Below are 115343 nucleotides of genomic sequence, written 5' to 3' on the forward strand. Positions count from 1 at the left end.
CGCGGAGGCGTCCTTCGTGGCCCGCACGGTGGACTCCGACCGCAAGCACCTGACCGAGGTCCTGCGCCAGGCCGCCGCCCACCCCGGCACCGCGCTCGTGGAGATCTACCAGAACTGCAACATCTTCAACGACGGCGCCTTCGAGGTGCTCAAGGACAAGCAGCAGGCCGAGGAGGCGGTGATCCGCCTGGAGCACGGCCGGCCCATCCGCTTCGGCGCCGAGGGCGCCAAGGGCGTCGTCCGCGACCACCGCACCGGCGACCTGGAGGTGGTGACCGTGACCGAGGAGAACGAGGCCGACCTGATGGTCCATGACGCCCACGCCACGTCCCCGACCACGGCCTTCGCCCTGTCCCGGCTGGCCGACCCCGACACCCTCCACCACACCCCGATCGGCGTCTTCCGCGACGTCGAACGCCCCGTCTACGACACCCTGATGGCCGACCAGCTGGATACGGCGATCGAGCAGAACGGCAAGGGGGATCTGGCGACGCTGCTGGCCGGCGGCGACACCTGGACCGTCGTCGGCTGACGCGATGGACCACATCCTCGCCACGGCCGGCGCGTTCAACGCCCGCTACAAGCAACTGCTCGCGAACGGCACGACCGACCTCTCCGTCACCTTCGACCGGCCGACCCGGCGGGGCCTGGACTCCGACGCACCGGGCGCGAGCGGCGAGGTCGGCAGGGCGGGGGTGGCGATCGACTCGCTGGACGACATGCGGGTGCTGTTCGCCGGGATCCCGCTGGACAAGGTGTCGACCGCGCTGCGGATCGACGCCCCCGCGGCCGTCCTGCTGCTCCTGTACCAACTGGTGGCCGAGGAGCAGGGCGTGCCGGCGGACCGGCTGACCGGCACGATCCCCGACTGCGTACCGGGGGAGTGCGTCGCCCCGGGCCCGGCCCTCTTCCCGCCCGGGCCCGCACTCCGTCTGACCGCCGACCTCGTCACCTACGGCAGGACCGAACTGCCCAACTGGACCACGCTCGCGCTCTGCGGCCACCCGGCCGCGGCGGACGGCGTGGAGGCGGCGGCCGGCGACTGCGAGCCGCTCCGGGACCCCGCCGTCGAGGCCCGGCAGGCCGAACGCCTGGCCAAGCTGCGCGCCTGGCGGTGCCGCGAGCGCGTGACGGACACCCTGCTGCTGGTGCAGAAGGCGGCGGCGGGGACGGACAACGTCCTGTACCCGATGAAGGACGCTCTCGCCGCCGGGGCCACCGTCGGCGAGGTCTGCGACGCCCTGCGCGAGGTGTGGGGCACATACGCCCTGACGGACGCCTGCTGAGGTGACCTCGGCGCCGGACGAGGCATCGGCCGGCGCCGAGGATCTCAGCGGTGCGGGCGCTTCTTCAGCGCACGGGCGCGGGTGCGGATGCGCTGCTTGTCCTCGGCGCGGGCACGGGCGTCCTGACGCAGCTCCAGCATGCGCTGCTCGCGGCGCAGTTTGTGCCAGTTGCCGAGGCGGTCCTCGTCCAACTCGCCCTCGTCGACCGCGCCGCGCACGGCGCAGCCCGGCTCCGCACCGTGGGTGCAGTCCCGGAACTGGCACTCCCCGGTCAGCTCCTCGATGTCGCTGAAGGCACGGTCGATGCCCTCCTCGGCGTCCCACACGGCCAGACCGCGCATACCGGGGGTGTCGACGAGCAGTCCGCCGTCGGGCAGCGGGACGAGCTCGCGGTGCGTGGTGGTGTGCCGGCCCTTGAAGTCGCCGCGCACCTCCTGCGTGCTCAGCCGCTCGGCTCCGCTGAGGGCGTTGACCAGCGTGGACTTGCCGACGCCGGAGAGCCCGACCAGGGCGACCGTGCTGCCGGGGCCCGCGTAGGCCCGCAGCGCTTCGAGGCCCTCACCGGTGTGCGAGGAGATGGTGTGCACCGATGTCCCGGGGGCGATGCCCCGGACCTCGTCGGCGGCCGCCTCGGGGTCCGGATGCAGATCGGCCTTGCTGAGCACGACGACGGGCTGGGCGCCGCTCTGCCACGCCACCGCCAGATACCGCTCGATACGGCGCAGCCGCTGATCCCCGGTGAGCGCGACCACCACGAAGACGGTGTCCACGTTGGCGGCGACGATCTGGGCCTCGGTCCTGGCGCCGGCGCTGCCCCGCACGAACGCGGAGTGGCGCGGCAGGACCTCCTCGACCCGGTCGTCCGCCACCACGACCCAGTCGCCGGTGGCGAGTCCGGGACCGCCGAGGCGGGGCTGTTCGGGCCGGAACACCCGGGGCGCGGGAGCGGCCCGTACCGTGCGGTCGGCGAGGAGCACGGTGCAGGCGCCCCGGTCGACCTGCCCGACCCGGCCGGGCGAGGCGCCCGGGAAGATGTCCTCGTAGCCGCCCTCGTCCCAGGCGGCGGCCAGCTCGGGCCGCCAGCCGAGGGATTCGAGTCCGCTGAAGTCGACGTCGCTCAACGGGCCTCTCCCGGCTCGGTGTCGGAGCCGCCGGCCGGGGCCTGTGCGGTGTCGGCGGCCGGGGCGGCCGCCTTCGGGGCGGGCTTGCCCTCGCAGCCGCAGCCGCCGCGCTGGACCGTGAACCGGCGGCGCGGGGCGGGCGTTTCGGGGGTGGCCGGTTGCTGTGGGGTGGTGTTCTCGCTCATGTTCCCGCTTCCGTGTGGGGCCGGGTGCCGACCCGGTGGTGGACGAAGGTGATCTGGGTGGTGATCGACTCGGCGCCGAGGCCGGTGTGGGCCGTACGGTGCCCCATCGCGCGGTAGTGGACCTCGACGTCGGCGCCCCGGCCGCGCAGCGCGGCGACATAGTTCTCGACCTGCCGGGGCGGACAGCGCGGGTCCTGCTCGCCCGCGAGCACGAGCAGGGGCGCACGGACGGCGCCGGCATGGGTCAGCGGGGAGGCGGCGGCGTACTTCTCGGGCACCTCCGCGGGGCTGCCGCCGAACATGGCCCGGTCGACCCAGCGCAGCCCCTCGAGTTCCTCCTCGTAGGCGGCGACATAGTCGCCGACCGGGTTCTCGGCCACCCCGCAGGCCCACAGACCGGGCTGGGTGCCGAGCCCCAGCAGCACGAGGTAGCCGCCCCAGGACCCGCCCGCAAGGACACAGCGGCCGGGGTCCACGAGCCCGTCGGCGACGAGACGGGCGCGGACCGCGGCGACATCGGCGAGTTCGGTGTGGCCGACGGAGGCCCGCTGCGCCAGCCGCCAGCCGCGGCCGTTGTCGCCGGAGCCGCGGTAGTTGACGCGTACGACGGTGTAGCCGGCGTCGTTCCAGGCGGCGGCCGCGGGCAGATAGGCGTCGCCGTCGGCGGCGTGCGGACCGCCGTGCAGCAGGAACACGGCCGGATACGGGCTGCCGTCGGGCTGTCGCTCGTCCCGCCCGGTCGGGGCGCTGACGTAGGCGGGCACGGGCCCGCCGGGACCCTCGGCGAGGATCTCCCGCACCGGCGAGGCGGGGCGGAACGTCCGCGGCGCGCTGAGCAGTTCGGTGCCGGCGGCGTCGTACAGGACGGGTGAGGAGGCCGCGGAGGAGAACGTGTACCAGTGGCCGCCGTCGGGTCGGGCCGCGACCTCGTGGACGGTGCCGGGCGGAGTGGTCAGCGCGGTCGTGCGTCCGTCGGACAGGGTGTGCCGGAGGAGTTCGCTGCGGCCGTGGTGGCGGTGGTGGATCAGCAGGGCCCGGCCGTCCGGGTAGAACTGGGCCCGCACCTCGCCGGGCAGCGAGGTGGCGATCTCCTGGACCTCGCCGGTGCGAGGGTCCCACAGCAGGGGTGCGCGCACGCCCTGGCGTTCATGGGTGGCGAGGACACGGTGCCCGCCGGGCTCGAAGGGGTGGCCGAAGGCCGGGACCTCGATGCCGCTTTCGGGCCAGTCGCACAGGTCGCCGACGGTCTCGCCGTCGAGGGTGACGGCGCGCAGGGCGGGCCGCTGGGGGTCGCCGCGCTCGGCGTGGACATAGAGCACGAGGCTCTCGTCGTCGCTGATCCCACCGACATAAAGGGGGTTGGGGCTGAGCCGGAGCGGTTCCACGGCGTCGGCGCCGGGCCGCATCACATACATGCCGTATCCGCCGTCGGGCTCGCCCACCGCGGACACCGCGACCCCGGACCGGCCGAGCGCGAGCCCTTCCGGTGAGCCGCCGGGCATACCGGGCAGCGCGGGAACTGCGGGGCCGCCCCGCAGCGGCGAACGCACCCAGTGCCCCTGCTCGCTGCCGTCGTCGTCCCGGTACCACCAAAGCCGCCGCCCGCGCGGGTCGACCAGGCCGAGCTCCGCGCCGTGGGCCGCGTCGGTGAGCTGCCGGAAGGCGCCCGTGGCGATGTCCCACAGATAGAACTGCGCGGTCCCGCTCGCATTCCCGCGGACCGCGCACACCCCTGGCCGCTCACGCCCCCACACGGGCAGCCCCACCGAGGGCACCGCGCAGCGGTCCGCCGGACTCGACTCCGCTTCTAGTACCCCGCTGTATAAAGTCACCACGCCATTATGTGGAAAGAGGATCGAGCCCGGGAAGAGCCTCAACGGAATATGTCCGAAAGGGAGTCGAGCCGTTTATCCGTGGGCCACTCCTGGGGAATTCCCTGCAATTTTTCTCCATATTCGGGTAATGGGTGGCACCGGAATTCGAGGCCTCGTCGAACGCATCGCGTGCAAGGAGAACATCGTGCAGCCTGTGATCGACCGTGGCCGGGCCGCGGCCCTGGCCGTCGATGCCGACATCGTCGGGGAGGTGCGCCGCAAGGGCTATCTGACCGTGCCCGGCGGCGCGTTCCGCACCGCCGACTGGGCACCGGCACTGGCCGGACTGCGGGCCGCGTACGGGGATCTGGTTCCGGACGCCTATCTCGCCGACGGCGGCGCCTACCGACTGCGCCGTCACGTGCGCTACCGCTACCGGGCCGCGCGTGAGGCGCTGCTGCCCGAGCGGCCCGGACCGTACCTCCAGAGCGCCGAGGTCAACCCCTTCGCCGGCGGCGTACCGCGGCACTTCGCCCCGGTGCCGCCCGAGGTCCGCGACAATCCGTTCCTGCACGCCCTGCTGCTGCGCAGCGTGCGGGTCTTCGCCCACGGCTCGGCGCCCTGCGACTGGGAGGTGGACGTCCACCTCGTCCGTATCCGGGCACAGGCCGACGAGATCGGGCTGCCCTCGCCCGAGGGTGTGCACCGTGACGGCTTCGACTTCATCTCCCTGCACCTGATGGACCGCCGCCGGGTCCTGGGCGGCCGCAGCATCATCTGCGCCGCCGACGGCACACCCATCGAGAACCCCCTGCTGGCCGAGCCGATGGACTCGCTGTACGCCGACGACCACCGCATCCTGCACGGCACCGAGCCGGTGCGCCTGGACCCGGCGGCCGGCGCACCCGAGGGCCACCGGGACATGCTCCTGACGAGCTACCGCCGCACGGACTGACCCCGGGCCACCGGCCCGGGCCCCCTCAACTCCCCTCGCGTCCCTGCCCGCTTGCCGCGCCCCAGTCGAACCCGGCGAAGCCCGCGAGGGCGGGCGCGGCGGGGGCGGGGATCTCCAGGGGTACGACGTCCTCGGCGCCGGCGCGAGCGAGCGCTCCGGCCAGCCGGCACACCCGGCGGGCGAGGGCCGCGGCGGTGCCGGACTCGTACAGGTCCCGGTCGTACTGGAGGGTCAGCCGTGTCCCCTGCGCGTCCCTGCCGAACTGGAAGGACAGATCGAACAGCCCGTCACGCAGCGGCACCGGACCACCCGTCAGCCGCAGCAGCCCGGCGGCGTCGATCTCGTCCCACAGCGTGACCCATACGTCGAAGAAGGGCCCGCGTCCGGCGACCCGCGGCGGCGCCAGCGCACGCACCACCTCGTCGAAGGGCAGCGCACCGTGGTCGAGCGCCCCGACCACCTTCCCGGCCAGCCCGTCCAGGAGCTGTCCGCAGGTGAGGTCAGGGCGGACGGAGGTGCGCAGGGCCACGGTGTTGATGCGGCAGCCGATGGTGCCGCCCCTGCGGTGACTGACCGCCGTGCCCAGGCAGATGTCCTCGGCGCCGGTGCTGTCGTGCAGCGCGAGGGCGACGGCCGCGGCCAGCGGGGTGAACAGCGAGGTGCGCCGGGAACGGGCCAGGTCCTCGAGAGCGCTGGTCGTCTCCGGGTCCAGCTGCTCGATGCGGACCGCGGTGCGGCGGCCGGGGGCCGGGGTGCGCGGGTGGTCCACGGCCAGCGGGACCGGCTCGGGGAAGGGGGTCAACTCCCTCTTCCAGTAGTCGAGTTCGCGCCCGGACGGCTGAGGATCGGGAGAGTCGTCGGCGGGTGCCGGAGGCAGCGGACGGCCCTCGACCAGGGCGTCGTGGCACGCCACCAGGTCGGCGGCGGCGATCTCCAGGGAGAGCTGGTCGGCGACGGTGTGGTGCAGTACCAGCAGCAGATGGCAGTCGCCCGGCGTGCGGATCAGCGTCGCCCGCAGCAGCGGGCCGCGCGCGAGGTCGAACGGCTCGTGCACCAGGCGCTCGACGAGAGCCTCCCGCTGCGCCGCGTCCGCTGCCGTCTCCACGGCGAGCTGCGAGGCCTCGGTGCGCAGCCGGGGCACCGGCTCGCCGCGCACCTCACGGAACACCGTGCGCAGTGCCGGATGCCGGGTCTGCAGCGCTGTTACGGCATCGGCGAGGGCCTGCGGTTCGAGGGCGCCGGTGCACCGCAGGAGCAACGGCACGTGGTACGCGGTGTCGTGAGCACCGCGCAGCTGTTGTTCCAGCCACAGGCTGCGCTGCACGGGCGTCGCGGGGGAGCCGCCGGCGGGCGCGGCGGCGGGCGGGGCTTCCGGCCGACCGGCGGGTTCGGCCGCCGAACGCGGGGCCAGCCGGGCCGCGAGGGCGGCCGGAGTCGTCGCCTCGAACACATCCCGTACGGCGACCCTGATGCCGAGCCGGTCGGCCGCGGCCTGGGCCAGCGCGGCCGCTTTGAGGCTGGTCCCGCCGCTGTGGAAGAAGTCGTCGGTGTCGGCGACAGGGCAGCCGAGCACGTCCCCGAACAGCTCCCGCAACCGCGGCCGCAGCGCACCGCCCGCCGCTTGCGCGGCCTCCTCCTGCACCGCCTCGGGTGCCGCCGGCAGCCCACGGGAGGCCAGTTCACGGCGGTCGATCTTCCCGTTGGGCGTCTCCGGGAGCCGGTCGCAGACGGCCACGGCCGCCGGGACCATGTAGTAGGGCAGACGCTCCGCGAGCCGGTCGCGCCAGTCGCCCGGCAGCCCCTCGCCACGCGTCACCACATGTGCCACGAGCAGCGGTTCAGGAGTGCCGCCGGGCACCACGACGGCCGCGGCGGCGATCCCCGGCAGCGCCGCCAGCGCGGCCTCCACCTCGCCCGGCTCGATCCGGAACCCCCTGATCTTGACCTGCCGGTCGGCCCGGCCACGGAAGTCGAGGGTGCCGTCGGGGCGGTGGCTGACGAGATCGCCCGTCCGGTAGAGACGGGCGCCCGGCCGCGGGTCGGACGGGTCGGCGACGAACCGCTCCGCATCGAGTTCGGGACGCCCCACATAACCGCGTCCCACGCCCACGCCGCCCACGTACAGCTCACCCACCGTGCCGGGGCCGACGGGCCGGCCCTGCTCGTCGCGGACGTGATAGCGCAGATTCGCCAACGGCCGCCCCACCGTGGGCGGTTCACCCGCGGCGCCCGGCGGGCAGCGATGCCAGGACTGGAACACGGTGGCCTCGGTCGGCCCGTACACATAGAACAGGTCACGGCCCGCGCCCCAGCGGTCCACCAGCGCCTGGCAGAACGCCTCGCCGCCGGTCACCACGGTCCGTACGACAGCGAAGTCGGCGGGGTCCAGCTGGGCGAGGAGCGCGGCGAGCAGGAACACGGTGTCCACCTCGCGGTCCCGGACCAGGCCGGCGAGCGCGTCGGCGGAGGCGGCCGGGGCGTCGAAGGGGACGACGGCGGCGCCCGCCCACAGCGCGGCGAAGATCTCCCACACCGAGACGTCGAAGCCCGGCCCGGAGAACTGCAGCACCCGGCGCCCCGGCCCCAGTCCGAAGGGCTCGGCCGTGGCCGCCAGCAGATTGACCAGGCTGCGGTGCTCGATGCCGACGCCCTTGGGGCGGCCGGTGGAGCCGGAGGTGTGAATGACGTAGGCGAGGTCGCCGGGGGCGGCCGGACAGTCCGCGGGACCCTGCCCGGCGGGGAGTTCGTCGAGGTCGAGCAGCACGTTCCGCCCGTCCGGGACCAGGCCGGTGAGGTCGGCCGTGGTGACGGTGAGGTCGCCGGGCACGTCCTCGGCGATCCCGGCCAGCCGGGCCCGCGGATACCCGGGGTCCAGCGGCAGATAGGCGGCGCCGCAGCGCAGTACGGCGAGCAGCGCGACGACCAGCTCCGCCGAGCGCGGCAGACAGACCCGGACCACGCTCCCGGGGCCCGCCCCGAGAGCGGCCAGGCGCCCGGCGAGGGTGTCGGCCAGGGCGTGGAGTTCGGCGTGGGTGAGCGTGCGGTCGCCGGTGATCACGGCCGGGAGCCCGGCCCAGCCGGCCGCCCGCTCCCGCAGCAGCTCGGCGACGGTGCCGTCGGGGACGGGCGCCGCGGTGTCGTTGAGTCGCGCGAGCACCTCCTCCCAGTCGCCGCTCATGCGCGCTCACCCGCCGCCGCGCCGCTCCGCGTGTCCGCGGGCTGCCGCCACGGGACGTCCGGGTCCCGCAGCAGAGCGTCCAGAGCCCGGCCGTAGCGGGCGACGAGGCCGCCGGCCGTCGCCGGGTCGAAGAGTTCCCCCTTGTAGGTGAGAACGCCCTCGACGTCGTCGGGTCCGGCCCGCAGGGACCACACCAGGTCGAACGCCGTGGCGGTCGGGCGGACGGCGGCGGCTTCGCTGTCGGGTGCGAACAGGCCGCCGGGCCGCGGAGCCGCCTCCTCCTGGGCGACGACCAGGACCTGGCTGAGCCGGGCGCGGTCGATGCCGTACTCCCGCTCGGCGAGGTCACCGACCGCGGCGAGATCCGTGCCGGCGTGGGTGTGCGCGTCGAGCAGCGCGTCGGCGACCCGCCGGGCCAGCTCGCGGTGGGTGCGGGCACCGCCGGTGTCGACACGCAGCACCGCGGTGCTGGTGAGCGGTCCGACGACGGTGTCGAGACCGGGCCGGTCACGGGTGCTGAGCACGGTCGCGAGCCACACCTCGGCACGGCTGCCGGCATCCTGTCCGAGCGCCGCGGTCAGCGCGGTGAGCGCGGCGGCGAAGGGGGTGAGGCCCGCGTCCCGCGCGAACCGCCCGGCCCCGGGCGCCGGCAGCACGAACGGCAGCTCGGTCGGGATCAGCGCCGCACGCACCAGCCGGGGCCGGTCGTACGGCAGCGACAGCTCGGGCGGCGGGGACGCGAAGGCGCGCCGCCACTCGTCCAGCGCGCCCGCGTCCGGGACCCGGGTCCGCTGCCAGCGGGCCACGTCCGCCAGCCGCAGCCCGCCCGGCGCCGCGGAGGAGGGACGCCGCCCGGCCGTGAACGCGGTGTAGGCGTCCTCCACCTGCCCGACGATCAGCTCCATGGAACGGCCGTCGACGGCGATGTGATGGACCGCCAGGAGCAGCACATGCGCATCGGCGGCGAGCCGCACCAGCCGGGCGCGCACGAGCAGGCCGGCGGCCAGGTCGAAGGGCTCGCCGACATGCCGCTGGGCGATCTCGCGCAGCGCCGCGACCCGGTCGGCCTCCGCCAGGGTGCTCAGGTCCTCCTCGTGCCAGGAGACCCGCGGCACCGGCAGCCGGTGCCAGCGGGGTTCCTCGCCGTCGGTCACCAGCCGGCTGGAGAGGGCGTCGTGCCGTCCGGCCGTGTCCTCGACCGCCTCGCGCAGCGCGTTGGCGTCGACGGGCCCGGTGCGCAGCGCTTCCAGAACGGCGAACGCGCCCTGCGGGGCCCCGTCCTTGAGGGACCGCCAGATCTCGTACTGCTCGCCGCTCAGCGGCGCCGGCCCGTCGACGGGACCCGGGACCGGCCCTGCGTCGGCGGGCACGGCGACGGGACCGGGTGCGGAGTCCCGTACGACGGCCTCGGCGATGGCGGCCGGTGTGCGCAGGTCGAACACGAGCCGGGGCGACACCTCCCGGCCGAGCCCGGCACGCAGCTGCCCGGCGACCGCGATCGCGTCGATCGAGCCCCCGCCCAGCTCGAAGAAGTCCTCGTCGGGCCCGGCGGGTCCGGCCAGCCCGAGGCACTCGGCGATCGCCCGGCCGACGACGGCGACGGTGTCGGAGATGTCGGCGCCACCGGAGCCGTCGGCCACCGGTTCGGTGTGCTCGCCGCCGGTGACGATCTCGATCGTGGCCGGCACCCAGGCGGCCGGCAGGGCACGACGCACGAAGGCGGCGAGGGACTGCGGGGTGAGGGAGCGCCCGGGAAGCGCTGTGACCCGTGCGTGATCCGCGGACGTCAGCTCGGCCTCGGTGACGAAGGGGTGCTCCAGCAACCGCAGTTCGGTGTCCGCCGCCGCCGCGGGCCGGCCGGCCGGCCCGCGCAGGACGAGGCTTCCGTCCTCCCGTCGCACCGCCGCGAGACCGGTGGGCCCGTCGTCGCCGTGCAGTGCGCCGGGCACCCCGATGGGCACGCGCCGCCCGGCGGCGTCCACGACACTCCGGCCCGCCTCGTGGCGGTCGAGGTCGGCCTCCTCGAACGCGGGCAGGGGAGTGTCGCTGAGGCTGCGGGAGGGGTGCCCGGCGGCCCGGGTGAGCAGATCCGCCCAGTGCCCGAGCAGCCGCCGCACACGGGCCGCGCTGAACAGCACCGTGTCGTACTCGGCGGTCAGGCCGAGACCGTCACCGGAGTTGTCCAGATGGAAGCTGAGCTCGAACTCGCTGGCGTCGTCGGCGAAGGGCTCCCGCCGCACGGTGAGCGAGGCCCCCGCGTCGAACTCCTCGCCGGTACCGGCGGCGCCGGGCTCGTCGGCCGTGAACATCACCGTGAACAGCGGGGTGCGCCCACCGTCGCGCGCGCCGGGCAGTTCCTCGACGAGCCGGTCGAAGGGATGGCCACGGTGGGTCAGGGCCCCGCCGACGGCGGCACGCACCCGTGCGGCGGCCTCGGCGAACGGAGCGTCGGCCGGCAGTTCCACGCTGAGGACGACGGTGTTGAGGAACGGTCCGAGCACTTCGCCGTCCCCGGGACCTCGGGCGGTGACGGGCGTACCGACGAGCATCCGCGGCTCACCGGTGAACCGCTGCAGCAGCCAGCCGAGCGAGGTCAGCCCCACGGTGAACACACTGCTGCCCAGCTCACGGGCGAGCGCCCGCACCTTCCCACCCGCCTCGGCGGACAGCCGTACGGTCTGCACACCACCGGGCCCCGCGGGCGCCCCGCGTTCACCGTCGGCCGGCAGCAGGGGATACGGCAGCGGCCCCGCCAGCCGCTCGTGCCAGTAGCCACGGTCGGCCGCACCCTCCGGCCCGGCCAGCCGCTCGTTCTCGCGGGCGATGTGCTCGACGTACCGTCCGACGACGGGCGCGGGCGCGGGCGTACCCTCGCGCTGCGCCCGGACCCGGGCGAGCAGTCGACGCACCAGCGCGGCGGCGGACGTGCCGTCACAGACGATGTGGTGCACGGTCAGGACGAGGACGGAGCTCGTCGGCGACAGGGTCAGCAGCGCGGCCCGCACGGGCGGTTCGTACTCTAGCGCGAACGGCCGGGAGGCCAGCCCGCGCACGGTCTCGGCGACCCGCTCCGGCGTCGGGTCGTGCTCCAGCGGTACCACCGTCAGCGGAGGCCGGTCACCGGGAACGAAGCGCTGCCGTGGCTCGTCGTCGCGTACGAAGAAGCGCGCACGCAGCAGTTCGTGGTCGGCGGCCTCGTCGGCCAGGGCCCGGGCGATCTCGTCCGGCTCCAGGGACCCTTCGATGCGCAGCACATCGGTCAGATGGTGGATGGTCGCACCGGGCCCGCCGAGCCGGGTCAGCGTCCACAGCCGGCGCTGCGCGGCGGACAGCGGGTGGTCGGAGGGCGAGGCGCTGTCGGACGAGCCGGGGCTCGCGGGTGCATCGGTACGGCGCCGGATCGCGGCGCATATCTCGGCGACCGTGGATCCGTCGAACAGCTCGTCGATGTCCAGCCGGAGTCCGTACCGCTCGTCGAGGGCACCGACGAGGTCGACGGTGAGCAGACTGTGCCCCCCGAGTACGAAGAAGTCGTCGTCGGAGCCGGCGTGCTCCACTCCGAGCAACTCGCAAAAGAGCCCGGAGACGATGTCTTCCAGCTCCTGGTCGGGGCCGGGCGCGACGGGCTCCGACGGCTCGGCCGAGCACTGACCACCCGTCGTCGTACGTTCGGCACGGTCGGCGAGAGCCTGGCGGTCGACCTTGCCGTTCGTTGTCAGCGGGACCTCGTCCAGGCCCAGAACCCGGTCCGGGACCAGGGGCGCGGGCAGGGTCTCGACGGCCGCGGCACGGACCCGTCCCGGATCGTCGGCCGCTGCCCCCGTGACCCAGGCGACGAGCGAGGCCTGCCCGTCCGCCCCGGGCACGACCACGGCGACGGCAGTGGCGACACCCGGGATGGCCCCCAAGTGGGCCTCCACGTCCCCCAGTTCGACCCGGTTGCCGCGGATCTTCACCTGGTCGTCGACCCGCCCGAGGAACTGCAGCGTCCCGTCCCCCTGCCACCAGCCCCGGTCGCCGGTCCGGTACCGCCGGCCTCCCGGAGCGTCGCCGTCACGCACGAACGCCGTGGCGGTGGCCTCGGGGCGCCCGAGATACCCGTCGGCAAGGCCGGGCCCCGCCAGCTGGATCTCCCCGGGAAAACCGGGCGGCACGGGCCGGCCCGCCCCGTCCAGCACCGACAGGGCCGTATTGCCGATCGGCCGCCCGATCGGAGTGCCGTACAGAGGATGCCCCGGGTAGTCGAAGGCGGTGGCGCCCACGGAGTTCTCGGTGGGCCCGTACTCGTTGACGAGCCGGGTGCCCGGCAGTGCCAGCCGGTGCCGGGCGACCAGCTGGTCCGGCATGGCCTCGCCCGCGACGGTGACCAGACGCAGGGTGCCGGCCGCGGCGAGCGCGTCGATGACACCCCGGTACAGACTCGGCACGAGGGTCACATGGGTCGCGCCGTGCCGTTCGGCGAGCGTCCGCAGATGGGTGCCGTCCAGCCGCCGGTTGCCCTCGACGAGCACCAGCCGCCCGCCCGAGCCGAGCACCGAGAACACGTCGGAGACGGAACTGTCGAAGGACAGCGCGGGGATCTGCAGCAGACAGGTCGCGGGGGACAGCGCGTGGTACTCGTCCTTCCAGGCGAGATAGCCGCAGATGGCCGAGTGGCGTACGACGACTCCCTTGGACTGCCCGGTGGAGCCGGACGTGTAGATGACGTACGCCGGGTCCTCGGGCAGCGGGGGCGGCGGGACCACGCCGTCCTCGGGCCCGCCGGGTGCGGCGAGCTCGGCGGCCGACAGCACCGCCGTGCCGGTGGTCTGCGCGAGGGTGCGGGCGAGCGCGAGGTGGGCGGGCTCGGCGACCAGCGCCGCCGCGTCGACGTCGGCGAGCACCGCCGCGAGCCGCTGCGCGGGCTGCGTGGGGTCCAGGGGCACGTACGCGGCGCCGGAACGGACCGTGCCGAGCAGCGCGCCGAGCGCGTACCGCCCCTTGCCGACGAGGAGCGCCACCCGGGCGCCGCGCCCCACACCGTGCCCGGCGTGCAGCCTCCGGGCGACGCGCAGCGACTCGGCGCGCAGTTCGTCATGGGTCAGGACCCCGTCCGCGGTCACCACGGCAGTGCCGGAGCCACCCGTACGGGCCCCGCGCTCCAGCCGCTCCACGAGCGTGCTCGGACCGGCCGGGGGTGCGAAGCCGCCGTGCCCGAAGGCGTGCACGGCGTCCCGGTCGGCGTCGCTCACCAGGGTGAGGTCCGCGAGCGACCGGTCCGGTGCGCCGAGCTGAGCGACGAGATGATCGACGGTCCGCAGCAGACTCTCGACGAACCAGCCCTCGAACCGCCCCGTGTCGAACTCGGCACGCAACACGCCCTCGCTACCGTCGAGTTCGAGCCGCAGCGCGGAATCCTCGGCACCGGCCGAGCCGGCGGGAACCGCCGTCCGCACCGCCGCGAGGAGGTCGGCGACGGTGAGCGCCGCGCCCGCCTCGACGCGTACCGCGGTGACTCCGTCCAGTACGACGGCGGGGCTGCCGGTGTCCTCGGCCGCCGTCGCCGCCAGCGCGGTCGCGGCGGCCAGCACCGTGCGACCGTCCGCCTCGGCCAGCACCGTACGGGCGGCGGCCGTCAGCGACAGCGTGCGCTCGGCCCGCCCCGGGGCGCCCGGCACGGACAACCGCGGCGAGAGTCCGGTGACCGCCACCCGCGCGGCGGCGGACACGGCGGTCGTGGGCATGGTCACGGGCTGGGCGGTCATGGCCGTACGCTCCCTGCGGTCTCAGCTGTGTCGATGTGCCACCGGTCGTGCGCGGCGAGGGTGTCCACCACCTCGTCGAGCAGCTCGGCGGCGGTGTCCGGGGTGAACAGGGCCGGATCGTGGACGAGTTCGAGGCGCAGCTCGCCGTCGCGGGCGGTGGCGTAGATCCTCAGGTCGTCGACGAGCGGCAGATGCGCGGGCGGCACCTGGAGGAACTCCCAGCCGTCGGTGGTCCGCTGCGAGAACTCCCAGCTGAGCCCGGCGTCGTAGACGGGACGCCGGCCCCGCGGCGGGCGCTCGACGAGCTCCGTCACGGTGATGTCGTACGGGAACCGCGCATGCTCGTACGCCTCCAGGACCCGGTCGCGGACCTGTGCTAGCAGCTCGGCGGTCGTGCCGGCGGCGCCGGGGGCGAGGCGCAGCGGCAGCGCGTTGACGAAACAGCCGACGACACCGGCGAGTTCGCTGCGGTCACGCCCGGCGGCGGGCGATCCGACGATGATCTCGGGCCCGCCGCCGTGCCGGTGCAGCACGCGCGTCCAGGCGGCCAGCAGCGTCATGAACGGGGTGGCTCCGGGCACGGTCCGCGCCGCGGTGTCGACGACGTCGAGGGGGACCGTGCGCACGGTCAGCGCCCCCGCCCGGGCGGGCCCGGCCGTGCGAGGGGCCGCGGACCGCAGGTCCAGGCGCGGCAGCGGTCCGCCCAGGGTGCGGTGCCAGTACGCGCGGTCCGCCGCGGCCTCGGGACCGGCGAGCCAGGCCGCCTCCCGCGCGGTCCACTCCCGGTACTGCAGGGCGGGCGGCCGCCCCTGCCACGGTTCACGGCCCGCGGCCAGTTCGTCATGGGCGTGCAGCAGGTCGCCCACGACGAGGTCGACGCTGTCACCGTCGTACACGATGTGGTGCGCGGTGACGACGAGGACGTCCCCGTCCGGGGCGCCGCGCAGCAGCCGGACGGCGAAGAGGGGACCCGTGGCGAGGTCGAAGACGGTCTCCTGGGCGGCACGCACCCCGGCGGTGACCGCTTCCGGGCCGGCCCCGGGACCGAGGTGTACGACCTGCAGCGCGGCCCCGCCCGGCAGTCGGTCCATGACGATCTGCCGGGCGACCCCGTCGACGACGGCGAAGCGGGTGCGCAGCACCTCGTGGCGGTCGGCCAGCGCGGCGACGGCCCGCCGCAGTGTGTCGGGGTCGAGGGCCCGGCCGGGGCGCACCGCGTCACTGATGTTCAGCGCGGTCGGCACCCGGCTGGAGCGCGCCGCGGCCCAGATGCGGCGCTGGGCCCGCGACAACGGCAGGACCGGACCGTCGAGAGCGGCGACACTCCCGGACTCGGGTGCCAGCGGCGCGGCGCCCGCCAGGTAGGCGGCCAGAGCGCGGACGGTCTGGTGCAGGAAGACGATGTTCAGCGGCACCCGGGTGCCGAACTCGTCCTGCAGCCCGGCCGCGATCCGGGCCGCGGTCAGACTGTGCCCGCCGAGGGCGAACAGCCCGGCGTCCGGGTCCGTGACCGGCTGTCCGAGCGCCTGCTCCCACACCCGGGCCACGCGCCGCTCCTGCGCGGTGAACCGCGTGGCGTCATCGCGGCCGGCCGTTGCGAGGCCGGGGTCGGGCAGCGCGCGGCGGTCGAGCTTGCCGTTCGGGCCGAGCGGCAGTTCGGCGATCTCGGCGTAGGCGGCGGGGACCATCGCCGCGGGCAGCCGGGCCTCCAGGAAGGCGCGCAGGGCCGGCGGATCGCAGCGGCCCACCACATAGGCGACGAGGGCGAGTTCGCCGGTGCCGGGCAGCGGCCGGGCGACGACCGCGCAGCGGCGCACCTCGGGGTGCGCGGCCAGTACGGCGGCCACCTCGCCGGGTTCCACGCGCTGCCCGCGGATCTTGACCTGGTCGTCGACCCGCCCGAGGAACGCCAGGTTGCCGTCCGCCCGGCGCACGGCTAGGTCGCCGGTGCGGTACATGACCTGCCCGGGGCGCACCGGGTTGGGCACGAAGCGGGCCGCGGTGAGTGCGGGCTTGCCGAGGTAGCCGCGCGCGACCCCGGCCCCGGAGACACAGAGTTCACCGGGTACGCCGATGGGACACAGGTCGCCGAACGGGTCCAGGACGTCGACGGCCTTGTTGGCGATGGGGTGTCCGATCAGCACGTCGGCGCCGGGGTCGGTGATGCGGTGGACCGTGGTCCACACACTGTCCTCGGTCGGGCCGTACTCGTTGTAGAGCACCGTGTGCGGCAGCAACCGGGCGTGGTGGGCGGCGAGTTCCTCGGACAGCCGCTCGCCGACCAGCACGATCTGGCGCACCGAGGTCAACTGCGGGGCGCAGCGCTCCAGCAGCAGCTGGTACAGGCTCGGCACCATCATGATGTGGGTGACGGCGTTGCGGCGTATCTCCTCGGCGACATGCTCGACGTCCAGCAGCCGCTCCTTGGCCAGGACGACGACACGGGTGCCGGCGATCAGCGCCGAGAAGATGTCGTTGACGCCGCTGTCGGAGTGCAGCGGCGGCACTTGCAGGACGGCGGCATCCTCGTCGAAGCCGTAGTAACCGGCCCGGTAGTGCACGGTGTTGACGATGCCCCGGTGCTCGACCATGACGCCCTTGGGGCGGCCGGTGGAGCCGGAGGTGTAGATGACGTAGGCGAGGTCCCTGGGCCCGGCCCGGCGGGCGGCGGGCGGCGCCGGAACGGGGGAGGGCGCGGGATCGCGCGGGTCGAGGACCGGCACCCCGGCGGCCGCGGCGGTGGCACGGGCGAGGTGGGTCCCGTCGGCCAGCACGGCGACGGCGCCGCTGTCGGCGAGCGCCAGGGCGAGCCGGTCCGCGGGCTGCTCCGGGTCGAGCGGCAGGAACGCGGCGCCGGTCCTGAGCACCGCGAGCACGGCGGCGACCATCCACTCGGTGCGCTCCATGACCACGGCCACGAGCCGTCCGGGCGCCGGGTCGGCGGCGGCGAGCAGCCGTGCGGCGAGCGTCTCGGCGCGGGCGTCGAGCTCGGCGAAGGTCAGCCGGGTCGCGCCGTGCACGACGGCGGTCCGGTCCGGTGTGCGGGCGGTCTGTTCCGCCACGAGATCGAGAAGCGTGGAGCCGTCGGGGAACGGAGCCGCGGTGTCGTTGACGTCGTCCAGCAGGTACCGGCGTTCGTCCTCGGGCAGCACCGGCGCCCGGCGCACCGGCGCGCCGGGGTCGGCGAGCAGTCCGGTCAGCAGGGTGAGGAGCCGCTCCCCGATGCGCTGGGCGGTGGTGCGGTCGAAGAGGTCGTCGGTGTAGGCGACCCACAGCTCACCGGGACGGTCCGCGGTGGCCTCCAGGAAGCTGAAGGCGAGGTCGAAGTCGCTGACGGGCGGGTCGAGTTCGACATGGCGCAGCCCCGGCGTGGCGGCGCCCGCGGCGACGGTCGTGCCGGACAGGGCGGTCTCCACCAGGACATCGAAGACCGGATTCCGGTTCGCCTCGCGCGGCAGCCGCAGATCCTCGACGAGCTGCTCGAAGGGGTACTCCGCGTGCGCCATCGCCTCTTGGCCGGTGGCACGCACCGCGCCCAGCAGGTCGCGGAAGGAGTGCTCGGGGTCGACGGGGGTGCGCAGCACGACCGTGTTGGCGAACAGCCCGACGGTCTCGGCGGCGCGGCGCCCGCTGCGGCCCGCGACCACCGTGCCGAGCAGGGCGTCGCTCTGCCCGCACAGCCGCAGCAGCAGCACGCGCACGGCCGCCACGATGCCCATGAAGGGGGTCGCGGCCGCCTCCCGGCAGGTCGCCGAGAGGGCGTCGGTGAGATGCGCGGGCAGCGGCAGACGCACCTTGCCGCCGGCGGAACCGCGCACGGCGGGCCGGCGCCGGTCGGTGGGCAGCTGCAGCGGATCGGGCAGCTCGGCCAACTGCCCGGTCCAGTACGTGCGGTGGGCCTCGCCCTGGGGCCCGGCGAGCCGGTCGGCGAGCGCATGCGTGTGCTCGGCGTACTGCGGGGCGGGCGCCGGCGCGGACGCGTCCGCGCGCAGCGAGTCCACCAGATCGCGCAGCAGCACGGCGTACGACCAGCCGTCGCACATGGCGTGGTGGATGTTGAACAGCAGTGTGCCGCCGTCCTGGTCGGGCAGCCAGGTCACCCGGGTGAGCGGCCCCTGGGCCAGGTCGAAGCGCCAGGCGCACTCACGGGCGTAGGCGTCCTCCAGTACCTGGCGGGGATCGGTGCCGTCCGGGACCGGCTCGACGGCGAGGACCCCGGCCGGCGCGGGCAGCACGATCTGCTCCAGCCCGTCCGGGCCGTCGCGCAGGACCGTCCGCAACGCCTCGTGGCGGGCGACGAGTTCATCGACACGGGCGGCGAGCAGACCGGTGTCGACTTGCGCACCGGGCTCGCCGGGGTTCTCTATGCGGTACGCCTCGACCATGTTGTACGGCGGCAGCGGCGAGTCGTCGAGGCGGTCCAGGAGCCACATCCGGCGCTGGGCGTTGGTGGCGGGCAGCGGTCCGGTGCGGGGTACGGCCGCGGGCGCCGTGGCCGCAGCGCCGGGACGGGCGCCGCGTTCGCGCAGGACGGCGGCGAGCGCGGCCGGGGTGCGCAGATCGAGCACATCGTGGATGGTGAGCGCGTCCGGCCGGTCGGTGGCCTCGCAGACGGTGCCGACCAGCTGGACGGCGGCGAGGCTGAGTCCGTCGACGGCGAAGAAGTCGTCCTCACCGGTGCGCGGCGGCTGCCCGAACACCTCGGCCCAGGCGTCGGAGACCAGCGCGTCGAGCGGGTCGGCGGGCCGCCAGCGCGGGCCGTCGGCGCTGTCCAGGCGGCCGAGCAGGGCGCGCTTGTCGACCTTGCCGTGCGCGGTCAGCGGCAGGGCGTCCAGGCGGCGCAGGGAGGCGGGCCGCATGTGCGAGGGCAGTTCCGCGCGCAGGGCCGCGACCAGCTCCTCGGGGCTGTCGGGGCCGGTGTACCAGGCATGCAGGGTGGTCTGCCCGTCCTTGACCCGCGGGACGACGACGGCCTCGGTGACCCCGTCCCGGCGTACGAGAGTCTGCTCGATCTCCCCGGTCTCCACGCGGTTGCCGAAGATCTGCACCTGGCCGTCGCCGCGGCCGAGGAACTCCAGTTCGCCGTCGGGCCGCCAGCGGCCGAGGTCACCGGTGCGGAAGACGGGCGCGTCGCCGGTGTGCGGTGAGGTGGTGAACCGGGCCGCGGTCGCCTCCTCGTCACCGAGATATCCCTCCGCCACCCCCGCACCCGCGACGAGGATCTCACCGCTGACGCCGACCGGGGCGAGCTCACCGGTGGGGGTGACGACGAGGACGCCGTACCCGGGCGAGGGGCGCCCGACCGGGACCCGGTCCAGGAGCTGCGCGATCCCGCCCGGCCGGATGTACATGGTGGCGTCGATGGTGGCCTCGCTCGGCCCGTACAGATTGGCGAACGTCCCCACCCGCAGCCGCCCGGCCGTGCGCCGCAGCAGCCCGCGCGGAATGGTGTCACCGCCCAGCAGCAGGTGCCGCAACGGCAGTTCGGCGTCCTCGGACAGTCCGCGCAGCAGCGCGGACAGCAGCCCCGGCACACAGTTGACGAGCGTGACCTCACCCTCGCGCACCCGCTGCCACAGGGCCGCGGGCTCGATGCGGTCGGGAGCCCCGACGGCGACCAGCGTGCCGCCGCTGAGCAGCGTCGCGAAGATCTGGAACGTGGTCGCGTCGGAGGTGATCGCGGAGAGCAGCGCGGTCCGGGTCGCGGCGTCGATGCCGATGGCCCGCGCACCGGTGAGCACCTTGTGGGCGAGCTGGTCATGACGCAGCGCGACCGGCCGCGGGGTGCCGGTGGAGCCGGAGGTGAAGAACACGATGGCGTCGTCGCCCGGCCCGGGAACGGCAGGACACGAAGGACCGGCCGGGACGGCGCGCAGCGCGTCGAGGTCCACCACGGGAGCCGGCAGCACGCCGTCGACGGCGGCCGTGGCCGCATCCGGGCCCTCGTCCTGGCCCGCGTCCGTCGCCCGCAGCACGAGACGGCTGCCGCTCAGCTCGGTGAGCAGGGTCAGCCTGGCTGTGGGATGACCTGGGTCGAGCGGCACGAAGGCCGCACCGGCCCGCAGCACCGCCAGGAAGGACACCACGAGACCGGCCCCGCGGTCGGCCAGCACGCCGACCCGGTCGCCGGGACCGATTCCGTACCGCTGCGCGAGCGCCCCCGCCACCCGCTCGACCTCCGCGGCGAGTTGACGGTACGTCAGGGACCGCCCCTCGCCGGTGACGGCGACGGAGTCCGGGATACGACGGCACTGCTCGGCCACGAGCGCGGTGAGGGTGTCGGGGGCGAACGCGCCCGGCACGGGCAGCTCGGCCAGCTCCTCCAGCTCGGCCCGCTGAGCGGCACCGAGGACGTCTAGCGCGCCGGCCGGACGGCGCGGGTCCGCGGCGAGCCCTTCCAGCACGGCGGCGACACAACGCGGCAGGACCGCGGCGAGCTCGGCGCTGCCCTGGGCGGTCAGCCGGATCTCGTCGGGCGTCTCCTGCACCACGGTCAGCACGGCGCCGGTCGGCGCCGCAGGCCGGCGGTCACCGTGCAGCGCGGGGCAGACGACCGACAACTGGTCCAGGACCGCGGGGTCGGCCGCCCCACTGGCCGCCAGCCGGGCGGCGAGCGCGGCGCGATCCGGCCACGGGTCGGCCGACGCACCGGCCAGCTCCCGGTACAGCGCCTCGACGAACGCGGTGGCGGGCGCGTCGGGGTCCAGCGGGGCGAGCAGCGCGAACTCCGCACCTTCGGCGGCTTGTTCACCGAACGCCGGGCACACCACCGGCACCCGGTGGGCACCGCCGAGCCCCGCGACGACGAGACGCACGGCGGCCACCGCAAGCAGCAGCAGCCCCTCGGGAGCACCCCCGGTCATGGCGTGCAGCGTCCGCGCGGCCCCGGACCCCACCAGCACGGCTTCGCCGGGCGGCTGCGGCCCGGCGTCCGCCGGTGCGGCCGGGGCGAGCAGCGGATCGGTCTCCGCGCCCTTCAGACGCGCTGGCCAAGGGGTTCCGGCGGCGTGGAGCACGGGGTGGTCCTCCGGGTGGTGTGGGTCAGGCGACGGTCGACAGGGCCCGGCCCGCCGTGAGCCCGAGGGCGGGGAACAGCTCGACGTCGCGGCCCTCGACACCGCGCATGGTGACGTCGATGGCGGTGGTCATCAGGTCGATGTGGAACTGGGTGAAGGTGCCGAGCCCCAGGCCGAGGTGGACGCCGGGGTGACGCTCGTTGGGGAAGAAGTTGTCGGACACCAGCGGGGAGCAGTGCGGGTTGGTGCCGAAGCCGATCTCGTGGATCTTGCCGTAGCGCGGATCGTGGGCGAGCAGCTTCTCCAGCGCCGTGGCGAACCGGGTCCGGCCGGCGACGGCCGGGCGGATCGCGGTGATGCGGCCGTCGGCGACGGTGATGACGGCGGGTTCGTCGGCCATCGTGGCCAGGTCGTGGTAGGTGCCCATGGTCTCGGCGAGGCTCGACCCGTGGTCGCCGCGGTGGATGATCGGGGCGCCGTGGAGCGTGACGTCGCCGTTCAGCGCGAAGTGGGTGTGCTCCTCGAACTCGCCGGAGGCGTTGACCAGACAGCTGAGCTCGCCGGTGGGCAGAACGGCCTGCTGGCCCGGCTGGAGGGGACCGTGCAGGGAGAACCAGTGCTCGGCGTACTGGTGCTGCAGGACGGCCTCGGTGCCGAACTCGTGGCCGCGGAAGAGCATGTCGTCGGCCTGGTCGAGGAGGGTGAGGAAGGTCTCCTCCAGCTCGACCTCACGCTCGTAGTCGCCGTCGGCGACGATACGGAGGCTGTTGGCGAGGGACTCCGTGGTGAAGGGCGTGGAGAAGCTGGAGATGGCACCCAGCGCCACGCCTTGCAGGTCCTCGTCCTCGAAGTGGACGAACTCGTCGTCGGCGATCCACAGGGCGGAGACCCGCTTGCCGGATGCGCGCAGGGCGGCCATCTCGGCGATGAGGAGCGGACGGGACTCGGGCCCGGTCCAGGTGAACTCCTGTACGGGCACGGCGGTTTGCGTGGCGAGGGTCAGAGTGGCGCGGATACCGGGTGAGGTGACGAGGAGGAAGACGTCGCCGAGGCCACCGCCGAACAGCTTGCTGAACTGCCCGGGTTCGATGCTGACAGCGGATGCGGACATGTGTGGGGCCCTTTCTTCGGCGGCGTGGTGAAGCCCTGGGGTGCGGGCGGTCGTGACCGCCCGCACCCCAGCGGCGTTCGGCTCGACTACTGGAGTCGGTCGTACTTGCCGTACTTGTTGATGCGCGAGCTGATGGACTTGCGCTCGGTCGGCTCGGACTTGGCGGCGGCGGGCTGCGGGGTGTTCTGCACGTCAATGTTCTTCTGGGTCATCTCGACTCCTGGTCGCATCGGGGTTGAGTACCGGCTCCCACCTGGGGCGGAGGCCGGGGTGGTGCGGCACCGGAACCACTGGCGGTGGCACCGGAGTCGTGCACCGGCATCGCGCGGACGCGCTGCCGGGGTCTGAGGTCACGTCCGCGGCGTGGGCGTGGGCGCGGACGTGAGGCCGTCGAGGAAGGCGAGGAAGGCCGGGTCGGCGCCGAGGGCGCGCAGCTTCGCCGGGTCGGGTCCGGAGGCGAACCGGGTGGCGGACGCGCGGGCGATCTCCACGGCGGTCTCCACGAGGTGGCCGCCGAGGCTGACCGGGTAGAGGGTCGTGCCCAGCGTCTGACTGGTGATCATGCGTTGTCTCCCTCGGGGCCGGTGAGGTCCTCCGCCGCGGCGCGGGCGACGGCCAGGACGGCTTCTGCGGCGGAGCGGGTCTGCGGCTTCTCGCCGAGCTGTTCGGCGAGCGCGGCCAGGGCGAGAACGGCACCGCGACGCCGATCGGCGGGCAGCAACTCCAGTTCGCCGCGCAGCCACTGCGCGTGCGGCGCGGTCAGCACCAGCCCGTCCCCGTCCTCGGTGAGCTGGAGCGCGGCCCGGCCGACCAGCGGTGGGGCGCCGCCGTTGACGGCCTCCAGTACCGGAGAGAGCTGCGCCGCCGTCTGCATCAGCTGGGCGGACGCCTCGGCGCCACCGGCGATCTGCTGCAGGCGCACACTGACGTTGAGCAGCAGGACGACGGCGGCCCGCAGTCGCCCGGGGTCCGGGATCCGGCACAGCTCCTCGTAGAGCGGCAGCAGACCGTCGGGGTCGAGCGCCACCACGACGTCGTCGCTCTCGTCGGGGTCGGCGCCCTCCTCGCCGTCCTCGTCGTGCTCGACGACGATCCAGCCGGGGACGGCGACGGGGCGCAGCGGGTCGGCCGCGGCGAGGGCGAGGGCGGCGGCGAAGCCGTCGAGTGCCCGGGCGGCGGCGTCGTACCCGTCGCCGGCCAGGGCCTGCGCCAACTCCCGTACGGCGTCCGGCTGTTGCGGCGGTGCGCCGTGGACGCTGTTCGCTGTGGTCGTCGTGGTCACGCCTGACTCCTCACCGTCGGTGCGCTGCCCGTGCGAGAGGTGCCGGCCAGGGCGGGCAGATCGATCTTGTCGTTGGTGGTACGGGGCAGCCGTTCGTGGAAGTGGATGCGCGTGGGCACCAGCGGTGCCGGCAGCCGGGTCAGCAGTTCGGCGCGCAGCGCGGCGGCACCGGCGGCCGGGTCCGCGGGCGGGGTGCGCAGGACCACATGGGCGATGAGCCTGGCGCGGTTGCCGTCGCCGTCCACGGTGACCGCGGCGGAGGTCACCGGCGCGCAGCGGACGAGGGCGGCTTCCACCTCACCGGGTTCGACCCGGATCCCGGAGATCTTCACCTGCCGGTCGCGGCGGCCGTGATAGACGAGCCGGCCGTCCGCGCCTTCGGTGGCGAGGTCCCCGGTGCGGAACACCCGTGTCCCGTCGGGCAGTTGGGTGAACGCCCGGGCGCTGGTGTCTGCCTCGCCGAGATAACCGTCCGCCAGACACGGTCCCGTGACCACGAGTTCCCCGGTCTGCCCCGGCGGGAGCGGGCGCAGCCTGTCGTCGACCGGGAACGCGCGCCGCCCGCCGATGGCACGGCCGATCGGCAGCGCCGCGGTGTCGGGCAGGGCGGTGCCGTCGCACGGCACCTCGTAGAGGGTGGAGGTGACGATGCCCTCGGTCGGCCCGTAGGCATTGAGCAGCCGTACGGCGCCGAGCGGGGAGGACAGCCAGCGGCGGGCGGCGGCCGGTGTGGCGGCCTCGCCGCCGGTGAGCACACACGCCAGCGAGGGCGGCGGCACGAGACCGGGCTGGGCCTGCGCCTCGGCGGCGAGCAGCGTCCACACGGCCGTGGGCAGCTGCCACATGGTGATGCCGTGCCGGCGGGTGACGTCCAGCAGATCGGACAGCGACCACAGCTGATCGCCGCGCAGCACGACCCGGCCACCGGTGAGCAGCGTCGGCCAGATCTCCTCCAGCGCGACGTCGAACCCGGGCGAGGCGAACTGCAGCACCACGGAGGACTCGTCGAGCCGGTACTCCTCCCGGGCCACGTCGCAGTGGCGCGTGAACGGACCGTGCGCGATCTGCACACCCTTGGGCGTACCGGTGGAGCCGGAGGTGAACAGCACGTACGCGGGCTCGTCCGCACCGGCCGGGTAGGGCAGAGCGACGGAGGACTCCGCCGCACCGGCAGCGTGCGGGAGACCGGCTGAGGGCCCTTGCGCACGGATCCCGTCGGGGATTGCCGTGCCCGGCTGGACCGGTCCCTCCTCGCCGGTGCTCGCACTCGCGACGGTGTCGGTGACGACGGCTGCCGGTCCGAGCTCGGCCGCCCAGTGCGCGGCACGCCCCGGCGAGGTCACCACGGCGAGGCGGGCACCGGCGGTGTCCATGGCGCGGTGCACCCGCTCGGCGGGCTGGGTGTCGTCGAGGGGGCAGCAGACGAGCCCGGCGGCACCGAGGGCGAGCAGCGCGGTGACGAACTCGGGGGTACCGGCGGCGATGAGGGCGACCGGGTCCCCGGGCCGGGCGCCGCGCCGGACGATCCGCGCGGCCAGCGCGAGGGCGTCCTCGGCGAGGGCGCCGTAGGACAGGCCGCGGCCCGGCTCACCGGCCACCTCCACCGCGATGCGCTCCGGATGACGGGCGGCCCGCTCCAGCAGCCGCCGTGCCGCGTTCACCGCAGCCTCGCCGCGGGGGCCTCGAAGCGGGCGATGTGCACACCCGGCTTCAGCCCGGCCGACGGGTCACGGAAGTACGCCGTCCAGTCGTGGTTGAACAGTTCCACGCGGGTGTCGGTGTCGGCGACGGTGAACACCCGGGCCTGCTGGTAGCGCAGCAGCTCCTCCAGGCGTTCGTCGCACTTGACTCCCACGGACTCCAGATGGGCGCGCAACTCCCGGTAGAACCGGTCGAGTTCGTTCTGCACATACGCCCAGCACCATTCGTAGATCAGCCAGGAGTCCTTGCCCGGGACCCACGCGGCCAGGCGCTCCATCATGTCCGGCTGGGAGGCGACCTTGCCCTCGTTGGGGATGTCCGGGGAGTTGAGGTAGTCCCACAGCAGCGTGCGGGCGCGGTCGATGGCCTCACCGAGCACCGCGGTGGGGTCGCCGATGACCGCGTCCGCCAGCGAGCGGTAGAAGTCCTCGTAGCCCATCAGCTCTTCGGTGTGCAGATAGACCGCGAGCTGCCGGGTCAGACCGCGGTTGTGCATCGACTGCAGCACCGCCCCGAACAGATACATGTTCACCCAGTCCTGCCGGCTCATCGTGCTGTGCTCGACGAGGACCTCGACCTGCTCGATGTCGTCGGGCAGATAGGTGCGGGTGATGGTCTTCAGGCTGTACTTCTCCCGGTGCGCGGCGCTGCCCATCTCGGAGTTGGGCAGCAGACAGCACTCGTAGATCATGATGTCGTCCTGGACGCCCATCTCCAGGATCCGGCACAGCCCGCGAGCGAAGGTCTCCGGCGTCTCGTGCGGCAGCCCGAGGATGACCTCGGTGTACGCCTCGACGCCCTCCTCCTTGAAGCGGGCCGCGAGCTTCTCGTAGTTCTTCGCGGGCATGTTGGAGCGCCGGATCTGCTCCAGTACGTCGGCGGTACCGGTCTGCATGGCCAGGATCGCGCCGTTGGACATGCCGGCCTTGACGAACTTGGAGCTGATCTGCACGATCCGGTCGCTGGCGTTCTTGGCGTAGCTGGTGACGAACTTGCCCGGGAAGCCGCTCTGCTGATGGTTGGCGACGAGGTGGTCGGCGAGGGCCACGTCCCGCGGCAGGATGCCGAAGTTGGCGTCGCAGCACAGGATCGCGGCGACCTCCTGCCGGCTGAAGTGGTCGATCTCGGCGTGCAGCCGCTCCTCGTCGAACTTGCGGATCTTGGAGAGGGTGTTGGATCCCCAGTCGCAGAACGTGCAGCTGTAGGGGCAGCCGCGGTTGGTCTCCCACAGCACGGTGGGCAGATAGCCGGCGGCCCGGGCGGCGTCGAAGGAGGGGTCCATCAGCCCGCTGAGCCACGGGCTGGGCACGTCGATGTCCCGGGGCAGCTGACCGCCCAGCGGATTGCGCCGCACGGTGCCGTCGCTGTCGCGCCAGCTCAGTGAGGGCACGGCGGCGAAGTCCGGGGCGTCGGTGAGCAGGGCCCGCAGGAGTTCGGCGAAGGGGACCTCACCCTCCTTGTGGATGGCGAAGTCGACGTAGGGGTGTGCGGCGAGGAACTCGGTGGCGTCGTCGGGAACGTGCGGGCCGCCGACGACGGTGACGGCGTCGGGGAAGCGCTCCTTGACCTGGCGGCAGGCGGCCATGTTCTTGTTGAAGTTCCACAGGTAGCACGACATGGCGAAGACGGCGGGGTCCTCCATGCGGGCGGCCGGGTCGGCGGCCTGCTCGGGCAGGAAGAAGGGCTCCTCGAACCGGTAGGCGTCGGCGATGTCCGGCTGCGTCTCGGCGTAGGCCCGCAACGCGCCCCAGACCACGGGGAGATACGCGGAGCGGCTGAAGACCGACATGTAGATGCGGCGCTTCAGCAGGGTCGTCGCCGTCATGCGTCACCACCGTGATTCGAGCTCCCGGGAGTTGCGGGAGCGATGCCGATCGGATGGGTCCATGTCAGCGGGCCGCGGCTCAGTCCTGCTGGAGTCGTCCTTGAGCGGATGCAAAGGCCCTGTACAGAGGGGTTCGAGTGAACCTCGGTGTGAGGGGGCGATGGGCTCTTGAGTGGTCCTTGAGTACGCGCGTGTCAGGGTGAAGGCCAGGCGTGCCCCCTTTGGACGCACGGGCGCACTGGCCGCCTCCCCCTATCCGGACCCCTGCCGGAGGAGCCCTGATGCACACGTTGGCACCACCCGCACCCACCCCGCCCCCTGCCGGAGCCCCTGTCGGCGCGCCGCCCCGAGCGTCCGCCGCGACCGCAGTCCCGGCATCCGCCCGAGCCCTCACCCGAGGACCTGGCGAAACCCGTGCCGAGGGGCCCGCCGACGCGTCCGCCGAGCGGCCCGTCGGTGGTGCCGGCGCGGCGGTGCCCCGCATCGAGCTGCTGCCCCAGGACGGCCATGCGGTGGCGGCACTGGCCGCTGAGTATGTGCGGGCCTCCGGTTCACTCAGCGCCGAACGGGCGTTGCGGCTGGCCGCGTTGATGGCCCAGGAACTGCCCCGGCCACTGCGGCGCGCGCTGCTCGATTTCCGGCTCACCGGACGGCCCGGCGCGGGTTTCGTGATCGCGGGACTGCCGGTCGACGAGCGTGCACTCGGACCCACCCCCACCGCCTACACCCAGCGCCCCGACGGCCCCGAGGTGCGCTGCGCGCAGGGCATGCTGGAACTGCTGGGCTCACTGCTGGGGGAGCCGTTCTCGTTCAACAGCCAGCAGGGCGGACGGCTGGTGCTGGACCTGTTCCCGGTGGCGGGCCACGAGGACCAGCAGCTCGGTTCGGGTTCGCGCACCGCGCTGGACTGGCACAGCGAGGACGCCTTCCATCCGCTGCGGGCGGACTGGATGATGCTGCTGGGCCTGCGCAACCACGACCGCGTGGCGACCACCTTCGCCGCGGTGGACGACCTGCACCTGAGCCCTGCGGTGCGGCAGGTGCTGTTCGAGAAGCGATTCCACATCCTGCCCGACGAATCGCACACCCAGGACTTCAACCGGGCCACCGGGGCCGAGGGAGCCGGCGACGCGGAGCGGTTCGCGCGGATCGGCACGATGGCGACCCGCCCGGAGGAGGTCGCGGTGCTCGAGGGCGATCCCGCCTCACCGTGGATGCGGGTCGACCCGCCCTTCATGCGGGCCCGGGACGGCGACGCCGAGGCCGAGGCCGCCCTGGAGGCGCTGCTGGCGACGGTGCAGGAGCGGCTCACGGACGTGGTGATCGCGCAGGGAGAGGTGCTCGTCCTGGACAACAAGCGCGCGGTGCACGGCCGCAGGCCCTTCGGCGCCCGTTACGACGGCACGGACCGCTGGCTCAAGAGGATCAACCTCACGGCCGATCTGCGGCGCAGCGCGGGCCGACGCGCCGGCGGCCACGGGCGCGCCGTGATCTGACCCGCCGTCCGGCAGCCCTGCCCGCCCTTCGACTTTCCGCCTTTCCGCCTCCTCTTTCCCTCTCCTCCCGGTTTTTCCCGAAAGGACCTGCGGTCTTGTCAACTGAACGCAATCTGATCCGGCGTCATGCGGCGTTCCGCCGGTTCTGGCTGGCCCGTGCCGTCTCCCTGGTGGGCGACGGCGCGGCGATGATCGCCCTGGTGCTGCTGGTCAGCCGGGGTGATCATGCCGGGACGGGGGTGTCACTGATCCTCCTCGCCGAGTCCGTGCCCCGGTTCTTCGGGCCGCTGGCGGGCGCTGTGGCGGACCGGGTGGGGGTGCGCCGGCTGCTGATCGTGGCCGAGCTGGTGCAGGCAGCGGTCTTCACGGTGATCATCACGGTGCAGCCGGGCCTGTGGGCACTGGTGGCGCTGGTGGTGGTCGCGGCCTCCGCGTCGACGGTGTTCTCCGCGGCCGGCCGCACAGTGGTGCCGCGGCTCGTCGACGAATCGGACCTGATGCCCGCCAACGCCTGGCTGGGTACCGCCTTCAACCTGCAGGCCGCGGTGGGACCGGTCCTCGGCGGCCTGCTGTGTGCCGCCACCTCCCCGCGCGGCGCGCTGCTGCTGAACGCACTGTCCTTCCTGGTCTCCGCCGCTCTCCTGACCCGCATTCCGGCCCTGCCGGGGCTGGCCACGGGCGGCCGCGGCGGCATGAAGGGCCTGTTCGCCGACACCGGCGAGGGACTGCGGCATGTGCGCGGCAACCGGGTGGCGCGGGCGATCGTCCTGCTGCTCCTGCTGGGTGTGTTCTTCGGCTCGCTGGACAACCTGGCGCTGGTCTTCCTTGCCGAACACGCCCTGGACACCGGCGAGTTCGGCTTCGGTGTGCTGTCCGCCTCGTTCGGGGTGGCGATGGTCGCCTCCTCGCTGTGGCTGGTGCGGGCGGCCGAACACCGTTCCCCGGTCTGGGTGTTCCTCTTCGGCTGGCTGTTCACCGGCCTCGGGCTGCTGCTGACGGCGGCCGCGCCCGTACTGTTCGCGGCGATCGCGATGCAGGCGATCGCGGGTCTGGGCAACGGCGTCGCCAACGTCGGCGAGGAGACCCTGCTGCAGAAGGCCGTGCCGGTGGAGGTCCTCGGCCGGGTCGGCGGCACCCTGTCCTCGGCCGCGTTCCTGGGCAGCACACTGGGCTATCTGGGCGGCGGCTTCCTGAGCCCCGACACCCACCCGCGGCTGGCCTTCATCGTCGCCGGCACCGGCATCATCGTGACCCTGCTGGTGTGCGCACCGGGCGTGCTGGCCGCCCGCACGACACTGTCCGCACCGCCGGCCGCCGAACCGGCCATCGACACGGAGCCCGCCGCCGAGGCCGATGCCGGGGCCGGGGCTGATTCCTCCACGCCCGCCGCCACGACCGCGTCCACCGCCACGTCCGTGCCCGCGTCCGCGGCCGAGAAGGAGCTGGGAGCAACGTCATGAGCAGCACGGTGAAGCAGTACCTGAGCCCCTCGGCGGTACCGCAGCCACTGCTGCACCGCTGGTACGCCTGGTGCCACCTCGTACCGCCGCAGACCGCGGCCCTGAACCTGCACCAGCGCAACCTCCCGGCCATGCGCAGCTACCTGCGCGCCCCGCACGTGCACGCCTCCGCGCTGGCCAATCCGGCCCGCTACGGCGGCCCGTTCCTGTCCCCCTACGGCGGCAGCACCGAGGACATCGAGGCGTTGCTGGCCGAGACGGAGCGCAAGGGCGCCGGACTGCTGCGGCTGGCCGAGGACGTGCGGGCCGCCCAACTGCTGCTCACCGAGCAGGCGGACGGCCGGCCCATGGAGGCGCTGTACGGGCAGGTGCCCGAGGGCCTGCGCGGACTGGTGGAGCTGGTGTACGACACCGCCGACCGGCCGCGACTGCGGTTCTTCGAGGCGCTGGCCTACCGCGCACAGGCGGCCTGGCGGGCGGGGCAGTCGGTGTGCCTGCTGCCCAGGCCCGACCTGGAGCAGCCATTCACGTTCAACAGCCCGGTCCTGGCCTCCCCGGGGCGCGTGGACCTGCCCGTGCCGTTCGACGACCCGCGGCTGGACGAGCTCTACGCCGCCACGCACACCCCCGCCGACCCCGTCGAACTCGCCGAACGCCTGCTCGGACCGGACCCGGCGGACGGCGCGGCGACCGCGTTCGCGGCGCTGTTCACCGACCGGGCACCCGCCCCGCACACGCCGGTCGCCGAGAACACCGTACGCATGCGCTACTTCGGACATGCCACGGTGCTGCTGGAATCGGAAACGGCGTCCGTGCTGCTGGATCCGCTGCCGCACTACGCGGACGACGGCCACGACCACTTCACCTTCGCCGATCTGCCCGAGCGCATCGACGCGGTGGTGCTCAGCCACCTGCACCCCGATCACGTCTCGGTGGAGGCGCTGCTGCAACTGCGGCACCGGGTGGACACGGTCGTGGTGCCCCGCGCCGGGGGCGGCTCACTGGAGGACCCGAGCCCGAAGCTGCTGCTCCAGGCGCTCGGTTTCCGCACCGTGGTGGAGCTGGGCGAGCTGGAGTCCGCCGCCGTCGGCGAGGGCGCCACAGTCACCCTGCTGCCGTTCCTCGGCGAGCACGGCGATCTGGACATCAGGGCGAAGGCGGTGCCACTGGTCGAGGTCGGCGGGCGTCGCGTCCTGTTCGCCACGGACGCCGTCGACACCGAGCCCGAGATCTACCGACGGGTGCGGGAGACCACCGGGCCGGTCGACACCGTGTTCATCGGCCTGGAGTGCGTGGGCGCGCCCACGTCCTGGCTGTACGGGCCGCTGCTGGAACGTCCCACCGAGCGGGCCCACGACAAGGCGCGCCGTCTCAAGGGCAGCGACGCGGAGATGGCGGAGCGGCTGGTACGCCGGTTCGGCGCGACGGAGGTCTTCATGTACGCGCTCGGCCTGGAGCCCTGGGTACGCCATCTCACGGGCTCCTCCTACGACCCCGACTCCGAGCAGATCCGCCAGACCAGGCTCCTGGAGGAGCGCTGCCACGCCACCGGCATCGCGGCCGAACTGCTCTACGTGAAGGCGGAACGCACCTGGCCCACCCGCACCTGAGCCGCCCGGGCCGGGCCCGGCCACGTAGCCCCCCGGCCCTGTGGCAGCCCCCTGAAGCCGCCCGCTCCGGCAGCCCGACGAGCCCGCCCAGGGACGAGCAGTTGACGATGGCGCCGCTGCCTGCTCCCGCATCTGCCGCAGCTCGCGCTCCATCGCCGCCCAGACGCCGCGCTGTTCTTCGGGTCGCCGTGCAGCATGATCTGCACATAGGTGAACTGCCGCTGGGCGTCGACGATCGAGGCCTCAGCTGCCGGTCCGGCATCCAGGAGACGTCTTCAGGCGTCGAGCCGCGCACGGACTGGGCGGTCGCTGAATCCCACGGCACGTGCCGCCGCAGCCCATCGACGACACCAACGACGAGGCACGCCGCAGAATCGGCCAGTGACCAGCGGCGAGAAACATCGACTCCCCGTTCTCAGAGGCACGCGGCTCGGCATGACGGGCGCACCGGCCCCCGCACGGGCCAGAGGCCCGGATACAGCTGAGCGCCAAGGCGGGCAGGCCGTGAGGGCGGCGTAGGCCGGTGATTCCCCGCCCACCGTCGGCGACCCGCTGAGGCAGCACGAACGTCTGGCGGCGCGGTGTGCGTGCCGGTGCGCGCCGTCGGGCTGTACCGGGTTGCGGGGGCGGTGAGGCGGTGCCGGAGGTGGTCGTCAGGCCGCGATGGCGACGGGCGCGGCAGTGCTGCGCTGCCGTATGTGCCGCGGTGTGGTGCGGTTGTGCCGGGTGGCGAACCGGAAAGCACCTGAAACGGCCGCCACTCGAGCCGCGACCTCAGTGGCCGCCCAGGGCCCCGCGGGAGCACAGCCCAGAAGCCCCATGACAGCGTCACGAAACACAAGCCGAACCCAAGCCGACGCTTCACCGCTCACCGGCGGAGGCCTGCCGGGCCAGGAACTCCTCGAACGCGGCCCTCTGCTTCGGATCCATGAATCCCTGGCGGACAGTACGGGCTTGCTCCTGGAGCCAGTGCGCCTCGGCGGGGTCCAGGAGCTCGGCGACCACCACACCTCCGCGAGCAACCGCCGTACGTCCTCCCACGCGACGACGGAAAAGTGCGAACGCGCCGAATTCCGCCGGGTGGGCCAGTTCCGGTTCCCCGGCCGCATCCCGCTTCTCTTCCCCGGTGTCACTGGCCGGGTAAGCGGCGGGCGCCCAGTGCTCCCAGAGCGCCAGCGTGGCCGCGGGCACCAGCACCGAGCGCACCGCCTCCTCACGCCCCTCCCACACGAACGTGACCGCGACGGGCTCGCCGACCGCCTCGGCCAGTCCGAGCACCCGCTCCACCTCACCGTCGTCCGGGTACTCCACCACTGCCTCGACCTGAATCCCCATGGCGCCCGAGGCTACCGGCCGCCGCCGACACGCTCCCGAGCCCCCTGGCCGGCAGTCGGCACGAGTGCCGTCCACGATCACGCCACAGTCCCCCCGCGACGCCAGGATCAGCTGTGCGTCTGCCCCGGTATCTGGATCATCACCCGGTAGCCGGCGGTGTCGTCCGGTTCGCCCACCGGCCTTCCCTCGGCCTCCACCCAGGCGTGCGCCCCGAACGGCGCGACACGTACCCCGCTGCACCAGGTCGGCCATTGGCCCCGAAGGCGGCACAACACGGCGGTGGCCAGCGACCGTTGGAGGCAGTAGTGGCCCGCGCACAGGGTGCTGACGGCCGTCACCTCCTGCCGCGCCCGCAGGGCCTGTTCGTAGCGAGCGGGCCGGGCCCCTCGCCGTACCAGGCCCAGCACGGCACGGATCCGGCGCGGCGGCAGCTTGGCGAGCAGCCGGCCGACGACGACCGCGGTGCGGGCGGCGAGCCGGGAGCCGAGCGCCGGCCGGACACCACTGGTGTCCAGAATCTGGCTCACGATTCGGACACCAGCCTTTCCCGGACGAGGTGCGAGACCAGAGCCGTCACGTCGGCGGCCACCCGTTCCCGGGTCACCGGGCGGGTGGCCGCCAGTCGTTCGACGATCTGCGCAGGAGTGGCGCCGTCCAGCAGCGACCGGACGACGAGGGCGCCGGTGCCGTTCAACTGCCAGTAGCGCCCCACGCGTTCATCGAGCAGGACCATGCCGTCGTCCACAGCGCAAGCGCTGACATCAGCGCGCAGTCGGTGCATCGTTCAGCTCCCTCGAACGGTTCAGGGTCGTGTCGTGTTCCACGTCGCGCAGCCATGCCTCCGCGGCCAACGTGGCCTCCAGTTCACTCACGCCGCCGGAGAGCAGTGCGGGTGAGAGCAGCGCCCGGCGCAGCTTCGCCTCGTCGGCCACGCCCGCCGCCACGAGCCGGGAGTCCTCGGCCCAGGCGGCGAGGGTGCGTCGCTGTCGGCGCAGGCCCTCCTGCCATTCCGGCATGCAGTGGTCCTTGGTCGTCCGGCGCACCACGGGCCCGGGCACCAGCCCGTCCATGGCGGCGGCCAACAGCGGCTTGTACGACCAGGGGCTCGCGGCCTCGTGGGGACGGGCGGCGAGCGCCGCCTCGACCACGGCGTCGTCACAGAACGGTGTGTGCAGCGGCAGTCCCGCCAGCGCCGCGTCGTGGCTGAAGTGCGCGTCGCCCAGGCCCGCCTGTTGCACGGCAGCGATCCAGGCGTGCCTACTGCGTTCGTGATGCAGCGGTACGGCGTCCCGGGCCGCCGTACGCAACTGCTCCTGGCACGACTCCACGGCCTGCTCGCTCGCCCAGAACGGAAGTTGCGGGCGCACCCCCCAGCCGAAGTCCATCAGCGGAGCGGGTACGCGCAGCAGCCCCGCGGCACGGGCAAGCCAGGAGGCGTACGAGCGGCGGTCGAGCAACGCCTTCGCGGCCGCTCCGAGTGGCTGGCGGGAGCGCGCACAGAGCCCGGCCGCATGCCGCACACCGGCGACGGGGGAGCTGCGCAGGAGCCCGTGCACATAGGCTGCGGGCGGCTGGACGACATGGTCCCCACCGTGCCCCGACAGTCGCAGCCGCGTTCCGCGCGCACCCATCTCCTCAGCCAACTGCTGCTGAATCAGCCGGTCGCGCTTCACCGGCGACGGCCCGTCGCCCGGGTCCGTACGCTCGTCGAGCCCGGCGAAGCAGGCCGGCAGATCTCCGGCCGGGAACACCAGATGCTCGACGAGGGGGAGTCGTCGAGCGGCCAGGGCGGCGTAGGCGTGGTCCTCGTTGGTGGGCGCGCTCCAGTGCAGAGTCATGGTGACCAGCCGGGCGCCCGCCTCGGCCGCCAGGAAACACAGCGAGGTGGAGTCCATGCCCCCCGACAGATCCGCGGCCACCACATCCCCCGGCCGCACGCGCAGTGCGACCGCCCGCCGCAGCGCTTCCCGCAGTCCGGCCGCCGCCTCCCGCAACGGCAGCTCGGCCGCGGGCGCCTGCCACCAGCGCAGGACGCGCGCAACGCCGCCCGGCTTCAACTCCACAGCCTCCGCGGGCGGTACGGCACCCACTCCGCACCACGACGCACTGTCGGCGAGCGGATGCGGGACGGTGACGCCCGCGAGCCGCAGGGCCAGTTGCGCGGTGTCCACCCCGGCGCCGGTCAGCCGGGCCAGGACATGGGCCTGATCGGCGCACACGGTGACGCCGTCGACCTCGGTCCGGTACACCCGCCGCTTGCCCGAGAGGCTTCCACGGACATAGGAGCTGCCCGCCACGGACGCCAGCACGTGGAACGAGCCGTAGGCGCCCGACAGGGCCGCTGCGATGTCGGCCGTCGCGCGAATGGTCATGGCACGCAAGGAGAGTTGGGCGGCGTCCAGCGAACAGACCCCGGCCACGGCCAGCCGTACCTCACCCGCAGCGCACACGGTCATCTCGTCGTCGGACCAGCGGCCGACCAGCCACGGTCGGCCCGAGGCGTGCGAGACGACCCGGGACGGGTCGGGACCGGCCAGATTCCGCACCCGGCCCAGGAATCCCGGGGACAGATCCTGATCGGGAAGGACAACGAACCAGGGGGCCTGCATGACGCCCATCAGCCTCTCCAAACAGCGTGGGTGATGGTCAGATGCGGGCCCCCGACCGGACCGGTCGGGGGCCCGCACTCGGCAGGCGGCTCAGAAGGGCCACCAGTTGAACGAGACCTCGGGAAACCTGCCGATGCTGCCCTGGGTCGCCTCGGCGTACTCGCCCGCTTCGGCGAGCAGCGGCGGCTCGTAGACGTCCTCGATCTCGATGTCCTCAAGCGTGACGTTCATGGTGATCACTCTCCCAACGTCGCATCACTGTCTCCGCCCAGCATGGGCACCCTCGCTGGGAGACCACTCGAGTTGGTCTCGCGCCCCTTCACCGCCCCAGCCCTTGTAGACGTACGGCGCCCACTCGCCGTCCTGGTCGATGCCGTCGGGGTCGAGCAGCGCGTAGGACATGTCGCAGCCCGTCTCCGGCCGGAGGTCCTTCGCCGCATCGCGGCCGGCGGGACGCCTTCCTGGCGCGGGTGGTGGACCGGATTCTCTTCGTGCGGCCGAGTCACGTCGTACGGCTCCCGGAACCAGTCGATGTCCGCGGTGCCGCCGAGCTGACAGACCTCGGCCATCTGGTTCACGTGCCGCCCGTCGCCCACGGCCAGGAACTCGCGGTACGAGGGCGACAGTCGCCACGCCATCTCGGTTTCTCACCCCAGTCATTACGGCGTAATGGCCGACGGCGATCTGAGCTGAAGTCGATACTTTATATCCTTAAAACCGCCTTTTCTGCGCTAAATTGATCTAGATAATGCTTCGCTCACTCTTCTGATCATGTATGTCAGTAAAGTGACGCTCATGACATTTCCAGCTTCCCCTGGCGGCCGCGAGAAGATCGTTTCCAAACTGCCGGGATGGCTCCAGCAGGACCTCAAGACCAGAGCTGCCCAGAATGGCGTGGAGATCCAGGCCGCCGTCGAGCAGGGCATCCAGGACTGGTGCAACCTTGCGTCAGCGACGGCCAATGTCGACACCTCCGGTGCTGACTCCTTTTCCACCTCTCTGCCGGACGGTCGGTGGGACGAGTTCAAACGGGTCGCCGGTGACCGGCAGGTGTCTCTCATTCAGGGCCTTGCCCAATCGATGCAGTTATGGCTGGACACCCATCCCGCTCCCGGCGTGGAACGACCCGCCGTCACTCGTCGCATCGTGGTGTGCAACCAGAAGGGTGGCGTCGGCAAGACGGCAATCACCGCGGGCACCGGTGAGGCGCTTGCCGAGGACTCCGGGCGGCTCTACCCCGTCCGGATCGCCAGACAACTCGCCGCCGTCAACGACGTACTGGAGACAGAGGATCTGCCCGGGCTCGGGCTTCGGGTGCTGCTCGTGGACTTCGATCCGCAGTGCCACCTGACCAGCCAGCTGGGCCGCTCTCCCCTGCTGATGAACGGTGACAGCCTCACGAACCACATGGCGGGCGATCCCAAGGGCGACTTGCTCGATCTCATCGTCTCCGTCGACGACGAACACTTCGGGGGACGGCTGCATTTACTGCCCGCGTGCAACGATGCGTTCCTGCTCGATGTACGGCTGTCCGCCGTACGAGCCCGGGAGGCCGCACTGGAGCGGGCGCTCGCTCCGCTCGAGAGCTATTACGACGTAATTCTCGTCGACTGCCCTCCGAGTCTCGGGCTCAGCATGGACGCCGCGGTCTACTACGGGCGAAGGCGTGAGGGGGAGAAGCCCGGCCAGTCCGGGGCGCTGATCGTGGTCCAGGCTGAGGACAGTTCCGCCGATGCGTACGAACTGTTGACGACACAGATCGACGATCTGCAGGGCGACCTGCAGATCGACATCGACTACCTCGGGATCGTGGTGAACCTCTATGACTCCCGCCGTGGCTACATCGCCACCTCCTCATTGCAGGGGTGGGTCGACATAAAGGATCCGAAGGTCGTCGGGCTCATCGGGGATCTCAAGGAACAGAAGGAAGCCGTGCGCGTGAGGCAGCCGCTGCTGTCCTACGCGCCCAAGTCACAGCAGGCGATCGGCATGCGTGCCCTCGCCAGGGAGATCTCATGAGCAAGGCCGACCGGCTGGGGACCGGCCGCTTCACCGAAGCCACCCGGACCGTCAGTGCCCGGCGCCAGGCGGTGGCCGCCGCGACGGGGGTGCCGACCGAAGGGGTCGCTCCGCCCGCCGAGCTGCCCTCCGGAAGGGTGAGTCTCAATCCCGACAACCCGCGCTCCAGCCTTGGAGATCTCACCGATCTGGCAGGCAGCCTCAAGACGCACGGGCAGAAGCAGGCGATCACGGTCATGAACCGCGATGCCTACGTCAAGGCCAATCCCGCATATGAGGCCCATCTCGAACCGGACACCACGCACGTCGTCATCGACGGCAGCAGTCGTCTCGCGGCCGCCCGCGAGGCGGGGCTCGCCAGCGTCAAGGTGATGGTCAGCGATGAGCAGGGGGCCACGTCCGAGGAACTCCTCGAATCCGCTCTGGTTGCCAACATCCATCGGCAGGATCTCGAGGAGCTGGACGAGGCTCGGGCGCTTCAGCGGCTGATGGCCATTCATGGCAGCCAAACGGCTCTGGCCAAGCGGCTCCACCGGTCTCAGGGATGGGTGTCGCAGCGGCTCGCCCTGCTCAATCTGACTCCGGAGCTTCAGGCCCGGATCGGACAGGAGCCCATCGATCTGTTGCGGGCGGTGGGCAACAAGTCGGCCGAGCAGCAGCAGCAGGTTCTGGAAGAGCTGAAGGCGGAACGGGCCCGGAAGGAAATGCACAAGCGGGAGCGCCGGCCCCAGGAACAGCAGGGGACCGCGCCCGAGGAGCGGGACTCAGCGGCTGAGGCTCCGGTGGGGGAGGCCGCCCCGGTCAAGCGGACGGAGAGCGTGCCGGAGCCTCGCAGTGACGGGCAGGCGAGTCGCTCGGCCGCCCGTGGAGCCGAGACGCGGACGCCTCCGAAGCTCCCGTATGACGACGGGGCCTTCTTGGCGATGCATCTCATCAGGAAGATGAGCGACGCCGAGTTCGAGAAGATGCTGCGGATCCTCAACAAGCACCAGCGGCAGCGGGCCGGGATCGAGACACCAGGGACCACAGCACCTGATGGTGCGTCGGTCGCTACATCGTAATAGGCCCGAGGGCGGACTGACTGGGCAGTCGGCTGAGGGCCGGGTGAGCCGCTTGAGTCGCTCTCAGTCGCTGGTCCGGGGCGGCCGACTTCCCCGGTCGCTGTGCCCAGCGAGGTCCAGAGAGAGGCAGTGACCGAACAAACAGCGACTGAAGAGCCTCGAGTAGCTTTCAAGCGCTGTTGAAAACCCCAGGTCAGAAGCCCCTTGCCGGCAAACAGCGACTCAAGCGACTCAAGGCCCGGGTATATGAAGACATCGACGTGTATGCGTGTGCGCGTGTGTGCGTCATATACATAGAGACCTTCAGTCGCTTTAGTCACTGTTTCCTCCTCCGTAGATGCCTTGACCTGCGATTCTGTGCAGCTGCCGACAATGCTGCTCAACAAGCCCCAGTCGCTGGGCCGTTGCGCCCTCAGCCGCTGGGACCGTGGAGCTCGAATATCTGTTCTCCACGGGAGTGCTCGCGGATCTCACCCGCTTCGCTACGCTGTGTCGGTTGCTTCGTCGCTTCAGTCGCTGTGGGGGTGCGCGTGGCCTCTGAGGTGCGGGACTCGCACAGCTACTCAGCAGCGGGACCGGGTCCCGTTCCCCGTTCCTTGGCGACCGCCCGGTGGTGCGCCAGCCTGGGCTGGCCCGTCCACCCACTCGCGCCGGGACGCAAGACGCCCGCGGGGAACTGCGAGGCTTGTCGAGCCCCGGGACACACACATCGCGGCTGTGGTTGTCCGACCGCCGGTCGTTGGTGTCACGGGTTCCACGCTGCCACTCTGGACTTCGCCCGGATCGAGCACTGGTGGGGCCGGACTCCCGGCCTGGGCGTGGGGGTCGCCTGCGGGCCTGCGGGGCTGGTGGTCGTGGACATCGACGCGCACGAACGGGAACTGCCCGGGAGGGACCGGCTGTTGCCCGGGATCGGCATCTCCGACGGCATTGACCTGACCGGGCTGGCCAACGGATTCCACACCATCGGCGTCCTGGCCGCCTTGAGCGGCTTCGCCAGCCCGGCCGACGACGAGTCGACCCTGCGCGTGCGCACCCCCTCCGGAGGGCTGCACGTCTGGTACCGGGCCCACAGCGAACACCGCTGGCAGTGCTCCACCGGGTCCGGCGGCCGCGCCCTGGCATGGCAGGTCGACGTACGGGCGCACGGCGGGTACATCGTCGCCCCCGGCACCGTGACCGAGGCCGGCGTGTACGAGCCCGTGGGCGCCGTACGAGAGCCCGCACCGCTCCCCGGCTGGCTCGCCCGCGAACTGGCCCGGACCGGGCATCTGCCGCCCGCTCACCCCCCTGCGCCCCGGCCGGTACCGCCACGCGCCCGGCAGGCCGTCAGCGCCGCCGGAGGCGGGTACGGCTCCGCGAGCCGGATGCTGGCCGCGCTACTCACCGAAGTGATCGGCTGTGCCGCCCTGACCGAAGGAGCGGCCTTCTCGGAAAAGCTGAACCGTGCCGCCTATACCGCCGGGGGACTGGTGGCTGCCGGACATCTGGCGGCGGACGAGGCCGAGCGGCTCCTCAGGGAGGCCGCCGAGCATGCGAGACCGGGCCAGGAGCGGCGGTACGAGGCCATCATCCGCAGCGGTCTGAGCGCAGGCCGGGCGCGTCCGTTGTCCCCGGGGGGCCGCGTATGACGTCCTGTCAGGACGAGACCCTCTTCGACGCCGAGCTCTTCGTCAGGTTCTGTCCAGCGACTACCGGTATGCGCCAAGGCTCGGCCGGCTCTGCTGGGACAGTATGGGCAGGTCGACGAGGACGACACCGTGATGTGGGCAGCCGGGGATATGGCGGAGTCCCTGGCGTGCAGCGATCCGCGCGGAGTGTTCGGCACCGATGTCGGCATCCACGCCTCGGGCGTCAAGGCCCGCAGAGTCTGCGAGACCCTGACCGGCAACCCGGCGGTCACCATCGCCCGCATCCAAGGAGCACAAGCATGCGCCAACTCGGGTTGGTCTGATCACTTGAGAGCCGGCGTCAGCATGCGTTGACGCCCCGCGTCATGATGCGTTTTCTCCGGACTCTTTCATCTCGGGCTGCCGAGATCCTGGCCGTGCCACGGACCCGGCGTGCTCCGCGTGGCTTCTTGAGCGAGCGCTGACACACAGCCTGCCAGGAAGCGTCCAACCAGATCTGGAGAGAACGTGCGCAAGATGACGAAGGCGGCTGTCCTCGGGGCAGCCTCCGCCTCGCTGATCCTGTCCGGTGCGATGGGGGCTGCCGCCGCTCCCGCCGAGGACCCGGCCCCCGGGACGTCGGCTCTGTCCGACAACCTGCTCGAACTGCCGGTGACCATCCCGATCACGGTATGCGGGAACGCCATCAGCATTCTCGGACCGGCGCCGATGGTCACGCTGTCCGGCGGCGAGTGCCCGTCCACGCTTCCGCAGCAGGAGGAGGAGTTCCCCATCGACCCTGCCGACTTCGAGCTCGCTGAGCTCATGGGCTAGCACAGCTGCACCGCACGTGCCGAAGGTCCGGGGAGCTTCCTCCCCGGGCCTTCGGCTGTCCGGTTCCAGGGCTCAGTCGGCGGTGGGCTGTCGGATGGTGGCGGTCATGGCCGCGCGGACTGTCTCCATACAGGAAAGGCAGTAACGGTCGGAGGCGTACGGATCGTCCGAGCGGGCGGGTAACGCGTTCGGGCGTGGCTCGAGAAGCAGACCGCACAGTGACAAGCGCGTGCTGCCGGGGCGCAGGGCATGCCAGATGAGAGTGCCCGGCGCTGACGTGTCGTCCTGTGCGTGAAGTTGGTGCATGGACCCTCCTGTGACGGGCCTGCCGGCCGGACGGCCCGACAGGCGGCGGATCCCCGAGGTCTCGTGTCGCGAGACGTGAAGTAATTATCACTTTTTGGACGGAAACGGGCATGGGTGCGGACAGTGCGGCGTCCGCGACGCGGGTGGGGGTCGCTTGGAGCTGCGGCGGCTGGTCGCGGTCGGGTCCGTTTGCCTCTTGCGCCTTTGCAACTGACGTAAATGTCATGGCAGTTGGCCGTTCTTGGTGTGCGCGTGTCCGCATCGGAGGCGTCTGCCGCTGAAGGCGGTGGAATGTCGCCGGAATTGGTTGCGAATTGAAGGGGTATGCGGGACCGTGGTGCAGGTGTTACCGAAGGTGTCCAAGCGTCTACGTTATGTGACTACCCTGTGTTGCCCCTGAGGGGAAAGCTTCGTATGTCCGAAAGGCCTCCGTGCGGGGAAAGACGAGGCCCCTCACCACCCGAGTACGGCACGGGTGCGTCGCCTGCAAGGGGACAGGGGCCGGACGAAAGGAACCGGTGGCCGGATCCGAACCGCCATCACGCCGACCTGGAACTCAGGCGGTTGCGCACAGCCCCCATACGGGCCGCCCCTCGACAAGCCGGGCCACCCGCGCGCGCCGAAGGCCATCTCCTACAACTCGGCGCGCATCGGCGACGGCCCCGGCACGGACCACGACCGGCTGCACGCCTTCGCCAAAGGCGCGTGGGACGTACGGTACGAGATCCACGACGCGGCCGGTCCGCGCGAGGAGCTCTCGCCCTCGCGACACGACGGATGGCTGCTGGTGCGTGGCCTGCTGCGAGCAGGATTCGCCGACGGAGCCATCGCCGTCTCCCGCGATGCCATCCGCTCCGACGGAGTCCTGCACGAGCGCGAAGTCCGCTGGATCGGCGTTTGCTTCCCCTTCCTCGACCTCATCAACCCAGAGGCCAGAGGCCTGACCCACGGGACTCCTGGCCCTTCCCGTCCAACGCGTACGAAAGCAGGCGACTGCCGTGACTCTCGAACTCGCCCCACCCCACACGCCGAAGGCTCGGCTGCCCCGCCGCGAGCCGCAAGCGGCCTGGACCGCGATCGTCTCCGCGTACCCGGCCGAACCCGGCACCGCCGACCTCCTGGCCGTGCCCGCCGGCCAAGTCGTCTACCGCCACGCCCGCTTCACCAGAGGAACGAGGGCGGCACCACGATGAGTGCGATAACGATGTCAGCGACGTCGGCGGTCCTCGGCGGGGATCCTGTCCGGTCAGACCCGTAGCACGCCTGCCGGACGCCGTGATCGCATCGTTACGCCTTCCGCCGTCATGGGACGGTGTCACCTCGCTCTCTCCGTATGAGTCGGACGGATGAGGGCGTAGGGATGACCACTGCGAGCGAGCAGGCCACAGCACCCGGCCGGGCGCAGAACCCGCGCAGACGCGGCCCCCTGCGGACCGCGCTGCTTGTCACGCTGGTCGTGACGGTGCTCGGCATGGCCGGTGTGGGCTGGATCTGTCTGAAGCTGAACAGCGCCATCGGCTCCTTCGGCGAGGAAGGACTGTCCAAGGCCCGTCCCGAAGCCGGTCCTTCGGAGGGAGAGAACGTCCTGGTCATCGGCTCGGACGCGCGCAACGACGGCAACAGCGCGCTGGGCGGTGGCAGCGACGACGACATCGGCCGCTCCGACACCGCGTTCCTGTTGCACATCTACGCGGACCGCAAACAGGCGGTGGTGGTGTCGATCCCGCGGGACACCCTGGTGACCGTTCCGCCGTGCAGACTGCCCGACGGCACATGGACGAAGTCCAGGACCGACGCCATGTTCAACTCGGCCTTCTCGGTGGGGCAGACGGAGGAGGGGAACCCGGCCTGCACGCAGAACACCGTTGAGGAGCTCACCGGTCTGCGCGTCGACCACACCATGGTCATCGATTTCAAGGGCTTCGCGGCCCTGACGGAGGTGGTCGGCGGCGTGGAGGTGTGCCTGCCCAAGGATGTTTATGAAAGAGACCTCGACCCCGACCGCACCACCCGGGGCGAACTCCTGCTCAAGAAGGGAGTGCAGACCGTATCCGGGCAGAAGGCGCTTACCTACGTCCGCATCCGGCACGGCATCGGCGACGGCTCCGACATGGGACGGATCAAGCGTCAGCAGGCCTTCGCCGCCGGCCTCGTCAAGAAGATCAAGCGCGAGGGGCTCACCCCTGCCAGACTGCTGCCGCTCGCCGACGCGGCGGCACGGTCGATGACCGTCGACCCCGGTCTGGGAACGGCGAAGAACTTGCTCTCCTTCACCATGTCGCTGAAGGGCATCGACCTGCGCGACACCAAGTTCGTGACGATGCCCTGGCGTTACGAGGGCGCCCGCGTCGCGGTCGTACAGCCGGACGCCGCCGAACTGTGGGCCGCGCTCAAGGCCGACCGCGCCCTCGACGGCAAGGAGACGACCACCACGATCGCGCCCGCCTCGCCGAGCGCCACCGAGAGCGTCGCCGGACACGGCATCGGTGTCGCCGTCTACAACGGCACCACCGTCTCCGGCCTGGCCTCGGCCGCCGCCACGACGCTCACGGAACACGGCTTCACCGTCACCGGCACCGCGAACGCCAGCAACCAGGATCACTCCACCACCGTGATCCAGTACGGGCTGGGCCTGGACGCCCAGGCGGCGGCAGTGGCCCGGCTCTTCCCCGACGCCCGGCTGCAACTCATCGGCGCGTCGGGCATCAACGTGATCCTGGGTCGGTCCTACGCCACCGCCGACGCCTCGGTCCCGCCTGTCCCGACCGCTGTGCCCACGTCGGTGACCGACAACGTCCGCTCCGCGGACGACGATCCGTGCTCCGACCTGTCGTACGGCTGAGCCGCTATCGGCCGGGCAGCAGTCCCCCGCCGGTGGCGGGCACCACATAGCCCACGGCGGAAGCCCGGTGCTCGACGAAGTGGTTCATCGCGTCCGAGTGGTCGAGACGCTCCTGAGCGCGGGCGAAGAGCGCGGGGTCACGCATGTAGGCGAGGAAGAGCAGGCCGCGGTCGTCGGATCCGTTGTCGTACGAATAGCCGCGGCGCAGCATGCGGGCACCGCCGTCGAGCCGGGAGTGGGCCAGACGCACGTGCGCGTCGGCGGGGATGACGTAGCGGCCCTGGGCGGTCTTGGCGTAGAGGTTCGCCGGATCGTGCTCGTGATCGCCCCCGAGCGGCGCTCCGGTGGTGCGCTGGCGTCCGACGACGGCTTCCTGACGGCCGTGGGAGAGCGCGGTGAACGTGGGGACGTCCATATGGATGCGCCGGTAGACCAGGTACGTGCTGCCGTCCGGATTCCAGACCCAGCGTTCGGCCTCGGCCGTGGTCGGGTTCTCCGTACCGTCCTTGAACCCGAAGAGGTTGCGAGGGGTCTCCCCAGGCGGGTGCGCGGGCAGGAACCCGCGCTCGCGCCAGCGCGGCAGCAGTGTCCCGGCGGACGACGCGGTGAGCCGACGGGAGAGCTCGGTCAGAGCCTCCGGATCGTCCCCGCACAATTGCACCAGGATGTCTCCGCCGCCGCGGTGCGGATCGAGCCGGTCACGGGAGAAGGCCGGGATGTCCCGCAGCCTGGCGGGAGCCGTGAGGCCGAGTTTGCGGTAGAGGGCCGGGCCCAGGGCGATGGTGCGGGTGGCGGCTTCGGGGACCCGGAGTGCCGACCAGTGCTCGAGGATTCCGCCTACGGCGGTGGCGGCGGAGCCACCGTGGTGCGGTGCCAGATCGTAGGCGGCGATGGTGGCGTGCAGGGGCTGGGGGCCGCTGATGCCCCCCTGCCGGGACAGCGCCCTGCGCGAATCGGTTCGTTTCCTGGCGGCGTTGTCCTCGGTGGGTCTCGAACCCTGCTGCCGTGTCTCCTCCGCGCAGCCGGCGGTGAGCAGTGCGAGCGCCGCGGTGGCGGTCAACAAGGAGCGGCGGGTCGGCGGAGGACTGTCGGAGGGCGTGCTGATCACCGGCGCTCCAGGGTTCGTCACACGAGGAGGACAAGGCGCAGACAGCGCTGCCTCGCGGGGCACATGAGGGCAGGGGGAGGCGATGGTGAGCCGCTGCGGCGTGCCTGACGCTACACCTTGCCCCATGCGATTCTTCGTTTCGAAACGCCGCGTGGCTCTGTCCCTCGGCCTGCTGATCGCCGTGCCGGGCCTGGGGGCATGCGGTCCGACGGGGGCGGACGACCGGCCGTCGAGCAGTGACCGGCCCGCGGTCTTACGGGTCCCCGGCCAGTTCAAGTCCATCCAGAAGGCAGTGGATTCCGCCCGATCGGGCGACATGGTGTTGGTCTCTCCGGGTGTCTACCGGGAGAGCGTCACCATCCGCTCGCCCCGGATCGTGCTGAGGGGAACCGAGCGCTCAACTGTCGTGGTGGACGGCGAGTTCAAGCGAACCAACGGGATCACCGTCACCGGAGCGGCGTCCGTCGTCGAGAACCTGACCGTACGCAACAACCTCGCCAACGGGCTGCTGTTCACGGGCGTCACCGACGAGACACTCCAAGGCGCCGGGGCCGGTGGCGGCATGGAGTACGACCCCCTGGACACCGCCAAGTTCCCGGCCCTGCGCGGCTTTCGCGCCTCCTACGTGACGGCGTACAACAACGCGCTCTACGGCATCTACGCCTTCGACGCCCGTGACGGAGTGATCGAGCATTCCTACGGTTCCGGCCAGTCGGACTCGGGCATCTACGTCGGCCAGTGCAAGCCCTGCAACACGGTCGTGCGGAACAACCTGACCGAACACAACGCGGTCGGCATCGAGGTCACGAACGCGTCGGAAGACCTGTACTTCCTCGGCAACACCATCCGCCGCAACCGGGTGGGCATGACGGTGCTGTCCAACAATCTGGAAGCACTGGGCCCCCAGCACGACGCCGTGTTCGCCGGCAACACGATCAGCGACAACAACGACGACCGCAGCCCCGAGCAGGCCGAAGGCGGCTTCGGTATCGGCATCGGCATCAGCGGGGGCACGCACAACCGCTTCGAACGCAACCGGCTGGAGGGCAATCGCGCGGGCGCCTTCGTCCTGCGGGACGAGCAGGGCTACCCGGTTCTCGGCAACCGGATCGAGGACAACGCCGTGGACGAAGGCCAGTTGGGCCTCGCCGTGCTGGCGGCCCGCACCGGAGGAAACTGCTACACCGACAACGGTCGCGCTCCCACCAGCCCCGACCCGCTGCCCCGCGCCCTGACGTCCTGCTCGGCACGGGACACCGCTTTGGCAACTCCCGGCAGTGCGCGGCCACTCGACAGGATTCCGCCCGGCACGTCCTTCCGCGAGGTCGCGCCGCCACCGGCCCAGCCCGGTATGCGCGACGCGGTCCACGCCCCCGTCCGTCCGGCGCTGCACCTGCCGGGCGCGGTCGACCCGGCGTCGTACGTCCTGCCGAAGCCGCGCGACTGACCGCCGGCGTCACCTGCCGCGAGGGGCCGATTCTCCCCAGGGCTCCTTCGGCACCTTCACCCGGGTCTCGTGCCCGGTGAAGTCCACCGTGACGGGCCGCTCGGTGCCCCCGCTCCTGATCTCCAGGCGGCCCAGTTCCCCTTGCCCGTCGACCCAGTACGTCAGGGGGGAGGTCCCGGTGGGCCGTGGCTGCGGTGAGGCCGTCTTCCCGGCCTCACCGCCGACCTGCGGCTTCGGCCGCGGTCCCGAGATGCGTGTGTACGACGTCCCGCGCAGCGTGCTCTCTCCCAGCCGCAGTGGCCCGGACTGGGCCAGCAGCTGGGCGTTGTCCGGCCGGTCCGCTCCCAGCGCCATCATCACGCGCAACGCGGTGTCGAGGGGATAGCCGGCGTAGGCACGTGGCGACCAGCGTGCGTCCGGAACCTCGGCGGTGGCCCTGACGATCTTCGCCACTCCTGACGAGGGCGACGTTCCCTTCGCGCCCGTGGCCACGGCCAGACCACTCAAGTCCCAGGCGATCAGCCCCTTTTGCTGCCCCGGCCCCGCCTTTCCGGCGGCGTACGATCCCACGGCACGGTGTGTGCGGTAGTCGACCAGGCCGCGCACCACATAGGAGTCCGTGCCGTTGTCGATGGTCAGGGTCACTCTGTGCGGACCGCCTTCATAGACGTTGAACCGCATCATGGCCAGCCGCTCGGCCTCGGACTGGGTGACCGGTCGCGGCCCCTCACCACCCGCGCCGGAATTGGCCAGGGCCACGGCGCCACAGGTCAGTCCAATGGCCAGCGCCAGAACCCTAGTACGGCGTGACAGCCGGCGTAATGGATGGCGGGTACCGAACGGAATTCGCATGGATAACCTCTCGCAGATACGCCCGCTCCGAGCCGAACCCTCGGTCCGGATTTCCTCGATGCTCGGAGGGGCACTGCCTCCGGAAAATGACGCCCCGTATGGCGTTCGATGCAATTCTTCCTTCGCTTCGGTGATTTTCCGGCGTTGCGGTGACAAGTGCGTGTTGATCGGCACAGAGACTTATCGGGAAATGATTTGAGCCACCAGAGAAGGGTTGGCCATGGAGTTACGGCAACGCCGGCGGTGGGTCGGCGGTATGTCTTTGGGGTTATCCGCGGCGTTATCGACGTCGCTTGCGGTGACAGGGGTGGTGGCGTCAGTGGCGCCGGCCGCCGCTGACACCGGTGACGGCAGCGCGACCGTTCGCGTGGTGCGGGAGGTGAACGCGGACGGCAAGTGGAACCAGGCGCTCGAACCCGGCATGGCCGGGGTGCAGGTGGTGCTGACCGATGCCGACGGGCGGTCGATCACCGGAACCACACAGACCGACGGCACGGTGAAGCTGGCGCCGGGTAGCAGCCTGGCGGGCGGCAAGTACCGCGTCGAGGTCAAGAACCCCGAGCAGGGCGTGCTCTTCCCCGGGTTCGCCTCGCCCAGGAAAGACCTGATCGATCCGACCGAGCTGTCGTCGAACGTGGAGTTCGTCGACCTGTCAGCCGGCAAGAACGCGGAGATCACGACCTCGTTCTGGAGCCCGGAGGACTACTGCCAGAAGAACGCCACGCTGGTCACGGCCTGCATGAACGCCAGCATCCCGACGTCGGCGCCGGCCGGCAAGCGCACGCTGACGTCCTTCCCGTACAGCGCACGGGGCACCTACAACCAGCTCACCGACCTGGCGAACCAGGGTCAGACCGGCACGGTGTGGGGCATCGGTTACAACCGGGTGACCAAGCAGCTCTTCTCCGCCGCCTACGCCAAGCGCGGCACCGTGTACGGTCCGGGCGGTCCGGGCGCGATCTACCGGACCAACCCGGCCACCAAGCAGACCGCGCTGTTCACCCGGGTCCCCAACGCCGGCGTCACCCAGCACCAGCTGGGTGTTCGGATGGACGAGGCGTTCGGCCCGGTGGTGGGCAAGGAAGCGCTGGGCGATCTGGATGTCAGCCCGGACGGCAAGGACCTGTACGTCGTCAACCTGCACGACCGCAGGCTGTACCGCTACGACGCCACACAGTCCACTGCCGCCCAGGCGAAGGCGTCCTACCCCATCAAGGACCCGGGCTGTGCCGCGCCGGGCGACTGGCGTCCCTCCGGCCTGGGCTTCAAGGACGGCAAGGTCTACGTCGGGGGTGTCTGCTCCGCGCAGTCCACCGGCAGCAAGGCCGACATGCGGGCGGTCGTGCAGGTCTTCGACCCGACCACGGGCCAGTTCACCGGGACGGTCATGGACCAGCCGCTGAACTACCCCCGCATGGAGACGAACTACGGGGCGGACGGCAGGTGCTTCGGCGCGACCTGGTACCCGTGGAGCAACGTCCGGCCCGCCACCCAGGACGGCCACCAGTGCACCGGCGCCGCGATGCAGAACCCGGAGCCGATCCTGTCCGACATCGTCTTCGAGACGAACGGCGACATGGTCGTCGGCTTCGGAGACCGGTTCTCCGACCGCACCGGCTGGGTGCTGCCCGCGACTCCCAACGCCCCTGCGACCACCGCGTTCGAGGGCGGTGACATCAACCGGGCCTGCCGCGGCGGAAACCACATGTTCGTCCTGGACGGCAACGGCGGCTGCAAGAACAACGCCAGCCCGGCCACCAACGGCGGACACGACGAGCCGAACGTCAAGGAGTTCTACCCGGGCGACTGGTCGGCCGGCATGCACCGGGAGGTCAGCGAGGGCGGTCTGGCCCTGTCCAAGGTGGAGACGACCATCCCCTTCACCTCGATGGACCCCAACATCTCCACGACTGCACACGGCTGGACGGGCAGTGGCGTGCGCTGGGTCGACCGCAACACCGGCACCGCCAACACGTCGACCGACGGCAACTACCTCAACGAGGACTTCGGCAAGACGCGCGGCATCGCCGACCTCGAAGTCCTGTGTGACGAGGCGCCGCTCCAGATCGGCAACCGGGTCTGGCAGGACGCCGACGGCGACGGTATCCAGGACCCGGGCGAGAAGCCGGTCGTGGGTGCCACGGTCAACATCTACGACGCCGACGGCAACAAGATCGGCACGGCGGTCACCAACGAGCGGGGCGAGTACTACTTCGACTCCACGGTGGCGAAGAACGTCGAGCCGGAGGACTTGAAGTACGGCCGTACGTACACCATCAAGATGGACAACCCGGCCGACTACAAGGACGGTGGCCCGCTGCTCGGCTGGGCACCGACCCGGCCGAACGAGGGTGACAACGACCAGGTCGACTCCAACGGGGAGACGGGCGGAAACCCCTTCCCGGCGATCGAGGTGACCCCGCAGGGCGCCGGCCACAATGACCAAAGCGCCGACTTCGGCTTCATGAAGCCGGAGGTGGACCTGTCCGTGATCAAGATCGGGAAGCCCAAGCCGGCGACGCCGGGCGGCGAGATCGTCTACGACATCATCGTCACCAACAACGGGCCGAACCGCTCCTCGGGCTGGACCATCACCGACCCGCTGCCCGACGGGCTGACCAACGCCCGTACCTTCAACGCCGGTTGCGCCATCGCCGGCACCACCCTGACCTGCACCGGCGGTCCGCTGGACGTCGGGGAGAGCCACACCATCACCGTCCGCGGCGACGCCCCCAAGCCCGAGACCGAGATCAAGCTGACCAACTGCATCAACGTCAAGGGCAACGAGACCGACCCCAACATGGACAACAACCGGTCCTGCGAGGAGATCATCGTGCCTGCGGTCCCGGTGATCGACCCGGCCATCGGTGGGGCGGCGGCCGCTGCGGCAGTGCTCGGCGGTGCCGTCCTTCTGCGTCGCCGACGCGGTGCCGGCGAGGCGATGCCCGTGTAGCAACCGACTGAGCACCACCTCCGAGGGAGACAGGGCTCCCGGGCACCATGCCCGGGAGCCCTCGCCCGATTGCGCCCCGGTGTACGCGGAGCGCACCCCACCTCCTCGTCCGCGCCTCGTCGCGCTCTGCGGTGTCTACACGATTCCGTCACTTTTCATGGACGACTCATGGTGAAGTGAAGCGACTTGAGGAAGGAGTATTCTGGTTGCCCTCCTGGGGAGTGTGGCGGAATTGGCAGACGCGCCGGATTCAAGTCCCGGTGTCTTGTGACGTGAGGGTTCGAGTCCCTCCACTCCTACCGCCTCGCCAACTGATGGGCCGGGCCCTCGTCTTGGCGAAGTTCTCGCTCGCAGAATGCGGAAGTCTGTGTTCCGCCTGTGCGCCCACAAGACCATGTGCTGTGGGCAATTGCCGCCATGAGTCTGTCCGACTGTGATGAAAAGGGATCGACTTCGTGCCGTCGAAGTTGAATGTGTAAATCAGCCTGGAGGGGTGTGTACCCGATACGGTGAACTTGGCCCGGAACCCAGCGGGTCACGGCTCGTAGGTGCCCATCTGCGCGGTAGGTTGATGGCTGGTCAATTTTCCGTACCGACTCGAGGGAGATGCCTTGGGGAGCCCATCACACCGGGGTCCTGACCGACGTCCAGGCCTCACATCCGGGGAAATCGCCCAGATGTCAGGTGCGGTCACGCGGCCCACGGTCGCATCGGTGGCCGCGACCGCCGGGGTACCCGGACAGGGGGTCCGCAGAGGGATCTCCCTGGAGAACGGCCAGCGTATGGCTGCGGCGATGTCCGTCGGACTGCTGACCGAACGGTCGGCGCGTTTCATCGCGGAGGATCCGCAAGCGGTCATCAGGGCCGCGCAGGAACTCCAGGCTCTGGTGTGGGACATCATGCGCGCCAGATACGAAGAAGAGTGCGCTGACCATACGGCCATTGCCTAGTCGGGAAGGACACCGGCCCGCCGCGTCTGCCGAGAAGCAATCGGGCCGGTGTCAACAGATGGTTCACCCCTCGGATCCATGTTCGATCATGGGCCGACAAAGGTGAACTCACTGCTAGGAGAAAGAGAATACCTATGTCTGCGGCAATTCGGGGGAGCCGACACCCAAGTCTCCTCAATGTCGTCTCCACGGCATCTCCACCCTTGGACGAAGGAACTGCGCCTGCCCAAACGGCAGTTCCTGGTGCCCGGGGCTGGTGGTATGCAGTTCCGACGGAGCGCCAGAGCGGTGGCATCTGGAATCAATGCAGAGATCACGCGGGACAAGTGCTGTCCTGGTGCCCGGAAGTACTCGCCAGACTTGCCGCCCTTAACGCCGATGGCACATGCCAGAGGCATGACTATGTGGTGCGGGTAAATCGCCAGTTGGCCTTGCTGTGCGACAAAGATCTTCCGGACGGCAAGGGCTGGGAGCAGTTCACCACCATCGATCTGTGGCAGACCCTGACGCTCAAGGATCTTCTGGCCGAGATCGTCCACGATCAGGCCCGGCAACTTCCCCGGATCGTGTTCCGGGAGGAGGTTCGGTGACGACTGAAACTTTCGTCCGGGAATCCCTTGGCCCGCAGCCGAGCGCAACTCGCGAATCAGTCCGTGCAGAACCGCGCGACCTCGAGGAGGGCCCTCCCGGCCGGCCGGTCATCGGATCCGCCGGCTGGTACTACGAGGCGGGTGCGGACCATGGCGCGGTCTGGAAGGCCAACCGCGGCAAGGACGGCGGTTGGGACATCGTCCTGGACTGGGCGCCGTACGTATCCGAGCGCCTGGTACTGATCGGTGAGGACGGCAAGTCCGCGGGCCGTTACTACACGATCACCATCGGCGCGGACACCCTCACCAAGAGCCTGGCGGACCTGCGCACCGCCGACGGCTGGAACGATTTCAGCGACGACAGTGGGGCCGCCTCGCGCGCTATTCGCGAAGTCCTCCTCAACATCATCACCGACCAGGGAAAGCGGCTGCCCCGCACCCCCGTGGTGGCCCACACCGGCTGGCACCGCCTGCCCGACGCGGGCCTGACCTATGTGTACGCGGACGGCCGTTGCCATCCCGGCGACCGTCTCGTCCGGGTCATCGGAGCTCCGGAACCCTTGCGGCAGGCCGCCGTCCCGCTCGAGCGGACTGCCACGGACGCGGAGTGCCGCCGAGCGGTCGACGACATCGCCGCCCATGGCTGGGCATCTCTCATGGCACTAGCGGTGGGGGCGCGGTCCCTCGCCTACTCGCTGCGCCCGGTGTCGGCGGCCTTCGTCCTCGATGCAGCGCCCAACTCGGGCAAGACATCTGCCGCCAACACCGCACGCAGTCTCCTGCTCACCACGCGTCCTCATGCGTGGCCGCCCGTTCCGACCAAGGGCATGAGCAGCACCGCGACGGACATCGAGTGCGCGCTCGACTTCGAGGGGGACATGCCGACTCTCCTCGACGACATCCCGCTCACTCGGGCCTCGTCCGCCGCACAGGTGCGGGAGATGGAAAAGAAGCTGGAACTGGTCATCCGCGCAGCGGGCAACGCGACGGAGATCAAGGGACGGCGCAACCGCGATCTGACGGCCAAGCCGGCCAACCGGATCCGGTCCATCCCCGTCATCGCCGCGCAGATGCTGCCCGCCACCATGCAGGAGTCCCTGTATCGGCGTTCGGTCGTCGTCTATCTCTCGCGGGACGGCGGCGAGGTCGACTGGCGCTGGTACAAGTCCGGCGGCGGGCAGAGCCTCACCGTGCCACTCCGCACGATCGGCGACAGGATCATCGCCCATCTACATGCCCTGCCGGACGCGGACAGCCATCTCGCCCGTCTCGAGGACCAGGCGTTCGAGCTGCTGAACCCCCACCTGGAGGCCGTGCTGCCGGAGCCGGGCGACACGATGGACGGTGTCATCACCGCGGCGGTGGCCATGCTGTCGGGCCTCGGTCTGGTCGCGGCGGTCACGGACACGAGCCTGCCCGAGCTGGTCGACGTCGTGGCGGCGCCGCTCGCCGCCTCGCTCGTCCGGCAGGCTGCCCGGATGGACGCCCAGAGCACTGCCCAGGACGGAGTGGCCACCGCCGTCGGCGAAGTCCTGCGCAATGCCTTCTCCCGGGGGCGGCTGCACATCCGCGACGACAAGGGTGTCGTACGTCCCGCCGTGTCCGGGCAGGTGGAACAGGACCAGGGCCTGGTGGCGAAGCGGGACGGCAGCGGCTGGGAGGGCAAAGGGCCCGCGGCGTACTGGCTTCCCCAGCGGGGGCCTGCCTTGGGCATCACCACGAAGAACCTCAACATGCTGCTCAAGGCCAGCGGGGACTCCCGGGTGAACTGCTACGTGGACCGCTCTCTGCCCGATGCGCTGCTTCAGGCCGAGGCGATCCTGCGCAACACGAGTCAGAAGGACCGGATCGCCTCCCACCGGGTGCGCGTCGGCACGGAGAATCTGCGGCTGCTGCTGCTGAAACCGGACTTGATCTGGGACTTCTGAACAGGCACTGACGCATCGTCGGGTCCGGCCATGCCACTGAGCAGGCCGGGCCCGACGCCGGCTACGCGTGCCGGTCATAGTGGCCCTCCTGCAGAGCGACCGATGAACGTGCCTGGCAGTGCTCATGCACACTGCGGTGGTCTCCGGGCGTCCGCCTGGACAGGTCCTGGGCGAGGCTACGGGCGAGATCGTAGGGACCGGTGACGGGTGCGACGGCTTCGGTGTAGTCCAACAGCAGGCGCAGTGCGTGCAGTTCACTGTTGCGGATCGGCAGGAAGAGAACCCGGTCGTCGCCGGAGACCAGTTCCTTCATGACACGGTCGCGGTATGCGGAGCCTTGTGCCTCGATGAAGCGGTACTCGTAGTTGACATGGGCGAGCGGACTGTGCCATGGTCCCGGAGCATACGGGCTGAGGCCGGCCGTCAGTTCGTACATCTGGTCGCAGGCTGCCCGGTAGAAGGGACGCTCGTCGCTTCCGGCGGTTTCGGGATCCACGCGAATCGCCGAGACGAAGGCGGCCACTCGGTCCGGAGAAGGCAGCAAGCCCGCGCTGAGCCAGCGTGCACTCTCACCGGGGGAGTCGGCGCTCGCGGTGTCTTGAATGGTGCGGTAGCACCAACCCGATGTGCCGACCCAGTGGAGGAAGGACTCCGCCGGTCCGTTGAGGCCGGACTGGAATTCCCTGCTGAAGTGGATGCTTCCTTCGACGTCGGCGTCATTTATCTCGTGCTCGTCGTAGGCCGCGTAGGCGTAAACGGAAATGACGGGTAACCCGTCAGCGAGAAGCCGTTCCGCCACGGCGACCGTGTAGTGACCCACCTCGGTCTCTAATCGGTCCTTGAGGACTTTCCATCTCAGCTTCCTCGTGGTCTCTCTCACGCGGTTCCTCCTGATCGGTTTGTCACGGGAGCCAGCCACAGGCCGACGATCGCGTCGGTCAGGCTGGTGGCGGTGTCCCGCCAACAGGGCCGGGGCCTCATGGTGTTGAGGGCGAGGACCCCTTCACGCTCGGCACAGACATGCACGATGAGCTGGCGGGCCATGGCGGCGCGTTCGGCGTGCACCTCGGCGGGCAGTCCGGTCCGGCATCGACGCAGCCCGTCAAGAATCTGCTTCAGTGCGGGGGAGGGGGCGAACTCCGCGATGTCACGCAGGGCGGGATCGGTCATCACCTGGGCGGAGAAGCGGGCGTACCAGCTGGGGCTGCCCAGGACCGCCAGATGCTCGGTGACCGGCCGCACCAGGCAGCTCACCCAGTCGTGCAAGTCGGCGGAGTCACCGGTCTCGGCCAGTATCCGCACCCGGATCCGGTCGATCCGCTCCCCATGACTGCGGACGATCGCGCGCACCAGATCGGCCTTGGTGCCGAAGTGGTAGCCGGCCGAGCCGATGGCACCCTGTGCCGTGGCCTCGTCGGGCCGGCCGTGCGAGACCGCGACAAGTCGGCGCTCGGCGAACAGCCGCTCTGCCGCCATCAGGATCGGCTCCCGTCCGGACGCGCCGACGCGTTCGAAAGAGTCACCATCAGGAGCCGTCACGGTGGGGGATTCCCTGCAACACCCTCATGAACAGACCAACGCGTCAATCACGCGGCAGTTACGAGTCAACTCGTTAACTGTTCTTCAATTTGACGAAGATCACGAACAGTCCCTCATTATTGACGAGATGTCAATAATGAGGGACGCGCGTTTTATCGGTTCCCGTGGTCCGGATAACCGTTCCGGCCTGCGCCTTTGTCCGCACCGGTGCCCCAATTACTCGGGGTATGGGCGGTGTTCCGCCCGTCTCCCGGGTGGCTGCACAGAAGCCGTCACGCTTCGGCCCGCCACCCGGGAGCACGGGTTCCTTCCGCCTCCTGAATGGTCCCTGACAGCGCTGCGGAAGGGTTACTTCCCGGCCTGGTGCGTGGTGCGCCGGCGGCGGAGGAGGACGGCGCCGATGGCGCCCGCTCCCGCGACGGTGGCCGCCCCGAAGGCAGGGTCGACCATCGGTACGGCGACCACCTCGGTGGTCGTCTTGGAGGTGTTGTTGTCCGGCTTGGGGTCGGGGTCGTTGCCCCGGACGCCGACGACGTTGTCCAACCAGACGCCGCCGGGGACAGGGGCGGTGCCGGTGACGGTGATGTAGGCGGTCTCGTTCCGGGCCAAGGGTCCACCCGTGCAGGACAGCTGGGAGTTGGCGACGGTGCAGCCGGGGGTGGTGCTCTTGGGGTTCTTCATCCCCGTCGGCAGCGGATCGGTCACGGTCCAGCCCGAGGAGTCGGCCGGGCCGTTGTTCTTCACCGCGATCTGGTAGGTGATCGAGCGGCCCTCCGTGACCCAGGCGGGGGCGATCTTGTCCACCTCCAGGTCCGCACGGGCCACGAAGCACGCGGTCGCGTCGACGGCCCTTGCGGCGGCTGCCTTCTGCGAGGACACGCGTGTGAAGGCGGGCGTGGCACTGCCCGGGTTCTTCACGACGAGGCGATGGAGAGTGCCGCCGTTGTCGAAGAACCCCAGGTCGTTGTTGCCGTAGGTGAAGGCGCCGCCGTACCCCTGACGGACGGTCGGCAGGATGCGACGGAAGTTGCTGACCTTTCCGTTCACGGGATCGATGCGCTGGACGGTGCCGTCCTGGGCGCCGGCCCAGAAGTGGCCCGACGCGATCGCGATGTCACCCACGCCCTTGCGCAGCGGGGAGCTCAGCTTTTTCTGACCCACCACCTTGCGCGCCTTGACGTCGACCTTGTAGAGGGGAGTCTTGTACCCCGCGACGTAGAATTCGCCTGCCTTGTCGAACCCGCCGATGTAGTAGTTGTGGTTGCCCGGCAAGCCGGTGATGGTGCCGAGATCCTTCAACGCACCGGTCTTGTTGATCCGCAGGAGATGGTTGTCGCCACGGCGGATCGCGAAGATGGACCGGGAGGTGGGGTCCACACCCATGGCGTTGTAGCCGCGCCCCTTCTTCCCCAGCGGGGAGAAGGAGATGGTGCCCGGCCCTTGGGCGCCCGTGTAGAGCCTTACCTCGGTGTTGGAACCGGCCGACTGGAAGATCTGGCCGTCGCATGCGAAGCCGTCGGGAGCCGCCGCGGCGGCGGCATACGGAGCGCCCAACCCGAGCGCGCCCCCGGTCACACCGCCTACCGTGAGCGCGATTGCAAGCAGCCGCTGTGAAAGATGCCTGTTCATCTGTCTTACTTGCCTTCCATCTGAGGTGGACATGCTTGTAAGACGTCAATGCCTCTTTAGCGTGACGAACAGGTGATCTGAACAGGTGACGCCTCCGCCGGTCAACTGCTGTGCGATGCCATCGCGATGGTGCACCAGACCCAGCCTGTCTCGTCGACTCCCCACACGTCCGCGATCGTGTCGACGAGCAGCAGGCCGCGTCCGCCCTCGTCGAGAGGGTCGGGAGTGCGAGCCGTCAATGCCTTCACCGGGCCGCCCCGTACTTCGATCCGCACGTCCCGGTGGGTATGTGAAAGACGCACCCCGATCCGGCCCTCGGACCCGTGCCGGAGCGCGTTGGTGACCAGTTCGCTCAGGAGCAGCAGAGCGGGGTCGATCAGCTGCTCGAACCCCCAGTGCCGCAACTTCGCGCCGCACATCCGCCGCGCCTCGGCCACTCGCATGAGATCCCTGGTCACGGGTTGATCGCCATCGCCAACTGCGGTGCGCGAAAAGCTGAATGCGAAATACGACTGCGATAAACACAGGTGGCTCACCTTTCTATAGAACGACTTCGGCGCGGCAGTTGTCGCTATTTCAGGACGCGAACTGGTGTTCCTGGCGGGAGAGCAAGGGGATCGGGAGGGGGAACAGACGTTTGTCCGGTGCCACCGGAGGGTGATCTTCCTCATCCGTGTGATGAAGTGATTCGGCGGTTTGCCGCCCTTGAGCCGCCGCGCGTCCCGACTGCGGTGATTGCGCGGCAGCGACCGGCACAGGCTCCCGGTCGCCCTCCCGGGCAAGGTGGAACGCGCAGGTCATACAGGGGCGGTCAGTCAGGTCACGGACGGAGGTTCGACAACTGAACACATACGCGTGCGCGCACGGGCCTCGTCTACGGCGGACTTCGGTCGGTGCAGTCGCTGCCAAGCTCGCACGCCCCTCTGGCCTGGGCTTTTTCACACAGGACGATGGGATTGACCGAAGGGCTCGGTCGCTGTGGCGGCGGGCGGCCACCGGAGACCCCGGCAATGGATCACATCATCTGGATGGCTACTCCATTCGACTCTGGATCCCCGTCGCCCCACCACAGCTTCGCTAGTCTGCGTCCGTCATTGAGTCGCTTCGGTCGCTGATTGAGGGAGCAGATGCTTGCTGCGCTGCCTTTTTCCCCCAGCGACTCACGTCAGGAACCGTCGCATGCCTCAGTCGCTGCCCGGCAGTCACCGATGAGAGCCAGGCCGTACGTGTCCCCGGATCGGCCACCTCATCCCCTCGGGCTCGCTTGCGGGCCACCGGCCGTCGGTCGTGGGCGGGACGGCACGGCGGTCCTGGGCAACCGGCGCCTGCCCGGGATCCCGATCGGCGGCCGGGGCGTCCTTGTGATTCCCGGCGTAGGTGCGTACTCCGGGACCTGTTCCGCGCTGGGGGAGGAGATCCACCGACCCGCCCTTGTCCCGTTCCGGGCCGCCGGGAGACACAAGCGCGGCGGTCATGTCCGCGCCCCTGGTGACCGCACATGCGTGAGTGGCATGTCGGCGATCAACCGCGCCGCCCGGACCGTCGGCGGATCAGTGGCCGGCGGACTCCCGGCTCCGGGACGTCGCGCTCAACAGGCGGTTTGCACCGGTCCGACGGCCGCGGCGCAGCACCGCCCGCACCGCGGGAGGCGTTCGTGACCCTCCCGGGCAACGAGAACGTCCTGTTCGACTTCGACCCCCAGGCTGTCGCCGCGCAGATCCTCGCTCAGAAACCAACCTCCCTGGCCACCCCGCTTGTTGGTGGTGACAAGCCCCTCGCCGGCGAGGTGACCTCGGCTGGTCTCCTGCCCGACACCCTCAGCGACCGCGGCATGGCCAAGCTCTTCGTCAAGTTGTACGCCAGGGACTACCAGCATGTGCCCGGCCTCGGCTGGTACCGCTGGGACGGCACACGGTGGCAGGTCGACGAGGACGACACGGTGCTGTGGGCAGCCGGCGACCTCGCCGAGAACATCGCGGTGACCGATCCCCTGGGCCGGCACACGCCGCAGGCATTACAGCAGCACCGCCGCCGCGCCCTGTCCACGTCCGGCATCAACGCCATGCTCACCCAGGCCAAAACCGCCCCCGGCATGGTGCTGAACGCCACCTTGCTGGACGCCGACCCCTACGCCCTGTGCACTCCGGCCGGCATCGTCGACCTGCGCACTGGCGGAGTGAAGAAGCCTGATCCCATCAAGGACTTCCACTCCCGCTCCACGGCGGTCGGCCCACTCCAGGTGCCCATTCCGCGCTGGCGGCGATTCCTGGCCGACACCTTCGGCGACGACAGCGAAGGCCGGGAAATGATCCGCTTCCTTCAGCTGCTGCTGGGCTATTCCGTCACCGGGGACGTCGGTGGCCAGGTCATGCCGTTTCTCTTCGGAGCGGGCAAGAACGGTAAGTCCGTCCTGCTGGACGTGCTGATGAAGCTGCTCGGAGACTACGCCGACGCTGCTCCGCCGGGCTTCCTCATGACGCGTACCTATGAAGGTCACCCCACCGACCTCGCCGAGTTGCACGGTCGGCGCGTCATCGTCTGCTCCGAGGTCAAGCCCGGCGACAAGTTCGACGAGGGGCGGGTGAAGCTGCTGACGGGTGGTGACCGGATCAAGGCGCGCCGGATGAGGCAGGACTTCTTCAGTTTCGAACCCACGCACAAGCTCTGGCTGTTGGGCAACCACCGGCCCGAAGTGGGCACCGGCGGCTTCGCGTTCTGGCGCCGCATGCGCCTGATCCCGTTCGAGCGCGTCGTCTCCGATGGCCGGAAGGTCGACAACCTCGCTGACATCCTTGTCACCGAGGAAGGGCCGGGCATCCTCAACTGGCTCATCGAAGGCGCCCACCGCTACCTCGCCGGTGACAAGGACCTCACCGGCCCCGAACGCGTACGCATCGCCACCCGGGCCTACGCCGAGACCGAGGACCACACGGCCCGCTTCTTCGACGAGTGCTGCATCCAGCGGCCCGACCACAGGGTCGAGCAAGGCACCCTCTACGGGGCCTACAGAGCGTGGTGCGAACACGAGGGAGCCACCGCGATCTCCTCCCGGGCCTTCGCGCAACGGGCGCGCGAGCTGGTAGGGCTCGCCTCACCCAAGGAAATGATCCTGTCCAACTCGCGTAAGTACTACCCGGGCATCGGATTGGCCGCCGACGAGGTGAAGGTATGAGTTCCCTGATCACCGAAGACGAGATCAGCCACGAGATCGAACTCGTCTGGCTCGAGGACGTCACCGGCCTCGACTACGTCCGGCAGAGCCTGGACAGGCTTCCCAGCCGTCGTGGAAAGCCGGCGTACCACCGTGACGGCCGTATGGTCGGCTACGCCCAACTCGGCCCCATGGCGAAGGCGTCACGCTCCTCCGGGACCTTCAAGCGGCGTGTGTTCTGGCTGCTCCCCCACGACCGCGACAGCGTTCCCGACGGTCTGTACGCCAGGGGAGCCCCGGCCGAGGCCATCGATCCTCGTACGCTCGGCCCGGGAAACAGAGGACGCAAGACGGAGCGTTCCGAAGGCGGCCCGCCGTCTCCCGCGTTGCGAAGACCCCGCATCAAACTCTCCTGGTGATGCCGGTGTGTGCCCCAGGAACATGGCCGCGGCCTGGCGGAGGACCTGCGTCACGATCCGGTCGCGGCCCCCTCTCAGTAGGCGACCTGTGCCGGCCTCGCCCGCCACCTGGCCCTCGACGACTGGCCACGGGCGGGACAGACGAAGGGCGTTCACTTGAGCCGTATGCACCTGGGCAGTGCGTTCCGCATCACCTCTCTGGCCGGTACCGCGGCCGCCGTCGTGGTGGCCCTCACCGTGTACCTGAGCGATTCCGCAGTGAGCGGGATCGGCGATGCGGAGACCGGTCCCCGAGGCCTCACGAGGACCGAACCAAGGATCTCGGTGAACCTCAACGGCGGGCAAGCCCGGGCGGGTCGGCCCGTCCGCGTCACCGTTACCGAGGGTACCCTCAGGCGGGTCACCGTCACCGACTCCAAGGGCGCGAAGCTGCGCGGCACGCTGTCGGCGAAGGGGACGTCCTGGACCTCGGCGCGCAACGCCGCCCCCGGCACCAGCTATACGGTCGTGGCGCAGGGCTCCGGCCACGGCACGGCCACGGCGCACTTCACCACCGCCGCTCCCCGGAGGGTCAACAAGCTGACCATGACCCCGGGCGACCGAGCCACCGTCGGCATCGCCCAGCCCCTGTCGATCGTCTTCGACCACCCCGTGCGCGACAAGGCCGAGGTCGAGGAGCACCTCCGGCTGACCACCTCGAACAACACCGTCGGCTCATGGGGCTGGATGCGGGACCGGTCGGGCAGGGACCGCGTCGACTGGCGGCCGATGCGGTACTGGAGTGCGGGCACCAAGGTCACCTTGCGGGCCGAACTGAACGGCATTGACTCGGGCCCCGCCGGGGGCTGGTTCGTACGGGACTACACGACGGCCTTCACCGTCGGCAGCAGCCAGGTCGTGAAGGTGGACCTCGACGACCACCGGCTGACGCTGCTGCGCGACGGCATCGACGTCGGGCACGTGCCCGTGTCGGGCGGCACTCCGGGCGGGGAGAAGGCCTCCTGGCGCGGCAGGATGGTGCTGCTGGCGAAGGAGGGCACGATCCGCATGCGTTCCAGCACCGTGGGGCTCGGCGACGCCTACGACAGGACCGTCCACTACTCGATGCGGTTGACCTGGTCGGGGATGTACGCCCACGCCGCGCCCTGGAACAGGCCGTACTTCGGCAGGGCCAACCGCAGTTCCGGCTGTGTGGGCATGAGCGACGCCGACGCCCGATGGCTGTACGGGCACGTGCGGGTCGGCGACCCGTTCGAGGTGCGGGGCCGGGACACCAAGGGCACGCAGGCCCCGAACAACGGCTTCGGTGTGTGGAACCTCTCCTGGTCGGCATGGCGGGCCAGGAGCGCCCTGTCGTAGATCCTCAGTCCGGGACCACCCGGGAGTGTATCGGCGGGATCTCCAAGACCTCCACCGCGGTCGGGCCGGCGGTGTAGTAGGCCCTGAGCACTCCTGCCTGAGCGAGTTTGCCGACGCAGCCGGCACAGGGCCGCGCCAGCATGGGCACGCACGCGGCGTTGACGCGAGCCACAAACACCATGCTGACCGGTGCGCCCCGGGCGCGGCGGAGGGCAGCGTCCTCCGCGTGGAAGGTGCTGTTCTCATGGTCGATGAGGGGCGAGTTCCGGTATTTGTTGGGGCTCGCGACGACGACGCGGCTGCCTGCGGCCAGCACGGCCCCCACCCTGTGACGACACTGCGACTGGATGGCCTGCCGGATCGCCAGACGGATCAGGTTCAAGGCGCCCTTCTTCAGGTCGGCAGGAGACGATTGAGTTCTTTGATCTCCTGATATAACCGGGCGCACGTTTCGCAGTCGTTGAGGTGCGACGTCATCTCTTCCGACCCGAATTCACCGAGTCGCCCGCGTGAATAAGCGGCGAGTCGGCCCATGTAGTAAGAGCATCGAATGGGATGGCTTTTCTGATCCAGGTGAACGGAGAGGTAGGCCTGCCGCAGACCTTCTTTGGCTCTGTAGGACAAGGCCGCGACACTGTTCGGGCTGATCCCCATCCTGTCGGCGATCGCGGCCGGCTGCTGGGACTGCACGATGGTGTACCACAAGATGGTCCGCCACCGGCTCGACAGAGAGGCAAGCGCCTCCCAGACCAATCGGTGCTCGTAGTTCTTGAGGGCTTCGTGTGCGGCGGGCGCCGCGTATTCCTTCTCGTACATGCTCACGTCGGGCGCGGACACCTGTCTGCCTGCACTTTTCCCCGATTCGGTCACCAGGTTGCGCAGCACCCTCAGAAGGTAGCTGCGGAAGGACGTGGAGGGTCCGCCCCCCGAGGTGAGCGCCTGCAGCACGCGGAAGAAGGCCTCAGCCACGAAGTCCTGTGCCGTGTACGCATCGTTGGTGTGCATCGACGCCAGCCGGGCGGCGGCATCACGATGACGGCTGAACAGCTCGGCAAAGGCCTCGGTGTTACCGTTTCGCACTAATTGAGCTAATTCCTGGTCGCTGAAGTCGACCGAAAGAGACAAGGGGGCTCCTGGATGATGGCTCATTGCGAGCCGACGACCGTGGCAAGGATTGTCACCCCTTTATAGAGCCTTCAGGTCTTCTCGGAGTCAGCCACACCACGCATTCAAAAAGATCACATCATACGGCGATAGGTGTGGCCGCAGAGGAAAGTCCCACCGAGTTCCCGTGGTCCAAATGGGTGGTTGGTCAAATGTCGCTCAAAATTGCCGGACCTGTGGGGGTGACGGCATGAACAGTGAGTTCACATGGACGACCTCAATCTCGATCGCCGGATGCTCTCGACACTGCGCGGATACGGCACGGACCCGCGGGTGGCGAGTGCCACGCGTGCCGTGTCCTGGGCGGGGGAGCACGGTGCGGTATGGCTGGTGGCGGGTCTGGCGGGAGCCGGTGCGGATCGTGGACGGTGCGGTGCCTGGTTGCGCGGTACGGCGGTTGTCGCGGGCGCGCATGTGGTGAGCATGGGCGTGAAACGGGTCGTGCGCCGCCCCCGTCCGGAGCATGTCGTGCCGCTGGTGCGGAGCGCGGGGCGGTATTCCTTCCCCAGTTCGCATGCCACGTCGGCGGTAGCCGCGGCGGTCGCCTACGGAGCGCTGGGAGCGCCGGTGATGATGCCGCTGGCGGCCGCGATGTGTGTCTCCCGCCTGGTCGTCGGCGTGCACTACCCCTCGGACGTGGCGGCGGGTGCCGTCCTGGGGGCACTCGCGGCACGCGTGGGGACCCGGTGGATGCGGGGATCCGGTGACTGAGACGGCCCCGCTTACCCAGCGGACCGGCGATGCGCGGCCCGAACTTCCGCGCCAGGGCGGCCTCCTGGAGGGGCTCGTCAAGACGGCCCGGCCGAAGCAGTGGGTCAAGAATGTCCTGGTGGTGGCGCCGCCGGCGGCGGCCGGTGAGCTGTTCTCCGCGCATGCCCTGAGCCGAGTGGCGCTGGTGTTTGTCCTGTTCACCGCCTGCTCTGCTGCCGTGTACCTGGTCAACGACGCCGGCGATGCCGAGTCCGACCGGGCGCATCCCACGAAGCGGCACCGTCCAGTTGCCGCCGGACAGGTCCCGGTGAGGGTGGCCTACGCGGTGGGCGGGGTGCTGGCGGTGCTGGCGCCGGCGGCCGCGGCCTGGCTGACGACGCCGGCGGTGGCCGTGCTCCTGTCGGCGTACATCGGCATGCAACTGGCGTACTGCGTCAGCCTGAAGCATGTCCTCGTCGTCGATCTGGCCGTCGTCACGACGGGGTTCCTGATGCGGGCGATGGCGGGCGGACTCGTGCTGGGGATCCCGTTGTCGCGCTGGTTTTTGATCACGACCGGGTTCGGGGCGCTGTTCATGGTGGCGGCCAAGCGCTACTCGGAAGCCGTGCAGATGGCCGGGAAGGCGGGGGCCACGCGCGCGTTGCTGACCGAGTACACGACCGGCTACCTGCGCTTCGTGTGGCAGTTGGCGGCCGGGGTCGCCGTTCTCGGCTACTGCCTGTGGACGCTGGAGGAGGACTCGGCGACGCAGGTGAGCGCTCTGCCCTGGCGGCAGATGTCGATGGTGGCGTTCATCGTTGCCGTGCTGAGGTACGCCGTCTTCGCTGACCGGGGCACCGCAGGTGAGCCGGAGGAAGTCGTCCTGCGCGACCGCGCACTGGTCCTGATCGCCCTGGCCTGGTCGGTGATGTATGCGCTGGCGGTGGCCCATTGGTGAGCCGGCGTGAACTGTTGGGCTTCGCCACCGTGGGCCTGATCGCCTACGGCGTCGATCTGACCCTCTTCGTCTGGCTGCGCGGGCCGGCGGGTCTGGGGCCCCTGACCGCTAAGGCGCTCTCCTTCCTCGTGGCCTGCTCGGTGGCCTACGTCGGCAACGCGCTGGGCACCTATCGGCACGTTCGCGCCAGAGGCCTGCGCCCGTACGCCGTCTTCTTCGCGGTGCACCTCGCCGGCGCCCTGGTCCAGCTGTTGTGTCTCGCGGTCAGTCACTACGGCCTCGGTTTCACCTCCCAGCGGGCGGACACCGTCTCCGGCGCCGGACTCGGCATGGCGCTGGCCACTGTCCTGCGGTTCTGGGGGGTCCGGGCCCTGGTCTTCCGCAGCAAGGACGGGACACCGCCGAACATCCACCGAATGGACGGATGCTCGATGCCGTCGCGCTCGTTAGATGATTGTGGCCTGGAGGAGCGAACGTAATGCCCATGATGCGGCTCCGCAGATCGAGAGCCCTGAAGAAGCGGCACAGCGTCCTCTCGCGTACTGCTCGGATCTGCTGGAGAATTTTTTCGTGGAGATCAGCCGAATGCAGGATGAGTATCTGAGGGCTTCGGAAGGAGACGTGGGTGCATGATATTCTCGATGAGTTGAATCTTTTCGGTGCTCAATTCATTCGGCCCGGTACATCCGCCTTGCCGGATCAAGAGTGTCGTGAATTGTATTCGGACGTACATCAATGCTGGCGTGTGCCGGATTCTGAACTGATGGCGGAAGAATGGGTTTCTTTGGCCTGGTGACCGGAGAGGGCTGGGTCGGGGAGCACGTGCGGTGCCGTTGGCTCGGTGGGCACCGCTCTGAATTCGACAGCCCGGAGGCGCCATGCCTCCGGGCTGTCGAGCTCTGTGCGCCGAACATCACGGTGGCACACCTCGGCTTCCTCCGACGGGAACAGCGGAACAACGGGAACATTCGAGGTCAGGCCCCACAAAGAAGGTGTGCCTTTCCCCTCCGCTCCGCCGCACGGAGGGGAACCGACCCTGTCAGACCTCGTCCAGCAGGGCGGTCAGATGCCGTTCGAGCGCCGGCCCCAAGACCTCCGTGCCCTGCTCGACCACCCTGTACGAACGCAGCAGGAAGCGATGGAGGGCGGGTGTGTCGAACGTGGCCGAGGCCCTGCCTTCGGGGGTCTGGAATTCCATGACCGTATGGGCGCGGCCGCTGGGCCAGATGTGCACATCGCCCATGCCCGTCGGGTGGCGCAGCCCGTTGGCGAGTAACTCGCGGGCGAAGGACCAGGTCATCTCTTTTCCATCACGGGAAACCAGGCCGGGGAAGTCGATGTGGACGGCCAGCGGGTCGGCGGAGTCGTAGCGCAGTGTGACGGGGATCGAGATCTGCTGGTTGAGAATGGCGGCGAGCCGAGCACGGGCCGCCTGTTTGACCATGACGTCCACGGTCGTCCTCCACATCGCATTCGGGTCTGTTCCCCCTGACCGCCACGTGTCGGGGGTCGGGGCCGTCGGGGCCATGTATGACCTGACCTGGCGTGTTCCCGTTGTTCCGCTGTTCCCGTTACCGGAGCGGGGTTCTGCTCACGCGTCCCGCGGAAGGAATCAGGACTGCCGCGCTCCGGTAACGGGAACAGCGGTGAACGACGCCAGGAGTTCCTCGTCGACGCGCCACCCGTCCCGGGGTCAGGAATCCGGTGGCGCGCCCGGCCGCACCGCTCGGCGGGAGGCCATCGTCAGGCGCGCTTGGAGCGTCTTGTGCTGTTCATGGCGTGCTGCGGGCGATATTGCTGCGCGAATTGGCTGACGAGCTCCTGGAAGCAGGCCAGCGCGGTGAGGGGTGGAATTCCGGCGACGGCCATCATGAGAAGGGATTTCGAGGAGTTCCCGACGCAGAGGGCCACCGCGCCGACCGAAGCGGTCACGATGACGGTCCAGGACCAGCGGGCGGTCCGGTGCTGGAGGGCGGCGCGCATGATGGACATTCCGGCCGCCAGCCAGGGCCCGTACAGCATCCATGGCCACCATCGCGCCAGGGTGTCCGGCATGAACAGGGCGGCGACGGTGTGAAGTTGATCGTAGGAATAGGAAATGGACCAGCCCAGCATGCTCATGGTGCACGCGACGATTGCCGTGATCAGGACGGTGGTCGGTCTGATGCGTCGTTTGCCGGCGTGGGTGCGGTATCTCGGCTGGTTCTCCCGATACTCGGCCGGGGGCCGGTGCGGTGTGCGCCCGACCGGCGGCGAGTAGAGCGGACCCGTGCCGGATTCCATCGTGAGCATCTGAGAGAGCTCCGCATCAGGGTCCCAGTCCCCTCCGGCCAGGGGTTTGTCGGGGGCGCAGTGATGTGACTGAAGTGTGTCGCATTGCGCGCAGTAGTGGGCCGGTGGCGCCTCATATCCAATGCCCTGATTCTCATGAGTGCCATACGGATCAGCCCTGATCCGGAACTCGTCCATGACTGTTCCTTCCTACCCTGCCGAGGATTTCCGGACCTCTGTGTCCGGAGTGCGGAGCTCCGCTCGCCGCTTCTCGCCGAGCAGGCTTTCAAGCAGACTTGCGTAATGCTGGAGGTGTTGGCGGCCACCGATCGGGTCGAGCCACTCCGGCTCGTTCCCGGGCGAAGCCGACCAATGTTCCACAGCCGCAAACGATTTATTCGAGACCATGGTCACCTAACGATCGTCATGCGGGGCAAGACATCCAGCTTTCGAGGGACATGGTTCAGTGTTATTACCCTGTCGCAAGATCAGCGTCAGCGGACGCGGCGGAACCGATGCCGGCGGGTCCGGAGGCGTAGCTCCGCGTCGAGGCGCTGCGGGGCGATCACCTCGCGCGCCTCTGCCAGTGTGCGCGTGTTGAAGTACGACAGCACTGCCGCGGGTGAGGCGTGCGCCGCCAGGACGACATCGACACGGACCCGTAGCCGACCCGGACGACCGATGAGCAGGACGCGTGCCTGTGCCACTCCGGGCACGGTCCGGGTCTGATGCGCCAGGGCCTGGGCGAGAGCGGCGCCGGACAGGGTGACTCCGGCCCGGCCCAGCGGCGCGGCACGGACCCGGCCACGACGAGCCTGCAGTGCGCACCAGCACAGACAGAGAACCGCCGCGACACCCAGCGCGACGACCATCGTCGGTGTCCACCAGCCGTGGTCGCGCCAGCGGGCCAGGGCGCCGCGATCCACCCACACCCGACCGGAGCCGAACGGCGGCCACCACGACGGCAGTCGGCCGCGACCGAGGGCATCGGTGAGCGAGAGCCAGATGCCCGCCACCGTCAGGGGAACGCCGGCGCAGACCAGTGCGGCCCTGTTGACACCGTTGCGCAGTCGGCTCACAGCACTTCTCGTCCGGCGCGCGGTGCGGTACGCAAGCGGACCCGCAGGCGTGGCGTGCGCCCCAACCCGCAAGCGGTGAGGGCTTCATGAGCCACCGTCACCACCCTTCGGTGCGCGGTGTCGCGGTCGCCGAACTCGACGACGGCCCGAATCCGCGCCCGACGGCGTCCGACACGTACCCGCACGGGGGAGACCCCGGACACGTCCGACACGGCGTCGCGCAACAGCCTCTTGGCGGCCGTCCGGTCGAGGGCCGCGCGTACGCCCCGCTCGGTCGTGCTCATCGGGAGCAGGCGGCGTCGGCCGGGGGTGAGGGCGAGCAGCACCGATCCGACGCCGAGCACGGCGATGGCCGTGCCCAGTGCCAAGGTGACATCGCCAGGACCGTGCGTGGTCAGCCAGGTGAGCAGACGGGACCGCCAGGAGGCGGGCGGACGTCCCAAGACATGCACGCACACGATGTCGTACAGCGTCGCCGCACAGGCCGCGAGGCCCAGCAGCGCCGCCGCCGACGCGGGCGGTCGGCGCTCCGACCACAACCGCCGCGCCCGGCCGTCGAGCCCACCCGCATCCGGTGCCGCCGTATCCGGCCGGGACCCGGCGCGCGGGGTCAGGCCGCGCACCACAACGCGTGGATCCGCGACCGCGAGGCCGGTGAGCGCGGCCGTGCGTTCGGCCACGTACCGCTGCACCCGGTCCCCGGCATCCCCCACCGCGGCCCGGTAGGGGAGCGTGAGTTCGACGGATACCGCAGCCCGGCCGCCGCGCGTCGTCGCCGCCGCGCTGACGGCTACGGCCTCCCCCGGAGGCAGGGCCTCGGCGGCGGCCCGCTCGGCGATACGGCTCACCGCCCGGTCGGAGACTGTCGTCCTGCCCCGTGCCCCCACAGCCTCGGACACGTTCACCGCAGCCTCTCTTGGTCGGGCCCGTCCCGGTCGCCGTCACGGCGCCCGAAGAACTCCGCCGGACCGGTCCCGTTGTCGACGAGGCGGCCCACCAGCCAGCCCACCGCGCCCAGCGCGGCCACCAGCAGGAACGCCGTGAAGCCGCCGAACCGGGCGGCGAATCCCAGAGCCAGGCCCGCTGACAGACCCGCTTCGGCTCTACTCACCGTGCTCCTCGCTTTCGCTCATGACCGCCACTGCGGCTCACTCCACGCGTGAGTCCGCCGAGGCGCTCACGTCGTCTCCCGGCAGGTGTACGTCGTCGATGGCCACGTTCACCTCGACGACGTCGAGCCCGGTGATGCGCTCGACGGCGGAGATCACGTTCTCCCGCACCTCGCGGGCGACCTCGGGGATGGGCACCCCGTACTCGACGACCAGGTCGAGGTCGACGGCGGCCTGCCGCTCACCGACCTCGGCCTTCACTCCGCGCCCCACGTTCGGCCGGCCGCCCGGCACCCGGTCGCGGACCGCGCCGATCGTGCGGGACAGACCGGCACCCATGTCGTGCACACCGGGGATCTCGCGGGCCGCCATGCCGGCGATCTTGACGACCACCACGTCGGCGATGGTCGTCCTGCCCCGTGCCTCCCCGGTCTCGCCGGTGTCCGCGGAGACGGCCGCGATGCCGTAGGCCGGTTTCAGGTCGCCGTCGGCCGCCAGCGCCGGATGCGGCTCCTGACTCGTCATCGGTGTGCCTCCTGGATTGATTGCTCTGCGCGCGGTCACCTACTTCGACACGTCTGAAGCCGATTCATTACGCCGTGGCAAGGATTTTTCCCATACGCGTCATATGTTCCGCGTAACGAGTGAGAGGCCTGCCGTGTCGGACGGGAGGGGAGGGGCGGACGGGGAATTGGCCGGACGAGAGGAGACCACCAGTGCCGGGGCACCGTGATGTGCCGCCGGACGCCGCTGACGACGGCCGACGGCATGAGGACGACCTGCTGGCCGTACGGGCCGGCGAGGGCGACGAGGAGGCCTTCGAGGCATTGGTACGCCACCACGGACCCAAGCTGCTGCAACTGGCCACCCGGCTGCTCGGCAGCAGGACCGAGGCGGAGGACGCCGTACAGGAGGCCTTCGTCAGCGCATGGCGGAAACTTCCGGAGTTCCGCGGGGACTCCGCGTTCGGCACCTGGATGTACCGCATCGTCACCAACCGGTGCCTGAACGTGCTGCGAGCCCGCCGTCCCGCGGCCGCCCTGGATGCGGTGCCCGAGCCCGCGGCCCCCGACCACCAGGTCTCCCCGGCACGCGCGGCGGAGGCACACGCCGCCGTCGAGGCGCTGTCGAAGGCGATGACTGTCCTCTCCCCGGAGCAGCGGGTGTGCTGGGTGCTGAGAGAACTGAACGGGTTACCGTACGACGCTGTGGCGGACCTGGTCGGAATCAGCCAGGAGGCTGTCCGTGGACGCGTCTTCCGCGCACGACGCCAGCTGACGGAGGCGATGGTCGCATGGCAATGAACGCGGACCCGAACTCCGGCACGCCCGACGGGGCGGGCGGCGAAGGCGTGCCCGGCGACGATCGGCTGCCCTGCGGCCGCGAGCTGGCGGACGTGTGGCGCCAGTGGGAGGAAGGACCGGTCGACCCGCATACGCGCGCTTGCCCCCACTGCTCCGCCGCGCTGCACGAACTCGACGCGCTCGAGGACGTCGTACGCCAGGCACGGGCGGACGAGCCGGCCCAGGACGACGGTGGCGCACTCGTCGAGCGCGTGATGGATGTCGTACGCCTCGAACTGCGTCCTGGCAGGACGCTGCCGCTCGGCACCCCGGCCGAGGACGACTGGATCGTGGAGGCCGCGGCCGCGAAGGTGTTCCGCGCCGCGGCCGACTCGCTGCCAGGCGTCCGGGCGAGCAGCTGTCGCGTCGCCCCCCAGGATCCGGCGGTCACCGGATCGCGCGCACGCGGCCCGGTGACGGTGCGCATCGAGGTCGCCGTCGCCATGACGGTCAACCTCCGGCAGGTCGCCGAGCAGGTCCGGGAGCGGGTGCTCGCGGCGGCCGACGACCAGCTGGGCATGGCGGTCGGCTCGGTGGACGTGACGGTCACCGACGTCCTCGACGACGAGGACCCGGCGAAGGGAGGACCCAGGTGATGGTGGACGGAAACCTCGCGGAGCTGACGGACCGGATCGCGGAAGCGGTCATCGGCGTCTCCGGTGTGGCGTTTCTGCGGCCCGGCCTCGGCGGACTGCTGCGCGCCACCGCCGCGGCCCGCGTGACGGATCGGATGGCGTTCGAGAGGAAGCGGAGCAGATCCGCGGTGCGCCTCCGGCGCGGCAGTGCCCCCGGGTCCCTCGCGGTCGAGGTCGGTGTCGTCCTGTGGCGCGGTCATCGTGCCGTCGATGTGACGCGCGCGGTACGTGCCGCCGTGCAGCGGGCGGTGCGCATCGCGGCCGGGGACGGGACGCGGGTCCAGGTCCAGGTCCAGGTCAAGGTCACCGGACTGGTCTGACCCGACCCGGTCACCTGTGGCGTGTCCAACCAGACGGTCGCCCGGCGGCCTTATAGCGTCTCGAAATCGTGCAATCCATGAACTTAGCTGCGAAATCGACGACGGCCGCGGAGAACACCTCACCGCGAGCCCTGCCGGAACGGCCGACCGCTGGTGGTGCTCCCGGGGGCACCACCCGCATCCCTTCGATCGACGGCCTGCGAGCGCTGGCCGTGCTCGGTGTCCTCGTCTTCCACTTCGAACTGGGCCTGCCCGGCGGGTTCCTCGGGGTGGACCTGTTCTTCGTGATCTCCGGATTCGTGATCACCCGGCTGCTGCTCGCCCGTCGGGAGCTCAATCCCCGCCCCCCGCAGTCCGACTTCTGGTTCCGCCGCGCCAAGCGCCTGCTTCCCGCGGTCCTCCTGACGGTGGCGGCCGTCCAGACGTGGATGCTGCTCCAGGACCCGCCCGGTCTGCGCACCACCGTGAACGGGCAGACCCTCGCGGCCCTCACCTATGTCTCCAACTGGTACGCGATCACCGCCGACGTCGGCTACTGGGCCGTCGGTCCGGAGGTCGCCCCCCTCAACCACCTGTGGTCCCTCGCCGTCGAGGAGCAGTTCTACCTGCTGTGGCCGCTCGTCCTGGCCGGAGCACTCGCCGTCCTGCCCGCGAAGGCCTCACGCCGTGTCCTCGCCGCCGCCGCGCTCGCTATGGCCGTCGCCGGCTATGCCCTGGCCCACCACTGGTACCTCCCGGGCGCGTCCGACCGTGCCTACCTCGGCACGGACACCAGGGCCGGCGCCCTCCTCCTCGGTGCCGTCGTCGCGCTCCGGCCGCCCCGGCCGACCGGGTGGCTCGCCGCTGTCTCCGTCGCGGTTCTGGGGGCTTTGTGGACCACGGCCGACATCGACTCGGCGGCCCTGTACGCGTGGCAGCTTCCGGTCGCCGGCCTGGCCGCCGCCGTTGTCGTCAGCTTCCTCGCGCGCACGCCCGCCGACCCGCTCTCCCGCTTCCTGCGCTCGGCTTCCCTGCAGTGGACGGGCCGGCGCAGCTACGCCATCTATCTCTGGCACTGGCCGGTCTGGGTCTTCCTCGGCACCGAGTTCCCCGGAACGTCCCACGGTGCCCGCGCCGTCATCGCCACCGCCGCGACTCTGGTGCTGGCCGCGGCCAGTTACGCCCTGGTCGAGCAGCCGGTCAGGGCGTCCCGCAGGCGTCCGCTCGTCGTCGTGCCCGCTCTCGCCGTCTGCTGCGCACTGCTCGCGGGCGCCTCATTGCTTCCTGTGACGGCTCCGGTGGACGCAGAACAGGGCCCCGTCGTGACCGGGCCGGACACCCCCTGACCGGCACGCCTGACCTCATACGAGTGTCCGGTCGACTGCCAAGCGGGCCCGAACGGTTTTGCCGCGGCCGTCGGCGAGCGGCTGCCAACTCACCTCGGCACCGAGGAGCCGTGCTTCCCGCAGCCCGTTGCCCTTCACTCCGGCTATGGCGGCCGCGCTGTCCCGGAAGCCGGGCTGTGGATCCTCCACCTCAAGCAGCAGGGTGTCCGGCTCCGCCATGCTCACACGCACATGCATCCGCGCGTCCGCCTCATCGACGGGCCGGGCGTGCACCACTGCGTTGTACGCCAGTCGTGCGAGGACCTCGACCGCGGCCGCGATGTCTCCGGGCCAGGTCTGTAAGGTCAGATGGGCCTGGGCATCCTCGCGAGCCCGGCGCACGCTCACCGGCTGCAGGGCGTAGGAGCGGTGCCACGGGTGCTCGTCGGGCGTGTGCGGTCCGGTGCGACCGTCCGGAAACACGGCGAAGGCGGGAATGCTCAGCAGCCAAGTCCGCAGCGCGGTCCGGTCCCCGAGATGCTCTGCGATCTCGTGCTCGGAGGGGACGACGAGGCCGACGGCCGTACCGGTGGCCAGCAGACGTCTGGTGGTGCGCCACCCGACGCGGTGCTGCGGGGGCGAAACGGGCGGCGCCAGGTCGTACGCCTCGTGCACGACTCTCCAGCCCTGTCGGACGGCGAAGCCACGAAGTGCCGACAGCGCCCGGGTCGCGGCCCCGGAGTCCTGGCTGCTTGTGTAGAGCGCGACTGGAGTGCGGTCCGGGACGCTGCCCGCCGTGGCCTGCCATGACGTGGGGGAGGGGGAGGCGAGACGCATCATTCCGTGGACTCCTGAGGTCTTGTCAGTGAGTGAGCGGCGAGCGAACGGTGAGGAACACCTCGCACATCCTCTCCGCATATGCCGGACGTCGCGGCACAGTTCTAATGCATTAGCTCGGTGACGGAGACTCAAACCCGGCATCCTGCAAGCCGCCGACCGAGTAACGGAGTGTTCACATGGGGCACGACGACCCGCCGCAGCACCAACTGGTCGCCGACGACCTGCGCCGCCGACTGGGCGCGGGCGAATGGTCCGTGGGCACGAAGCTGCCCTCGCGTGCTCGGATGGCCGAGGAGTACGGCGTCAACCCCAACGTGATGCAGAAGGCGCAGGAACGCCTGATCGTCGAGGGACTCCTGGAGGGGCGTGCCGGGTCCGGCACCTATGTGACCAAACCCCGCGAACGACGCCGGATGACGCGGTCCAGGCGGTCCGACGGCAGCGCCCCTCTTCCGGCCGGCACGGCCGAGTTCGAGGACTCCGGTGACTGGAGGGCGCGCACCCGGACCCGTACGCCCGCCCCGGACTTCATCGCCCGGCGCCTCGGTATCGAGGCCGGGGACCTGTGCGTGCGTACGACCTACGAACTCCTGACGGACGGCCTGCCCTCCCAGCTCTCCGTCAGCTGGGAACCCTTGGCGATCACCGGCAGGCCGCCCAGAGTGCCGCTCCAGAGGCGATCCCTCCGTGGCCCGGGAGGCGGCCCGGGAGTGGCCGAGCGCATCAGGCTGAAGGACATCGGCATCGCCTGTGCAGTGGAGGTGCCGCGGCCCGCCCGCGCCACCCAGGAGCAGGCCGACCTGCTCGGCATCGGCCTGGGCGACCTGGTCCTCGTCATCGAGCGGACGTACTACGACGGTGACGGCCGCCCGGTGGAGACCGCCGACATCGTCGTCCCCGACGTCCGCTGGGAAGTGGCCTACGAACTCGGCGTCGCCGGGCCCGAGTCCGCCTGACCACTTGGCACCGGACGTCAGCCGAGGAACCGGTCCAGCGCGGCCACCACAGGCCGTCGCCTCAGCGTCGGCGCCGGATCGACAGTGGCGCGGTACCTGATCGTGACGGTGAGCGGGCCGACGCCGCACACGCCGTGCTCCTCCAGCCGGTGCCGTGCTTCGGTCGGCACGTAGTCGAGACCGAGTTCGGCAGCAGCCATGCTCAGCGCGCCCATCGCGGTGACGAGCGCGTCCTTCGGCCTGGGCCCCGCGAGCAGGGTCGTCACTCCCTCGGGACGAGAGACCTCGACGCGATAGGTCGCGATCGCGTCGTACAGGTACTCCTCCGCGTCCGCGCCCACGGACTCGACGAGCCGCGCGACGATCCCGTAGATGTGCTCGGCCGCCGCCCGCAGATCGAACTCGCCCCCGGCCCGCGGCGCCTGCAGCCAGGGAGCGGACTTCTCGGACAGGGTCACCGACTGATAGACGCCCCACCCTTGGATGTTGATCTCCAGGCGGAAGATGCCGTAGCCGTCCGACGAGAGCCACACGTCACTGACCCCGAGCACGCTGAACGCATGGTGGCCGCTCATGAACTCGACCAGTCGGGTCGCCGTGGTCAGGCTCTCGCTACGGGAGGGAACCAAGGCTTCGATCAGCTCACGAACAGCTCGCTCGTGGAACTTCACCGATTCTCCAAGGAATGGGACGGGCCCAGGAGTTGGGCAGGGGAGACCGAACGAGAGGGTAAGGAGAGGCCGTTGCGGGCGGGCAGCGGCCGTGGCACCGCTGCGAGTGGCCCCACGGCGTGCGGCAGGTACGTGGATGTGTCGTTCCGAAAGGAGGGCGCGCTCCAGGAGTCCTCCGGTCCTCGCTCGCCGGGTACGGCACGGAAGTTCGCGCGCCACTGTGTGTACAGGGCGTCGTAGATCGGGGTCCGGGTGTCCGACAGGGAATTCATGGTTGGGTCAACGGGACGGGCGGCGACCGCGATGTCTGCCGTCCGGGTGTTTTCACGCCTTCCGGCAGGCACGCGGTGCCGGGTGTCAGCCGAGAATTCCTCCCACCTGACGCAGGAGCCCGGTGAGTTGTGTCGTCACCCCCCTGGTGAGGGAGACCGGAGTGGCGCGCCGGGAAGGCGTGGCCGTAGGTACGTCGGGGCGTGGCTGCGGCAGCGCAGGCCGTACACCGCCCGGCCGGGGGGCGGGTGTCTCGTCCGGCTGCGGCGTGGCGGCCGGGTGCGGGGCGGAGGGCGCCGGAGCGGGGGTCGTGACGGTGTCCTTCGGCGGCGGGAGCTGCTGGGGAACGGTGGGTGACGCCGCCCTCGCCGGTGTGCTCCTCGCACTTCCGGCCGGACGGGGAAGGTGCCTGCCGCCAGGGGTGCTCCGCGGAAGGACGGCGCTCACCACCGTGCCGTTCGGCATGGGCCGCACGGGCTCGCCGCTGCGGTGAACGGCGTCGGCGGCGCCACCGCCACCGGCACCGGCACCGGCACCGGCGGTGGCCACGGTCATGGTCGACTGCCCGGAGGCGTAGGCGGAGTTCCACGCCAGGACGTCCCGGAGATAGTCCTGCGAGGGGTTGTAACTGAGGACGGCCCGGCGCCGTTGCACGGGATCGTCGAGATCGCGGTTGCCGGCGCACAGATAGGCGGCCGCCGTCGTGCTGGCGTCGAAGATGTTGTTCGGATCGGCGACGAGAGTGGGTCGCGTGGTGGTGCCCCAGCGCTTCCACGTGGACGGAATGAACTGCATGGGCCCCACCGCGCGGTCCCAGATGGTGTCGCCGTCGAGCTCGCCGCCGTCGGAGTCGCGCAGCGCGGCGAAAGGACCGCCGTTCAGAACGGGCCCCAGAATCGGGGATGTTGTGAAGCCCTCGTCGGTCAGGGCCCCGCCCCGCGCATGGTTGGACTCGGTGTGGCCGATGGCGGCGAGGAGTGTCCACGGCAGATGGCAGCCCGGTGTCCGGACCGCCTGTTCCTCGGCGGCACGACGGTAGGCGTCGAGCGCCAGCGCCGGGATGCCGGCCGTAGTGACACCGGCGGGCGGCGCGGCCGCGACGGCCTTCGCGAGCGGTCCCTTTTTCCGTTCGGTGTCGTCTTTGGTCGAACGTTTCTCGGGCTTGGGACGCGGGGCACCGGGGGCCGCGTCCGGCGCGGCGGCGGTGGGCCCGGTGCCGGCATACATGCCGGGCGGGTACACGGCACTCGTCTTGGGCGGAGAGAACGATGTGCTGATGGCCCCGGCGGCGCAGGCTGCCGCGGTGCCGGCCAGGATGATGCGCCGGGCTCGGCGACCGCGCTCGGTCGCGGTGTGTGACGCTTGTTGCTCATCAGAAGGCGAACTGATGTCGGACACGGCAAATCCCTCCGCTCGTACGGCATTTCAGCGATCCGCGATGTCGCGTGTTTTCCTCGCTTTTGTGGCTAGAGGGATGAGATAGGTGGGTGTGACTCGGTAAATCCGATATCGATGGAAAACTTCACCCTGTCGGACCGGCAATTCCGCTGTGCGGCAACCGCCTTGTTCCACGCGTCATCTCCGTGCCGATGGGACGTCTGTCTTGTTAGTGGCCACACCAGCGAGGGAGAGTCGTCATGTATGGAGGCCCCGGCATCGGCAAAGGCATCGGAGGCGTCGTCGGGGGAGGTGGAGCACTCGCCGCGACGGGCGTCGGGCAGGCGGAGATCTTCCTTGTGCTGGCGCTCGTCCTGGGTGTGGTCGGCGCCCTGCTGCTGCGGTCCTCGTCGCTGAAGCACCGCAACAAGCGCCCGTGAACCGAACGACGGTGCCGGGTGGACCGCACTCCACCCGGCACCGCCGCGTCGTCACCCGGCCTGTGCCTGAGCGGGCGCCACTGCGTGCTCCCTGCGGTACAGCAGCCAGAAGCAGAGCGCGGCGAGCGGCATGCACAGGGCCGTCAGATAGTCAGTGAAGATCATGTGCTTGTAGAGGTCCGACGCTCCCTCCGTCAGCACGACAGTCCAGAACTGCAGGAGAAGCGCGAGCACGACGCACACCGTCATCCTGCCGACCGCCCTGGCCGACCGGCGGGCCCAGGTCCTGCTGGCAAGCGTGGCCCCGAGCGTGATCGTTCCGAGCCACAGCAACGGAATCAGCGCCGGCACCGCCCGGAAGCCGTCGAAGACCCTGGTCACCACCGTGATCCGGCTCTCCTTGGCATAGGCCGAATGGCCGGAGTGGGGCGGATAGGAACCGAGGTGGCCGAGGGTCGGATGGCTCACCGCCTGAACTCCGCGTGCCCCCATGTTGACCACACGGCTGGGATTCTTCAGGAAATGCAGCACGATCTTGGCCGGCGTGACGTTCTGCTGATAGTCGCTCCAGTACGGCGTTCTGGCGGCCGAGTTGGCATCCGTCATCCTGCTGTTCGTGGCGGAGACCAGCCGGGGATCGGCTCCGAGGGCCCGCAAGTCCCCTTCTGGATCCGGGCTGTTCGGCAGCATCTCGACGAACACCGCGTCGTACCAGACCAGGAGGTTGAGGCGCTTGGGCTGCGTCGCGGCGAATCCGGCAGTGACACCGCACAGCACGACACAGGCGATCAACGCGGGCCAGCGCACCGCCAGCCAACGCCCGAGCCGCAGGCGTGGACCGCTGCCCCTGGCGGGCACCGGACGCTTGCCCTTCCGGGACGCGCTCGGGAACCAGAGCAGTGCCACAACGGCCACCGGCAGCAGCGAGATCATCTGAGGCTTGGCCGTGATGGTGAAGAGCACGGCGACCGTGGTCAGCACGATCCCGCCGACAGGCGAGTCCGGGCGCCGCCACAGCAGGAGCAGAGCCGGACAGAGCAGCAACAGACCGACCAGAGCGCCCGGTTCGCTGAAGGGCGAGATGAAGAAGCCCGCGAAGGCGGAGTCGCACATGATCAGACCGAAGCCTGCGGTCACCGCGAGCCGGAGCCACAGCGGCCCGGGCAGCAGCACAACCAGCAGGGCGATGATGGCGCCGAAGGCGAGGGTGAGCAGCAGTCCGGCCGCGCGGAGGTCGAGCGCGCCCGGCAGACCGAGCAGCGGTGTCAGGGTCTTGGCCAGCGCCAGCACCAGCTGCTGCGAGGAGTAGTACTGCTCGCCCGAACCCTGGGCTCCGCAGGTCTCCCCATACCAGTCGTGCGCGACCCACGTCGGGTAGACATGCGCCGACGGCTCGCCGTTCCACGGATGATCGCTCACCACCCCGAGCGGGCACAGCAGTCGGACTGCATCCCCGTTGTCGCCCATCCCGACCACCCCGCCCAGCAGCAGACGGAGCAGCATCACGACCGTCCAGACGGCACCCGCGGCCGCGGCCGCCGTGCGCACCGAGCGCCGGTCGGGCTCGCCGACCAGCCGAAGGCGTACGGCCGCCCTGCCCAAGGCCGCGCGTGCGTCATACGTGCTCATGCCTGCCCCTTCGCGGTGGCGCTCAGTGTGCCGGTGATCGTCGCGCCTGTCTCGGCCGGGCCGACTCCGCACCTCACCGTTCTCGTGCCGCCCGCCCACTCGTTCTCGGTCGGTGTCCTGGCCTTGATGGTGAGGGCCGGCGCGCTCTTGAGCCTGACTCCCACGAACTCCTCCACGAACGGCCGGCACACGTCGGCGGCGGCCGCCTGGACGTTCTCGGGATACGCGCCCTCCTTGAGGTCGAGCCAGGCGTTGACCTCCTCGCGGTCGTGCGGCCGGTCGCAGGTGACGACCTCGGTGCCGTGTTCGCAGTTGCGCACCGCCGCGGAGTCCGTCCTCCGCAGCACATCACGGGCCGGGACGGCCATGAGCGGGCCCGCCTCGGGCTTCTGGACCGGCGGCACGGCCTCGCAGCGCATGGTCCGCACGCCACCGGCCCATTCCGCCCGGGTCGGGAATCTGACCCAGACCGAGAAGGCGACGGTGTCCCTGGGCCCGCCGCCCAGGTACTGCCTGAGTTCGTCGGCGCTGCACAGGTTCTTGACGTATTCCTGGAGCTGCTCCGGCTCGGGGCGCGTCGGCCAGGTGGCGAGCGGTCCGCCGACGGTGAGCACCTGGAAGGTCTCGCTGCGGTGTGGCCGGTCGCAGGGCACCGGCGGCGCGATGTCGCTGGGCTGGACCATCTCCTGCGGGATGCGGAAGGTGTGACAGGTGCCCACCGTCTGCATGACCGTCGGCACCGCCGGCGCGGCCGAGTCGACGCTCGCCCCACAGCCCGTCAGCAGCACAAGCCCGGCAGCACCCAGCAGGGAAGCGGATTTTCGCATGTCAGGCCTCCTTGGCGACTGGCCCGGTGACGATGACCTCGGCGTTGCGGCGGGTCTTGGCCCAGCCGACGCGCCCGCTCAGCAACCGCCCGAACGCGCGCCAGGCGATGACGTAGAAGAGGTAGATCATCGCGGCGTAGGCGATGCCCCAGCCGATACACCGGAGCAGTCCCTGCGAGGGTTCACAGCGCCGGTGGTACAGATAGCCCCAGATCGCGAACTGCGCGATGCCGAAGAACAGATAGAACGCGAACAGGACGGCCCCGCCCGCCGACAGGAAGCGCATGGTCTCCTCGGGATACAGCAGCAGGTTGTTGAGGAAGATCAGGATCGGCAGCGGGTAGGTCACCGTTCCCACCAGCCACAGCCAGGGCTGGATCAGGTAGTACGAAATCTCGATGACGCCGGCGTTGGAGAGATACGGCGAGCGCCACGTTTTGGACAGGTAGCGCATGCACTGCATGGTGCCCTGGCACCAACGGGTCCGCTGCGTCACGAAGCGGGGCAGGCTGTGCAGCGCTTCCTGGTCCACCCAGGCCTCGGTGGCGTAGCCCGTGCGGTAGCCGGCCAGCATGATGTGCAGGCCGAGCTCGAAGTCCTCCAGCAACGAGCCACGCCAGGGCGCCCGTTCGCGGCCGGCGAGCTCGTCCAGTGAGTTCATCCGGCTGAACTGGCCGTTCCCGCCCATGCACACGCTCTTGGTGGTCCGCCGCGACAGCTGGATGGCGGAGATCGCCGCCCGGAACTCGATGTCCTGCAACCGGACGAGCGTGCGGCCGAACCAGTTCTGCGACGAGGTGCCGTCCGGCACCGGCTTGCGGACGTTCCGGTTGACCATCCGGACCTCGATCTGCACCGCGCCCATCTGCGGATCACCGAACAGCGTCGGTCCTGCGCACACGTCGAGTACATTGGCGGACGGACGCGCGTCTGCGTCGAAGACGGCCACGACGACCGAGGTGCGGTCCGCGTCGGGCGGCAGCCATCCGTCGAGCGCCCGATAGGCGGCGTTCAGTGCATGACTCTTGCCCGTACGGGCGTCCGGGCGGCGCCGCTGCACCAGATGCACGAACGGCGAACGCTCGGCATGGCCGCGCACGATGGCCGCAGTCCCGTCGTCGGAGTCGTCGTCGATGACCCACAGGTGCACATCGGGATACTGCTCGCGGAGATAGCGCAGGGTGTCACCGATGACGCTCTCCTCGTCCCGGCACGGGATGAAGAAGTGCCAGACGAAGTCCCGTGCACGGCCCGGCGGTTGGGGCTTCGCCCGCAGATACGCGATGACCAGCAGCAGCACATAGAGGGTGAAGGCGCCGTTGATGATGAGTGCGAGGGCCATCGCCAGACCGACGAAGCCGCTCTCCTGGAACTGCGTCACAGCAGCACTCCGCTCAGCCGGCCACGCCCTTGTCGCCGTCGCATGGCGACCAGCAGCAGGACGCTCACCGAGGCGGCCACTCCCACCAGACTGATGACAGAGCCGACCACGGTGTGCGCCCAGCCGAAACCCTCATAACCCCACTTCTGGGAGAAGACGGCGATCAGACCGAAGCGCAGCTGGTTCGTCGCGACGAGTACCGCCGCGCCGACGCCCGTTCCCGCCAGGATGCGCGAAACGGTGGAACGGCGGCTGAGCATGAATCCGGCGCCCACCATGAGCAGCGGAATGATCAGCATCGCCGAGCTGCATCCGGCCGTGATCTGGAGGCCCATCGCGTGCCGGGTGCCGAGACCGAAGAAGGCCACCGCCTCGTTCCAGTTCAGGCTCGTGGTTCCGGTGGTCACCACCCCGAGGACATGCTCGCCCAACGCGGCCTCGACCGACCGGAACCATTCGTTGAATGCGAAGAGCGCACCCGCGGCGAGGAGCAGGGCCGCGGCGAGGGCGTACCGGAAGTAGTGGGGCTGCGACGGCCTTGATGCTCCGAGACCGAGGACCGGCACAGGCGGTCGCCCTCCTGCGGGAAGCACACTCACCTGCTCTCCGGGGCGACGAGATGTCGGATTCGGGTGCACAGTCGGGCCTTTCTGACACCGCGGCGCCCGCTGCCCGGACGCCTCTCACGCACGAAAGGAGGTCCGAAGCGGCGAAGGATGACGCGACAGCCGTCGGTGTTCCCGCCGAAGGTCCGTCTCCTGGCCGGCTGGGCGGACTGTGCAGACCCCCGCCACCTGCGGTGTTCCCGTTGTTCCGGTGTTCCCGATCACCACGGACAGAGGCGTGACCACGGTGCGCCGCGCGTCATGTGTGACGCGGGGGACACGTTCTGCTCGAATTCCCCGTCGATGTTCCCGGCCTTCTCGAACTCCACGGCGATGTACGTCTCGTACTTCCCGGGCGTCCCGCCGATCGCCCGCGCCGCACCGATGTGTGTGCTCCCCTGCCAGACGAGCTGTGTGAAGTGTCCCGTACGAGGGCTGAAGCCAGGGTGATCGAAATCGTATTCCGTCACCTCCGCGTACCACCGGTCGACGGCCCCGCGGGCATCGGCGGCTTCCGAGAGCCGCAGGCCGGTGCTGCCCCAGTAGAGAACTTCACTGGTCTTCCGGCGGACCACCTTGTCCGGCCCCATTCCCTGGGAGACCTCCCGGACTCTGGATTTCGCGTAGCGGATGAGGTCGTCGTTCAGTCGCAGGGGAGATGCACGGTGCCTGGCCCGGACCGCATTGGCGGCTCGCAGGATTTCCCTGAGGAATGCATCGGTCGTCGAATCATGCATTGCGACATTTTGCATGCCGGCGGTTAAGCCAGGACGGGTGACCGGTGAATTTTTGGCGCCGGGCAGCTCGACAGGAAACATCAATGGATATGCTCGAATTATTTTCAGATTTCGAGGTGCCCGTGATGTATTGGACCTCACGCGCCTGGTTGGGTACCCTGGCGCAGGTATGCATCTTTTCCAGGCATCTTTTCCATGAGATCCAGCGAAAAGGAGTTAATGGGGCGCGCTACGTCGACGGCTTTGCTGAAGTTGCTCGTTCCTGCTCTGTGGCACATTTCTGCACGGAAAACCCCGGTGTACGGCCGGGTTCATGTCCAGGTGCCCCTTACCCGCTCCCTTCCGGGTAAGGGGCACCTCCCTGTCACCTGGCGGATTCATAGATCTCGCGCAGCCGGGCGGACTGTGTCGCACGCGTGTGGTACCGGAAGGCGCGCCTGACGCCCTCATGGTGAATACGACGGTCCACAGGGGAGCTGAGCAGTCGCAGGACCGTGTCGGCCAGCGTCTCGGGGGTATCGGCCAGTCCGGGGATCCTGAGAATCTCGAGCGCCGGGATCGAGCGGGCGACGATGGGCAGATCCGCCGTCGCCGCCTGCAACAACGTGTCGTAGCTGCCCTCCCAGGCGGCGGTGTGCACGTACACATCGGCTGTCTGCAGTAGTCGAGTCATGTTCCGGCGTGGCAGTCGGCCGGTGACGCAGACTCCGGCGTCCTCCAGGAGACGTCGGTAGCGGGGTTCGCCGTCGCCGATCCAGATCCACGTCGTGTCGGAGCGTGCCGTGGCCACCGCCCGTGCGAAGAACGCGGGATCCCGCTGGGGAATGAGCGGCCCCATGGCGACCGCGGTCGGCCCCGTCGTTGCGAACGGGGGCACGTCCATGGCGTCGAGGGTGCTGATGTGCGGCACATGCGGCACATGGATGATCTTTCCCGTGCGATGCAAGCGAGCCGCCAGCTGCCCTTCACGGGGATTGCTGACGGCGACAGCGTCGGCGCGCGGTGCGAGCAGATATTCGCAGGCGGCATTGAGAAAGCGTGCTGCGGCGGTGCGGTCCTGGCGCTCGAAGTCATAGCAATGTGGACTGTAGACAATGGAATCGGTAGGAATGTTGAGCGCAAGACGGACGTATACCCCCGCACCGAAAGAATGCGCATGGACTCGATGCGGCTTGATCCTGGAATAGGCGCCGGCGATGGCGCGTAGCCGGGCCCGGCGCCCATCGGGCAAGGAAGCGATTCTGGCAGGCCGCGCACCCAGGGGAAATCTCAAGGAATTTCCGGATCTCTTTCCGGCGAGCACCCAATGTTCCAGATGGCGAGTGGAGGCGAGATATTCCCCCAATGCGGAGGAGATGTTCTCGTCGGGTGAATCCACGACGTGAAGGACTCGGATAGAGGTATTGGTAGCCGATACCAAGCCGCTGGTCATGTTTGGCCGGGCGAAAGCCGAGGGCATATTTCTCACCGCCTGGACGGGGGACAAGGGCTCCAGCCGTATCACACGGAATGATCGCGCGCCGATCAGTCCAGGCCGTGGCGCCGTATCCATACGCACAATGGCGCAGAGAACGCCGCTGCCTCTCATCCGGCGCGTCACCTGTCTGGATTGTCGATCGTCATGCGGGAGAAGCGTGAAGATCTTATACGCATAGCTCCTTCCGAGGGCGGAAGGACCTGCAACCCGATAGGTGAGTAAGGCATATGAAGAAGCACTCGAAGCGGATGCTTTCCATCGTGCTCACGGTGGGCGGTACCGCAGTAGGCGCGCTGGGTCTGCTGGGCGCCCCCCAGGCCGCCGCAGCCGGGATGGGCGCCGACCTGTCCATCGCCAAGGCCGGTCCTGCGTTGAAGAACGCGGGAGACCCAGTCACCTACGACATCGTCGTCACGAACTACGGTCCGGACGCGTCCTCCGGCTGGGTCCTCACCGACCAGGTCCCCACGGGGCTGCTCGCTCCCCGGATCACCACCTCCGACGCGAGCTGCGCCGACAACAACGGAACCCTCACCTGCCAGGGCGGCCCCCTTGCCGCCGGCTCCAGCGCGGTCATCTCCGTCACCGGCACCGCCGGCCCCAACGGGTTCCGGCTGACGAACACCGTCACTGTCGACGGCAACGACCCTGATCCCAACACCGACAACAACGTGTCGTCCGCCAACACGAACATCCTGGCAGTCCCCCTGGTGGACCCGGCTGTCGGGGTGGGAGCCGCCGCTGCCGCGCTGACCACCGTCGGTGTGGCCCTCCATCGCCGTCGACGCTCCACCGGCTCGGCCCTGTAGCAGGACTTCCGGTCCCCGGGCTCCTGGGCTCCTGGATCAGCACGCGGCTGGTTCGCAACGCCCCGGAGCCCGATGGGACACGGCGTCATGTCTCACTGCGGGAGGCGCATCGCTGATGAGGAACGAGCACGATGGGGGGGTGTGCGGCTTGCTCACGTTGCTCGGGCGGTTCGGCCGGCTCGGGTGAGGGGCGCGGATCCGCCACGACCTGTTCCTCCTGCGCCGTCCCTCTCTGCCTGACGTCGGCGGCGTATACAAGGCAGAAGTATGCGCAGAACAAGGCCAGGAACAAGGCCCAGACGAGCAGGACAGTCGTGAAGAGATTGTTCATGATCGGTAGCTGCGTCTTCTCCCGATAGAAGGAAATCATCAAAGGTCGGCAGCGAATCACCGCCTCGGTGCCGGATCACTCAAGAGAACAGCACATGACATGCCCGAGCCTGCGACAGGGCTCCGTGCCGTGGTGGGTGAACGGGACGACCGGGCGTGTACGGGCCGTCGGCGCCGCCTTGAGCCACGTGGTGACAGATCTTCTGTATCCCTCATACATGTGCATCCGATGCAGCTCGTTGGGACTGAACAGGCCGAGCCGCTGATGTTCGTCGCTCAGTACGGGCTCGGCATGAGGCGTCAGCGCGGGACATCCGTAGGTGATGGTGAGGACGCTGCGGCCGGGCTCCGGTTCGTGCGACCAGACATCGAGCAGGGGACCGGGGACCGTCTGCCACCCCGATTCCTCGGCGATTTCGCGGACGACACACTGCTCCGGTGTCTCACCGAGCTCCAGGCGCCCACCGGGCAGCTCCCATTCGTTGCGCTCATTGAGCAGGAGGAGTACGCGGAAATCGAAACTCAGAGTCACCCCCCGGACGTACACGGAGTAGGCAGGCCGTGCGTGGGTCATGGTAATCCTTCCGCGCCGCACCGGGCGTATGAATCAATGACGTTCAACTGGAAGCAGTGAATCCTCGGATCGTAATATGTATAGTCGGACGCAATGCTCAGATATCCACTCCATGGTCATGCAGCCACCGAGCAGGATCGATCGCGGAACCGAAATACGGGGTCACGCGTACTTCGAAATGAAGATGCGGCCCTGAGCTGTTTCCTGTGTTGCCGGACAGGGCAATGGGGTCTCCGGCATCGACACGCTCTGCGACCCTCACCTGGAGTGCTGAAAGATGAGCGTAATGCGTGTAGTAGCCATTCGCGTGCCGGACCACGATGCTGTTTCCGAAAGCGTCGTCGCAAGCGGTTTCGATGACCACTCCAGTACCCACGGCGTATACCGGAGTCCCCACCGGAACCGCGAAATCCTGTCCGGTGTGACGATTCTCCCAGCGGGAGTCGTCCGCTCCGAACTCGGAAGAGAGAACGTACTCGTTGACCGGGCGGGTCCAGTGATCGGGTGAGTCGACCGAACGACTGGCAGCAAGTAGGTCTCCCGGATGCGGCGGCACGGATCCGTCGGCGCAGTAGCGAGTATTTCCTGCCGTAGTGGCGACCTGCAGTACACGTGCCCGACGCAGGTTCTGCTCGATTTTCCGCCGGGCTTCCTCCTGCTTCTTCCGGAGCTGCCGTAGAAAACGAAGGCCGGCGACCGCCTCCTCCTTCGTGCGGGAGAGCTCCACCGTGGACTTACGTGTGCGGCGCAAGGAGGTAGCCAGACCATGGTGGGCGCTACGCATCAGGCTCATATTTCGCAATGGGTCGTTCTGGGAAGGCGTCAACAGCGCCCAGAGTGAATCGGGTAGCAGACCACCGTGACGGTACTGCATGCGGGCCAATTCACCGATGTCCGTCCTCAGTTTCCGGTAGTTGCTCTGCTGGTCCCTCAGATCTTTACGGAGGAGCTCTACAGCTCCGGTCTGGATCTCTACGCTCCGACGGTATTCCTCATGACGCCGTGTGGCACGTGAGGCTTCCTCGTACAGATGCTGCACCTGGGACTCCACGGTCACAGATCCGGTTGCGTGGTGGTTTTCCTCGTGGGCTCGTGCGGCTGGGAACGGAAACGCGGACAGAAGGACGACCAGTAATGCTGAAAGGGTGGTTCCATGAGAACGCATTGTCGGCGTGAACCACACATCGGACCCGTTCTTTGAGTGAGGCACCGTGTCAGACCCGACCTGGTCGCAGCACTCGGCTCAGGGCTAGCTGGGCAAAACCCTCACGCCAGGCGCCGGCGTTCCTCTTGAGCGCAGCCGGGTCGGCTTCCTCCGCCGGCGGGTTGAGCACATAGAAAGCGGCTTGGCACACGATGTGGCCCAGGGGCGGCGCACTCCTTGAAGACGTATGCGGGCAGCTGTGACCGTGACGGGGGCAGACCGTCCGCGGTCGGCTGAGCACATGGGATTCGCGAGCCAAGAGTCCCTCCTTGCGTGTGGCTTCGGCCTTGGACACAGGTGACGGCCAGTTGATTCCCCTGATGGGACGTCTTTCATATCGAGGAGCCTGGGGCCGTCGCATGACGGAGCGGAAAGAAGAACGGCCGCGGGTCACTTTGTGACATCCATGAGATGATCAGATCTTTTCTGGACCAGAAGGTCGCATCTTCCGCTGGGCTTACGGCGTGGATTAGCAGCTCGATGAAGCTGAGGACTTATAAAGGGGTGGCAATCGCACGATGCGCTTAGTCCGCGGCGCATGCGACCCGTGCGGCGGATGAACTGAGCCAAGCTTTCGTGAGCGACCCCTTGGATATATCTCACCCAAACCGAGGCCGGCTGTCGGCGTGTGCTCGCGGCGAGTCCTCGTTCAGGAGCCGTCTTGTCATATTCAACCAGTCACCGTACGCCGCCTGTCGGCCGGTCGGACCGTCCGGGCCCTGATCCTGCAGTGCCAGCGTTCAGTGACCACGAGTTGGCCCAATTAGTGCGTGATGGCGACAGCGAAGCATTTGCCGAGCTTTTCAGTCGTCACCACCATGCCGCCACCCGATTAGCATCGATGCACGCCCAAGACGCCCATACCGCACAGGACTTCGTTGCGGAGGCCTTCTCTCGCGTTCTGCAGGCACTCAGATCAGGAGGTGGCCCCTCCAGCTCCTTCCGGAGTTACCTGCTGAAGGTCCTGCGGAATGTAGTGGCCGAATGGGGGCGGAGCGCGGGCCGACAGGTGTACGTGCCGGACGTGAGCCTCTACGAGGTCGAGTACGCGGCCTCGGCGGGGAGTGAAGCGCTCAGGAATTACGAGCACGGGCTGGCGATAGAAGCGCTTGCGTCGCTCTCGGAACGATGGCGAACCGTCTTGTGGTGCACCGTCGTGCAGTCCCAGCAGCCCGCCGTGCTTGCCAGCACGATGGGTATCAGTCCGAACAGTGTCGCGGCCCTGGCCTACAGGGCAAGAGAAGGGCTGCGGCAGGCATATCTCACTGCTCACCTGAACCAGCAGAGATATCGCCAAAGTCAGTGTTCCCACTATGTGACCCGGCTTGCCGCCTATTCCCGGGGAAGACTCAGTGACGGTGTCAACGAAGAAATGATGCTGCACATCGAAGAGTGCGAAACATGTGGCCGTCTCCGACAGGAGATCGATGAACTGAACCACCTCTTGAACTGGAGCTGATCACTGATGGGTGAGGGAAACGACATCGCGGTGGTGCTGGGTACGCGCCCGGAAATCATCAAGCTGGCCGGAGTGATCCGCAACCTCGGAGAACGTGCCTCGATCCTCTACACCGGGCAGCACTACGACGACGAACTCTCCGACAACTTCTTCCGGGCGTTCGAGCTGCCGGAACCGCATCTGCGGCTCACCGGGGTCAGCGCGGCCCACCGCAGTGTTCAGATCGCCCGCGCCACGCACCAACTCGCCGAGCACTTCCGGCGAGTCGGCCCGAAGGTCGTCATCGTCCAGGGTGACACCAACGCGACCTCCGCCGGTGCACAAGCGGCCAACTATTGCGGCATCCCTGTGCTGCACGTCGAAGCGGGCCTTCGCTCCAACGATCGAACCATGCCGGAGGAAATCAACAGGCGACTGGTTTCCGTCCTGGCCGACATGCATTGCGCCCCCACGTCGTGGAACGCCGCAAATCTGGTTTCCGAAGGGATCCCTCTGCGTCGAATCCGGGTCACAGGCAACACCATCGTGGAGGCCACCAGTGAATCGCTGCCCGGGCCTCTGGAATCACGCGAGCTGCTTGAGGAATACGGGCTTCGGGAGAATGAATTCATCATCGCGACGATCCACCGTCCGGAGAACACAGACGATGCGGGGCGGCTGTCCGACATCATCGACGCGCTCTCCGAGGCGCAGATTCCCGTGGTATTCCCGGTCCACCCCCGGACGGCCAGCAGCGCACACGCCTTCGGTCTGAGCGGACGGCTGGCGCGACTGCGATGCATCTCTCCGCTCGACCACGCGACCTTCCTCTCACTGGCCAGCCAAGCACGCTTGCTCATCTCCGACTCGGGAGGGCTCCAGGAGGAGTGCACCATCATCAAGAAGCCCCTGATCGTGGTCAGGAGGAACACGGAGCGACCCGAGGCCATCGCGGCCGGCTTCGCTGTCCGGGCCCGCTACAAGCACGAGATCTCCGAAGAGATCAACCGCGTCATGGGGAATCACGAACTTGCCGGTGCTCTGGCCAACAGGCCATGCCCCTTCGGCGACGGAAAGGCCGGTGAGCGCATCACGGACATCGCCCTGGCCATGGCGGCGGGGGAGGAGATCGCGTTCAGCCAGGCGGGCGACGAGTTCTCGTACGCCCCGGGGAGCCACGTGCCTGAGGGGCGTGCCGCGGAAAGAGCGCTCCAGCGCTCCCCGGCTCAACGAGGTTCCATCGGCCAATAGACCTCCGCCGGGGTTGCCGTACAGAGAGGAGGGATCCGACGACGTCGTCGACGCGACGGATCCCCCCACGGAGGTCGCAGGGAGATGGGCCTGCGGCTACCCTCCGCTATCGGCGGAAGGGCCTGCCACGCCGGTACAGAATCACTCCACCGGTCAGCGTCGCGACAGCCGCGGACGCGGCGAGTGCCACTTCAGCACCGGTGCTGGCCATCCAGGCCTCCTCGGCGGCGGATTCCGAAGCCACCGGGGTCGGCCCGCTGTCCGGCCGCAGAGGCGCTGTCGGAGTGATGGAGGTTGAGGCCGTCGGTACGACGGGACGGTCGGCCACCGATCGCGGCGCGGCCGAGGTGACAGGAGCGTGGGCCGAGGTCGCCGGAGTGCTCGGATGGTGAACCGGCGAGCGCGGCGGCGTAGAGACGACCCGATCGCGATCGGCGGGTCGAGGGGCTGTCGGACCGGCACTATCGGTCGGCGCTGCGGGAGTGGTGGCCTGCGGAGGGATGTCCGGGCCGGAGGGTGTGGGAGCCGAGGAGTGAGGGACCGTCGGCGTGGTCGCGCCGTGGTCCCAGGGCGGCGTTGTCGCGGAGGCGGCCGGTGCCGAGGGGGCCGAGACCGTCGGCACAGGAAGCGCCACCGACGGCACATGCACTTCGGGGACGGTGAGTGTGAGAGGGCGCGATGAGCCCGGTACGGCGGGGACAGAGGGCGTGGCGGTCGTGGTCGTGGAGGTGGGCGTTAAGACTGCCGGTACCGGAAGCGCCACAGACGGAACGTGTACCGCCGGTGTGGTGACCGTCGTGGGCATGGGGCCGAGGTCCGACGGCTGCAGTGGCCGAGGAGCGGTCGGATCCTGATCGGACGACCTGGGCTCGTTGCTGTCGTTGGGCGCCTCGAGGGGGGAGTCGTTGCCGCCGGGGTGTTCGTTGCCGGCCGGGTGTGGGGCGTCTGGTTCGTCGGTGGGGTCGGCGCAGTCGGTGTGGGGGCCTGGGTTCTGCCGGGCGAGTGCGGTGATTGCGTTGCCGCAGATGTCGATGGGCAGGTCTACCGGCGCCCGGACGCTGTTGTGTGACGCGACGTCGGGTGAGTCCGGCGTATTGCCGTTGTCACCCCGAGGTCGGCTGGTGGAGGAGTCGTTGCTGCCGGGGTGTTCGTTGCCGGCCGGGTGTGGGGCGTCTGGTTCGTCGGTGGGGTCGGCGCAGTCGATGTGGGGGCCCGGGTTCTGCCGGGCGAGCGCGGTGATCGTGTTACCACACACGTCCACCGGCAGGTTCGTCGGCGCCTGCACCGTGTTGCCCGACAGCACGTCGGGCAAGTCCAGGGTGATTCCTTGTACTTGGGCGGCGGCGGACGCGTCGGAGCCGCACACCAGGACGCTCGTCGCGGCGGCGGCCATGACCATGCCCCTGCTCAGGGTTTGTCGCACTCTCGTTGTCTTCCTACTCGGGAATGAAGGGGGAAGCCGACCACGGCCCGGAGCTCGGCGAAGGGCCCAAGGCGCACGGGCCCAGCCATGACTCAGGCGTGACGTGGTCAGACGTCGGCGCAGGGTGGCGAGCGCCGAGTTGTGTCGGCACCAGGGCCGGACGGGCCTGCCTTCCTGCGCGTCACCTGCTTCCCCTGTTGCTGTTCTCCACGGCCATGGACCGTGACGGCTGCAGCCGATCAGGCGCAACGCATACGCCTCGCACCATGGCCGGTGGCTTATGAACGAGAGAGGCAGGGCTGAAGAAACCATGGCTTGCCGTTCTTCGAGTAATTCACCCTGAACGCCCGCGGATGAGCCCTGCGACAGGTGGGCCGCCGAATGATGGGAGTTTCTTCTGCAAGTCACTCAATACCTTGAGACTGATTCCTCTATCCGCTTGTTCTCAACGGTCGTTCAGCAGCGTCGGAAATTCCCGGTCGGGGCCGGGCCGACGGTGTCTCCGCCGGAAGTGCCCGGCGCGTACGCGCATGCCAGGAAGTGGTCGAGGGCTCTCGTGTCGAACTGAACGAGGAGGTGGCCCTCGGGCCCGTTGAGTTCCAGTACGGTGCCGGACCGGCCGCAGGGCCAGGTGCGCACGGCACCCTCGCCGGCCCAGGCGCGCAGCCACTCGTCCAGCAGGGCGCGGGTCAGATCCAGGACAGGCCCTTGCAGACCGGGGAGATCTCGGCCGGGACGTTGAGGCGCACAGTCGGTGGATCCGTGGCCGTGTGACGCGGCGATGCGCGAAACAGAATCAACCTGTCCTGCGCGGTGAGCAGTCGGGCTCGGACGGACTGCTTGGCGGTGACGCCCACGACGGCAGCTCTGCTTCCGTGTCGGGTCGGCGGATGTGCCTCCCCCCGTCATGATCGGCCACCGGTGAACTCCAGTTAGCCGTCCGCCTGAACCACGAACGAGTGCCAAACCGACGAGAGATCTCTATGTTCACACGATCAGCGCGCCGCTGGGCGGCCGTAACCATGCCTGCCCTTCTCCTGGCGACGTCCGGCTGCGGAGTCCTGGGAACCAATCCGCCCCAGGCAATGGCCCCGACGATGCCGCAGACGTCTCTTCCCGCATCGCCTTCTTCTTCCGAAGAGTCCCTCGGCTCGGGGGCACCACCCATGGGTGACGCCCACCTGTCTCCGGCCGTCAAGGGGAAGACGGTGCTGGTCGTCGGCGACTCCTGGGCCGCCAACTTCGGTACCGGAATGTCGAAAATCGCCTCCGCCGACAACATGATTGTGAACGCCGGACTGGGAGGATGCGGCATCATGATGCCGCATTCCGTAGCCGGGAAGAAGGCCACTCCCGCCTGTCTCGAATGGCCGGAGAAGTGGCCCCAGTACATGGCGATGTACAAGCCGGACGCAGTGCTGCTGCGAACGGCCACATGGGACATGTACCCTCAGGCCTTCAGTGAATCCGACGCGGAGCTCACCATCGAGTACCCGGCTGTCCGTGCCAGGTTCGAAAAGTACATGGACCGAGCCATCAGGATCCTCACGGAAAACAACACGCCCGTCTACCTGACCAACGCCAAGATCGGCGGCGTGAACTCCTCGAATTCTCAGTCCCTTGCGATGAACAAGGCCGTGCGGGAGTTCGCGGAGAAGAACGCGGGCAGGGGCGTCCACCTGCTCGACCTCGCCGCCCAGTTGTGCAACAACGCGGGATGCCCCCCGGTGGCGGCCAGCCAGAAAGTCTACGACAAGACCGATCACCCGACCCCGTGGAGTCGCGACCGTCTCGCTGCCTGGATCCTCAACTCCATGTTCGCCGACGAGTCCGCGAGCGGTGTATGAGGACTGTCCCTGTCCACGTCCGCCCAAGTGCGGCACGGAGTCGAATGCCAGTCGTCACCCCCATGGTCGAGCAGGAACTCGCAGACCAGGCACCTGAGACCGCTGTGCCAAGGGGAGAACCCGGTCCGCCCCTTGAAACCCGGGACGGCCCCTGACACCGGCCTCGCCCGAGATGTCTCCTTGGCCGGAGCAGCCGTCGCCGCGGGCCCGCACCTGCTGACGTATCCGAACAAGGGTGCTCAAGTGGCGTGCTGCAGAGCGTAGTTGCCGCCGAGGCCCCTCAACCATGCGCCATCGCAAGGAGACGACAAGATCATGAACTTTCTCACCGATGCCCTTGCCGGCCCCAGCCACTTCGTGGGGTGGCTCGTCTGAGCCCGAGGCATCACCCGGCGTCGCCGCCTCCCTCGCCCCAGGGAGGTGGCGACGCCCGCGTCTTTGTTTGGGTGGATCGAAGGAGTCGGGGTGTGGGTGTGTTTGTGGCGCTAGGTGCCTTTCTGTGTCGGTACGCTCTGCGATTCCGGCACGACCAGGAAGGCACCCTCACCATGCGCACGCGTCTCTTGTTGACCGCCCTCACTCTGATCGCGGCCGTAGCACTGCCGGGCTGTACGAGTGGCGGGGATGACGAGGCTTCCGCGAAGAACTCCGGTCATGCGAACGCGGACATCGACGTCCAGTTGGTCAAGTGCGGCTGGGACAAGTCCGGCCGCTTCCCCCAGGCCGAGCTGGCGATCGAGAACCACAGCAGCAAGCGGTCGAGTTACCTCATCCAGGTGGAGTTCCTGAACGGCTCGGGCAGGCGAACGAGCGAGAGCACGGCCGCGCTCGACGACCTTGCTCCGGGGCGACAGGCAAAGACGAAGGCGATCGGGCCGTCCAAGGCACCCGACGACTTCTCGTGCAACGTCGGCAAGGTGACACGGCAGGTCTCCTGACCGGCCCCGCCACCGCCGCCGTCTCAGAGAGCCTGGAGAGTCTGGGACGGCAGCTCTCCGAAACGTCTGCGGTACCGCTGCGCGAAACGGCCGAGATGAGCGAAACCCCATTCGTACGCCACGTCCGCGACGGACGTCGAGCTGGGCGTCGAGGCTCGCAACTGATCGCGCACCCGATGCAGCCGCACGTCGGTGACATAGGCCATCGGTGACATGCCGACGTGCTTGCGGAACGCCTCCTGCAGTGTGCGCACACTGACCTGGGCGATGGCTGCGAGGCGGGCCACGTCGTACGGTTCGGCGGGCCGCTCCTGTATGACGTCCATGACGCGTTTGACCGCAGCGGGACGCATGAGCGGTGGTGGCGCGTCGAGTTCCGCGCGGTAGGAGTGCTCCGTGGCCAGCAGTACCCCTTCCAGCAGGGTCTGTTCCAGCCGGCCGCGGATGATCGGCCGGTGCAGCAGTCCGGAGGGCGTTTCGTTGTCGAGGAGGGTCCACCTCACGAGATGCGCCCAACTCCGGCCGGCTCCCTGGGAGACGTCGAGGTACGGCCCGAACCGCAGCTGACGCGGCAAAGGCCGGTTGAGCAGGAGCTCCAGCTGGCGGTGCAGGGCCAGCTTGTCGATCTTCACGGCGAGGATGTGGCAGTCGTCGGACCAGTCGTCGACGCGGATACCGCGCTCGGGGTCCAGGAAGACCGCGCGCCGCGAAGATGAGTTCGCCGCCGCCCTGCGGCCTTGCCGAACGCTGAAGTACCCCTCCAGAGGTACGGCTATGTGATAGACGCCGGACCCGTCGAACCGCATCCGCACCTCGGTGTCGAAACGGAGGTCGCCGACCGTCAGCGTGTCGAAGTCGATGACGTTGAGGCTGACCGCGAAGTCCTGACTCGTGCCCGCCACATCGAGCTGCAAGTCGTAGTAGTGCGCCGCGATGGCATCGTGAGCCTCCTCCACGGAACGGGTGAAGTACGTACTGAAGGCGGGACCTTTGCCGGCTAAGCCGGCCTTGGCTCCCTCCCTTGGCCTGGTGGGCATGGACTCCGTCCTGTATCCGTGAGTGGAGGCAACACGGCCGCAGCCGCCCGCCTCTCGAACCTTGCCGTAAGCAGGGCACTTCATGCCGCCCGGGTAAGCCCTGCCGATCATGACACCACGGTCGTGATCATCCGCTCACCCGTCCACCAGGGCGTACAGACCGCGGTCGACGGCCGGGCCGAGATCCTCCTGCCCGACCGGCACGATGGCGCACGTACGGAGCAGGAACCGGCGCATGACGTCCGTGTCGAACTGGACCAGCGCCATGCCGTCCGGCGAGTGGAACTCGAGGACCGTGAGCGCCCGCCCACACGGCCAGACATGGATGTCACCGTGGCCGGCCGGAGTCTCCATGCCCTCTCGCAGCAGTTCGCGGGAGAAGGCCCAGCTGACGGGGCGGCCGTCGAGTGAGACGTCGGCCGGAAAGTCGACGTGGACGGCCAACGGATCCGCGGGAACGTACCGCAGCGTGGCGAAGACGGGCACGTCCTGCCTCTCCGAGGTGATCAGACGGGCGCGGGCGGGCTGCTCGACGACGGTGTGCATCATCGTTCTCCATTTCGGGGCCAACGCCGACCGAATTGCCGACGCCTTCTTACGACCCACCCAAGGCCCTCGCATTACGCGGAACCCGAAGACATTGACTGTGACCTGCATCACCAGTGCAGGGAATTTTATGTCAATAAGATCATTCACCGTCATATATGCGCCCTTGATCCGTCTTCCTGAGTGAGCGCTAAACCCGTCAGGGCGAGGCGCGGACCTGCACGCGGCACCGTCCGAGGCCATCACCGGTACGTATCCGTGGAAGGGAAAACAGTGAACATTGCTGTCATGGGACAGGGCTATGTCGGGCTGCCCCTGGCCATGGCCGCCGTCGAGGCAGGCCACCACGTGACCGGTTTCGAGCCCGACCAGGAGCGCCTGGAACAACTGTGCGCCGGCACCTCATACATCGAGGACGTACCCGGCAGAACACTCAGCGCGGCCCTCAAGTCCGGCCGCTACCGGCCGACACACGACGACACGCTCCTGACCGACTTCGACATCGCCGTCATCACCGTGCCCGCACCGCTCAAGGAACGGCAGCCAGACCTCGGTGCCGTCCGGGAAGCCGCAGAGACCCTCGCCCGCCACGTCCGCAAGGGCGATACCGTCATCCTGGAGTCCACCACCCACCCCGGCACCACCCGCAAGATCGTCCTGCCGATTCTGGAGGCCCTCTCGCGGCTGCGGGCCGGGACCAGTTTCCACCTCGGCTTCAGCCCGGAACGCATCGATCCGGGCAACGAACAGTGGTCATTCGCGAACACCCCGAAAATCGTCTCCGGACTCACCGAGGAATGCCGGAACCGGGTGGCGGAGTTCTACGCCGGCATCACACAGCACGTGGTCCTCGCGAACAGCCTCGAAGAGGCAGAACTGGCCAAAGTGTTCGAGAACGTCTTCCGGCATGTCAACGTCGCCCTCGTCAACGAACTCTGCCGTGTGGCACACACCTTGGACGTGGATGTCTGGCAGACCCTCGCCCTGGCCGACTCGAGGCCGTTCGGCTTCACCAGGTTCTCACCCGGTCACGGAGTGGACGGCCACTGCCTCCCCGTGGACCCGGTGTTCCTGACCCGCCATGTCAGAACGCAGTACGGTGAGCCGTTCCGCCTGGTCGAACTGGCCCAGGACATCAATGAGACTCAGCCGTCCTACGTCGTAGGACGCGTCCAGGACGCCCTCGACACCCGCTACGGCAAAGCCCTCGAGGACGCGCGCGTCCTCGCTCTCGGGCTCGCCTGCAAACCCGGAGCCGCCGACGCCTGCCGGTCCCCGGCCGTCGAGGTCGTCGCCGAGCTGCGGCGCAAAGGCGCCATCGTCGACGCCCTGGACCCGCACGTGGCCGCGGCGACGCAGCATCCCCCACAGCCGTACGGGACGTACGACGCCGTGGTGCTGCTCACCGAGCATGACGAATTCGATCTCGCGGCCATCGCCTCCGAAGCGGTCTATGTGCTGGACACCCGAGGCGTCATGCCGGCCGCCCCGCACATCGAACGACTCTGAGAGCCGTGATCCACAAGGAGCCGTGTCCACCTGCATCCCCCGGTCGTCGACGCGCAGACGCATCACGGGAAGACAAGTCTGCATCGCAGCTCTCGAAGACCGGATGGCCTCCATCGAATGAACACCGGCATGGCGGCTGTTCGGCTCCGCCTCCAGCTGTCTGTGAGGTGCGCCATACAAGAAGTCTTCGTTTTTGCGTGCGGATTGAGCGGTGCGCGGGTCGTAAGGACATAGCGGCACTTCGCCGCCCCTACTCAGAAGGAACTCTCATGGACTTCGCTTCCCGACGAACCTCCCGACGACGGCTCATCACCGTGCAGGGCCGACGGGTTCTGAGCGGTCCGGCCTGACGCCCGTCTCCCCAGCAGCGTCCGAGGCCGAGTGCCCGCCTGCTGGATAGCTGTCTTCGACGTTCCAAGGACACATCTCAGATGACCCTTCCCATGACCCCCACGCAAAAGGCGCCGTCAGACGGTCGTACGAGACCGCATGTGATCGCGCTGATCCCGGCCCGTAACGAAGCCGAACGGATCGCCGCGGCCGTGGCCGGCCTGCGCTCCCAGACCCGCGCGCCCGACCAGATCGTCGTGGTCACCAACAACTGCACGGACGACAACGCCACATACGAGGCGGCACGCGCGACCGGCGTCGGCGTGCTGGATCTGCACGACATCAAAGGCAAGAAGGCCGGTGCCCTCAACACCGCCCTGGACCAGGTGTTGCCGACGCTCGAGGACCACGACCTGGTCCTCGCCCAGGACGCCGACACCGTTCTCGCGCCCGCCTTCGTCGAATGCGCCGCGGCGGCGATGAACCGCCGTGTGAGCGCCGTCGGCGGGGTCTTTCACGGCGAGCCCGGCGGAGGTCTGCTCGGCCAGCTCCAGCGCATGGAGTACCAGCGCTACGCCCGGGACATCGCCCGTAAGAAGGACCGCGCGGTGGTCCTCTCCGGCACCGCCACCCTCTTCCGCGTCCGGGTCCTGCGCGAGATCAAGGACGCGCGGACGGCCGGCCGGCTGGGCGGAGGGACGTCGTACTACAGTCTCGCCTCCCTCACCGAGGACGATGAGATCACCAAGGCCGTCAAGACCATGGGCTACCAGACCATGAGCCCCGCGGCGTGCTCGGTCACGACCGAGGTCATGACTACGATTCCGGCGCTGTGGAACCAGCGGCTGCGCTGGCAGCGCGGTGCTCTGGAGAACCTTCGCGACTACGGCTGGACGAAGGTGACCGCACCGTACTTCCTCAGCCAGCTCATGATGGGTCTCGGGGCCCTCGCGCTCACCCTCTACCTCGTCCTCGTCATCCTCCAGCTCGTCTTCTTCGGCTCGTTGGGATACAGCCCCTTCTGGGCGGCGATCGGCCTCATCTTCGCCACGGAGAGAGTCGTGTCGGTATGGCGCATGGGCTGGACTGCACGCCTTCTCGCAGGCGTGCTCGTCGTCGAGCTCGCCTACGACCTCTTCCAGCAAGCCGTGTATTTCCGTGCCCTGTTCGACCTCGCGCTGCGCCGCGAGGAGCGCTGGGTCGCAACCTGATACGACCTCGCGGAATCCCCCAGACCTTGAGAAAGGACACTGCAGTCATGTACGGAACCATCGTCGGTGGCGGCGGAACTACAGGCGGAGCCGGTGTGACCGGAACCCTGGCCCAGACCGGCTTCAACACACTCGCCTTGATCGTCGGTTGCGCCACCCTGATATCGGCCGGCCTGTCCCTGTGGAAGCTCATACCACGCCGGTCCAACTGAGGTTGTGCCGAGTCGGCCGAGCCCGGGTGTCGAGGTCGGCGAGTATGTCGTGCGTGACGGGGTCGGTCACCGCAGTGGTGTGGTGGACGGGTGCCTGCCGCGGTGGATGTCGCGCCGGGTCGGCTCAAGGCCGTGACACGGCCCGTCAGTTCGTTGGTCCAGGGTCGCCCGCGTGGGCGACCGCTTCTCGCAGATCGACATCCCGCTGGAGTGGCTCGACCGGTTCGGCGCGGTCGTGGTCTCCGTGGACTACCGGCTCGCACCGGAGGCCACCGGGACCACCCTGGTCGACGACTGCTACCGCGGACTGCGCTGGGTCGCCGAACACGCCGCCGAACTGCACATCGACCCCGACCGGATCGTTGTCGCGGGTGCCAGCGCGGGAGGCGGACTCGCCGCCGGCGTCAGCCTGCTCGCCCGCGACCTGGGCGGTCCCGCGATCGCCGCACAGATGCTGATCTGCCCCATGCTCGACCACCCCAACGACACCACCTCCAGCCGCCAGTACTCCGGCACCCCCGGCGTCTGGACCGGCGAGATGAACGCGTCCGGCTGGCGCTCGCTCCTCGGCGACCTCACCGACGCCGATGGCGGAGATGTGGTGGAAGTGCTTGGACCTGCGACCACATCACCTGTGACACAGGGAACTTCTGTGCGGGCGCCTGGGACACCCACGGTCAACCAGTGGCGGGTCTTCTTCCTGTACGACTGCCACCGCCACCACCTGTCGGACTGGCATGGCACGGGTGACGTCATGAACAGCCAGACCGACCACGCCGAGGCGACGATCCACGGCCAGGACGGCAACGTGATCCAGACCTTCCCCGTCAGCAGCGAGGCACCCGATGTGGACTGGGAGCCGGTCTGGTCGATCCGTAACTGCTGAACGGGTATGCAGCGCTCCCTGCTGCGAGGAGGTACTTGCGATGTTCGGCAAGTTGACCAGGCCGGCGGTTTCGGCTGTCGCTACTCCTGCTCTCCTCCGTGATCGGCACGCGCGCCCTGACCAAACCCCTTCGAGGGGCCACCTGCTGCCCTGGGACGGGAGAAGTGGCACCGGGCTTCTCTTCGGCCGAAGTCGACCTGCCATGCTGAGCAAGTTCCGTTCCATCCGCACACCTTGGAGATTGTGATGCGAGCAGGCGTCGTGGTCAGCGCGCAGCCCGGAGTGGAGGAACTGGCCGTGCAGGCCGAGGAGTTGGGCCTGGACAGCTTCTGGGTCAACGACACCCCGATGGTGCACGGCGACCCCTTCGTCGCCTTGAGCCTGTGCGCCAGGGTCACCAGCCGTATCAGGCTCGGTATCGGCGTGACCTCACCGGCGCTGCGTTCGGCACCGGCCGCCGCGAGTGGGCTCGCGAGCCTCAACGCCCTGGCGCCGGGCAGGATCCTCTGCGGCGTCGGCACCGGGAACACCGCTCGGCGCACCCTGGGCATGCGCCCCGTCACGGTGGCCGGGCTGGAGGACTTCACCGCCGCACTGCAGGATCTGTGCGCGGGCCGTTCGACCGAGTACCGCGAAGGCGACCGGGTCCGCGACATCCGGTTCCTGCACGCCGGGGCGCAGGTGAACACCGCCGACCCGATCGAGTTCGTCGTGGCCGCACTCGGGCCGCGGGCCGCCGCCGTCGCCGGCCGCCGCGGTACCGGCCTTGCCTCTTTCGGCCTGCTGGACCCCGCGGCCTGGCATGCGCTGCACGACGCCCGCCGCCACGCGGCCCAGGACACACGCCGTGCCGGCGGCTCGCGCACGGACTCCTACCTGGTCACCTCGCTCCACCTCCTCGCCGAGGACGACGACCCTCACGGTGACGCGGCTCGGGACGCGACGGGCCACCTCGTCCTGTCGCTGCTGGCCTTCGCCGCCGACACGGCCGCCGAGAACCCCGCCTTCGTCGAGCAACTCGGCCCCGACGAAAGGGAGGCGGTGCGGCGGCTCCTCGTCCGGCGCGGCACCACCGCCACCGCGCCGGACCGGCACACCAAGCTCTACCCCAACTATCTCGGACGCATCGCACCGCAGGACCGGGACCTGGTCCTGCCCTCACTGATGAACGCCTTGGCCCTGGTCGGCACCCGCGACGACCTCCTCGTCCGCATCGCCACCCTGGAACAGGCCGGCATCGATGAACTCCTCATCCAGCCGGTGATCGACCCGCCCGCCGAGATGGCCCAGCTCGCGAAGCTCCTCGCCTGAGCGGACCCGCCCGCCGCACCGCACGGACTTTCTCCCCCGCTCGCTCGGTGGTGGCCGGAAACGGGCTCGGCAGCTTCGTCCGATCGGTCTGGACCATTGACCCGGAGTCGTCGTGAGGGCACCCTGTACCCCGCCGACAGACGCGTGACTGAACATCGGTCATCCACATGAACAAGACCATGTTCGTGGTCCCGCCACGCCTCCCGGCGCCTCCACCCCCCACTCACGACGAGGTGAACGCTCATGAGCACCACGCGCAGGCAACTCCTCGGCTACACACTCGGCGGCGCGGCCGCCGCGACGGTCGGCCTCCCCGCCACCACCGCACACGCCGCCTCCTGGCAGCTGAAGTGGTCCCCCTCCGCGAGCAGCACCGGACTCGGCGCCTTCGAGACCATCGAGGACGACCGCGCCGACTCCCACCCCTCCGCCGCCCCGCACATCTACGCCACCGGCGACAACTGGCGCTTCACCATGCACACCGTCGACCGCGACACCTCCACCGACCGCCAGCGCCACGAGGTCACAGGACTGCGCAACGGCAGCGGCGGCAACTACCTCAAGTGGACCGAGGGCCAGACCTGGCGCCTGACGTACTCGATGTACATCCCGAGCTCCCTGAAGGCGACCACGAGCTTCACCCACATCATGCAGATGAAGCAGCCCGGCACCGGCTCCTCACCCATCGTCGTGCAGTCCCTGCGCCGCGTGAACGGCGTCCAGACCATCGAGCTCAAGCAGTTCACCGACGACATCCTCATCGGCCGCACCGACCTGGAACCCCTCCAGGACCGCTGGATCGACGTCGACTTCCAGATCAAGATCGGCAACGGCTCGGCGGGCTCCCTGCGCTGGATCCTCAAGAACGGCTCGACCACCGTCCTCGACAAGTCCCGCACCGGCATCGACACCTTCCTCGCCGACCGGGTGCGCCCCAAGTGGGGCATCTACCGCTCCCTGGGCGACACTTCGGGCTCCCTGCAGAACTGCTACCTGCTGCTCGGCAACATGCGCGGCTACCAACTCGTCTGACGGAACGCCCGGCTCAGGCGTGCAGCGTGGGCCGGTAGAGGAGTTCCTGGGTGTGGCCGTCGAGGGTCCGCTGCTCGATCAGTTCGAGATCGAAGTCGGCCGCACTCGCGAACACCGGGTCCGCCCCCGTCCGCCCGGAGATCACGGGAAAGATCGTGAGCTGGACGCGGTCGACGAGGCCGGCGGCCATCAGTGCCCGGTTCATCGCCAGACTGCCGTGCGAGCGCAACGGCACCTCGGACTCCTCCTTGAGCCGGGCCACGACCTCGACGGCGTCGCCGTCGACCACGGTCGCATCCGGCCAGTCGAAGGGGCCGCGGAGGGTCGTCGACACCACCGTGGCCGGCAGGTGCTTCATCGTGGTGTTGACCGGGTCGTCCACACCGCTGCCCGGACCCAGCACCTGCAGGAACTGCCGGAACGTCGCGGCCCCCAGGACCAGCCGCTGCTTCTCTCCGTACAGGTCGAGACGGCGATCGAGGAACTCCGGACCGTGCTTGCCCCAGTAGCCGCCCCAGTCACCGTCACTGTTGTAGGACGCGTAGCCGTCCACAGTGGAGAAGACGTCGAAGGTGTAGATGGCGGTCATGCTGCTCTCCTCGCGTGCGGGTGATCGCGGACTCGGGCTTAGGGACCGGCGGCAGAGGTGGAACTCATCGGTGGGAGACCGACGCGCTCATACCGCCCCGGCCGACCCCGCGGCCCCCTGCCGGGAACCGACCCCCACGCGCAGTCCGCGGATCACATAGCCACCTATCTCGTCCTGGAACGCGACACGGGGCGGAGCGAGCATGCGGATGCCCTCCAAGGCGAAGAGGCGACCGAGAAACACGTTGGCCTCCATCAACGCGATGTCGGCACCGGGGCAGCGGTGCGGGCCGTCCCCGAAGGACAGCGCGGCCGCATAGCGGCCGGTCGCCGTCGGCCTGTCGGGCCGGACCGCTGTGGGGTGTTCGCCCACGGCCTCCACGTCGGTGTTCGCCTCGTCCACGAAGATCTCGACGAGCGCGTCGCCGGGCACGGTGACCGGCCCGTCGGCACCCGGCACCACCAGGGCGCCGGTGGTCCGCCGCTTGAGGCGGGCGACTGCGGGCTCCAGGCGCAGGAGTTCGTGCAACACCGCCAGGCGTTCGCTCTCGCTCCCGCTTGTACAGCGCTCGCGCAGTGCCGCGTCGGTGAACAGGTGCCATGCGGCCACGCTCATGAACTCACGCGTGGTGACCATGCCGGCGGCGGCGTAGGTGAGGCACTCGCCGAGGATCTCGGTGCTGGAGCAACCCTCGGCGATCAGGTGGGAGATGAGGTTGTCCACGGGCCGCTCGCGGTGGGCCCGGATCGCTGGGCGCACGTCGGCGAGGTAGATCCGCAGCCAGTTGCTGTTCTGCCGGCACAGCCAGTAGATCCCGTGCCAGGAGGTCAGCCCGGGCTTGCCGAACTTCTCGGGGAAGAAGCGTTCGAGCCGACGCTGGATCCCACGTCTGCTGCGGGTCAGGCCGATCACCTCGCACGCCACGTCGATCGCGACGCCGAAGGTGAGGTCCTCCAGCCATGCCTCGCCCTCGCTCTGCAGGGCGTCCAGGTGTCGGCGCACGACGCGTTCGGCCAGCTCCCGGTAGTGCTCGTCCACCCGGCGGGGTGTGAAGTAGCGGGCGGTCTGCCTGCGGTGTTCGCGGTGTTCAGGCCCGTCGCGGTACAGCACGGGCCGCCGGATCCGGGCCGGCATCTTCTCCACGGTTTCGATTCCGAGGCCTGCCTGCACGGTGTCGGTGCTGCGCAGAACGGCACGGGCCGCTTGGTGGCCGCGTACCTGCCATGTGCCGTCGTCCCCGCGGTCGATCGGACAGACGGGTCCGGTGTGTTCCCTGCGGATCTTGCGTGCGTCGTCGGCTCGGTCCATCGACTGCTGCCTCCGTCGTAGTGCGGACACCCTCGTGGGGAAGTGTCCGCTGCCAGGCACGTGCGGCCAGAATTCAGGAGGCGGGCCTTTGCCGCCAGTACCTCGTCCGCCGGTGAAGCGCTCCACGCGCACGTGCCCGTGCGGCCGGTGTCAAGGAGCAGTGGACCGCTGGGGTGAGCGGAGCACGAGCAGGGTGATCTCGCTGGGCGCGAAGATACGGAAGGGCGGGCCCCAGAAGCCGGTGCCGCGGCTGGTGTAGAGGAGGGTGCGGGGGCCGTGGCGGGTCAGGCCGGCGAGGGCGGGCTGGTCGAGGCGGACCAGATGGTGGAAGGGCCAGATCTGGCCGCCGTGGGTGTGGCCGGACAGCTGGAGGTCGATGCCCGCGGCGGCGGCCCGGTCGATGAACTTGGGCTGGTGGGCCAGGAGCAGGACGGGCAGCTCGGGGTCGGCGCCGTCCAGGGCTCCGTCGAGGTGGGCGCGGTGGCCGGCCAGACCGGAGGATTCGGCGGTGACGTCGTCCACGCCGGCCACCACGAGGGTGTCGCCGCCGCGTTCGAGGAGCAGATGCCGGTTGCGCAGCGGCTCCCAGCCCAGCTCGTCCATCAGATCGACCCAGCCCTGGGCCTCGCTGTAGTACTCGTGGTTGCCGGTCACGTAGACCCGGGCCCGGCCGGCCTGCACGGTGCCGAGCGGGGCGGCCTGGGCGCGGCGGCGTTCGGCCGTGCCGTCCGCGATGTCGCCGGTGTGGCAGACGAGGTCGGCCTCCAGGGTGTTCACCACCTCGCAGACCCGTGCCGACCAGCGGGCGCGGTCGAGGGGCCCGTAGTGGGTGTCGGTGATGAGGGCGACCCGGGTGCCGTCCAGCCCGGCTCCCAACCGGGGGAGCTGCACGTCCAGTCGGCGCACGCGCGGGACGCGACGCGCCTCGGTGTGACCCCAGGCGAGCAGCGCGGCGGTCACCCCGAGAACGGTCCAGGCCACGATGCGGGCGCGGTCCTGTCCGTCCCCGACGCCGGCCACGGTCAGGGCCGCCCGCAGCAGCACGCCGAGCAGAACGGACCAGGTGAACAGGACCCAGCTGCCGCCCAGCAGGGTGTCACCGACGATCGCGGCCCGGTCCTGCTGGCGTCGGCCGTGGCCGCGCGCCATCGCCAGCGGCATACCGACAAGACCGAGGACGAACAGCGCGGTGCCCGTCACAGTGACGGGCAGCGGCCAGTGCTGGCCGGAGTACAGCAGCACCCAGCAGGGCACGGCCCACAGCAGGACGGGCGCGATCAGGGGGAGATGGCGCATCAGACGGTGCAGCGGGCTGGGCCGGGCCGCTTGCGCCGCACCGTCCGCCGGCCGGGTGTCGCTGGTGTTGGTCACGGGGCTCCTCCTGCTGTTCGGTGCGATGAATGATGCCCGTTGGGGTGCCGGAGGGGCACGGCGAGGTCGTGGCACCGGCGATCCGGCGCACCGACCGGACATCGCGTCGGGTCAGCTCCGGGCCGCCGCTGTCGTCGGCAGTACGGCTTCCGGGGACTCGGGCAGGGTCTGGCCGCCGTCCACGGTGATGACCTGTCCCGTGACGAACGACGCCCGCTCCCCGGCGAGGAACTCGACCGCGTCGGCGATCTCCTGGGGCCGGGCCAGGCGGCCCAGCGGGATCGTCCTCGTCATCTGTGCGAGGTACTCCTCGCCCATGCCGTCGAGACCCTCGGTCGCCACGTTCCCGGGGGCCACCGCGTTGACGGTGATCCCGTAGGGGGCGAGTTCCAGCGCCGCCGTGCGCATGAAACCGAGTTGGGCCGCCTTGCTCGCGCCGTAGTGACTCCATCCCGGGAAGCCGGTGGCCGGTCCGGTGATCGACGAGGTCAGCACGATCCGCCCCGCCGGGGACTCCCGCAGCAGCGGCAGACACGCCGCGACGGCGAGTATCTGGCTCTCCACGTTCACCGCGAACACCTCACGGACGTCGGAGTACGTCATCTGCGCCAGCGGCCTGTTGGGGAAGACACCCGCGTTCAGGCACAGCACGTCGAGTCCGCCGAGCAGCGAGGAGACGGCGGCGGCGAGCCGCTCGGCGGAGTCCGGCGCGGCGGAGTCGAGGGGGAGCGCCTCGACGGTCTGCCCCTCCCGTGTCGCCTCGGTACGGAACTTCTCCAGGACGTCGTCCGGGATGTGACGCCCGGTCAGCAGGACGTCGTGTCCGGCGCGCACGAAGGTGGAGGTGATGGCGGCGCCGATCCCGCGGGTGCCACCGACGACGGCGACCTTCCGGGTCTGGGGCTGGGGACTCATGTCAGGGGCTGCCTTTCAAGGTCGAGGAGACGTGGAGTTCGGTGCGGTCGGCCCGGAAGAGGTCGTAGGAGAACTCCAGGGGCTCGCCGTACTGGTCGTGGGACGTGCGGGTGACCGCGAGCAGGGGCTGGCCGACCGATACGTCGAGGTGGTGCGTGTGGTGGCTCTCGGCGAGCCGGACGCGGATGCGCTCGGAGACCTCGCAGGCCGTGACGCCGTAGACGTCGCGGAAGACCTGTGACAGGGAGCCGGTCAGGTCCTGCTCCAGGAGGCCGGGAAAGCGTGCCGCCGAGACGAACAGCCGCTCCCACGACAGCGGCACCCCGTCCGCGAACCGCACCCGCTCGATCGCCACCGTCTGCGCCCCTGCCCGCAGACCGAGCCCGGCACAGACCTCCCGGTCGCCCCGCCGCAGCCCCGTGGACACGACCCTGGTCGCCTCGGCGAAGTCCTGGTGCCGCAGGAGCGCGGGGACGTTCACGTCGACGCCCGGCTGCCGCGCCACCACCCGGTCGCGGCCGCTCGCGAGCCGACTCCAGCTGTAGACGGGCCAGTTGGGGTTGGGGCGCAGCGCGAAGGTCCCGCCGCCCTTCCCGCGCCGCCTGCGCACCTCGCCCTCCGCCTCCAGCCAGGCCAGCGCCCGCCGAACGGACTCCCGGCTGGCGCCGAAGACCTCCGACAGGGTCCGTTCGGGAGGCAGCCGGCCGCCCATGCGCACCTCGCCGCGCCCGATCATCGTCAGCACCCCCTCCGCGACCCGCCCGGCGGCCGGCCCGAGCGGGTCATGGGCCCGTTCAGTGCTCATGGCGTACGTCGGTGAGGTAGTCGTCGGCCAGGTAGCGGTGGGCGACCTCCACGGACTGCACTGCGAACGTCGGCCGGAGCGAGGCGGCGAAGGGCGCCTCCTGGCGCGCGTGGACCCAGGCGACCAGTGCCAGCCGGCGCAGCATCACCAGGGCGGGTATGGCCCGTACGTCCTCCTCCCGCAGCGGCCGGACCGACCGGTAGCCGCGCAGCCACGCGGCCACCCAGTCCGCCACCCGCGGTTCGTGCTCGACGAACGAGAGGGAGCACGCCAGGTCGTACAGGAACCAGCCGGTGCCGCAGTCGTCGAAGTCGATGAGGCGTACGGCGTCCGGTGCGACGAGGAGGTTCGCGGCGCGCAGGTCGCCGTGGATGAGCCCGAAGACGGTCTCGCTCCTGCCGTACGCGTCGAGTTCGCGGGTCAGCTTCTCCTCGGCCCGCGCGAGTACCTCGGCGCCACCAGGGGGCACATCGGGGCTGTCGCGCCAGTGTCCCCACAGCGAGGCCGCGCCGATCACGTCGTCGAGGTCCACGCCGGGCCGGGTGAAGGTGTCGGGCCGTCGCCACTCCATCGCGTGCTGGTGCAGGGCGGCGGTCTGCCGGCCGACGATCGTCATCACGTAGGCGAAGTCCGTGCTGTCGGGTTCGGCGCCGGGCACGAACTCGAAGAGCGCCGCATGCTGGACTGCGCCGTCCGCGCCGGGGAAGCTCGCCGCCGGCTCGCCCGACGGGGTCGGTATCACCGCGGGTGTGGCGACCGTTCCGTCGGCGCGCAGCCGCTCGGTCCACATCAGTTCGCTGCGGATCTGCGGGAGGGTTCGGAAGTCCGGCCGGTGCAGGCGCAGGACGAGGGGTTCCGGGGTGTCGGTGAAGGTGCACAGGTAGGTGGCGTTCTCGGACAGGCTCAGCAGCCGGGCGTCGGCCAGGGTGGCGGCCCGGCCGTACGCGCCGAGCGCGGCGGTGACCTGGCGGGCCCAGGGGAGGCCGGCGAGGGGGTCAGACATGGCTGGCCACCTTTCGTACGGCGTCCCGCAGCCGGACGAGGATCTCGGTCGTCTCCTGCTCGGTGAGCAGCAGGCCGGGCTTGAACTGGAGGACGGCCGGGTCGAGCGTGGAGAAGATCGCCCACACGCCCTGCCGGTAGAGCTCGACCATGACCGGCTTCGCTCCGAGGGCACCGAACTCCAAGCCGATGACCAGGCCCTTCTGCCGGATCCCGGTGAGCGTGCCGGGGACTTCGGCACGCAGGGCCGCGAGCCCCTCGGCGACCTGGTCGATGCGCCGGCGGACGTTGTCGCGGGTCTCGTCCCGCTGCGTGATCTCCAAAACCTTGGCGGCCACGGCACAGCCGAGTTCGGCGCCGCCGAAGGTCGCCATGTGGGCGAAGCCGTCGCGCTCCAGCCAGCCGCTCGCCGCCGGTCCGAGCAGGGCGGCGCTGACCGGGTAGAGGCCCCCGCCGAGGCCCTTGCCGCTCACCAGGACGTCCGGGGTGACACCCTCGCCGTACACCCCCCACAGCTCGCCGGTCCGGCCCAGGCCGGTCTGGACCTCGTCCGCGATGTAGAGGGTGCCGGTGGCCTCGCACGCCTGCTTGACGCCCGCCAGATAGCCGGGCTCGGGCATCGGGAAGCCGTACGTGGCCGGAACGGTCTCCATGATCACGGCGGCGGCGTCCTCGCCGGCGAGCGCCGCCCGCATCGCGTCGAGGTCGTTGAACGGCACCTGCACGAACTCGTCGGGGCTGTCCGACCGGAACAGCTGCGAGAACCGCGAGTCCCCGGTGGCGACGGCGAGCCCGGTGTGCCCGTGGTACGCCTTGACGACCGACACGATCTTCCGCCGCCCGGTGGCGTACCGCGCGCTCTTCAGCGCCACGTCGACCGCCTCGCCACCGCTGGATCCGAAGACGACCTTGTCCGCGCCGGGCGTCGCCTCGACGAGCCGCCGGGCGAGCGCGGCGCGGCCCGGGGTGGGGAAGTGGTGGTTGCCGATGTCGACGTGCCGGACCGCGTCGGTGAGCGTGTCCACCAGCTCGGGGTTGCGGTGCCCGAGGTTGTAGGTGCCGCCGTTGAGATGGACGTCGATCACCTCGTGCCCGTCGACGTCGGTCAGCCGGTACCCGGACCGGTCCCCGATGACGAGCGGTACGCCCTCGTCCTGCCAGAACGACGTCTTGTCCGGGTTCCAGTAGCGCCGGGCGTCGGCGAGCACCTCCGCCTTCGACGCGTACCCGTACATGGACAACTGCTCGACGCCCAACGCCCGACCTCCTCGCTGCTGCCGCGAGGAGTCCCCCCCCGGCGGCGGTTCCGTGAACGCCTTCACGGTCCGCCAGGGTGTTTGCGTCTCTGTGTGGTCGCTGGTGCGGGCGCGTAACGCTTGAGGTCCGGTTGTGGTCCGGTGGCTTTCACCTCGCGCGGGGAAAGAGGTCTCGCCGAACCCGGCCCTGCCCCTGCGGGTCAGGCCACGACGAGCTCCTTCTCGCGCTCCGGCGACTCGGCCTTGGGCGTCTTGTCCGGCGTGTTCGGCTTGTTCGGCAGCGACAGCCGGAAGACCTTGTGCCAGGCGGAGAACACCTGCTTGGGCAGCGGCCCGGTGACGTACTCCAGCTCGTACTTCTCGAACAGCGCGCGCACCTTCACCGCGACCTCGGCGTACCGGTTGCTCGGCAGGTCAGGGAAGAGGTGGTGCTCGATCTGGTGGGAGAGGTTGCCGGTCATGAAGTGCATGGCCTTGCTGCCGCTGATGTTGGCCGAGCCCATCATCTGGCGCAGGTACCACTGGCCGCGCGTCTCGCCCTTGATCGACCGGCGCTCGAAGACCTGTACGCCCTCGGGGAAGTGCCCGCACATGATCACCGAGTGGGACCAGAGGTTGCGGACCACGTTGGCGGTGAACGTGGCGGCGAGCGTGGGCAGGAAGGACGGGCCCGACAGCAGCGGGTGGATCACGTAGTCCTTGAGCACCTGCTTGCGGATCTTGCGGCCCACGGCCCTGGCCCGCGCACGGAAGTCCGGGTCCTTGCGGCGGCGCTTGCGGAGGTTCTTGCCGAGCTCCAGGTCGTAGGCGGCGATGCCGTACTCGAAGAAGCAGGCGTTGATGAAGTTCCACAGCGGCTGGCCGAGGTGGAAGGGGTACCACTTCTGGTCCTCGTCGACGCGCATGATGCCGTAGCCGAGGTCGTTGTCCTTGCCGATCACGTTGGTGTACGTGTGGTGCAGCTCGTTGTGGGAGTGCTTCCACTGGTCGGCCGGCGAGACGTGGTCCCACTCCCAGGTGGTGGAGTGGATCTTCGGGTCCCGCATCCAGTCCCACTGGCCGTGCAGGATGTTGTGGCCGATCTCCATGTTGTCCATGATCTTCGCCACGGACAGACCGGCGGTGCCGATCAGCCACGCGGGCGGGAAGATCGAGAACAGCAGCACGCCGCGGCTGGCCAGCTCGAGCTTGCGCTGCGCCGAGATGACCTTGCGGATGTAGGCGGCGTCTTTCTCGCCGCGGCTGGCGATCACCTCGTCGCGGATCGCGTCCAGCTCGCGGCCGAGCTCCTCGATCTGCTCTGCGGTCAGGTGGGCGGTGGGGTCGATGGCGGTCAAGGTGCTCCTACCGTTCGATGTCGCAGGGGCCCGCGGCGGCGGACACACAGGTCTGGATGAGGACGCCCGGCTCGGCCTCGGTGATCTCGCCGGTGCGCAGGTCGCGGACGGCGCCGGCCTTGAGCGGGCTGACACAGCCGAAGCAGATGCCCATACGGCACCCGGAGGGCATGAGCACGCCGGCCTCCTCGCCGACGTCCAGCAGCGGTGTGGCGCCGTCCGCGTCGACGGTCTTGCCGGTGGCGCTGAACGTGACCTCGCCGCCGTCGCCGGCGACGACGATGCTCGGGCGGAAGCGTTCGGTGTGCAGGCGCTCCGGGACGCCGTGGTCGCTCCAGTGCTTCTCGGCGGCGTCGAGCAGGCCCGCGGGCCCGCAGGCCCAGGTCTCGCGCTCGGCCCAGTCGGGCACGAGTTCGTCGAGACGGGCGATGTCGAGCACGCCGTCCGTGTCGGTGTGCACCTCGGTGAGTCGCAGCTTCTCGTCCGCGGCCAGAGCGTGCAGTTCGCGGCGGAAGATCACGTCGTGCGGCTGTGGTGCGCAGTGGACCATGACGACGTCGTCGAACTCGGTGTCGCGCAGCATGCCCATCACCGGCGTGATGCCGCTGCCGGCCGTCAGATAGAGCACCTTGGCGGGCTTGGCCCGCGGCAGCACGAAGTCACCGGTGGCCTGGTCGAGCTGGATCAGCGTGCCCGGTTCCGCCTTGCGGACCAGATGGTTGCTGACCTTGCCGTCCGGGATCGCCTTCACGGTGATCGTGACGCGGCCGTCCGGACGGTCTGTGGGCGAGGTGATGGAGTAGGCGCGCCACAGGCGCACCCCGTCGACGTCGATCCCGATCCGTACGTACTGGCCGGCCGTGTGGCCCCGCCAGCCCCGTCCCGGTCTGATCACGATGGTCGCGGCGTCACTCGTCTCGGGGTGCACGGCCTCGATGCGCCCGCGCAGGTCGGCGCCGGCACGCAGCGGGCTGACCAGGTCGAGATAGTCCGACGGCAGCAGCGGCGTCGTGACCATCTCCAGTAGTTTCCACGCCCTGCTGCGGAGGGCTGTACTCGTCATGGTTCCAGCTTGCTGTGCTTCACGGGGTAAAGTCCTGACCGCAACATGTGAATCTGGTTGGCCAAATTGTTCGCAGGGAACAAAAACGTGAGTCAAGCAGTCAGGAGGGCCAGCGAACTGGCCCTGGATGAGACGACGGTCACCGCACTGCGGGCCGCACTGAGGACCACGGCCGACGAGGTCGTCCAGGCGATCATCGACGAGGTACCTCCCTACGCCAACGCCCTCTCGGGCCGCATGGGAGGCACCATCCGCCGGGCCGTCCGCACCGCCCTGGGGAACTACCTGGACCTCGCCAGCGGGATCGCCACAGGCGGCGACGGCGGCGACGCGGCCTACGAGCTGGGCCGCGGCGAGGTCCGCGACGGACGCTCGATGGACGCACTGCTCAGCGCCTACCGTGTCGGCGCCCGCGTCGCCTGGCGCTGCCTGGCAGAAGGCGCCGTATCGGCAGGTCTGCCCGCCGCGGAGGTCGCCAACTTCGCCGAGCTGACCTTCGCCTACATCGACGAACTCTCCGCCGCGAGCGCCGCGGGCCATGCCGACGAACTCGCCGCCCGGGGCCGGGAACACGAGCGCCATCTGGAACACCTGGCCCGCGATCTGCTCGCCGGCGCGACCCCGGACGTGCTGCTGGCCTCCGCCCAGCGGGCCGGGTGGCAGCCCCCGATGTCGCTCACCGCGGTCCTGCTGCCCGCCGCCCAGGCCCGGCCCGCCTACCGCGAACTCGACCCCAGCACACTCGTCCTCGACGATCTGCCGGACGCCACCGGCGTGCTCCTCGTCTCCGACGCCGACCGGCCACATCTCCTGCGGCAGTTGACCGAACGCGCCGCCGTCGTCGGCCCGGCCCGGCCATGGACCCGGGCGTCCGCCTCGTACGCACGAGCCGTACGCGCGCGTCTGCTCTCCGCCGATGTCCGCGACACCGAGGACCACCTGCCCGAACTGGTGCTCAGCGCCGACGCGGACGCCTTCGCCGACCTGCGTGCCCGGGCCCTCGCACCGTTGCGGACCCTGCCCGCCGCGACCGCACGGCGACTGGAGGAGACGCTGCGGGCATGGCTGCTGCACCAGGGCAGACGGGACGAGGTGGCGGCGGCGCTGTTCGTCCACCCCCAGACCGTCCGCTACCGGATGGCGCAGCTGCGGGAGCTGTTCCCGGATCTCGCGTCGCCGGACCGGGTCCTCGAACTCACGCTGGCGGTCGGCATGCGGACCGGCTGACGCGTACGCCGGACCCGGTGATCGCCCGGAAGGGGCCGGTCAGGACGCCGACGCGGCCAGCATGGCCCGAGCGGCCCGCCGGAGATTTCCGATCATCGGATTCGGGTCGTTCCTACGGCCGGCCAGGACTACCTGGCTCGGGGGAGCGTCCTCGATCGGGATGGCGAGGAGGTCGGAGCGCAGGGAGCTGCGCCGGTCGCCGGCCGGCAGTACGGCGATCGCTTTGCCGCTCGCGACGAGTTCGAGCTTGTCCTCGTAGCTCTCGACCGGCGGCACGCCGGTGCCGAGGATCCGGTACGAGGTCCAGTCCGCGGTCTCGAACGCGCACGGTACGGGCTCCTCGCCCGCGAGCTCGTGCGCGGTCACCGACGAGCGGCCGGCCAGGGGATGGTCGCGCGGGACCACGAGGTTGCGGGGTTCCTCGTACAGCGGGGTGGTGACGATGTCGTCGTCGGCGAGAGGCAGCGGCGCGCGGGCGATGAGGACATCGACACGTCTGTCGGCCAGCGCCCCGACATCGCGGCAGCTCAGATGCCGGGTGGAGATCTCGGCACGGGGATGGCGACGGCGTAGTTCCTGCACGGCGGCGGTGATCACCAGGTCCTCGACGTAGCCGATGGTGATGCGCTCGCTCTCGGCTTGCTCGCGTACGGCCAGCTCGGCCTGGCGGGCGGCCCGCAGCAGCTCCTGGGCCTGAGGAAGGAAGGTCTCGCCGGCCGCGGTGAGCCGCGCGCCCTGCGGAGTGCGGTCCAGCAGCCGTGTGCCGAGATATTTCTCCAGGCGCTGGATCTGACGGCTCAGCGCCGGCTGGGCCACATGCAGGTCGGCGGCGGCCCGGCCGAAGTGCTGGTGCGCCGCCACCACCGTGAAGTAGCGCACCAGCCGCAGTTCCAGGTCCTGTCCGAGATCGTTCACCCTTGCAGGGTACGCGTCATGCCGTTTCGGAATGATCGCGTTGCCGGACAGGTCTTGGACGGCCCGCCCGCCCCGGGCTTTGACTCAAGGGAGCAGTGTTTCCCCGAGAAAGCGACAGGCGTGATGAAGGCGATCCAGTTCCACGAAGCGGGCGGGCCGGAAGTTCTGCGGTACGAGGAGGTGCCGCATCCCGGGATCGGCCCGGGCGAGGTGCTCGTCCAGGTGCACGCCGTGGGCGTCAACCCGCCGGACTGGTACCTGCGGGAGGGGATGAAGGTGATGCCGCCCGAGATGAGGCCGGCGCTCGAGTTCCCCCTGACCCCTGGAACGGACATGTCGGGCGTGGTCCAGGCGGTCGCCCCGGATGTGCGGGAGTTCGCCGTCGGCGACGAGGTCTTCGGCATGCTGCGGTTTCCCGGCTTCGACGGCCGGACGTACGCCCAGTACGTGGCCGCACCGGCGCGCGACCTGGCCCACAAGCCGGCCGGCGTCGACCATGTGCAGGCGGCCGGGGCGCCGATGGCCGTGCTCACGGCCTGGCAGTACCTGATCGAACTCGGCCACGACGTGCCGTCTCCCTTCACCGGCCGCGTGCACCGGCCGGTGCCGCTCACGCCGGGTATGACCGTGCTGGTCAACGGGGCCGCCGGTGGAGTGGGCCACTTCGCGGTGCAACTCGCGAAATGGAAGGGCGCACACGTCATCGCCGTGGCCTCCACCCGGCACGAGGAGTTCCTGCGCAAGCTCGGCGCCGATGAGTTCATCGACTACACGACGACACGAGTCGCGGACGTGGTCAGCGGCGTCGACCTGGTCATCGACACCGTCGGCGGCCCGGACAGCGCACGCCTGCTGACCGTGCTCAACCGCGGAGGCACCATGCTTCCGGTGTTCTTCGCCGAGTACGACCCGGAAGTGACGGAGCGTCTGGACATCACCGTCTCCAACATTCAGGTGCGTTCCAACGGCGCCCAACTCGCCGAGATCGGGCGCCTCTTCGACAAGGGCGAACTCCAGGTCGGCGTGGACAGCACCTACCCCCTCTCCGAAGCGGCCGGCGCCCACGCACGAGCCGCGCAGGGCCACATCCAGGGCAAGATCGTCCTGACGGTGGCCCCGTGAGCGCCGAACTCCGGCAGACGGTGGCGATCTACGCCCACGCCCTGGACGAACTGAACGTGCCCGCGCTGGAAACGGTCCTGACCGAGGACACCACCTGGACCTTCACGATGCCCGGAAAGCCGACGCTCGGCCCGGTC

Annotated in this window: 99 protein-coding genes, 1 tRNA gene and 4 pseudogenes (1 of these 104 running past the window's edge); 46 read left to right on the forward strand and 58 right to left on the reverse strand. The window is 69.9% G+C overall.

Annotation, left to right across the window (positions count from 1 at the left end; translation table 11 throughout):
* Window positions 1-532, forward strand: a pseudogene (locus tag PH203_RS29410) (2-oxoacid:ferredoxin oxidoreductase subunit beta); the annotation flags it as partial.
* Window positions 533-536: 4 nt separating this feature from the next.
* Window positions 537-1286: a methylmalonyl-CoA mutase family protein gene (locus PH203_RS29415; protein ID WP_289923680.1), complete on the forward strand. Its 750-nt coding sequence runs from the start codon at window positions 537-539 to the stop codon at window positions 1284-1286.
* A gap of 44 nt (window positions 1287-1330) precedes the next feature.
* Here the strand turns inward: PH203_RS29415 and rsgA are convergent, their stop codons facing one another.
* From rsgA to PH203_RS29430, 3 genes are read right to left on the reverse strand one after another with little or no spacing between them, the layout of a single operon-like run.
* Window positions 1331-2407 carry a ribosome small subunit-dependent GTPase A gene (rsgA, locus tag PH203_RS29420; RefSeq protein WP_289923682.1) on the reverse strand — a complete coding sequence of 359 codons (1077 nt, stop codon included), beginning with the start codon at window positions 2405-2407 and terminating at the stop codon, window positions 1331-1333.
* Window positions 2404-2592, reverse strand: a complete 189-nt coding sequence (locus PH203_RS29425) for a hypothetical protein (RefSeq protein WP_289923683.1) — start codon at window positions 2590-2592, stop codon at window positions 2404-2406. The genes rsgA and PH203_RS29425 overlap by 4 nt, the downstream gene beginning before the upstream one ends.
* Window positions 2589-4358, reverse strand: coding sequence for an alpha/beta fold hydrolase (locus PH203_RS29430; RefSeq protein ID WP_289923684.1), 1770 nt, complete (start codon window positions 4356-4358; stop codon window positions 2589-2591). The genes PH203_RS29425 and PH203_RS29430 overlap by 4 nt, the downstream gene beginning before the upstream one ends.
* Before the next feature lie 253 nt (window positions 4359-4611).
* Between PH203_RS29430 and PH203_RS29435 the strand changes: the two genes are divergently transcribed.
* Window positions 4612-5361: a 2OG-Fe dioxygenase family protein gene (locus PH203_RS29435; RefSeq protein WP_289923685.1), complete on the forward strand. Its 750-nt coding sequence runs from the start codon at window positions 4612-4614 to the stop codon at window positions 5359-5361.
* A gap of 25 nt (window positions 5362-5386) precedes the next feature.
* On the opposite strand, the gene PH203_RS29440 is transcribed toward PH203_RS29435, so the two are convergent.
* From PH203_RS29440 to PH203_RS29480, 9 genes are all read right to left on the reverse strand, one after another.
* The gene (locus PH203_RS29440; protein WP_289923686.1) at window positions 5387-8539 is read right to left on the reverse strand and encodes an amino acid adenylation domain-containing protein; all 3153 of its coding nucleotides are present in this window, start codon (window positions 8537-8539) and stop codon (window positions 5387-5389) included.
* Window positions 8536-14283 carry a non-ribosomal peptide synthetase gene (locus PH203_RS29445; protein WP_289923687.1) on the reverse strand — a complete coding sequence of 1916 codons (5748 nt, stop codon included), beginning with the start codon at window positions 14281-14283 and terminating at the stop codon, window positions 8536-8538. The genes PH203_RS29440 and PH203_RS29445 overlap by 4 nt, the downstream gene beginning before the upstream one ends.
* Complete coding sequence (locus PH203_RS29450; RefSeq protein WP_289923689.1) at window positions 14280-21299, reverse strand: non-ribosomal peptide synthetase; 7020 nt, start codon at window positions 21297-21299, stop codon at window positions 14280-14282. The genes PH203_RS29445 and PH203_RS29450 overlap by 4 nt, the downstream gene beginning before the upstream one ends.
* A 25-nt stretch (window positions 21300-21324) precedes the next feature.
* Window positions 21325-22410: a hypothetical protein gene (locus tag PH203_RS29455; RefSeq protein WP_289923690.1), complete on the reverse strand. Its 1086-nt coding sequence runs from the start codon at window positions 22408-22410 to the stop codon at window positions 21325-21327.
* An 86-nt stretch (window positions 22411-22496) separates the two neighbouring features.
* On the reverse strand, window positions 22497-22622 hold the full coding sequence (locus tag PH203_RS29460) for a hypothetical protein (RefSeq protein ID WP_289923691.1): 126 nt from the start codon (window positions 22620-22622) through the stop codon (window positions 22497-22499).
* Between the two features lie 138 nt (window positions 22623-22760).
* Window positions 22761-22973, reverse strand: a complete 213-nt coding sequence (locus PH203_RS29465) for a hypothetical protein (protein ID WP_289923693.1) — start codon at window positions 22971-22973, stop codon at window positions 22761-22763.
* Window positions 22970-23692, reverse strand: a complete 723-nt coding sequence (locus PH203_RS29470; RefSeq protein WP_289923695.1) for a hypothetical protein — start codon at window positions 23690-23692, stop codon at window positions 22970-22972. Before PH203_RS29470 ends, PH203_RS29465 begins: the two co-directional genes overlap by 4 nt.
* A complete protein-coding gene (locus PH203_RS29475; RefSeq protein WP_289923696.1) occupies window positions 23689-25353 on the reverse strand; it encodes an amino acid adenylation domain-containing protein in 1665 nt (554 codons plus the stop codon). Before PH203_RS29475 ends, PH203_RS29470 begins: the two co-directional genes overlap by 4 nt.
* Complete coding sequence (locus PH203_RS29480) at window positions 25350-27218, reverse strand: cobalamin-dependent protein (protein WP_289923697.1); 1869 nt, start codon at window positions 27216-27218, stop codon at window positions 25350-25352. Before PH203_RS29480 ends, PH203_RS29475 begins: the two co-directional genes overlap by 4 nt.
* Before the next feature lie 473 nt (window positions 27219-27691).
* On the opposite strand from PH203_RS29480, the gene gntD reads away from it, so the two are divergent.
* The 3 genes from gntD to PH203_RS29495 all read left to right on the forward strand — a co-directional run bounded on the left by gntD (window position 27692) and on the right by PH203_RS29495 (window position 31784).
* Window positions 27692-28714 (forward strand): guanitoxin biosynthesis L-enduracididine beta-hydroxylase GntD, encoded by a 1023-nt coding sequence (gntD, locus tag PH203_RS29485; RefSeq protein ID WP_289923698.1) that lies wholly within the window; start codon window positions 27692-27694, stop codon window positions 28712-28714.
* A gap of 95 nt (window positions 28715-28809) precedes the next feature.
* On the forward strand, window positions 28810-30174 hold the full coding sequence (locus PH203_RS29490; protein ID WP_289923699.1) for an MFS transporter: 1365 nt from the start codon (window positions 28810-28812) through the stop codon (window positions 30172-30174).
* Entirely contained in the window at window positions 30171-31784 is a 1614-nt protein-coding gene (locus PH203_RS29495; RefSeq protein WP_289923700.1) for an MBL fold metallo-hydrolase, read from the forward strand. Before PH203_RS29490 ends, PH203_RS29495 begins: the two co-directional genes overlap by 4 nt.
* Before the next feature lie 55 nt (window positions 31785-31839).
* On the opposite strand, the pseudogene PH203_RS29500 reads toward PH203_RS29495, so the two are convergent.
* The 7 genes and pseudogenes from PH203_RS29500 to PH203_RS29530 form a co-directional block, all read right to left on the reverse strand.
* Window positions 31840-31955, reverse strand: a pseudogene (locus PH203_RS29500) (oxidoreductase); the annotation flags it as partial.
* A gap of 690 nt (window positions 31956-32645) precedes the next feature.
* Complete coding sequence (locus PH203_RS29505) at window positions 32646-33119, reverse strand: hypothetical protein (protein WP_289923701.1); 474 nt, start codon at window positions 33117-33119, stop codon at window positions 32646-32648.
* A 107-nt stretch (window positions 33120-33226) separates the two neighbouring features.
* Complete coding sequence (locus tag PH203_RS29510; RefSeq protein ID WP_289923703.1) at window positions 33227-33646, reverse strand: lasso peptide biosynthesis B2 protein; 420 nt, start codon at window positions 33644-33646, stop codon at window positions 33227-33229.
* The gene (locus PH203_RS29515) at window positions 33643-33900 is read right to left on the reverse strand and encodes a lasso peptide biosynthesis PqqD family chaperone (protein ID WP_289923704.1); all 258 of its coding nucleotides are present in this window, start codon (window positions 33898-33900) and stop codon (window positions 33643-33645) included. The genes PH203_RS29510 and PH203_RS29515 overlap by 4 nt, the downstream gene beginning before the upstream one ends.
* On the reverse strand, window positions 33881-35737 hold the full coding sequence (locus tag PH203_RS29520) for an asparagine synthase-related protein (protein WP_289923705.1): 1857 nt from the start codon (window positions 35735-35737) through the stop codon (window positions 33881-33883). The genes PH203_RS29515 and PH203_RS29520 overlap by 20 nt, the downstream gene beginning before the upstream one ends.
* Before the next feature lie 81 nt (window positions 35738-35818).
* Window positions 35819-35959: a lasso RiPP family leader peptide-containing protein gene (locus PH203_RS29525; RefSeq protein ID WP_289923706.1), complete on the reverse strand. Its 141-nt coding sequence runs from the start codon at window positions 35957-35959 to the stop codon at window positions 35819-35821.
* 24 nt (window positions 35960-35983) lie between these two features.
* A complete protein-coding gene (locus PH203_RS29530; RefSeq protein ID WP_289923707.1) occupies window positions 35984-36130 on the reverse strand; it encodes a hypothetical protein in 147 nt (48 codons plus the stop codon).
* A 393-nt stretch (window positions 36131-36523) separates the two neighbouring features.
* Between PH203_RS29530 and PH203_RS29535 the strand changes: the two genes are divergently transcribed.
* From PH203_RS29535 to PH203_RS29565, 7 genes and pseudogenes are all read left to right on the forward strand, one after another.
* Window positions 36524-37747, forward strand: a complete 1224-nt coding sequence (locus PH203_RS29535; RefSeq protein ID WP_289923993.1) for a ParA family protein — start codon at window positions 36524-36526, stop codon at window positions 37745-37747.
* A complete protein-coding gene (locus tag PH203_RS29540; RefSeq protein ID WP_289923708.1) occupies window positions 37744-38808 on the forward strand; it encodes a ParB/RepB/Spo0J family partition protein in 1065 nt (354 codons plus the stop codon). Before PH203_RS29535 ends, PH203_RS29540 begins: the two co-directional genes overlap by 4 nt.
* A 596-nt stretch (window positions 38809-39404) precedes the next feature.
* Window positions 39405-40439, forward strand: a complete 1035-nt coding sequence (locus PH203_RS29545) for a bifunctional DNA primase/polymerase (protein ID WP_289923710.1) — start codon at window positions 39405-39407, stop codon at window positions 40437-40439.
* A gap of 204 nt (window positions 40440-40643) precedes the next feature.
* Window positions 40644-40730, forward strand: a pseudogene (locus tag PH203_RS29550) (enoyl-CoA hydratase/isomerase family protein); the annotation flags it as partial.
* A gap of 225 nt (window positions 40731-40955) precedes the next feature.
* On the forward strand, window positions 40956-41252 hold the full coding sequence (locus PH203_RS29555) for a chaplin family protein (RefSeq protein WP_289923994.1): 297 nt from the start codon (window positions 40956-40958) through the stop codon (window positions 41250-41252).
* Between the two features lie 1304 nt (window positions 41253-42556).
* The gene (locus tag PH203_RS29560; protein WP_289923711.1) at window positions 42557-42751 is read left to right on the forward strand and encodes a hypothetical protein; all 195 of its coding nucleotides are present in this window, start codon (window positions 42557-42559) and stop codon (window positions 42749-42751) included.
* A 167-nt stretch (window positions 42752-42918) separates the two neighbouring features.
* Window positions 42919-44400: an LCP family protein gene (locus PH203_RS29565; RefSeq protein ID WP_289923712.1), complete on the forward strand. Its 1482-nt coding sequence runs from the start codon at window positions 42919-42921 to the stop codon at window positions 44398-44400.
* A 4-nt stretch (window positions 44401-44404) separates the two neighbouring features.
* Here PH203_RS29565 and PH203_RS29570 read toward each other — a convergent pair whose 3' ends face one another.
* Window positions 44405-45508, reverse strand: a complete 1104-nt coding sequence (locus PH203_RS29570) for a Dyp-type peroxidase (protein WP_289923713.1) — start codon at window positions 45506-45508, stop codon at window positions 44405-44407.
* 124 nt (window positions 45509-45632) lie between these two features.
* Between PH203_RS29570 and PH203_RS29575 the strand changes: the two genes are divergently transcribed.
* A complete protein-coding gene (locus PH203_RS29575; RefSeq protein WP_289923714.1) occupies window positions 45633-46955 on the forward strand; it encodes a right-handed parallel beta-helix repeat-containing protein in 1323 nt (440 codons plus the stop codon).
* 9 nt (window positions 46956-46964) lie between these two features.
* Here PH203_RS29575 and PH203_RS29580 read toward each other — a convergent pair whose 3' ends face one another.
* Window positions 46965-47714 (reverse strand): hypothetical protein, encoded by a 750-nt coding sequence (locus PH203_RS29580; protein WP_289923715.1) that lies wholly within the window; start codon window positions 47712-47714, stop codon window positions 46965-46967.
* A 400-nt stretch (window positions 47715-48114) separates the two neighbouring features.
* Here PH203_RS29580 and PH203_RS29585 point away from each other — a divergent pair, with 400 nt between their 5' ends.
* From PH203_RS29585 to PH203_RS29605, 5 genes are all read left to right on the forward strand, one after another.
* Entirely contained in the window at window positions 48115-50760 is a 2646-nt protein-coding gene (locus PH203_RS29585; RefSeq protein WP_289923716.1) for an SdrD B-like domain-containing protein, read from the forward strand.
* Window positions 50761-50977: 217 nt separating this feature from the next.
* Window positions 50978-51059, forward strand: a tRNA-Leu gene (locus PH203_RS29590).
* A gap of 414 nt (window positions 51060-51473) precedes the next feature.
* Entirely contained in the window at window positions 51474-51710 is a 237-nt protein-coding gene (locus PH203_RS29595) for a hypothetical protein (RefSeq protein WP_289923719.1), read from the forward strand.
* A gap of 326 nt (window positions 51711-52036) precedes the next feature.
* Window positions 52037-52300 carry a hypothetical protein gene (locus PH203_RS29600; protein WP_289923720.1) on the forward strand — a complete coding sequence of 88 codons (264 nt, stop codon included), beginning with the start codon at window positions 52037-52039 and terminating at the stop codon, window positions 52298-52300.
* Window positions 52297-54228 carry a hypothetical protein gene (locus PH203_RS29605; protein ID WP_289923721.1) on the forward strand — a complete coding sequence of 644 codons (1932 nt, stop codon included), beginning with the start codon at window positions 52297-52299 and terminating at the stop codon, window positions 54226-54228. Before PH203_RS29600 ends, PH203_RS29605 begins: the two co-directional genes overlap by 4 nt.
* 61 nt (window positions 54229-54289) lie before the next feature.
* Here the strand turns inward: PH203_RS29605 and PH203_RS29610 are convergent, their stop codons facing one another.
* The 4 genes from PH203_RS29610 to PH203_RS29625 all read right to left on the reverse strand — a co-directional run bounded on the left by PH203_RS29610 (window position 54290) and on the right by PH203_RS29625 (window position 57854).
* Complete coding sequence (locus PH203_RS29610) at window positions 54290-55108, reverse strand: DUF6292 family protein (RefSeq protein ID WP_289923723.1); 819 nt, start codon at window positions 55106-55108, stop codon at window positions 54290-54292.
* Entirely contained in the window at window positions 55105-55704 is a 600-nt protein-coding gene (locus PH203_RS29615; protein WP_289923995.1) for a TetR/AcrR family transcriptional regulator, read from the reverse strand. The genes PH203_RS29610 and PH203_RS29615 overlap by 4 nt, the downstream gene beginning before the upstream one ends.
* Before the next feature lie 411 nt (window positions 55705-56115).
* Window positions 56116-57342 (reverse strand): DUF11 domain-containing protein, encoded by a 1227-nt coding sequence (locus tag PH203_RS29620; protein WP_289923724.1) that lies wholly within the window; start codon window positions 57340-57342, stop codon window positions 56116-56118.
* A 155-nt stretch (window positions 57343-57497) separates the two neighbouring features.
* Entirely contained in the window at window positions 57498-57854 is a 357-nt protein-coding gene (locus tag PH203_RS29625) for an ATP-binding protein (RefSeq protein WP_289923725.1), read from the reverse strand.
* Window positions 57855-59050: 1196 nt separating this feature from the next.
* Between PH203_RS29625 and PH203_RS29630 the strand changes: the two genes are divergently transcribed.
* The 3 genes from PH203_RS29630 (at window position 59051) to PH203_RS29640 (ending at window position 62325) form a co-directional block, all read left to right on the forward strand.
* Entirely contained in the window at window positions 59051-60568 is a 1518-nt protein-coding gene (locus tag PH203_RS29630) for a phage/plasmid primase, P4 family (RefSeq protein ID WP_289923726.1), read from the forward strand.
* The gene (locus tag PH203_RS29635) at window positions 60565-60966 is read left to right on the forward strand and encodes a DUF6009 family protein (RefSeq protein ID WP_289923727.1); all 402 of its coding nucleotides are present in this window, start codon (window positions 60565-60567) and stop codon (window positions 60964-60966) included. Before PH203_RS29630 ends, PH203_RS29635 begins: the two co-directional genes overlap by 4 nt.
* Before the next feature lie 165 nt (window positions 60967-61131).
* Window positions 61132-62325, forward strand: a complete 1194-nt coding sequence (locus PH203_RS29640; RefSeq protein WP_289923996.1) for an Ig-like domain-containing protein — start codon at window positions 61132-61134, stop codon at window positions 62323-62325.
* A gap of 4 nt (window positions 62326-62329) precedes the next feature.
* Here the strand turns inward: PH203_RS29640 and PH203_RS29645 are convergent, their stop codons facing one another.
* On the reverse strand, window positions 62330-62707 hold the full coding sequence (locus PH203_RS29645; RefSeq protein WP_289923728.1) for a deaminase: 378 nt from the start codon (window positions 62705-62707) through the stop codon (window positions 62330-62332).
* 11 nt (window positions 62708-62718) lie between these two features.
* Window positions 62719-63450: a sigma-70 family RNA polymerase sigma factor gene (locus PH203_RS29650; RefSeq protein ID WP_289923729.1), complete on the reverse strand. Its 732-nt coding sequence runs from the start codon at window positions 63448-63450 to the stop codon at window positions 62719-62721.
* Window positions 63451-63696: 246 nt separating this feature from the next.
* On the opposite strand from PH203_RS29650, the gene PH203_RS29655 reads away from it, so the two are divergent.
* The 4 genes from PH203_RS29655 (at window position 63697) to PH203_RS29670 (ending at window position 65933) form a co-directional block, all read left to right on the forward strand.
* Window positions 63697-64200 carry a phosphatase PAP2 family protein gene (locus PH203_RS29655; protein WP_289923730.1) on the forward strand — a complete coding sequence of 168 codons (504 nt, stop codon included), beginning with the start codon at window positions 63697-63699 and terminating at the stop codon, window positions 64198-64200.
* Complete coding sequence (locus PH203_RS29660) at window positions 64193-65137, forward strand: decaprenyl-phosphate phosphoribosyltransferase (RefSeq protein WP_289923731.1); 945 nt, start codon at window positions 64193-64195, stop codon at window positions 65135-65137. Before PH203_RS29655 ends, PH203_RS29660 begins: the two co-directional genes overlap by 8 nt.
* Window positions 65134-65616 carry a GtrA family protein gene (locus PH203_RS29665; RefSeq protein ID WP_289923732.1) on the forward strand — a complete coding sequence of 161 codons (483 nt, stop codon included), beginning with the start codon at window positions 65134-65136 and terminating at the stop codon, window positions 65614-65616. Before PH203_RS29660 ends, PH203_RS29665 begins: the two co-directional genes overlap by 4 nt.
* A 146-nt stretch (window positions 65617-65762) precedes the next feature.
* Window positions 65763-65933, forward strand: coding sequence for a hypothetical protein (locus tag PH203_RS29670; protein WP_289923733.1), 171 nt, complete (start codon window positions 65763-65765; stop codon window positions 65931-65933).
* Window positions 65934-66176: 243 nt separating this feature from the next.
* On the opposite strand, the gene PH203_RS29675 is transcribed toward PH203_RS29670, so the two are convergent.
* The 6 genes from PH203_RS29675 to PH203_RS29700 form a co-directional block, all read right to left on the reverse strand.
* The gene (locus PH203_RS29675) at window positions 66177-66581 is read right to left on the reverse strand and encodes an SsgA family sporulation/cell division regulator (RefSeq protein ID WP_354671280.1); all 405 of its coding nucleotides are present in this window, start codon (window positions 66579-66581) and stop codon (window positions 66177-66179) included.
* Window positions 66582-66880: 299 nt separating this feature from the next.
* On the reverse strand, window positions 66881-67606 hold the full coding sequence (locus PH203_RS29680; RefSeq protein WP_289923735.1) for a DUF2637 domain-containing protein: 726 nt from the start codon (window positions 67604-67606) through the stop codon (window positions 66881-66883).
* 296 nt (window positions 67607-67902) lie between these two features.
* On the reverse strand, window positions 67903-68487 hold the full coding sequence (locus tag PH203_RS29685) for an alkaline shock response membrane anchor protein AmaP (RefSeq protein ID WP_289923736.1): 585 nt from the start codon (window positions 68485-68487) through the stop codon (window positions 67903-67905).
* Complete coding sequence (locus PH203_RS29690) at window positions 68484-69392, reverse strand: DUF6286 domain-containing protein (protein WP_289923737.1); 909 nt, start codon at window positions 69390-69392, stop codon at window positions 68484-68486. Before PH203_RS29690 ends, PH203_RS29685 begins: the two co-directional genes overlap by 4 nt.
* Window positions 69389-69598, reverse strand: a complete 210-nt coding sequence (locus PH203_RS29695; RefSeq protein WP_289923738.1) for a hypothetical protein — start codon at window positions 69596-69598, stop codon at window positions 69389-69391. The genes PH203_RS29690 and PH203_RS29695 overlap by 4 nt, the downstream gene beginning before the upstream one ends.
* 37 nt (window positions 69599-69635) lie before the next feature.
* Window positions 69636-70121, reverse strand: coding sequence for an Asp23/Gls24 family envelope stress response protein (locus PH203_RS29700; protein WP_289923739.1), 486 nt, complete (start codon window positions 70119-70121; stop codon window positions 69636-69638).
* Window positions 70122-70312: 191 nt separating this feature from the next.
* On the opposite strand from PH203_RS29700, the gene PH203_RS29705 reads away from it, so the two are divergent.
* The 4 genes from PH203_RS29705 (at window position 70313) to PH203_RS29720 (ending at window position 73219) form a co-directional block, all read left to right on the forward strand.
* Window positions 70313-70900, forward strand: coding sequence for an RNA polymerase sigma factor (locus PH203_RS29705; RefSeq protein WP_289923740.1), 588 nt, complete (start codon window positions 70313-70315; stop codon window positions 70898-70900).
* Entirely contained in the window at window positions 70891-71535 is a 645-nt protein-coding gene (locus PH203_RS29710; RefSeq protein ID WP_289923741.1) for an Asp23/Gls24 family envelope stress response protein, read from the forward strand. The genes PH203_RS29705 and PH203_RS29710 overlap by 10 nt, the downstream gene beginning before the upstream one ends.
* The gene (locus PH203_RS29715; protein ID WP_289923743.1) at window positions 71535-71894 is read left to right on the forward strand and encodes an Asp23/Gls24 family envelope stress response protein; all 360 of its coding nucleotides are present in this window, start codon (window positions 71535-71537) and stop codon (window positions 71892-71894) included. The genes PH203_RS29710 and PH203_RS29715 overlap by 1 nt, the downstream gene beginning before the upstream one ends.
* A gap of 77 nt (window positions 71895-71971) precedes the next feature.
* Entirely contained in the window at window positions 71972-73219 is a 1248-nt protein-coding gene (locus tag PH203_RS29720) for an acyltransferase (protein WP_289923745.1), read from the forward strand.
* 15 nt (window positions 73220-73234) lie between these two features.
* Here the strand turns inward: PH203_RS29720 and PH203_RS29725 are convergent, their stop codons facing one another.
* Window positions 73235-74038 (reverse strand): ATP-binding protein, encoded by an 804-nt coding sequence (locus PH203_RS29725; RefSeq protein ID WP_289923746.1) that lies wholly within the window; start codon window positions 74036-74038, stop codon window positions 73235-73237.
* Window positions 74039-74214: 176 nt separating this feature from the next.
* Here PH203_RS29725 and PH203_RS29730 point away from each other — a divergent pair, with 176 nt between their 5' ends.
* Complete coding sequence (locus PH203_RS29730) at window positions 74215-74994, forward strand: GntR family transcriptional regulator (RefSeq protein WP_289923747.1); 780 nt, start codon at window positions 74215-74217, stop codon at window positions 74992-74994.
* Window positions 74995-75011: 17 nt separating this feature from the next.
* Here PH203_RS29730 and PH203_RS29735 read toward each other — a convergent pair whose 3' ends face one another.
* Window positions 75012-75623 carry a hypothetical protein gene (locus PH203_RS29735; RefSeq protein WP_289923748.1) on the reverse strand — a complete coding sequence of 204 codons (612 nt, stop codon included), beginning with the start codon at window positions 75621-75623 and terminating at the stop codon, window positions 75012-75014.
* Window positions 75624-76022: 399 nt separating this feature from the next.
* On the reverse strand, window positions 76023-77162 hold the full coding sequence (locus PH203_RS29740) for a hypothetical protein (RefSeq protein ID WP_289923749.1): 1140 nt from the start codon (window positions 77160-77162) through the stop codon (window positions 76023-76025).
* A gap of 410 nt (window positions 77163-77572) precedes the next feature.
* Between PH203_RS29740 and PH203_RS29745 the strand changes: the two genes are divergently transcribed.
* Window positions 77573-77752, forward strand: a complete 180-nt coding sequence (locus PH203_RS29745; RefSeq protein ID WP_289923751.1) for a hypothetical protein — start codon at window positions 77573-77575, stop codon at window positions 77750-77752.
* Window positions 77753-77803: 51 nt separating this feature from the next.
* Here the strand turns inward: PH203_RS29745 and PH203_RS29750 are convergent, their stop codons facing one another.
* The 6 genes from PH203_RS29750 to PH203_RS29775 form a co-directional block, all read right to left on the reverse strand.
* The gene (locus PH203_RS29750) at window positions 77804-79381 is read right to left on the reverse strand and encodes a hypothetical protein (RefSeq protein WP_289923752.1); all 1578 of its coding nucleotides are present in this window, start codon (window positions 79379-79381) and stop codon (window positions 77804-77806) included.
* Complete coding sequence (locus PH203_RS29755; RefSeq protein WP_289923753.1) at window positions 79378-80208, reverse strand: septum formation family protein; 831 nt, start codon at window positions 80206-80208, stop codon at window positions 79378-79380. Before PH203_RS29755 ends, PH203_RS29750 begins: the two co-directional genes overlap by 4 nt.
* 1 nt (window position 80209) lies before the next feature.
* Window positions 80210-81589 (reverse strand): glycosyltransferase family 2 protein, encoded by a 1380-nt coding sequence (locus PH203_RS29760; RefSeq protein ID WP_289923754.1) that lies wholly within the window; start codon window positions 81587-81589, stop codon window positions 80210-80212.
* Window positions 81586-82155: an archaeosortase/exosortase family protein gene (locus PH203_RS29765; RefSeq protein WP_289923756.1), complete on the reverse strand. Its 570-nt coding sequence runs from the start codon at window positions 82153-82155 to the stop codon at window positions 81586-81588. Before PH203_RS29765 ends, PH203_RS29760 begins: the two co-directional genes overlap by 4 nt.
* Window positions 82156-82415: 260 nt before the next feature.
* Window positions 82416-82931 carry a CAP domain-containing protein gene (locus PH203_RS29770; protein WP_289923759.1) on the reverse strand — a complete coding sequence of 172 codons (516 nt, stop codon included), beginning with the start codon at window positions 82929-82931 and terminating at the stop codon, window positions 82416-82418.
* A gap of 364 nt (window positions 82932-83295) precedes the next feature.
* Entirely contained in the window at window positions 83296-84309 is a 1014-nt protein-coding gene (locus PH203_RS29775; protein ID WP_289923761.1) for a glycosyltransferase family 4 protein, read from the reverse strand.
* 326 nt (window positions 84310-84635) lie between these two features.
* On the opposite strand from PH203_RS29775, the gene PH203_RS29780 reads away from it, so the two are divergent.
* On the forward strand, window positions 84636-85217 hold the full coding sequence (locus PH203_RS29780; protein ID WP_289923762.1) for a DUF11 domain-containing protein: 582 nt from the start codon (window positions 84636-84638) through the stop codon (window positions 85215-85217).
* Between the two features lie 406 nt (window positions 85218-85623).
* On the opposite strand, the gene PH203_RS29785 is transcribed toward PH203_RS29780, so the two are convergent.
* Both PH203_RS29785 and PH203_RS29790 read right to left on the reverse strand, forming a co-directional pair.
* Window positions 85624-86121 (reverse strand): NUDIX hydrolase, encoded by a 498-nt coding sequence (locus tag PH203_RS29785; protein ID WP_289923764.1) that lies wholly within the window; start codon window positions 86119-86121, stop codon window positions 85624-85626.
* A 97-nt stretch (window positions 86122-86218) separates the two neighbouring features.
* On the reverse strand, window positions 86219-87160 hold the full coding sequence (locus PH203_RS29790) for a M23 family metallopeptidase (RefSeq protein ID WP_289923766.1): 942 nt from the start codon (window positions 87158-87160) through the stop codon (window positions 86219-86221).
* Between the two features lie 931 nt (window positions 87161-88091).
* Here PH203_RS29790 and PH203_RS29795 point away from each other — a divergent pair.
* Together PH203_RS29795 and wecB are read left to right on the forward strand one after the other, a co-directional pair.
* Window positions 88092-88784: a sigma-70 family RNA polymerase sigma factor gene (locus PH203_RS29795; protein WP_289923997.1), complete on the forward strand. Its 693-nt coding sequence runs from the start codon at window positions 88092-88094 to the stop codon at window positions 88782-88784.
* Between the two features lie 6 nt (window positions 88785-88790).
* Entirely contained in the window at window positions 88791-90014 is a 1224-nt protein-coding gene (gene wecB, locus PH203_RS29800; RefSeq protein WP_289923767.1) for a UDP-N-acetylglucosamine 2-epimerase (non-hydrolyzing), read from the forward strand.
* A 106-nt stretch (window positions 90015-90120) separates the two neighbouring features.
* Here the strand turns inward: wecB and PH203_RS49730 are convergent, their stop codons facing one another.
* The gene (locus PH203_RS49730) at window positions 90121-91749 is read right to left on the reverse strand and encodes a chaplin family protein (RefSeq protein ID WP_354671275.1); all 1629 of its coding nucleotides are present in this window, start codon (window positions 91747-91749) and stop codon (window positions 90121-90123) included.
* 144 nt (window positions 91750-91893) lie between these two features.
* Entirely contained in the window at window positions 91894-92346 is a 453-nt protein-coding gene (locus PH203_RS49735; RefSeq protein WP_354671276.1) for an SsgA family sporulation/cell division regulator, read from the reverse strand.
* A gap of 257 nt (window positions 92347-92603) precedes the next feature.
* Between PH203_RS49735 and PH203_RS29805 the strand changes: the two genes are divergently transcribed.
* Complete coding sequence (locus PH203_RS29805) at window positions 92604-93284, forward strand: SGNH hydrolase domain-containing protein (RefSeq protein ID WP_289923770.1); 681 nt, start codon at window positions 92604-92606, stop codon at window positions 93282-93284.
* Between the two features lie 548 nt (window positions 93285-93832).
* Window positions 93833-94222, forward strand: a complete 390-nt coding sequence (locus PH203_RS29810) for a hypothetical protein (protein WP_289923771.1) — start codon at window positions 93833-93835, stop codon at window positions 94220-94222.
* Between the two features lie 23 nt (window positions 94223-94245).
* Here the strand turns inward: PH203_RS29810 and PH203_RS29815 are convergent, their stop codons facing one another.
* Together PH203_RS29815 and PH203_RS29820 are read right to left on the reverse strand one after the other, a co-directional pair.
* Complete coding sequence (locus tag PH203_RS29815) at window positions 94246-95178, reverse strand: AraC family transcriptional regulator (RefSeq protein ID WP_289923772.1); 933 nt, start codon at window positions 95176-95178, stop codon at window positions 94246-94248.
* 216 nt (window positions 95179-95394) lie between these two features.
* Window positions 95395-95805: an SsgA family sporulation/cell division regulator gene (locus PH203_RS29820; protein ID WP_289923998.1), complete on the reverse strand. Its 411-nt coding sequence runs from the start codon at window positions 95803-95805 to the stop codon at window positions 95395-95397.
* Between the two features lie 288 nt (window positions 95806-96093).
* Between PH203_RS29820 and PH203_RS29825 the strand changes: the two genes are divergently transcribed.
* From PH203_RS29825 to PH203_RS29850, 6 genes and pseudogenes are all read left to right on the forward strand, one after another.
* A complete protein-coding gene (locus PH203_RS29825; RefSeq protein WP_289923773.1) occupies window positions 96094-97314 on the forward strand; it encodes a nucleotide sugar dehydrogenase in 1221 nt (406 codons plus the stop codon).
* A 443-nt stretch (window positions 97315-97757) separates the two neighbouring features.
* Entirely contained in the window at window positions 97758-98855 is a 1098-nt protein-coding gene (locus PH203_RS29830) for a glycosyltransferase family 2 protein (RefSeq protein ID WP_289923775.1), read from the forward strand.
* Window positions 98856-98902: 47 nt separating this feature from the next.
* On the forward strand, window positions 98903-99067 hold the full coding sequence (locus PH203_RS29835) for a hypothetical protein (RefSeq protein ID WP_289923776.1): 165 nt from the start codon (window positions 98903-98905) through the stop codon (window positions 99065-99067).
* A 172-nt stretch (window positions 99068-99239) separates the two neighbouring features.
* Window positions 99240-99650: pseudogene (locus tag PH203_RS29840) on the forward strand (alpha/beta hydrolase fold domain-containing protein); the annotation flags it as partial.
* 549 nt (window positions 99651-100199) lie between these two features.
* Window positions 100200-101264, forward strand: coding sequence for an LLM class flavin-dependent oxidoreductase (locus PH203_RS29845; RefSeq protein ID WP_289923778.1), 1065 nt, complete (start codon window positions 100200-100202; stop codon window positions 101262-101264).
* A 243-nt stretch (window positions 101265-101507) separates the two neighbouring features.
* Window positions 101508-102296, forward strand: coding sequence for a heparin lyase I family protein (locus PH203_RS29850; RefSeq protein WP_289923780.1), 789 nt, complete (start codon window positions 101508-101510; stop codon window positions 102294-102296).
* 13 nt (window positions 102297-102309) lie between these two features.
* On the opposite strand, the gene PH203_RS29855 is transcribed toward PH203_RS29850, so the two are convergent.
* The 9 genes from PH203_RS29855 to PH203_RS29895 form a co-directional block, all read right to left on the reverse strand.
* Complete coding sequence (locus PH203_RS29855; protein ID WP_289923782.1) at window positions 102310-102885, reverse strand: dihydrofolate reductase family protein; 576 nt, start codon at window positions 102883-102885, stop codon at window positions 102310-102312.
* Window positions 102886-102972: 87 nt separating this feature from the next.
* On the reverse strand, window positions 102973-104193 hold the full coding sequence (locus PH203_RS29860) for a cytochrome P450 (RefSeq protein ID WP_289923783.1): 1221 nt from the start codon (window positions 104191-104193) through the stop codon (window positions 102973-102975).
* 150 nt (window positions 104194-104343) lie between these two features.
* Window positions 104344-105564 carry a metallophosphoesterase gene (locus PH203_RS29865; protein ID WP_289923785.1) on the reverse strand — a complete coding sequence of 407 codons (1221 nt, stop codon included), beginning with the start codon at window positions 105562-105564 and terminating at the stop codon, window positions 104344-104346.
* A 111-nt stretch (window positions 105565-105675) separates the two neighbouring features.
* Window positions 105676-106479: an SDR family oxidoreductase gene (locus tag PH203_RS29870; protein ID WP_289923786.1), complete on the reverse strand. Its 804-nt coding sequence runs from the start codon at window positions 106477-106479 to the stop codon at window positions 105676-105678.
* Between the two features lies 1 nt (window position 106480).
* Window positions 106481-107284: a GntR family transcriptional regulator gene (locus tag PH203_RS29875; RefSeq protein WP_289923787.1), complete on the reverse strand. Its 804-nt coding sequence runs from the start codon at window positions 107282-107284 to the stop codon at window positions 106481-106483.
* Window positions 107274-108287, reverse strand: a complete 1014-nt coding sequence (locus PH203_RS29880; RefSeq protein ID WP_289923788.1) for a phosphotransferase — start codon at window positions 108285-108287, stop codon at window positions 107274-107276. The genes PH203_RS29875 and PH203_RS29880 overlap by 11 nt, the downstream gene beginning before the upstream one ends.
* Window positions 108280-109542, reverse strand: a complete 1263-nt coding sequence (locus PH203_RS29885; protein WP_289923789.1) for an aminotransferase class III-fold pyridoxal phosphate-dependent enzyme — start codon at window positions 109540-109542, stop codon at window positions 108280-108282. The genes PH203_RS29880 and PH203_RS29885 overlap by 8 nt, the downstream gene beginning before the upstream one ends.
* 200 nt (window positions 109543-109742) lie before the next feature.
* A complete protein-coding gene (locus PH203_RS29890) occupies window positions 109743-110879 on the reverse strand; it encodes an acyl-CoA desaturase (RefSeq protein ID WP_289923791.1) in 1137 nt (378 codons plus the stop codon).
* A 7-nt stretch (window positions 110880-110886) separates the two neighbouring features.
* Window positions 110887-111942: a ferredoxin reductase gene (locus tag PH203_RS29895; RefSeq protein ID WP_289923793.1), complete on the reverse strand. Its 1056-nt coding sequence runs from the start codon at window positions 111940-111942 to the stop codon at window positions 110887-110889.
* Between the two features lie 87 nt (window positions 111943-112029).
* Between PH203_RS29895 and PH203_RS29900 the strand changes: the two genes are divergently transcribed.
* A complete protein-coding gene (locus PH203_RS29900; protein ID WP_289923795.1) occupies window positions 112030-113169 on the forward strand; it encodes a PucR family transcriptional regulator in 1140 nt (379 codons plus the stop codon).
* A 39-nt stretch (window positions 113170-113208) separates the two neighbouring features.
* Here PH203_RS29900 and PH203_RS29905 read toward each other — a convergent pair whose 3' ends face one another.
* On the reverse strand, window positions 113209-114084 hold the full coding sequence (locus PH203_RS29905; protein WP_289923797.1) for a LysR family transcriptional regulator: 876 nt from the start codon (window positions 114082-114084) through the stop codon (window positions 113209-113211).
* Window positions 114085-114207: 123 nt separating this feature from the next.
* Here PH203_RS29905 and PH203_RS29910 point away from each other — a divergent pair, with 123 nt between their 5' ends.
* Together PH203_RS29910 and PH203_RS29915 are read left to right on the forward strand one after the other, a co-directional pair.
* Window positions 114208-115206 (forward strand): NADP-dependent oxidoreductase, encoded by a 999-nt coding sequence (locus tag PH203_RS29910; RefSeq protein ID WP_289923798.1) that lies wholly within the window; start codon window positions 114208-114210, stop codon window positions 115204-115206.
* Window positions 115203-115343, forward strand: partial view of a nuclear transport factor 2 family protein gene (locus PH203_RS29915; protein WP_289923799.1) — the 5' portion only. The gene runs 261 nt beyond the window's last position; only the first 141 of its 402 coding nucleotides appear in the window; it begins with the start codon at window positions 115203-115205; its stop codon lies beyond the right edge, outside the window. Before PH203_RS29910 ends, PH203_RS29915 begins: the two co-directional genes overlap by 4 nt.

Source organism: Streptomyces sp. S.PB5 (assembly GCF_030403745.1).
GTDB lineage: Bacteria > Actinomycetota > Actinomycetes > Streptomycetales > Streptomycetaceae > Streptomyces.

Bases quoted from the DNA above. Each gene is read 5' to 3' on its own strand.
- PH203_RS29415 (WP_289923680.1), top strand. From the start codon at position 537: ATGGACCACATCCTCGCCACGGCCGGCGCGTTCAACGCCCGCTACAAG.
- PH203_RS29425 (WP_289923683.1), bottom strand. From the start codon at position 2,592: ATGAGCGAGAACACCACCCCACAGCAACCGGCCACCCCCGAAACGCCC.
- PH203_RS29440 (WP_289923686.1), bottom strand. From the start codon at position 8,539: ATGAGCGGCGACTGGGAGGAGGTGCTCGCGCGACTCAACGACACCGCG.
- PH203_RS29445 (WP_289923687.1), bottom strand. From the start codon at position 14,283: ATGACCGCCCAGCCCGTGACCATGCCCACGACCGCCGTGTCCGCCGCC.
- PH203_RS29455 (WP_289923690.1), bottom strand. From the start codon at position 22,410: ATGTCCGCATCCGCTGTCAGCATCGAACCCGGGCAGTTCAGCAAGCTG.
- PH203_RS29460 (WP_289923691.1), bottom strand. From the start codon at position 22,622: ATGACCCAGAAGAACATTGACGTGCAGAACACCCCGCAGCCCGCCGCC.
- PH203_RS29465 (WP_289923693.1), bottom strand. From the start codon at position 22,973: ATGATCACCAGTCAGACGCTGGGCACGACCCTCTACCCGGTCAGCCTC.
- PH203_RS29480 (WP_289923697.1), bottom strand. From the start codon at position 27,218: ATGACGGCGACGACCCTGCTGAAGCGCCGCATCTACATGTCGGTCTTC.
- PH203_RS29495 (WP_289923700.1), top strand. From the start codon at position 30,171: ATGAGCAGCACGGTGAAGCAGTACCTGAGCCCCTCGGCGGTACCGCAG.
- PH203_RS29505 (WP_289923701.1), bottom strand. From the start codon at position 33,119: ATGGGGATTCAGGTCGAGGCAGTGGTGGAGTACCCGGACGACGGTGAG.
- PH203_RS29515 (WP_289923704.1), bottom strand. From the start codon at position 33,900: ATGCACCGACTGCGCGCTGATGTCAGCGCTTGCGCTGTGGACGACGGC.
- PH203_RS29520 (WP_289923705.1), bottom strand. From the start codon at position 35,737: ATGGGCGTCATGCAGGCCCCCTGGTTCGTTGTCCTTCCCGATCAGGAT.
- PH203_RS29525 (WP_289923706.1), bottom strand. From the start codon at position 35,959: ATGAACGTCACGCTTGAGGACATCGAGATCGAGGACGTCTACGAGCCG.
- PH203_RS29530 (WP_289923707.1), bottom strand. From the start codon at position 36,130: ATGTCCTACGCGCTGCTCGACCCCGACGGCATCGACCAGGACGGCGAG.
- PH203_RS29535 (WP_289923993.1), top strand. From the start codon at position 36,524: ATGACATTTCCAGCTTCCCCTGGCGGCCGCGAGAAGATCGTTTCCAAA.
- PH203_RS29540 (WP_289923708.1), top strand. From the start codon at position 37,744: ATGAGCAAGGCCGACCGGCTGGGGACCGGCCGCTTCACCGAAGCCACC.
- PH203_RS29555 (WP_289923994.1), top strand. From the start codon at position 40,956: ATGACGAAGGCGGCTGTCCTCGGGGCAGCCTCCGCCTCGCTGATCCTG.
- PH203_RS29565 (WP_289923712.1), top strand. From the start codon at position 42,919: ATGACCACTGCGAGCGAGCAGGCCACAGCACCCGGCCGGGCGCAGAAC.
- PH203_RS29575 (WP_289923714.1), top strand. From the start codon at position 45,633: ATGCGATTCTTCGTTTCGAAACGCCGCGTGGCTCTGTCCCTCGGCCTG.
- PH203_RS29615 (WP_289923995.1), bottom strand. From the start codon at position 55,704: ATGGCGGCAGAGCGGCTGTTCGCCGAGCGCCGACTTGTCGCGGTCTCG.
- PH203_RS29635 (WP_289923727.1), top strand. From the start codon at position 60,565: ATGAGTTCCCTGATCACCGAAGACGAGATCAGCCACGAGATCGAACTC.
- PH203_RS29640 (WP_289923996.1), top strand. From the start codon at position 61,132: ATGCACCTGGGCAGTGCGTTCCGCATCACCTCTCTGGCCGGTACCGCG.
- PH203_RS29655 (WP_289923730.1), top strand. From the start codon at position 63,697: ATGGACGACCTCAATCTCGATCGCCGGATGCTCTCGACACTGCGCGGA.
- PH203_RS29675 (WP_354671280.1), bottom strand. From the start codon at position 66,581: ATGGTCAAACAGGCGGCCCGTGCTCGGCTCGCCGCCATTCTCAACCAG.
- PH203_RS29680 (WP_289923735.1), bottom strand. From the start codon at position 67,606: ATGGACGAGTTCCGGATCAGGGCTGATCCGTATGGCACTCATGAGAAT.
- PH203_RS29700 (WP_289923739.1), bottom strand. From the start codon at position 70,121: ATGACGAGTCAGGAGCCGCATCCGGCGCTGGCGGCCGACGGCGACCTG.
- PH203_RS29710 (WP_289923741.1), top strand. From the start codon at position 70,891: ATGGCAATGAACGCGGACCCGAACTCCGGCACGCCCGACGGGGCGGGC.
- PH203_RS29715 (WP_289923743.1), top strand. From the start codon at position 71,535: ATGGTGGACGGAAACCTCGCGGAGCTGACGGACCGGATCGCGGAAGCG.
- PH203_RS29720 (WP_289923745.1), top strand. From the start codon at position 71,972: ATGAACTTAGCTGCGAAATCGACGACGGCCGCGGAGAACACCTCACCG.
- PH203_RS29725 (WP_289923746.1), bottom strand. From the start codon at position 74,038: ATGATGCGTCTCGCCTCCCCCTCCCCCACGTCATGGCAGGCCACGGCG.
- PH203_RS29730 (WP_289923747.1), top strand. From the start codon at position 74,215: ATGGGGCACGACGACCCGCCGCAGCACCAACTGGTCGCCGACGACCTG.
- PH203_RS29740 (WP_289923749.1), bottom strand. From the start codon at position 77,162: ATGTATGCCGGCACCGGGCCCACCGCCGCCGCGCCGGACGCGGCCCCC.
- PH203_RS29745 (WP_289923751.1), top strand. From the start codon at position 77,573: ATGTATGGAGGCCCCGGCATCGGCAAAGGCATCGGAGGCGTCGTCGGG.
- PH203_RS29750 (WP_289923752.1), bottom strand. From the start codon at position 79,381: ATGAGCACGTATGACGCACGCGCGGCCTTGGGCAGGGCGGCCGTACGC.
- PH203_RS29755 (WP_289923753.1), bottom strand. From the start codon at position 80,208: ATGCGAAAATCCGCTTCCCTGCTGGGTGCTGCCGGGCTTGTGCTGCTG.
- PH203_RS29770 (WP_289923759.1), bottom strand. From the start codon at position 82,931: ATGCATGATTCGACGACCGATGCATTCCTCAGGGAAATCCTGCGAGCC.
- PH203_RS29780 (WP_289923762.1), top strand. From the start codon at position 84,636: ATGAAGAAGCACTCGAAGCGGATGCTTTCCATCGTGCTCACGGTGGGC.
- PH203_RS29785 (WP_289923764.1), bottom strand. From the start codon at position 86,121: ATGACCCACGCACGGCCTGCCTACTCCGTGTACGTCCGGGGGGTGACT.
- wecB (WP_289923767.1), top strand. From the start codon at position 88,791: ATGGGTGAGGGAAACGACATCGCGGTGGTGCTGGGTACGCGCCCGGAA.
- PH203_RS49730 (WP_354671275.1), bottom strand. From the start codon at position 91,749: ATGGTTTCTTCAGCCCTGCCTCTCTCGTTCATAAGCCACCGGCCATGG.
- PH203_RS49735 (WP_354671276.1), bottom strand. From the start codon at position 92,346: ATGACGGGGGGAGGCACATCCGCCGACCCGACACGGAAGCAGAGCTGC.
- PH203_RS29805 (WP_289923770.1), top strand. From the start codon at position 92,604: ATGGGTGACGCCCACCTGTCTCCGGCCGTCAAGGGGAAGACGGTGCTG.
- PH203_RS29810 (WP_289923771.1), top strand. From the start codon at position 93,833: ATGCGCACGCGTCTCTTGTTGACCGCCCTCACTCTGATCGCGGCCGTA.
- PH203_RS29820 (WP_289923998.1), bottom strand. From the start codon at position 95,805: ATGCACACCGTCGTCGAGCAGCCCGCCCGCGCCCGTCTGATCACCTCG.
- PH203_RS29825 (WP_289923773.1), top strand. From the start codon at position 96,094: ATGGGACAGGGCTATGTCGGGCTGCCCCTGGCCATGGCCGCCGTCGAG.
- PH203_RS29830 (WP_289923775.1), top strand. From the start codon at position 97,758: ATGACCCCCACGCAAAAGGCGCCGTCAGACGGTCGTACGAGACCGCAT.
- PH203_RS29835 (WP_289923776.1), top strand. From the start codon at position 98,903: ATGTACGGAACCATCGTCGGTGGCGGCGGAACTACAGGCGGAGCCGGT.
- PH203_RS29845 (WP_289923778.1), top strand. From the start codon at position 100,200: ATGCGAGCAGGCGTCGTGGTCAGCGCGCAGCCCGGAGTGGAGGAACTG.
- PH203_RS29850 (WP_289923780.1), top strand. From the start codon at position 101,508: ATGAGCACCACGCGCAGGCAACTCCTCGGCTACACACTCGGCGGCGCG.
- PH203_RS29855 (WP_289923782.1), bottom strand. From the start codon at position 102,885: ATGACCGCCATCTACACCTTCGACGTCTTCTCCACTGTGGACGGCTAC.
- PH203_RS29860 (WP_289923783.1), bottom strand. From the start codon at position 104,193: ATGGACCGAGCCGACGACGCACGCAAGATCCGCAGGGAACACACCGGA.
- PH203_RS29870 (WP_289923786.1), bottom strand. From the start codon at position 106,479: ATGAGTCCCCAGCCCCAGACCCGGAAGGTCGCCGTCGTCGGTGGCACC.
- PH203_RS29875 (WP_289923787.1), bottom strand. From the start codon at position 107,284: ATGAGCACTGAACGGGCCCATGACCCGCTCGGGCCGGCCGCCGGGCGG.
- PH203_RS29880 (WP_289923788.1), bottom strand. From the start codon at position 108,287: ATGTCTGACCCCCTCGCCGGCCTCCCCTGGGCCCGCCAGGTCACCGCC.
- PH203_RS29895 (WP_289923793.1), bottom strand. From the start codon at position 111,942: ATGACGAGTACAGCCCTCCGCAGCAGGGCGTGGAAACTACTGGAGATG.
- PH203_RS29910 (WP_289923798.1), top strand. From the start codon at position 114,208: ATGAAGGCGATCCAGTTCCACGAAGCGGGCGGGCCGGAAGTTCTGCGG.